Origin of the sequence: Lactobacillus agrestimuris (genome assembly GCF_943193025.1) — a bacterium.
GTDB classification, from domain to species: domain Bacteria; phylum Bacillota; class Bacilli; order Lactobacillales; family Lactobacillaceae; genus Lactobacillus; species Lactobacillus agrestimuris.
Genome location: NZ_CALPCQ010000006.1, coordinates 1 through 94667 on the forward strand (window position 1 = coordinate 1; position 94667 = coordinate 94667).

Below are 94667 nucleotides of genomic sequence, written 5' to 3' on the forward strand. Positions count from 1 at the left end.
TGGAGCGGAAGACGGGATTCGAACCCGCGACCCCAACCATGGCAAGGTTGTGTTCTACCACTGAACTACTTCCGCAACACAAATATTATTATAGCAAAATCTCTTTTCAATGCAAGCACTTTTTTATTTTATTTTTCAATTTTTCAGGAAACAACAAAAAAGACTCACCAAAGGCGAGTCTTTGAATCTTGGAGCGGAAGACGGGATTCGAACCCGCGACCCCAACCATGGCAAGGTTGTGTTCTACCACTGAACTACTTCCGCAATACAAAAAGTATTATAGCAAAAATACTACTCTTTGCAAATACTTTTTGAAAAAATATTTTACTTGTTCTTCTTTTCCATGTCAGCTTTAACTTCTGCGTCGATTGAAGCAATCTTTTCAGGACGCATTGTGTTGATCATCTCTCTTTAGCTCAAAAGATCTTTTTTCAAATCTTCAATTACAATTTGAATTTCATCATCTAGAGTCATTTCACTAGTAAAAGATCTTTCTTTAATAAATCTAATATAGTCTTTTTCATTCCACCAAGTTTTCATTTTTTCTGAACTGAATGAACCTCTTTGTGGTCGCGTCTTATGTCGTTTTACAGTTTCCCTAAAAGGAATATCAAAATAATAAGCGTTAATATTTTGACCATATAAATACTGAGCTTTTCTAAATAATGTCGTATACCATTCAGCATTAAGGATTCCTTCTAAAATCGTAATTTCACAATTATTATGGCCATATTCCAACAAATTTTCTAAAAGTGGCAAAGCAGTAGTATCTTTACCATCTTTGGCTCTAAGCATATCTCGACGAATCGTATCTTGTGAGATCAATAAGTTATTCCTAGCTAATTTTTTATGAATCTCACGTGCCAAAGTACTCTTTCCACTTCCAGAATTACCTCTGAACATAATTAACTTTTTCATATTGAACACTTCTTTCCATTGTAGATCTAAAGCCCCAATCGTTTTTCTTATTTTCGCATTATACTTAATCAAATTTTGCTTGCCAATTCCGATCATGATATGCTACAAAACACCGCTCTACCTGTTCTTTAGAATCTTTATCATCACTCAATTTTGGTAATTCATCTAAAGCAAAATATTTGCAATCAATAGTTTCATTATTCTTAGTAAAATGACCAGCGCCAGGCTTACATAAAAAGAAAATTTGACAAACACCATAAGGATACAGTGGCTTATCTCGATTGGATTCATGAATTGAAATCAATCTTTCAACTTCTATTTCAATACCAGCCTCTTCCCTGGTCTCTTTAATACAATTTTCCTTTGGAGTTAAATTTACTTCACACCATCCGCCTGGAAGAGCCCAACTGCCATCGTTCTCCTGAACCAATAGAATTTTATTGTTTTTAAAAATAGCCGCACGAGTGCTAATTTTAGGTGTTTGATAACCTATTTCATTACAAAAAAGATCCTTTACTTTTTCGATCTCTAATCCTGATTTTTCAGCCATCATCTCTGCCGAAATATCACGAATTTCTTGGTATCTTTCTTTATCAAATGCATCTTTGTAATAAGTTAATCCAGCTTGAGCTAAACTTTGTAATCTTATAGCCCAATCAATTACTTTATCTTTCTTCATCTGTTTTCCCCTACTAATTTAACAAAACTTTATCGCCGATCTCTAAACTGAAACTATGCTTATGAATCAGCCAAAATTATTCATTTTCACATCTGTTAATCATAAAATGGTATTTTATTATCAAAAAAATTTTTAATACTCTTTCTATGCTGATCATTAAAAATTTTAGGAAGATTATTTTTATTGAAATACTTTAACTCTAAAGTTTCTGAACTCAAATTATCAGTAACTTCCTTAATCAATTCAACCAAAAATATGATCAAAATAGATTGTGCAATATCACCATTGGGATAATTTTGAATCTGATTACTAGAAACTCCTAAAAGTGACTTAACTCTAACTTTCATACCTGTTTCTTCTAAAAATTCGCGCACACAAGCATCTTCAGCAGTTTCACCAAATTCTATTGCTCCGCCTGGTAAGCCCCAAGTTTTAAAATCAGAACGCTTTTGCAACAAAATCAAATTATCATCATTAGTCAATATCCCACTAGCAAACGTTAAGATTAACGGATCGTGTCCTACCTTTTTACGAATATCTTTAATATAATCTGACATTTTTTCACCTGAATTATTTGTTTCTTGATCATTTAATTTTATTCTTCAATTTATCTATTTATAAAGATTAAAATTGTATTAATTATATCATTTATTTTAACAAAGTATTCACTTATTTAATCTAAAAAAAGACCCTTACCTACTTTTCTCGTAGATAAGCGTCTTTTATTCCAAATAGCCCCGATTTAACTTTGACTTTTGATTTTTTTATTAATTTGGTTTAATTCTCGTTTTGCTATGTTCATGTTTATAAACCACATTACTATAAAAATTAAAATGAAGATTCCAGTAAAAATAGAAAAATTAATAAGAGTTAATGGAAACCAACCGGCCAGAATTGCTAAAGGTGCAAAGCCACAATAATAAATGATAAAGTTGATGATTGTCTTTTTTCGAATAGACCATCGTTCATTCTTATAAACTAGGGCTCCCGCACTGAAAACTAGTCCCATTAGTCCCCATAAAATTACCGAAACCAGAACAGCATTTAACGGACGACTAAAATGGTTTGTAAATGTAGGTGCCGAAGGGACATAATTACTTAATCCATAAAGATAACTGAATAATAGAGAAAACAGTTGTCCAATAAACTCACCAAGAATTATACCTTGAATTATCAGGAAAATGTGTTTTTTCATATACCTAACCTCTTTTTCAAATTCCTAACTTTCCGCCGAGCAATGGGAATTCGCTGCTTATTTTTCAAAATAACATCTATTGTTCCATTATCCTGTAATTCTAAATGATCGATATGTCGGAAATTAAAAATAGCACTTTGGGAAGCCTCAATGAAATCCTCATTTAACTCATCTTTTAAAACAGAAAGTCGTTTGCGATATATATAATGGTCATCAATTGTTGAAACGTCTAATTTTTGATCATTTGTTTGAATTGCAAATATATCCCGATAGGCAATCGGCTTTAACTCATTATCTTTAGCACACCATAAAACCTGCTCATTATTAGTCAAATAATTAAGAAGATCGTTCACCTCTGGAGTGATTTTACGAATCCAAAGTTCGCCGTACTCTTTATCTAAGGAAGCATCGACATGACAATTAATTTTCAATAAGGGATCCTCCTCTCGTTTAATCATGAATTGAGTATAGCAAATCAATTCTGATAATTAACAATATATTAGTAAATGGTTATATAGGTATGCTAAGTGGCCTTTTCCTTATTAAATTCGGTTCAGTTAACTAAACTTATAACTGTAATTAAATGCCAAATTCATAAAAATTAAAAGCCATCAGCAAGATTTTAAACTGCTAATGGCTTTTATGTTTCGCTATGAGTTCACATAGCGACTTAATCTCTATATAAATTGGAATATAGTTTAGATTGATACCTGCTATTGAGGCTATTTACTATTTTTCCCAACGCTCTAGAAGTTTGATATTAGTCCTTCTTGTTCTTCTTTTCCATGTCGGCCTTAACTTCTGCGTCGATTGAAGCAATCTTTTCTGGACGCATTGTTGGGAATAATAATACATCACGAATGGCTGGTGCATCAGTTAAAAGCATTACCAAACGGTCAATACCGATTCCCAAACCACCTGTAGGAGGCATACCGAATTCCATTGCACGAAGGTAATCTTCATCAATCATATCAGCTTCGTCGTTACCAGCTTCTCTTTCAGCCATTTGAGCTTCGAAACGTCCACGTTGATCATCAGGATCGTTCAATTCTGAGAAGGCGTTACCGTATTCAGCACCCATAATGAAGATTTCGAAACGGTCAGTAAATCTTGGATCGTCAGCATTCTTCTTAGCAAGTGGTGATACTTCTACTGGGTGACCGTAAACAAAGGTTGGATCAACAATTGAACCTTCACCGAATTCTTCAAAGAAGGCATTGATAATGTGACCAACTTTCCAGTAGCTTTCATAATGAACGTGGTGTTCATCAGCAACTTTTCTTGCTTCATCAAGAGTCATTGGCTTCCAGAAGTCAACACCAGTCTTTTCCTTAATCAAGTCAACCATGTGTACACGGCGGAATGGCTTGCCTAAGTCAAGTTCAGTACCTTGGTAAGTAATTTTACCATCTTCTGAAACAACCTTAGCTGCAGCACGAATAATACCTTCTGCTTCATCCATTACATCATGGAAGTCCCAGTATGCAGCATAAGTTTCAAGTTCAGTAAATTCAGGGTTGTGCTTAGTGTCAAGACCTTCATTTCTGAATACACGGCCAATTTCGTAAACACGTTCCATACCACCAACAATAAGACGCTTAAGTGGAAGTTCCAAAGCAATTCTCATGTAAAGGTTAATATCTAAAGCGTTGTGGTGAGTAATAAATGGACGAGCTTCGGCACCACCTGGGATATTGTGAAGTACTGGAGTTTCAACTTCCAAGAAGTCACGTTCATTTAAGTAATTACGGATTGCTTGAATAATTTGAGTACGGTGAACAAAGCGCATGTAGCTTTCACGGTTAGTAATGAGGTCAAGGTAACGTTGACGGTAAATTTGTTCAACATCCTTCAAACCATGGAACTTATCTGGTAATGGACGAAGAGCCTTTGATAAGAATGTTACGTGAGTTGCACGAATGGTCAATTCACCAGTATCAGTCTTCATAACTTCGCCGTCAATACCTAAAAAGTCACCAATATCTGACTTTTTGAAGATTTGATAGTTTTCTTCACCAACGATATCTTTACGTACGTAAATTTGAATCTTACCAGTACGGTCATAAATATCAGCAAAGCCTACTTTACCCTTACCACGTTTTGCAAGCATACGTCCTGCAATTTTGGTTTTAGGCATATCTTCATTCAATTCATCTTTATCTTCATCTTTGTACTTTTCATTTAAAGTACGAGCCAAATCTTGACGATCAAATTTTCTTACACCAAATGGTTCAATGCCATTATCACGTAATTCTTCCATCTTTTGACGACGAGCGATCAACTGATCGTTCATTTCATTTTTTGCCAATTTATCTTTCCTCCATTATTCGTTCACTGCTGCACGTCTAGCTTCGCGCTTTGATTGCCACTTTTCGTAATCGTCTACAAAATTATCAAGCAAATCATATACTTCCTGACGTGTCCATACTTCATTTATTTTAGCACGAGTCCGGGCTGAACGGGGAATACCTTTTAAATAATAGGCAGCTTGCTGTCTGAATTCTGGAACAGCAATTCTTTCTCCCTTAAGTTCAACTAAACCATCTAATTGATGTTTAGCAGTTGCAATCTTCTCTTCAACGGTTTGAGGTCTGAGTTTCTCACCGGTCTCAAGATAATGTGTCATATCCTTTAAGATCCAAGGATTACCCAAAGCAGCTCTTCCGACCATTACAGCTGTAGCACCAATTTCATCAAGTGCTTTTTTAGCAAGTTCGGGTGTTTTAATATCACCATTTGCCACGAATGGAATATCTAAAGCTTGAGCGACATCATGAAGAGTCTCCCAATCGGCTTCACCTTGATACATTTGCTTACGAGTTCTACCATGCATTGCAAGCATTGAAGCACCAGCCTCTTGAGCGGCTAAAGCATTTTCAACTGCAAAGATATGCTTACGGTCCCAACCAATTCTCATTTTAACAGTAACTGGTTTAGATACATTTTGTACTACGGCATGAACCATTTGATAAATCTTATTTGAATCAAGAAGCCATTTAGACCCTGCATCAGTCTTCGTTACTTTAGGTACAGGACAGCCCATATTAATATCGATAATATCTGCATCAGTATGCTGATCAACATACTGCGCTGCTTGAAGTAATGTTTCCTCAGTTCCACCAAAGATTTGGATACTCATTGGGTGTTCACGAGGATCAACATCCATCATTCTAAGAGTTTTCTTATTTCGATAAATAATTCCATGATCTGAAATCATTTCGCAAACTACTAACCCTGCCCCAAATTCTTTACACACAACTCTAAAAGCAGAATTTGATACTCCAGCCATTGGTGCAACAACAACTCGGTTTGGTATTTCGATTTCACGAATTTTCCAGCTGTTATCCATCAAACCATCCTTTCAAAACACTTCAATAATTGTAACAAAAAAGCCCTCATGGTCAAAACATCGAGATTAATTAATGCAAAGATTTACTTTTTTGCAAGAATATTTTTCAATTCATCTTCACTGTAATGATATTTGTTACCACAGAAATTGCAAGTAAGTTCTGCACCATGATCTTGCTCAATCATTTCCTTAAGTTGAGATGACTTTAAAGTTTCCAAAATCTTAGCATATTTTTCTTTTGAACAGTCACACTTATAAGCCACTTCTTCAGGATCAAAGATCTTACAATCATCGCCTAAAATCTTCTTAGCAAGATCTTCAGGAGTCATTCCATCAAGAAAGGCTGATGATAATTGAGGCAATTTTTTGATTCGCTCAATTGTTTGGTCAATTAAAGTATCACTTGCACCAGGAAGAGCTTGTAACATAAAACCACCAGCTGCGCCAATTGTATTGTTTGGATTTACGAAAACTGACAAACCAACTGCTGAAGGAATTTGTTCAGACTTAGTCAAATAGTAAGCAAAATCTTCTGCAATTTCTCCAGAAACAATTGGAACTTGACCAGTATATGGTTCTTTCAAACCTAAATCTTTAGTAACTTCAAGCCAACCTTGCCCAACAGCCTTTTTAACATTGATATGTCCATCTTCTTTTGGTGGCAGTGCAATATGTGGATTCTTAACATAACCCTTGACTGTTAAATCTGCTTTTGCAGTTACTACAGTAGGCCCAACTGGACCATTACCTAACAATCTAACTGTTAATTCTTCTTTATCAGTTAATTCGGCACCTGCTAATAAAAGTGTTCCAAGTAAAGTGCGCCCTAATACAGCAGATGATGCTGACCAAGTATCATGACGCTGTTGCGCTTCAGCAACTACTCCTTTAGCCGTAATGGTTAATAATCTCAAGTTTTTAGTTTTATCAATTGCTTTAACTAAGTAATTTTCCATTTTTCCTCCTAAAAAAATAGAGCCTTTGCAGGCCCTATTTCTTCTATTTATCTTTATTTTCGCCCTTATCAGAAGAATCTTTATCTGAGTTTTGAGGAGTTTTATCCACTGAAGCATCTGATTGATTATCAGTCTTTTCTGAAGGAAGTTTTATTGAAGCTTCATCTTGTTTAAGAGTTTGGTCTTCTTTTTTATCCTTCTTTTCCTTTAAAACTTCTCTCTTTTCAGCAGCAGCCTTAGCTTGTTCATAAGTTGATGCTTCTGCTTCACTTGGATATTCTTCACTAGATTCAGGCATCTTACCAGTCTTGTATAAAGACATGATTTGTTTTTCGTTTAAAGTTTCGTACTTAAGCAAAGCTTCAGCAATAATGCGATGCTTTTCCTTATTTTCTTTAACGATTTCAAGTGCCTTGGCATGTCCACGATCAAGAATCTTCTTAACAGCTTCATCGATTTTAGCAGCAGTTGCTTCACTGTAAGGCTTTGCTCCGTATGGATTGGTTTCGCCTTCTTTTTCAAGTTCAACCATTCCAAGTGAATCAGTCATACCATAGTTAACAACCATGCTGTGAGCAATTTGAGTAGCTTGTTCAAAGTCATTTGAAGCACCAGTTGATTTATCACCAAGTGTAGCTTCTTCACCGGCACGACCACCCATCAAACCAACGATTTGTTCAAACAATTGGTTTTCAGTCAAGATAAATTGATCATCCTTTGGAAGCATGATGTTATATCCACCAGCACGGCCACGAGGTACAATAGTAACCTTTCTAACTGTTCTTGAATCACTTAAAACAAGACCAGCAATTGAGTGACCAGCTTCGTGGAAAGCAACACGACGACGTTCCTTTTCAGAAATAATACTATCTTTCTTAGCTGGACCGGCAATTACTCTATCTTCAGCTTCATCAATATCTGATGCCGTAATTTCTGTACCGTTACGACGAGCAGCAACCAAAGCGGCTTCGTTTAAAACGTTAGCAAGGTCAGCACCAACAAAACCAGGAGTTTGACGAGCAACTTCCTTTAAGTCTACATCTGGTGCAAGTGGCTTATTCTTAGCGTGAACACGTAAGATAGCTTCACGACCTCTAACATCTGGACGACCAACTAAAACTTTTCTATCGAAACGACCTGGACGAAGAAGGGCTGGGTCCAAAACGTCTGAACGGTTAGTTGCGGCAATAACGATAACACCTTCATCACCGTTAAATCCATCCATTTCAACCAATAATTGGTTTAATGTCTGTTCACGTTCATCGTTTCCTCCGCCCATTCCGTTTCCACGGCGACGTCCGATAGCATCAATTTCATCGATAAAGATAATACTTGGTGCATTCTTCTTAGCATTAGTGAATAAGTCACGTACACGACTAGCACCAACACCGACAAACATTTCAACAAAATCTGAACCTGAAATTGAGTAGAAAGGAACATTTGCTTCACCAGCAACAGCTCTTGCAAGTAATGTCTTACCAGTACCTGGAGGACCCTCAAGTAACACACCAGAAGGAATTTTAGCACCTAACTTAGTGTATTTAGTTGGGTTTTTCAAAAATTCTACAACTTCAACTAATTCTTGTTTTTCTTCTTCTTCACCAGCTACATCAGAGAAACGAACCTTGTTCTTAGTAGGATCTTCAGGCTTAACATGGGAACGTCCGAAGTTCATGATACCGCCGTTTCCACGACCTGCACCACCTTGGTTCATCATCATCCAAAGCATCACAATGAACAAAATAGTTGGTACAAGCATTACAATTGTTGAGATCCAGTTACCTGACTGAGACTCGCCTTGTGTAGTCATTTTGGCGTTGCTCTTTTGTGCTAAGTCTTGCACATTAGATACACTAGAATCGTTTTGAAGCATTGTAGTATTGAAGCGTGTTACTTCACGACTTGAATTACCATTGAAAAAGTCAAAACTGTTATTAGATTTATTCTGTGTCTTTTGTGCACTCTTATAGCTACCTGAAACCGAGTAAACACCGTTTGCAGGTTGAACGCTAAAGCTCTTAACTTTGCCTTGGCGTAAGTCTTTCACAAATTGTGAATAACTGATGTTTTCGCTACCACCAGAGTTATTAGAACCGCCAAGTGCCCAGTTTATTCCCCAAAGGAGCAGAAGGAACACTACTATATAGAAAAGACCATTTGATAATAGCCTATTCCGGTTATTCTTCATATAAAACCTCCGCAAAGTTTATAAATAATATACGTTTAAAAGTGTATCACAAATATACGACTAGCTCTATTTTTTTAAATAGTTCTTATATATTTTTTAAGCGATAAACAAAAAATTCTTTTTGCTTGCCCGCAATTACCTGATTTTGATATGTATTTTCAACAAAAACAGGTTGATCGTTATTAAAAATAGTCAAACAATATTTTCTTAAAATTGACGGGATTGCTGCCGCTGAAAAGAATTTTTTACTCTTAGCATGATGACCATCTTTGAGATTTAATCTGGTGCCCAAAGATAAGCTTCCAGCCGAGAAATTTATCGTTGATGCTTTAAATTTGCCAATTTTTTCAGCTGGATAAGCAGCATTTTCCGTCAGCAAAAATTTCCTACCTAAAAATTCAAATGGACGATCTAGCTGTAAATCAAATTTTGAAACAAAGTCTTTAGTCAAAAGATCTTTATCCCGCCACACATAATCATAGCCCTGATACTGCTGTAAAGTAAATCCATTTAACTCATCATTTACTCGTAAGTGCCATTTATTCCAAATAAAATGTTGCCAATAAAAGGCTTGCTTTTCCGAATTCAGCTTTTTTAATTCATCAGATTTAATTCGATACACTTGATCAAAAATTTCTTCCGGCTGTTCTAGATCTTCAAACCATTCTTCAGAAACTACAACATATTGATTCATCTCATGATTAAAACGAAGAGCATTCTTAATTAAATCCGGATTTTCTTTTTTCAATAGCGGTACCACATGATGTCTTAAACGATTTCGCATCACATCATCTTCCGCATTAGTTGCATCTTCAATATAATCTAAATGATTTGCTTGAACATAAAGAAGTAAATCATTTTTCGAAAATGACAATAAGGGGCGCAAGAGTAAGATACCTTCTCTTTTACTTATGGCCTGCAGACTATTCATTTCGTTTGGATTTCCTGATCTAATCAGCTTAAGTAGAATATTTTCAACTAGATCATCCCCATGATGAGCAGTGAGTAAATAATCTGCAGAAAGTTCATTAACTAAATCAACTAAAAAACGATAACGTTTTTCGCGAGCCGCAGCCTCAATTCCACTTAATAATTTATGATCTCTAACCCAAATTTTATTTCTAAATTCTAAATGATTTTTATGACAATATTTTTCTAATAAAATTGTTTCTTGCTTACTATCAGGGCGCAATTGATGATCAAAATGTGCCACAATTAAGCGCAAATTATATTTATCTTTTAGCTTAGTCAGCATATCAACTAAAGCCATGGAATCAGGTCCACCGCTTGTTGCAATTACTAAGCATTTATTTTTTAAACCTACTTTATTTTCTTGAAAAAATTCGATAATTTGATTCATTTTCTTTTATATAAAATAATTTTTATGTTTTATCATACCACCAGTACACTCATAAATTATACTAGTCTTTTACTTTGCTTCATTAACTTCTACCTCTATTGCCAAAATAAAGAAAAAGATTCAAATCTCAAAACTTAAGACTCGAATCTTTTTTATAAAAATCAATTTTCAGCTAATACTTTCTTTAACTTATTAATTTCATCTTTTGCTTCTTCAGATGTTTTGCTTAACGTTTTTTCAAAATCGTTCGCACTCACATCCAAAAAACTATTATGTAAATCTCGCAACTTGGGATCATTAACTCTACTTAAAGATAATGCTAACTTTCCTTTGTTATTATGAACTACTACAACCCTAAGCTCATCACCAACTTTAAGACGATTACGCTCACGTTGCCAATTATCTCCAAAATCACTAAAGTGGATAAGCCCTGATTTTCTTCCAGGTAAAGTCAAAAACACACCCAAATCTGTAATATTATTGATTACGCCGTTAACACGGTTACCAACTTGATACTTCATTAATTACTATTTCCATTTTCTTCAGGAACATTATAAACTTTTTCGTTTTGCTTAGTATAGTAAAACTTATAACGAACTAACTTAGCTACATAATTAGGATCTTTTAAGTCATCACGTTGATTTGTCAACTTTACATTTTTAGCCTTTGTCTTTTTCAACTTCTCATTGGAAGCTTGTACTTGACTATTAATCTGCTTAGTTTGTGATGCCTTCATTCCAATTTGAACACCAAAAAAGATAATGACTACCCCAAAGACAGCAAGAATAACTCTGCGTCTTCTACGGTGAATTGCTTTTTCCATTCTGGCTTGTCTTGCTCTTAGTCTCGCTTCACGAGCTTGCGGACTCTCTGAATTATATAGGCGTGGTCCATTTTCGTTCATTTTTAATCCCCTGTTAATAAATAAAAAGTTAGTTCAATTATAACAGTTTCACAACTAAATGTCATTGACTAATCAACTAGTTCGTATAACTCACTAGCTTCATTTTTCTTAGTTGTTTCACGAATTTCAAGCACTTTTGCTTTTACTTGACGACTGCCATATCCCACTTCAATGACATCCCCAATTTTTACCATATAACTAGATTTCACAACTCTATCATTAACTTTGATTCGTCCTTGATCAGCCATTTCTTTGGCCACTGTTCTTCTCTTTACTAAACGGGAAATCTTTAAAAATTTATCAATTCTCATTTTATTACCTCATAACTTTTATCTTTGAATTATTTCACTTGCTGAATGTAAAAGTGTCTTAAGTTCATTTATTAAAACTCTATTTTTAAGTTTGTCTGGCAATTCTAATAGTACTGACAAGTGCTTTTCTGGTGTCATACTAATTCTCGCCTTAAAACTGACATGCTCTAAGGCTCTAAAAATATTCGGTCCTTCGAGTTCCTTTGAAGCTTCTGCGTCAAACTCAACTTTTATTCTGCTTTGATTATCCTTAGATCTAATCACACTTAATACGCCGGCTAAATCTGCATCCATCTTGATTGAAGCAACGGCCAACATATTTTCAACTGCAACCGGATAATCACCAAAGCGATCAAGTAATTCATCTTCAATTTTATCAAGTTCTTCTTGATTTGAGGCAGCTTTAATCTTTTTGTAAAATTCAATTTTTTCTTCTTGATCACCGATATATTTATCAGGAATATATGCTTCAAGACCCAAATCAATTTCTGCATTTGATTTTTTGACCTTTTTCTTATTCTTACGTGCTTTAATCGCATCACTAAGCATTTGAGAATAAAGATCATAACCAACACTATCTATAAAACCGTGTTGCTGGGCACCGAGCATATCTCCGGCTCCACGTATTGACAGATCTCGCATGGCAATTTTGAAACCCGATCCTAATTCAGTAAAGTCGCGAATTGCCTCCAACCGCTTTTCTCCCACCTCAGTCAAAACTTTATTTGGTTGATAGAGGAAATATGCATAAGCAAGACGGGCGCTTCTACCAATTCGGCCACGTAGTTGATAAAGCTGACTTAGACCGTAGTGATCTGCATCTTCAATAATCATCGTATTGACATTTGGCATATCAATACCTGTTTCAATAATTGTAGTCGTAACTAAAATATCAAATTCCTTATTGAGAAAACGGTATAAAATATCCTCTAATTGATTCTGACTCATTCGGCCATGAGCAGAGGCAATTCTAGCATTTGGAATCAGTTGCTGCAAACGTTCAACCACTTCATCAATATCGCCAATTCGATTATGCAAATAAAAGACTTGTCCTCCTCTTTGCATTTCTCGTAAACAAGCAGACTTAATCACACTTGGAATCTGTTCCATGACATAAGTCTGAATTGGATATCTATTTTGAGGTGGAGTTTCCATAACTGATAAATCGCGAACACCAACCATCGACATATGAAGCGTTCTTGGAATTGGAGTTGCAGTCAAAGTTAAAACATCGATATTAGCTTTAAGCTGCTTTAACCGCTCCTTATGTTTTACTCCAAAGCGTTGCTCTTCATCGACAATCAACAAGCCTAGATCTTTAAATTCAACATCTTTGGATAAAATTCGGTGAGTACCAACCACAATGTCAATTTCTCCATTTTTGAGTCCTTCAATTATTTCTTTCGACTCTTTAGAAGTTTGAAAACGTGACAGCATTGCCACATTAACTGGAAAGTCCTTAAAGCGATCCTTAATTGTTTGGTAGTGCTGCTGAGCCAAAATCGTCGTCGGTACTAAAAAAGCGACCTGTTTATTATCTTGGACCGCCTTAAAGGCTGCACGCATTGCTACCTCAGTTTTACCAAAGCCAACATCCCCCACAAGCAGGCGATCCATTGGACGATCTTTTTCCATATCAGCTTTAATTTCACTAGTAGATCTTAATTGATCAGGAGTTTCAACATATGGAAAGGCATTTTCGAAATCATGTTGCAGCTGATCATCAGGCTCAAAGGCAAAACCTTTTTCTGATTCACGCTTAGCGTAAAGTTCAATTAAGTCATCAGCGATATCCTCTACCTTAGATTGAACCTTTCGCTTAGTCTTAGCCCATTCACTGCCGCCTAATTTATTAATATGCGGAGTTTTACCTTCTGAGCCAACATATTTTTGCACCAAACTTAATTGGTCAGCTGGAACAAATAATTGATCACCCTTTTGATAAGTAATCGTAATATAGTCACGCTTGACGCCATTATTTTCAAGGGTTTTAATCCCTTCGAATCGGCCAATACCATGATTAACGTGGACGACATAGTCACCAGGCTTTAATTCAGTATAGTTACGCAGTCTCTGAGCATTTTCTAGCGTTTTAACATGCTTTTTACGTTGGGGACGCTTATTGAAAAGTTCTCTTTCAGTTAAATAAATCAGGTTACTGTCCGGTAAAGTAAAACCACTTACATAACCATCAACGGTAATTTGCGTTTGCTTTTCACGTAAATCATCATTGTCAACTACTGGCAGATGCATATCAAAATCCGCCATTGTTTTTTCAATTTGTTGCGCCCGCTTTTCCGTATCTGCCTGCAAGATTACCGTCTGCTTATTTTTTTGATAAGACTCAATTTCGGCTTTGATTAATGGCATTTGGCTAAAGAATTGTTCAGGTTCACGCGTACTCCAATTTAGCATTTGACCTAATTTAATTCGCCCCATACTTCTTTGGAATAATGAATGATAAACCCGATTATGCTTGTCATTAGTCAAAACTTTGCTAAAGTCAAAACGTAATTTTTGCTGCGGGAGCATCGCTCCGGTTTTCATTTCATCAGTAATAAAAGCCGCATTTTGTTCATCAACGTCTTGTACAGCCTGCTTAATGAGTGGAAAATCATCAAAGAAAATTAAACCGTCGGGATTTAAATAATTTAATAAACTAGCTGGCTTTTTAATTAAATAATCCACTATAATGGCATAATTTTTTGGTAATCCACCATCGTTTAAAGCATAAATTACTTCAGTAAAATTATCTTTTACATCTTTATCAGCTGCTGGAGCATGCTTTATATCTTCTGAAAGTTTTTCGGCTGCATTTTTTATTTCTTCAGCTGAAAAAACACGATCTAAAGCTGATGAAATACTTATTTTTTCAAGCTCATGACTACTTCTTTGACTTGCTAAGTCAAAACTTTTAATCGTATCTACTTCATCGCCGAAGAATTCAATTCGAACTGGTTCTTCTTGATCCAAAGGATAAACATCCAAAATATCCCCACGAATTGCAAACTCACCTGGTCTAGCAACCATTGCCTCTTTATGATAGCCTGCATTAACAAACCAGGCGCTTAAATTAGCCAATTCGAACTCTGCTCCAGAATAAAAGTCTACTTTAGCATTTTTAAAATCTTCTGGATTTGAAAGTTTGTACTGCAATCCTTGCGGAGTTGTTACAACTATTCCTGCCTTATTCGACAGTAAAAAATTCAAACTTTGAATTCTACTACTTAGCTGATCAGGTGATGCTACTGCTGTTTGTGTTGCAATCGTTGCATCAACTGGAAACATGTGAACTAAGTTATTATCGAAAATACTACTTAATTCACCATAAATATTTTGAGCCTTATTTTCATTTTCTTCTACTAAAATAATTGGAGCTTGTCTTTTAAGTAAAAAATCTTTTAAAAGTAGACTAAAAGCACCGGCATTGGCGCCAGTGATTAGTGAGTTCTTTTCTTTTTTAGTATTTTCAATAAATTTACTTAATTCTTGATCTTTATTTAAAAAATCTATTAATTGCATCTTAATTGTACTTATTCATTAAATATTGGCTATCTTTTCCACCAATAAAATCATCAATAATATTACAGCTTGTATCAAATGCAGTATCCATTAATTTTTGTTGATCTTGATCAAATGGTGTTAACACCCAAGAAACAACACTAGTCTTTTCAGGGTGTCTAATACCGATCTTCAATCGATTAAACTTTTCTGTACCAAGATCACGAATAATGCTTTTGATTCCATTATGACCACCAGACTTACCATTGGCACGGATTCTTATCTTACCAATTGGCATATCCATATCATCTTGAATGATTAAAATATCATCTGGTTTAACTTTAAAGAAATTGGCAACCTGGGCAATACTTTTACCCGAATCATTCATAAATGTTTGTGGTTCAAGAAAAATTACATCTTCTCCATTAATTTTTTCTTTTGTCCATAAACCATCAAATTTATCTTTATTTAAAGTTAAACTATTCGTTTTTAAATACTGATCTAAAGCCATAAAACCAGTGTTATGCTTAGTTCGATCGTACTTTTTTCCTGGATTGCCTAAACCCGCAATTATCTTCATTTTTTGCACTCCTAATTAAATTATCCAATTTATGATAGCACAAGATACATCAATTCATGATATAATGCAATTGTTAAAAATATCACTAATAAAAAAGGAGATTTTTATTTATGTCAAGAGAAGAAAGACCTCGTAAAGTTATTTTAGTTGGTGACGGTGCTGTAGGTTCTACTTTTGCATTTTCAATGGTGCAACAAGGTATTGCTGAAGAATTAGGTATCATCGACATCGCTAAGGAACACGTTGAAGGTGACGCAATCGATTTAGCCGATGCTACTCCTTGGACTTCACCAAAGAACATCTACGCAGCTGACTACCCTGACTGCAAGGACGCAGACTTAGTTGTTATTACTGCTGGTGCTCCTCAAAAGCCAGGTGAAACTCGCCTTGACCTTGTTAACAAGAACTTGAAGATTTTATCTTCAATCGTTGAACCAGTTGTTGAATCAGGCTTTGAAGGTATCTTCTTAGTTGTTGCCAACCCAGTTGACATTTTGACTCACGCAACTTGGAGAATGTCAGGTTTCCCTAAGGATCGTGTTATCGGTTCAGGTACTTCACTTGACTCAGGTCGTCTTCAAAAGGTTATCGGTGAAATGGAACACGTTGACCCAGCTTCAGTTAACGCATACATGCTTGGTGAACACGGTGATACTGAATTCCCTGCATGGAGCTACAACAACGTTGGTGGTGTAAAGGTTGCTGACTGGATTAAGGCTCACGGCATGGATGATTCTAAGCTTGACGAAATTCACAAGCAAGTTGCTGACATGGCTTACGACATCATTAACAAGAAGGGTGCTACTTTCTACGGTATCGGTACTGCTTCAGCAATGATCGCAAAGGCAATCCTTAACGATGAACACCGTGTACTTCCACTTTCAGTACCAATGGATGGTGAATATGGTTTACACGACCTTCACATCGGTACTCCAGCAGTTGTTGGACGTAAAGGTCTTGAACAAGTTATTGAAATGCCATTAAGTGACAAGGAAAAAGAATTGATGACTGCTTCAGCAGATCAATTGAAGAAGGTTATGGACAAGGCCTTCGAAGAAACTGGCGTTAAGGTTCGTCAATAATTAACTAATAATTAATGTCTAAAAGCATCTTCTTTTTGAAGATGCTTTTTTTCTTTGCCCTATCAATGTTAAAATGAGAATGTCTAAAAGCAATGATTTAATTTTTATTTAATCATCATTGTTGATTTATGCTATAATTATTTCGATATTTTCATGTAATGGAGGCAGCTAAATGCTTATCAAATCTTTAGTCTTAAAAAAAGATTATCTTACTACAGTGAATGAAAAAGCAACTTTGGAGGAAGCTTTAAAAATCCTTGAAGATTCAGGATTCAGATGTGTGCCAATCTTAGATGATACTGGCACAATTTTCCGCGGAAATATTTACAAGATGCACATCTACCGTCATAAGTCACAAGGTGGCGACATGACTCTTCCTGTAACCTACTTATTAAAGAATGCAACTAAGACTATCAAAGTTAACTCACCATTCTTTAAGGTCTTCTTCAACATCAAGGACTTACCTTATATTTCAGTACTTGATGAAGAAAACAAGTTTTATGGAATTCTTACCCACGCAAGTTTACTTAGAATGTTATCCGACGCTTGGAACATCAAACATGGTTCATACGTTTTAACTGTTTTATCAGATAATTCCCGTGGTAACTTGGTTAAGATGTCAAAGATTATTTCTAAATACTCTAACATGGCTAGCGTTATGACTTTGGATGCTTCCGCAGGTGAACTCGGTGGTGACTTCGTTCGTAGAACTTTATTCACCTTACCAGCCGGCGTTTCAGAAACTACCATGAAGACTATTGTTGAAAAGCTTCATAAGAAGGGTTACGTCGTAGCTGAAATCGAAGACTTGCAAGCCGGTCTTACTATCATGAGTGATGAGAACCCAGGCGTATTTTTATCTAAGCCTCAAGAAGACTAATTTATAATTTATTAAAAATAGAGTAGCTAGGAAGTTCCCTGGCTACTCTATTTTTTTATTTTTCAAAATACTTTCTTGGCAAACGATCATCCAAAAGACATGCAACTTCATAGTGAATAGTATCAACATAATCAGCTGCTGCTTTAATATTATTTGGATCATTTGGATTATCTGAAATAATTGTTACCTTAGTACCAATTGGCATCTTTTCTGGAAGTTCAACCATAAATTGATCCATACAAATTCGGCCAACAATTGGACAATAACTATTGCCAACTTTGACTTTGAAGCCTTGAAACTTTCTAATCCAGCCATCAGCATAACCAACAGGAACAGTACCAATGATGGTATCCTTATCAGCTACAAAAGTTGAACCATAACTTACTCCATCACCTTTATGAATTGTCTTAACATGAGTTAATTCACTAACAAATGAAAGTGCAGGAGTTAATTTAACTTGAGAGTTTAAATCAGAACTAGCAGGATTAGATGATGGATTTAAGCCATAAATTCCAATGCCAAAACGAACGATATCACTTTTTACATCTTTCCCGAATACACTAGCAGCAGTATTATCAACATGAATCCATTTAGGTTTAACCGTTAATAAACTCTTCATATGATTAAACTTTTCTACTTGGTGCTTGAAATAAGTATCATCCGCACTATCGGCTGACGCAAAGTGAGCGAACATCCCTTCCACGAAGAAATTGGGATTATCTTTTAAATAATTACTTGCTTCAATCAAATCTTCGTCTTCATTGAAACCAATTCTGCCCATACCAGAATCAATACCAATGTGAACTTTCAATTGTAAATGTTCCTTTTCAAGGTACTTTTCAGCTTCTTTTAACCATTCTAAATTAGGAATAGTAAGTGAAATATCATTTGCTGCAGCAATTGGTGCATATTCTGGAGAAACAACTCCTAAAACCAAAATTGGCTTAACAATATCAGCTCTTCTAAGTTGCAAAGCTTCATCCAAAATTGCTACACAAAAGCCAGCCACCCCAACTTCTAGGGCCGCTTTAGCAACGCGAACAGCACCATGACCATATGCATTTGCTTTTACAACAGCAAATAACTTTTGACCATCTTTTAAATTCTTCTTTTCATTTCTGATATTTTCTTTAATTGCGTCCAAATTTACATTTACACTTGCTGGACGATGGATTCCTGGAACCATTATTTATCCTCCAAAACTACAAAAGTGATAATCTCATGATTATCGTGTGTGATACTTGGAAAAATATTTCCATCATATTTAGTCGAAGTCATCACAGGATGGCCCAAATCGTCCCAGAGAGTCTCGACATCTTGAAAGCCGACATATTTACCCAGTCCGGTTCCCATCGCCTTAGAAAACGATTCTTTGAGTGAGAATCGCCCACCTAGATATTCAACTTTTCGTTTTCCAGTCATTTTTTGATATTGTTCAAATTCTTTCGGCGTTAACACCTTTTTAGCAAAACTATCCCCACGTTCAACGATTTTTTTCACCCGTTCAACTTCAACTGCATCTATTCCAACACCTTTAATCATTTTTTATCACCTCACATAAGATCTAATTATAGTACAAAAAAAGCACAGTAGAATATTACTGTGCTTCTTTTAGTTAAAAAATTAATCTTTTTTATTCTTGATTACGAAATCATGGCTGCTGCTTCCGCGTCTTTCGCCACGATTACGCTTTCCACGGATTCCATCGCGATCGTGTCCACGATTTCTGCGGCGGTGATTATTGTAGTTGCCACGTCTATTTCCATGTCCATGGCCATGACCACCACGTCCTCGACCTCCACGACGACCATTACCCTTGTATGGCAATGGCTTTTCAGGAGTAATCTTAACTTTGACATCAGATGCATCCTTAGAAAGATTCTTCAAAAATGCAGCAACTAAATCTAAAGCACTGTAGTTTTCTAATAACTCATTAGCTTCATCTTCATATTTGCTTAAGTCATCCTTGAGGATATCTTCAATTTGAGACTTAGCCTGCTTCAATTGACCACGCAAAGCTTGGTCATCTGTTGGTGGACGAAGTGGTGACATCTTCTTCTTAGTTAATTGTTCAATGGTTCTCATGTAGCCAATTTCATTTGGAGTAACGAATGTGACTGACATACCATTCTTACCAGCACGACCGGTACGACCGATACGGTGAACATATGAATCTGGATCTTGTGGAATATCGTAGTTGTAAACGTGAGTTACTCCTGAAATATCAAGACCACGAGCAGCCACATCAGTAGCTACTAAAATATCAAGCTTACCTTCCTTAAAGCGTTTGAGCACGCTCATTCTACGTGCTTGAGATAAGTCACCATGAATTCCTGCTGCATTGTAACCTCTAGCTTGGAGACCACGAGTTAATTCATCAACACGTCTCTTGGTTCTTCCAAAGACAACTGCCAAGTCAGGAATTTGAACATCAATTAAGCGGCACATAATATCAAATTTTTCCGCTTCTTTAGCACGAACAAAGTATTGATCAATCAAATCAGCTGTTAATTCCTTAGCCTTGATCTTAACAATCTCTGGATCATGCATGAACTTTTCACCAATCTTCAAAATTGGCTTAGGCATTGTTGCACTGAAAAGTAAAACTTGTTTGCGGTTTTTCGCATAGTTCAAAATGCTTTCAATATCTTGGATAAAGCCCATATCAAGCATTTCATCAGCTTCATCTAAAACAACGGTATTAACATTGGTTAAATCAATTGTCTTTCTCTTCAAGTGATCAAGAAGTCTACCGGGAGTTCCTACCAAAATTTCAGGCACATGATTCTTTAAAGATTTAATTTGACGGCCAATATCTGCTCCACCATAAACAACTTGAACACGGGCCTTTTCATCCCTACCCAAACGAAAGAGTTCTTCCTGCGTTTGGATAGCTAGTTCTCTAGTTGGCTCAATTATTACAGCCTGAATAGTTTTACTCTTTTTATCTAAATTTTGTAAAATTGGTAAACCAAAAGCGGCAGTCTTTCCCGTACCAGTCTGTGCTTGACCAATTACATCTTTACCTTGTAAAGCAAGTGGAATTGTTTCTGCTTGAATAGGCGTTGTTTCTTCAAATCCTGATCTCTTAATCGCCTTAAGCAATGCATCGTTTAATCCTAATTCCGAAAATTTCACTAAATTTTTCTCCTATCTAAGCCTCTCAACAACTTTTTCCAGATGCATTCCGTGTGAACCCTTGAATACAACTATGTCATCAGGCTTAATATCATTCTTTAAATCATTAATCATATGGTTCATCTCATCTTTAGCATAGTAATGAATTTGATCTGAAGAATACTTATCTTGAAGTGCATCATATAAATTCTTCATTTCACTACCATAAAGATATACTTCGTTGATCACTTTTGGATCTAAGCAGCCTTCAAGACCAGCATGAAGTTCTGCTGACTTTTCACCAAGTTCAAGCATATCTCCTAAAACGGCGATTCTTCTTCCATCCGCTGGCATTTCGATTTGACCAAAGCTAGTAATTACTGCACGAACAGCTGTAGGGTTGGAGTTATAAACATCACTCATGATATCCTCTCCAACATCACCTTTTTCCCATTCCATTCGATTAGCTGTTGGCACAAAGTTAGAAAGTGATGCAGCAATTTCTTCATCACTTTCACCAAAATGACGCCCAACGCTAAGAGCTGCCATGGCGTTGGAAACATTATGCTTACCAATCATTGGAATAGAAAATTCTTGTTCAGAATTATTAACTGTAAAAGTAGCATGATGCTTATAGCTTCTAAAGCTAGTTGCATAAACAGTGTCATTCTCACTAAAGCCAAAAGTTGCCTTAGCCTGATCAATCTTTTTTGCACGCTCTTCTAATAATGGTTCATCTCCATTATAAATAAACTCGCCATCTTCACGTAAGAAGTCAGTAATTTCCATCTTGGCATCGGCTATCTTATCACGACTTCCAAAGAATTCAATATGAGCTTCACCAATCATAGTGATAACTGCCACATCAGGATGAGTTAATTCACTAAGATGATGCAACTGACCTGGACGATCCATTCCCATTTCTAAAACCAAAATTTCAGTATTTGGTTTCATTTCTAAAATCGTCATTGGCACACCAATTTCATTATTGAAGTTTGCTTGGGTCTTGTGAACATTAAATCGTTTTGATAAAACTGCAGCTACCATATCTTTAGTTGTCGTTTTACCATTTGAACCAGTAATTCCTACAACTGTTGGATTAACCTTATCCAAGTAATAACGTGATAATTCTTGCATTGCAGTCAAGGGATCATCAACTTCTAGCACCGCAATATCGCTTGGCTTATTCTCATGTCCCTTTTTCCATAATGTTGCTGAAGCGCCATTTTCAATTGCACTATCAACAAAATCATGGCCATCTCTTTCGCCAACGATTGGCACAAAAAGGCCACCTTCAGCAATCTTTCTGGAATCAAAAGCAACAGACGTAATCTCTGTTGTATCCTTACCTTCACATGTAGTTCCCAAAGCTTTGGCAATTTCAGCCAGTTGCATTTTCATTATCTTTGCTCCCATATAAAAATATATTTAATACAGCAACCATTATACGTTCTTTCGACGGATCTGCCAAATGAACTTGATATAAAAAAAGCAGCCCCAATGGGACTGCTTCCACTAGATCGTAAGTAATTACTTCTTCAAGCCGTACTTCTTGTTGAACTTTTCGATTCGACCATCTGCTTGAGCAAACTTTTGCTTACCAGTGTAGAATGGGTGTGAATCTGATGAAACTTCAACACGGATTAATGGGTAAGTATTACCTTCGTAATCTACAGTTTCCTTTGAATCTAAAGTTGAATCTGCTAAGAACTTAGCACCAGTTGCTGAGTCCATGAATACAACTTTACGAGTTTCTGGATGAATACCTTGTTGCATAATAATTTCTCCTTTTGCCATGATCTATTTTTAGACCATAGATTAATCGATTAACGTTAATTAGGATACCATCTTCAACACTTATTTTCAAGATCTAAAATCATTTTACCTGATCATTTAATTGCTCGGCAACCGGATCAACCTTAGGTAAACTCGATTTAATTCCCCAGAAATAAAAGCCTAATGAAATAATGATAATCACAAGGAAGTCCCATGGATATTTAATCCAATTTTGACCACCAAAACCTTCACTACCAATATACGACATGATAGAAATAAAGATCATATATACAATTATCCAACAAGCATGTTTAAACTGATCTTTTAAGTTTGAGTGCTTATATTTAATTTCATAATAAATGTAAACTGGGATTCCTAAAGCAATAACTAATATAACTTGAACCGTTGTTGGCCACATTGACCAGTAAACAGCCAAGCTCGTCAGCACAAAGGCTATTGGTGCAAGCCAGGACATATAATTTGGCCCGAATGGTCGCTTTAAATTAGGACTAATTTTACGTAATGTCATTACAGTTACAGGACCAGTTAAATAAGCAATCAACGTAGCGGCCGTGATGACCGTTGCTAATAAGTTCCAATTTCTAAACACACTAACCAAAATTACAGCCAAAACAAAATCAGTTATCATTGCAATTCGTGGAATCATGTATTTTTGATTCAATTTACCAAGCCACGCAGGAAGGTGCTTAGTATGAGTCATAGCTGCTAAGGCTCTTGATGCAGTCGCAACAAAGGCAACTCCTGTACCAAATGGTGAAACAAATGCATCAAGATAAAGTAAAATCACAAGCCAATTGATTCCAAGCAAAATTGCCAAATCCGCAAATGGTGATGTGTAATTGATACCATGCCAACCTACTTTTGCAAGTACATCTGGTTCAACTGCCCCAATAAATGTTACCTGTAACATGATATAAATCCCTGCTGTAATCAACATTGATGCTAAAACACCACGGGTAATATTCTTATGAGGATCCTTGATTTCTCCACCAATATTAATAATAGTTTGGAAAGCATCATAAGACATAATAATCCCTGATACAGAAGTTGCTTCAAAGATTGATCTTGTTCCATATGGCATAAATTCATGGATATTGCTTCCGAAATTTTGAGCGTGAAATCCGCTACAAATCAAAACAATGATGGTTAATGATGGTAAAAGAATTTTAAAAATAGAAATTAAATTAGTAAAACGAGTCATGATTTTTACTGACCAATAATTAATCAAAGTAAAAATTGTCATGAAGGCAAATACCACCAGCAATCCTTGCCCTGTAATATTGCCATCCTTCATAAAATTCTTTGTCCAGTTAGCCCACGACCATGGCCATGAAGACATATATTGAACAGCCGCAACGGCCTCCATCGGAACCAAAGTAATCAATGAAATCCAGTTAGCCCAAGCCGCAATAAAACCTAAAAGCGGTCCATGACTATACTGAGCATATCGACTCATTCCCCCACTTTCAGGAAACATTGAGCCTAATTCAATATAGGTAATTGCAATCAAAATGATGATTACTGCGCCCAAAATCCATGAAATAATTGCAGCTGGGCCGGCAATTTTGGCAGCTGACCCTGAACCAAATAGCCAACCAGATCCGATTAATGAATTAAGCGCCAGCATAATTGCTGAAAATAGCCCCATCTTATGGCCATTACTTATCTTATTTTTCTCGTCATTCATTTATTTCATCCTTACTGTGAATATTAATGGTTCATTATAACAAAAATTCGCCTGGTTTTAACCCAGACGAATAAAATAGATGAAATTTATTTTTATATAGCTATTTATCTTACATAAGTTTTTTAATAAATAGGGTGTTTCTTAACTAAAGCTGCAACGTCGGATTTGGCTTCTTCGATTACTGATTCATCATTAGCGTTGTTAAGAACTTTACTAATAATGTCTGCAACCTTACGTGAATCTGATTCATCAAATCCTCTACTTGTAATTGCTGGTGTTCCGATTCTTACACCACTAGTAACAAAAGGACTACGCTTATCGCCTGGAATTGATTCTTTATTAGTTGTGATATTGATTGAATCAAGTAAGTTCTGTGCATCTTTTCCAGTCAAACCAGTATCAGTAATATCAATAATCATTAAGTGGTTATCGGTGCCACCAGAAACAACTCTGATATTATCGCTTTGGTTAAATTCATCTGCCATAGCCGCAGCATTCTTAACTACTTGATTAATATAAGTAGTAAATTCAGGTTGCAAATCTTCATAGAAGGCTTGTGCCTTGGCCGCAATAACATGCTCTAATGGGCCACCCTGAGTTCCAGGGAATAATGCGGAATTAATCTTCTTACCTAACTCTAAATTATTAGATAAAATCAAGCCACCACGCGGACCGCGAAGCGTTTTGTGAGTAGTAGTAGTTACAACATCCGCTACTCCAATTGGACTTGGATGGGCTCCAGTTGCTACAAGTCCAGCAATATGAGCCATATCAACCATTAAATATGCTCCAACATCATCCGCAATTGCTCTGAAGGCTTCCCAATCAATAATTCGACTATAAGCGGAGGCTCCCGCAACAATTAACTGAGGTTGAACTTTTTCTGCAACTCGTTTGATTTCGTCAAAATCAAGTTCTTCTGTGTCAGGATTCAAATCATAGCTGTATGATTTATAAAATTTACCTGAGAAGTTAACTTTAGCACCATGAGTAAGGTGACCACCAGCATCCATTCCCATTCCTAGAATCTTATCACCAGGCTTTAAAAGTGCACCATAAACGGCCATATTTGCTTGAGAACCTGAGTGTGGTTGAACGTTAGCAAATTTAGCATTGAACAACTTTTTCGCATAATCAATTGCTAGTTGTTCAACTTGATCAATATATTGGCAACCACCATAGTAACGCTTGCCTGGATATCCTTCGGCGTACTTATTAGTTAAGATTGATCCTTGAGCTTCACGAACTGCATCTGAAACAATATTTTCTGATGCAATCAATTCAATAGTATTTTCTTGTCGATCCTCTTCTTTTTTAATCGCTTCCCATAATTCTGGGGATTTTTCTGAATATTTCATGCGGACCCTCCATCATTTAATTTCTTAAGATTTATTATACATCTTATCTATTTATTGACACAGTGTCACCTCAAAAGATAAACTTAATTTAACAAAATATACGAAGGGGATTTAGATTAGATGATCGATAAAAAAGAAAGAATTATTAATGCCGCAAGTAAAATTATTGAAAATAAAGGTAGTTCAGGTTTAACTGTTAGAACAGTTGCCAAAAAGTGTAAAAGTCATCCACATTTGATTTACAATCACTTTAAAAATAAAAACGGTTTGCTTAGTCACGTTGCTCAACGTTTAACCAACGAAATGTTAACTGAGTCACTTTGCTTCCACCGTTCAAATAAAGACCAGTTAATTCACACAGTATCTGTTTTCCTAAAGAAAGTCAGCAAAACTCCGCACATCATTGACTTCATTTTCTTCAATCCTGAAATTGGACAAATTTTACCTAAAAACAGTCTTAGTATTGCCGACAATCTTTCACAAAAAATCAATGCCGTAATCGCTGATTTATCCAAAGAAAAGAAGATTAAAACACAAGAATTATCATTACGTATCTGGTCAACAATCAATGGTCTTGCTATGTTAATTAAACAAGGTGTTCTTAAGTACTCGCCTCAACTTGCAGAAAACAGATTAAGCTACATATAATACCAAAAAGTCATTCATCTTGAATGGCATTTTTTAATAGTTCTTTTTATTTGTTACCAACTCTATTTGCGCTTACAATTAACTTGTGTTAGTTAGTTTTCATCTACTATCAACTAAACAGTCGAAACTCTACCTAGTGATAAAAAATCGCTAGGCCCTATTTTGACTTCTTCTAAAAAGTTGCTATAATAGTAGTTTAAATAAATCAAATAAGGAGGGATACTTAGTAATGAAAGACGATTATGCAAAAGATCATGAAATATTTTTAATGAATCATAAAAACGGTGACGTTTTAAAAGTTACTGTTAATGATAAAGATAAGAAGCATGAATCTAAAAATATTAAGCTTTACCGTCAAGATGGCTTAGGAAACTATTATTCTGATAAAAAGTCACAATTAAAAGGTTTAAACAATCTCGATAGTAAAAAAGATATTGTTAGAGCCGGTAAAGAAATCGGTGCGCATAATACTCACCAACTTGACAAGTGGCATCACAAAGTTTCCCCTGTTTATAATGCGCAACATCATGTGACAGACTTTGAGCCAAAATTGCCACTTGATCATCACGTTCAGGTTAAAAATGCGAAAAGATATTTGCGTCACTTAAATCGTGACCACGCCGCATTTTTATTCTACAAACACAAGAAGGGTTTGCTCAGACATCCATGGACGGCTCTTAGAGAAGCAATCTTGACAGACCGTAACAAGGAAATGGTTATTGCTCACAAAGTGCATAAAATTTCTAAGTAATTAAAAAAACTCTCAGTTCAATTGAACTGGGAGTTTTCTTTTGCCTTAATTTATTTTTGAAAAATCATATTTACGATATTTGATAGCAGTTTTAGCATCTTTAAATAAAGCGCTATGAATATCACCAGACGAATAAGCTAAGTATAAACATTCGTGTCCTTTAAAGTTACCAGTGATATAAATCAAATCAACAGTTCCTAAAATATCTCTTACTCTAAGCCAAGTTTGACCATTCTTATTTTGGATTTGACCTAAAGAGATATCACCGGCGTATTCTTTATTCTGCTCAGTAGAATTATGATCTAGTTTAAAATTACCAACCTTTTCATATAAAACTGAGTCATTAACTAAATGATTAGTAATAACAAGCTTACGAGCAGATTTTGAAAAAGCATCACTACGATACCATGTTCCTCGAAAGTCACTTGGGATTGTCATTAGTTTTAAACCCTTATACCTTTTATGAATATCAGGCTTTTCAGATTCATGATTTGTATGTTTCTCGACATGGTATGTATTTGATGAAGAGCCTGAAGATTGCTTTTCGTTACTTTGATTTGAACATGCTGTTAAGGCTAGCGCCAATAAAATTACTGGAATAACTTTTTTCATAAATATACCTACCATAAATTTTATAAAACTTATTTTATTCCAAATCAATCAATAATTAAACTTAAAACTTGATCATTTGAGAAAGAATTATTTAAAGCTATAATGATACTTGTAAGTTTAAAAACTACACATCTTATTTATTGCAATGCTTGTAAATCTAAAATTAACAAGCTAGAAGGACTGTATTATGAAATTTTCTTACAAATTGAGTGATGCAATTCACTTACTTAGCTATTTAAATATCTATCACGATACGAATCTTTCAAGTAAAGCGATCGCTGCAAGTATTAACTCAAATCCTAGTGTTGTTAGACAGCTGATGTCAGACCTGCGCAAGGCTAATTTAATTGAGACCCATAAAGGTGCAGCTAAGCCTACCCTTGTTAAAGATCCAAAAGATATTTCGCTACTTGAAATCTACCAAGCAATTAATATGGATCATCGTTTAATTCATGTTGACCCAGATACTAATTCTAAGTGCATTGTTGGCGGAAATATCCAAAACACATTGAATGGTTTCTACAATGATATTGAATCAGCAGCATTTGCTAAGATGAGTCAAATTAGTTTACAGGATGTAATTGGCGATATTCTGAAAAGACAAGCGCAAAAAGAAAAACGATGAGAATTTTCTCATCGCTTTTTATTTTGATGCAAATTTTCTAATATTTATTTCCAATCACTTACAACAACCTTACCGATCATATGACCACTCTCAACTAATTTATGAGCTTCACGTAATTTTTTAGCATTTAATGGTGATAGAGATTTAGTCAAAGTACATTTCAATTGACCATTGTCAAGTATTTCAGCAATCTCATCCAAAATCTCATGTTGAGTAATCATATCATCCGTGTGGTAATAAGACTTGGTATACATCCATTCCCATGAAAAATGAGCTTTCTTTTTAGTTAATGAACTTAAATTAATGGGATGCCGGTTTTCAGTAATAGATGCTATTCGACCTTCTGGCTTAATAAGCTTGCACATACCTTTCCAATTTCCATCAATATCCTTTAATTCAAGAATGTAATCAACATACTTATACCCTAAATCATTGACCTGCTTTACTAAGTCTTCTCTGTGATTTACTACATAGTCTGCACCATGTTCTTTGGTTCACTTAATACTTTCAGGTCTTGAAGCAGTTGAAATAACTGTCAAACCGGCTAAGTGTGCCAATTGACTGGCTACGGATCCGACACCACCAGCACCATTAATGATTAAAATAGTTTTATCAGAATTTTTATTCTTGTCAAAGGTTAATTCGAGTTGTTCAAATAAGGCTTCATAGGCTGTTAATGAGGTTAAGGGCATAGCCGCAGCTTGATCATCTTTTAGACGCTTTGGAGCGTGACCGACAATTCTTTCATCAACTAATTGATATTCACTATTACTTCCTGAACGAATAAAAGAACCCGCATAAAAAACTCTGTCCCCTGGTTTAAATAGAGTTACATCTTTCCCAACTTCTGATACAATTCCACATGCATCCCAGCCGATTATCTTATGTTGTTTTAAATCCTTTTTTCCACTTTTTCTTACACCAATATCAACAGGGTTAACTGATACAGCAGATGTATTAACTAATAAATCATGGCCTTTAGGGGTTGGCTTAACAGTTTCAAAATCAACTAAACTTTCTGGATTATCAATATCTAAATGTTTAATAAAACCTATCGCTTTCATATGTATCTCCTTTATATATCTTTTTGGCGCGCTTACAAAATAATAGTAAGATGATAAAAAGAAAAAAGGAAGAAGTGAATTTTTTATAACTAAGTAACAAATTATTCCCCTACCTTACACCTATAACCAAGCGTAAAATTATATCTATGAGGTGATTCGATGCCACGACATATATATGACTGTTCTGAGGGATGTCCTGTTGAAAGCACATTGCAGATAATTTCTGGTAAATGGAAAAGCGTAATTATTTATCATCTAATTAAAGAAGGCAATTGTCGATTTAATCAATTACAAAAATTAATGCCTAATTGCTCAAGAAGAATGCTTTCATTACAACTAAAAGAATTAATTAGTGATCACATAATCAGCAAAACGACATTTCCAAGTGTCCCTCCTAAAACCAGCTATTCTTTAACCCAATTAGGAAAAACACTTACTCCTCTAATACTAGAAATGGAAAAGTGGGGAGAACAGTATAATAAAGATCACAAGTAAAACGGCAAACCTAATTTGGTTTACCGTTTTTGCTATAAAATTATTTTCTATTTAAATTTCTTTGCTTAATTTTGATATTTATTTTACTAATCGTCTTTTTTTGTCCCAAAAAAATAATTATCCAAATTACTATATAGGCTAATACAAAAATAAAAATTGATATCCAACTAATTCTCCAAGCATTAATATAAGCCATCACTAAAAATATAATAAAGGTTCCAATGAAATGAATAATTATTGCACTAATCAATGACAAATCCGTTTTGAAAATCATTGACCAAATTCCAATTAAACCAGACAAAAGGAAAACGGAACTTACGCCTTTAACTGTTGGTGCTACACCTGGGTACATAAAAGTTAAAATACACAGATAACAAATAGAACCGAATCCTACTCCTGTAAAAAAATAATCTACATATTTGCTAAATAGTTTCATTTTACAAACCTAATTCTCTTTCTAGTTCTGGCAAATATCTTCTTGAAACATCTGCTCGCAAACTATTATTTAAGATAGCTATCATATTTCCGGCAAAACCACTCTCAATTGATTCTAAATAATTTAAATTGATTACGGAATGTCGTGACACTTGAACAAAATCATTACCCAATTTTCCCAATGTTTGATAAAGCCTACCCGTAGTTTTTATAACTCCGTCCGTCGTGTAATATGTCAAACTAGTTGCTTGAACTTCAACCTTAATTAAATTTTCAATTTTAATGGTTACAATCTTATCTGGGGTTTTCACAGGTATTAAACTACGTTCATGCTTTTCAAATTTGTTAATATAATCTATTAATCGTTTTATTGTAAAACTTTGATTAGCAGACTTTATTTCTACTTGAATTTCATCTTGTAAAGATTCATCTTTTAGGAACTTAACCTTCAATTTAGTTATTTCTCTTTCTATCAGCCAAAGAAGATAATATTCCAATTAATATTGTCAAAACAACTATCATCCCAAACATGATATATAAATTATCAATTCGAGTTAATTGATATCCATTAATTTTAAAATGAATACCTAAGTAATTGATTAATTGTTTTCTCATAGCAATTGATAAATTATTCTTACTTACTTGATTTAACAATAAACTTCTTAAAGCTGAGGCTTCATAACTACTTGGAATTAATTTTACCAAAGTTTGCGCATGTGATGTTAATGTCCCATAAGGCATATAGGTAGCTACGGCAAAACCGGCTGCGGCTCCAACAACTGCGGAAAGCCTACTAAAAGTAGTTGAAGAATGAATAAAGAAAACAATAATTTCATTTAACATCGTTGCGGAAATTGCACCGATAAACATATAACCTAAAACGGAAAAAAATATATTACTTGGAATAGTAATTTTATCTGCTACAGTAAAGTAAATTCCCATTACCATCAATGTAATTATTTGCATAATAAAACTTACTACAGAGCTTGATAAAACATAAGATATATTTTGTTTGAATGTAGAAATATCGGTTAACTTCAAATCATCTGCTGTTCTAGTTTCACGATCTTTTACTAATTGACCTAATGCTTGAAAAGAAGTAGTAATCCCTGCAATAGAAACGATTCCCGCAATCATCCATAAATCTAACATTTCCGTAACATTTGAAACATGAGTCCACGAATTTTCAAGATTTTTTTGTAAAAAGCTAATAAAAATAAAAAATGAAATTAAAGCTCCCAAACAAGACATAATCACGCCAGGGATATTAGAAAAATATATTTTAATATTTCGATGTAATAAAGCAATCACTATTGTAGCTCCTTTCCAGCAATTTTAATAAAGGCATCATTAATCGAACCTTTGCGATACTCAAAATCAATTATTTGATCAGTATTTTGAGTTAAAAAGTCAATTACTTCTATTGGAGATAAGGAGACTATTTCAATTTGATTTTGAGTAACTTTTTTAACATAAGTATCGGTTACTAATTTTTCAATATTTTTTACTTTAACTATTAACTTTGAAGGAGCATATCTTTTCTTTATCTCTGAAGCCGAACCGTTAGCTAAAATATTGCCATTTTCTAAAATATACATTTGATCCGCATTTTCTGCTTCTTCAAGATAATGTGTTGTTAAAAAAATCGTTAGTCCTTGCTCTCTCTGTAACTTTTGCAATAAATTCCAAATTACTAATCTAGTTTGTAGATCTAATCCTGTAGTCGGTTCATCTAAGAAAAGTAAATCAGGCTTGTCAATCAAAGCTCTTGCAATGTCTACTCTTCTTTTTTGTCCACCAGATAAAGTTCCATATTTTTGCTTTAAAAAATTTTTAATACCAATTAATTCAATTAATTCCTTTAACCACTTTTCAGAAAAGCATTTATACATCTTTGCACGAAAATAAAGATTATCTTTTACCGTTAAATTATCGTCGAGTACACTATGTTGAAATACTACACCCATTTTTAGATTATTTGCATAAGTAATGCCACCTGATGTCGGCTTCAATAATCCTGTTAAAATATTTATTGTCGTTGACTTACCTGCACCATTCGTCCCCAAATATGCTACAAGCTGACCTTTATTAATTTTTAAATCAACTTTGTTCAAAGCCGTCTTTTTACCATACTTTTTTGTTAAGTCATAAGTTTCAATCAACATTTGTCTTGCATTCCTTTCTAAACTTTACATACAAATACAGAGTCAATTAACTTATGTATCGCATTTCTTAACGAATGGTTTAAATAAAAATATAAGCGGTCATAATCTTTCAATAAAAATAATTTTATATAAAGCAAAAAGCCCTCAACTTTTACATTGAAAGCTTTCTTTGCATTAATGACCGCGATGTTTTTTTCGGCGTTTAGCTTGTTTTTGTAAAAAACGTCTCTCTTGTTCTTTACGCTTCCTATTCTTTTTTGCCTTTTTCTTGGCTACCTTTGAATGCTCAAACTGCCTTTTAAAGCTTGTTGAGCTTTAGTACCAATCGCTCTTTTCTGCGTAGCTCTATGAGCCCATCTTTGAGCTCTCTTAGGGTTGATATGATGATGAACCTTTTCTTTTACCGTTGATTGATAAAAATGCAACCGTGAATAATGATCATTCACCACGCTAAGTATCTCTGGCATATGCGGCAGGGATGCTCCCAAATTCACTTGTGCTACTTCATAATTAGTACCGTCTATCCGTTCAAAAATTGCTTTATAAAACGGATCATCAAAAACGATAGTCAATTTACCTTTAATCATAATGCGTTCCTCCTAATAAAAATTATCAGGAAAGACGGACATCCTAGGAGGAAGGTTACTGATATAAAGTTAATGATTATATATTCGGACTACCAACCGAATCGTGTTTTTACTTTCCTTAGAGGAAATTATATTAGAATTACCATCTATTATCAAAGATAGAAAATTAGCAATATTCAACATCTTCTTTTCGATCAGTAAGCCAACATAAAGGCAGCCAAATAATTGTTAATAGACTAGTAAGATTAAATACCTTTGCAAAAGCATTTGCCAGCTCACTGTTCTTCTTAGATTTAATTTTATCTAACGCAGAAACTAATTGCTGCTTTTGTGCTAATAACTTAATTGCCGTTCCTATCTTTTGATGTCCTTTACTTAAAAGCTGCACGCCCTGTTTTAATTGTGGAAGTGGCAATACTCCTAATTTCTTAGTACCAATATTTAATTTGTTATTAGCTGAATATAGTTTTCTATAGGCAGTTCCTGCTTTAGGCAAAGGTAAATCAACAGTCTTTTTAGCAGCTTTCTTAATCTTAACTTTCATTTGTTTTTGCTTACTGCTTATCTTATTGTCATCCTTAGAATTTTTAAAAACTATCTTAATTTGCTCACGAGCCACTTTTTTAACCTCAGGAGAAAGATTCTTTTCTCTAATTTGAATGTAAGCAGCATCCCTAATACTATCTTTTGCATTTACAACATTGTTATTAAGCAGAGTAACCAATAATGCCATTCCGATTGCTTGACCAACATATCTGGCTGCATTAACCACGCCTGAACCAATACCCGTTTTTTCTACTGGTAAAAACTTTACTGAGGATGTCAAAGCAATGGCAGTAAAACCAAGGCCTAATCCAATAATAATATTGCAACAAACAATTATTTCCTGCGTAGTATTGGTCTTAATCATTCCTAACATTGCTAAACCGCCAGCAGTAACGACTAAGCCAATTCCAATCAACATTTTAGAACTAACAGTCTTATACATCTTAGTAGCTAAAGGCATCCCTACTGCAATTGCCAATGATGCTGGAATAATTAAATAAGCTGAATGTAATGCGGAATAATTCTTCACGTTTTGTAAGAAATAATTCAAAATCAAGGATGGTCCAATAATAGCAAAACCAAAGACCATATAAATAATGCAAGATGATGAAAATGTCTTTTCTTTAAATAAACTCAAATTAACAACAGGTGATTTAACTTTAGCTTCAACTAAGATAAATAAAATCAAACTGATCAGACTACCAATAAAGCAACCTACAATGATAATTGAAGTCCATCCATATTCTCTACCTTCTAACAAACCAAAGCATAGAGAGCCCATAAATGCGGTTAAAGAGATGACACCTAACCAATCAATAGATTTACTGATTGTCTCATCATATGATTCATTTGTTCCAATTAAGATCATTAAGAAAGCAACAATCGCAATCGGAACATTAATCCCAAAGATCCAATGGTAACTTTCATAATTAATAATAAAACCACCAATAGCAGGACCGCCAGCTGCAGCTAAAGCACTAAAAGCACCCATTAAGGCAGTAATCTTACTCGTATTCTCTTTACCAAATAGTTCAATACCCATTGGTAAAACAATTGGAGTTAAAATTGCACCACCGATTCCTTGAAAGAAGCGATAAATAATTAATAGATTCAATGAATTAGCTGTCATACAGGCGAAAGAGAAACCACCAAATAGAACAACTCCTATTAACATGATCTTCTTTCGACCCCAAATATCTGCTAACTTAGAAGCAGTAATAATAAATGCTGCCATTGCCAAAACATAAATTGTTGCTACCCAACTAGTATCCGTTAAACCTGTTTTTAGGTCTTTCATGATATCAGGCAGCGCGATATTAACAATGGTTGCATCTAGTGCTCCCATGAACATTGCAAGTATTAAACCAACAAAGCCAATAATTTTTCTTGTCTTTGACATTGTTTTTCCCTCCAGTTTTAACCATGTCATTTACAGTTAAAAATTATTGACACACGTGTGACATTAACTGTACTATCACCATACAGAGAAAATTTATCTTTGGCAATAGGTTCACCATAAACTTAAACTTTGCCCCATTTTAATTAGATTTGTGTCAAAAACAGGAGCAACAAGACGTGAGAAACAGAATGACTAAGCAAAACAAAGAAAAAATTTTTAAAAGCTTCTTTAAGCTCTTAGAGGAAAAACAATATTCTGAAATTACAATTGTTGATATTTCTATTGGAGCAAGTGTCTCACGAAAAACTTTCTATCGTCTATTTAAAAACAAAGAAAATCTTTTAAATGCTTACGTTGATCAATTACTTACTGATTGGATTGAATACGCTGACAAACAACATCCCCAAAGTTACGAAGATTTAATTACATTTCTCTTTGAATTCTGGAAACAATACATCCCTCAGTTAACCATTCTTGTTAATGCTAATCTCTCTTCAGTAATATTAAATAAATTCAATTCTATCTTTCCTAAATACTTTATTGATTTTCATAATCAACATCCTTCCATCTCTTACAAAGGCAAAAACTACACTTCAACCCAAATGAAATATATTGCAATACTAAGTGTTGGTAGCCTATGGAATGCCTTTTCTACTTGGTTAACACATCCTACAGAAATATCATTATCCGATTTAGCTGATATAGCCAAAAACAATTTCTTTGCAAACTAAAAGCCCTTAGCTTAACACTAAGAGCTTCTTTCTATTTGGCATACTTTGGCAAACATGATACTTCTTCGAATCAAATATCATCTTCCCGCTATTACCAAGGTTTTACCATGTATCCCTATTTATTGGCATACAACCTTATCTTTTTTTATTCTTTTTGAGCTGGTTTCATTCCTTAAAATGCTTTTAAATCAAGGTTTACCATTCAAATTACATTGTCCGCTTATTCCCATTCAATAGTTGAAGGTGGCTTACTGGTTACATCGTAGACGATACGGTTAACATGATCTACTTCGTTTACAATTCTTTCAGAAATGTGCCCAAGCACATCCCATGGGATATGAGCAAAGTCTGCAGTCATACCGTCAATTGAAGTTACCGCACGAATACCAATGGTGTAATCGTATGTACGGCCGTCTCCCATAACACCAACTGAACGAATTCCAGGAAGAACTGTGAAGTATTGCCATATTTCTTCTTGGAGACCATTTTTCTTAATTTCTTCACGTAAAATCGCATCGCTTTCGCGGACGATCTTAAGCTTGTCCTCAGTCACTTCACCAAGAACACGGATTCCAAGACCTGGTCCTGGGAATGGTTGACGCCATACCAAATCATGAGGAATACCTAACTTTTCACCAAGAACGCGAACTTCATCCTTGAACAGCTTGCGAAGTGGTTCAATAAGTTTGAAGTGCATGTCCTTAGGAAGACCACCAACATTGTGGTGTGACTTAATAGTTTGTGCGGTATTAGTACCTGACTCGATAACATCAGTGTATAGAGTACCTTGTGCTAAGAAATCAACATCCTTTAACTTCTTAGCTTCTTCGTTGAAGACTTCGATAAATTCCTTACCAATAATCTTACGCTTTTGTTCAGGATCAGTTACACCCTTAAGCTTATCCAAGAAACGCTTTTGTGCATTAACACGAATAATGTTAACACCAAGATCCTTGTTCAAGGCCTTCATCACTTGGTCACCTTCGTCTTTACGAAGCATGCCATGATCAACAAAAATAGCGGTTAATTGGTCACCAATTGCCTTGTGAAGTAGCGTGGCAGTAACACTTGAGTCTACCCCACCAGAAAGACCTAAAATAACCTTCTTGTCGCCAACTTCTTTTCTAATTTCGGCAACTTGCATGTCAATGAAGTCATCCATTGTCCAGTTAGCTTCAGCGCCGCAGACATCAAAAGCAAAACGCTTCAAAATATCTAAACCATATTCTGAATTACGTACTTCAGCGTGGAATTGAATACCATATAATTTCTTTTCATCATTGGCGATTGAGGCAATTGGACAGTTTTTACTTGCGGCAACAACCTTGAAGCCTTCAGGAGCCTTAGTTACTAAGTCACCATGGCTCATCCAAACGTACTGATTTTCAGGTAAACCTTTGAATAAAACAGCATCTTTATCTAAAACTTCAATATCGGCACGTCCGTATTCTGAGTTATCAGCCTTTTCAACGTTTCCGCCTAAGTCATAAGACATCAGCTGCATCCCGTAACAAATACCTAAAATTGGAATACCAAGTTCAAAGATTTCAGGATTTACTTTTAATGCACCGTCATCGTATACACTGTTAGGACCACCCGAAAAAATAATTCCCTTAGGTGAAATTTCTTTAATTTTTTCGATACTTAAATCATGTGGTAAAAGTTCGGAATATATTCCAAAATCACGAATTCTACGAGTGATTAATTGGTTATATTGACTACCAAAATCAAGCACGATAATCTTATCGAAGTCATTAAGATTCTTATTAGCCACTATTTTCGCTCCTTCTTCCTGTTCATATTTTTAACTACTCTACTAGGAAAATTAAAAAAGGTCAATCAGAAAATATTAAATTCCGAATTTTCCAACTTATTTTCTCCTCCTAATTCGACTTTTTTCGAAATATCCTTGTGTCCTAAAATAATCTTTGTTAGAATACTTACATCAAATTAATAAAATCTATATAACGTCGAAATAAGGTCGACAGTTTCTACCTAGAACCGTAAATTCTAGACTATAGTCATAAGTTCTGAATTCAAATAGGACCTTTTTACTTAGTTTCTAGGTAGAAAGGTCCCTTTTTGTTTCCAAAGGAGCTTAATCGTGAAATTATTAGAAGATCGTATTCGCAAAGATGGTGACGTTTTACCTGGTAACGTCCTTAAGATTAATTCATTTTTGAACCACCAGGTTGATCCACAACTAATGATGGCAATCGGTGAAGAATTCGCTAATTTATTCAAGGATAAAGGTGTCAATAAGGTCCTTACCTGTGAAGCATCAGGTATCGCACCAGCTATTATGGCCGCATATCAAATGAATGTACCAATGGTCTTCGCAAGAAAGAAGAGGCCATCAACTCTTAATGATGCCGTTTACTGGGCTGACGTCTTCTCATACACTAAGAAAGTTAACAACAAGATCTGTGTTGAAGAAAAATTCTTATCAAAAGATGACACAATTTTAATTATCGATGACTTCGTTGCTCATGGTGAAGCAGTCAAGGGGTTAGTTAATATCGCTGAACAAGCCGGCGCAAAGATTGCTGGTATCGGTGCTGTTGTTGCTAAGAGCTTCCAAGGTGGTAGCGAATGGATTCAAGATCACGGTTACCACTTTGAGGCACTTGCTAACATCGATAGTTTTGAAAATAATCAAGTTCACTTTTTAGGAGAAGATTAATGCAAAAAGAAGTTAGTCATCATAAAGCCGCAATCTTAGGATTACAACATTTACTTGCAATGTATTCCGGTGCTATTGCCGTACCGCTCCTGATCGGAGGCGCCTTAAAGTTCAATAGCACTCAAATGACTTACTTAGTATCAATCGACATCTTCATGTGTGGACTTGCCACACTGCTTCAATTATTTAGAAACCGCTACTTCGGTATTGGACTTCCAGTAGTTCTTGGATGTGCGATTCAAGCTGTTGCTCCACTTGAAATGATTGGGCAAAAATTTACAATCAATACCATGTATGGGGCAATCATCGTAGCCGGAATTTTTGTTTTCTGTGTCGCTGGTTGGTTTTCTAAAATCAAAAAACTTTTCCCGCCTGTTGTTACAGGAACTTTGATTACAGTTATCGGCCTATCTTTAATTCCGGTTGCTTTTCAAAATTTAGGTGGAGGAAATGCGGCCGCTAAAAACTTTGGTGATCCTAAGAATCTAATCACTGGTTTCATCACTGTCGCAATCATTATTTTGATCGAAGCCTGTGCTAAGGGCTTTCTCAAATCAATTGCAGTTTTAATCGGATTAGTAGTCGGAACTTTAATTGCCGCTGCTATGGGCATGGTTTCCTTAACTCCAGTAAGCCAAGCATCCTGGTTCCACTTACCACAACTTTTCTACTTTGGTGTACCTGAATTTGAATGGTCATCTTGCTTAACGATGATTATCATCGCCTTAGTATCAATGGTTGAATCCACTGGCGTCTTCTTTGCCATTGGTGATTTATTGAATAAAGATATCACTGAAGAAGATTTAAAGAAAGGTTACCGCGCCGAAGGTATTGCACAGATCTTCGGTGGTTTGTTTAACACTTTTCCTTACACAACTTTTTCACAGAATGTTGGTTTACTTCAACTATCAGGCATTAAAACAAAACGTCCAATCTTCTGGGCGGCCGGCTTTCTTATGACGATGGGACTTCTTCCAAAAATTGGAGCTGTCGTAACCATCATTCCCGATTCAGTACTTGGCGGTGCAATGCTTGTCATGTTTACCATGATTGCTGTTCAAGGAATTAAAATGTTACTTAATGTAGATTTGAAGAACAACAACAATTTATTAGTTATCGCAATTTCAATTGGACTTGGTCTTGGCGTTACTGTTTATCCACAAATTTTCCAGAATTTACCAGAAACTATCCAATTATTTCTTTCCAACGGAATCGTCATTTCCAGTTTAAGTGCGACGATTCTTAACTTAGTTTTAAATACGCGCAAACAAAACATTCTAAGCTAAATAGTGAACTAGTTATCCGACGGGATAATTGATTCACTATTTTTATTCTCTTGTAGAATTTAAGTAGTAAAACTATATGTCATCGGAGCTTTAGACACTTGACATCGTAAACAAAACTGGCAGTTTTACTTAAGTTATCAATAGTCTCTTCGAAGAATGTAGACACTTCGATGTCGAGTTTTGATTCTAGTATTGTTTTAAAAATAGAAAAGAAATATTGGTGGCAGCTTTGGAAATAATCAGCTTTTGGCAATTTTCATTTTTGAACAATTTTAATTCTGCTCAAATAAATATTGGCTTCTCGTGTGCATGTATCGTAATCAGTGCTTTGCTGTTGATTATAAAAGATCGTGCTAATGCCGATAAATAAAAAATATGCTATAATTTACTTAAGTTATTTAGTAATCATGAACTTCATGGTTTCAATTGAACACGAAAAAAGCTTGAGAAAAATCTCAAGCTTTTTTTGCTACTATAAAAAGTTGTCATTCTAATCAATTGCCTTAAAGTGGTACATATAAGCCATGAAATCACCATGCTCAACTGGATCATAAATTCCAAGATTCATCAATTCATCTCCGCCATAAACTTTATGACTAGCCTGATCTTCGTATCGCCTATCAGGATCAAGACCAACCAATTTAGTCTTAGTGAAATATGGTTGAGCACTAGCCATCACTTTAACTGTTGATAAAACAACTTCAGTTTGATCATGAGAGACAGTTTCCCAAGCACATTGATTACTTGTTTGAGCAGATTTTAGACGATAGAACCTACCATATTGAGTAACTTTTCTAATCTTCTTATATTCTTCAACTTGCTCGGCGACTAGCTTTCGATCTTCTTCACTCATCTTGGTTAAATCAAGTTCATAGCCAAGGTCGCCCCACATAGCAACCACGCCACGGGTATTAAATGGAGTAATTCGACCATTTTGTTCATTTGGACTTACTGATACGTGCGAAGTCATCATTGATTGTGGGTAAACCAAACTAGTTCCGTACTGAATTTTTAAGCGATCAATTGCATCACTATTATCGCTAGCCCAAATTTGTGGATTATAGTAAGCCATACCTGCATCAAATCTACCACCACCACCTGAACAACCTTCAATTAATAAGTCTGGATAGCGATCAACAATCTTTTCCAATAAGTCGTAAAGTCCTAAAACGTAGCGGTGGTAAACCTCACCTTGACGACTTGCCGGCAAATCTGCTTCATAAATATCTGAAAGATGACGATTCATATCCCACTTAATGTAATCAATTTTACCTGAATCAAGAATCGCCTTCATTTGATCAAAAATGTTATTGCGAACTTCTTCTCTTCCAAGATCGAGTACATATTGATTACGTGCAGGGCTAGGCTTTCTTCCAGGAACACTCATCAAGTAATCGGGATGCGCCTTATACAGATCAGAATCAATTGAGATCATTTCTGGTTCAAACCATAACCCAAATTTTAGTCCTTGTTCATGGACATAGTCTGCAAAGTTATCCAAACCATGTGGGAATTTTTTCTTAAACACCGCCCAATCTCCCAATGAAGAATTATCATCATCACGGTGACCAAACCAGCCATCATCAAGAACAAACATCTCAATGCCAAGTCTCTTCGCATCATCCACAATTGGCTTTAACTTATCTTCATCAAAATCAAAGTAAGTAGCTTCCCAATTATTAACCAAAATCGGACGAACTTGATCTTTATACTTACTTCTGATAATTCTATCATGAATCAAACTATGAAATGCTTGACTCATCTTGTTAAGTCCCCTGTCTGAATAAGCCATAATGACTTCAGGAGTTTGGAAACTGTCCGCAGACTTCAATTTCCAATTAAAGTTGTAGTCATTAATCCCGACAACTATTCTAGTTTGAGCATATGGATCTTTTTCAATTTCAAACTTATGATTACCTGAGTAAACAAAGGCAAAACCGTATGCATCCCCAACAAATTCATTCGTATCCTTATCAACTAAAGCAACAAATGGGTTCATTTGGTGACTTGAAGTTCCGCGAATGCTTGAATAGACATGAATTCCTTGGTTCACATGATTTCTCTGCATGTGTCTTTCATTAGCATGAGCACCTGGCAAAGTAATTGTATCGAAGTTACGATCAACAAAATCCATTTGCATTGAAGCAACTTTTTCAAGTTTAATAGTATCTTTACCAGTATTTCTAACCTTTACTGAGCGAACAATAACTGGACGGTCACGATAGATTGTATAAAGTAAATCAAATTTTAAATCACCATACTCATCTTTCAAGGTGATAATTAAAGTTTCGGCTTCGTCCTTATCTTTAACCCATGAATGTGGCAAACCTTCAAGATCTGGTTTTCCTTGGATAATTTGATAATCCTCATAAGTTAAGAAAGTTGCATTTGAACCATCTTTTTGACGAGCGATTATGGCTGGTGTTCTGAAGTCCATTTCCCCAGCACTACTATATTCTTGAAGAAGAGAATCCTTAGAAAAAGTACGATCAAGTGAACCTGGCAAGTTACCAGAAAAACCACGGTCTAATCTTGGATAGTGTAATTCACCATGGTAGTTTTTGATTCGCTTGCCGAAGTAAAGATGAGCCAAAGTATTACCATCTTCAATTTCTAATAAGTAAGAAATTTGATCATTGTGTAAGTGAAAAACTTTATTTTTCTTATCAAAATTAATTAATTGGTTCAACCTGGTTACCTCCCAATTCATTGCTTTCACTGTTTAAAGCTTCTAAATTTAAGACATTTTCTTCGGCTTGAATTTCTTGTCCTGGATTTTCTATCAATTCAATCTTAGAGAATTTTTCTGAGTTTGTAACAACTACAATTACTGTATCATCTAAGCCAGCCTTCTTAATGGTTGGATCCCAGAATTCAATTAATTCTTGCCCCTTCTTGACGTGTTGACCTTGCTCAACGTAAGAAACAAATCCTGTACCCTTTAATTTTACTGTACCAATACCAATATGAATTAGTAAGACAACTCCATTATCACCAACTAACCCAACAGCATGTCTAGTAGTAAATACCTGTCTTACTGTTGCATCAAATGGTGCCAATACTTTACCATCACTTGGCTTAATCGCAAATCCTTGTCCAACTGAACCTGATGAAAAGATTTGGTCATGTACTTCACTCAAGTTGATTAATTGTCCGGCAATTGGACTAGCTACTGTAACATTATCTTCTGGAGTTTCAGCAGTCTTGTTGAATTTTTTACCCCAAGTTTGTTCAAGTTCTGCAACGATTTCTGCGTGCTTTTGTTCACTTAAGATTACTTTTTTAGCAAAAACAATAATTGCTGCTACTAACATAACTGCTGGCACAGCGAACATCATAATCTTAAAGTTCAATTTTCCAGCAGGTGTAATTGAAGCAGCGGTTGCTCCAGTAGTCATACCTGCCATGATAGCGATTTGACCAACCACACCATTTGATACAGCTCCACCAAATTTATCAATTAATGGTCTAACTGATAATGCTAAAGATTCGTCCCTGTGTCCCAATTTCAATTGACCATATTCAACTGAGTCTGTGATGATCATTAAAACAATCAAGAAGACCATTTGTTGTGGAAAACCAAAGAGTGATGCTGCGATAAGTACAAGAGGTAAGTTGCTTCCAGCAACTGAGAATAAACCCATACCTGCAAGCATTACTATTAAACAAGTAGTAAATAAGGTCTTACGACTCATTTTCTTAGATAAGATTGGGAACAATGATGTCGCAAAAATACCTAAAAAGATATTAATTGTTGAAAATAGTGAAAATGCTGTTGGCATTCCCATAATATAGGTGAAGTAATATACTTCAAGTGAGTTAGTGATGTTAATTGCAATTCCGTAGAACAGATATGCACAAGCTACCCACATTAATTGGTCGTTACCTGATAAAGCTTTAAAAATTCCAACGATACCCTTGGTATCTTGCTTATTTTTACGAATATCACTGTTAACTTCTCTAGTAAATAAACCAACACCCCAAGCTGAGATAAAGGCAATTGAACAAATAATTGCTGCAAAGATAAACCATCCACGATCATCCCCAGTTGAAGTTGCCTCAGCTGAGAAAAAGATAACTGCTGGCATAACTAAGATTCCGACAAGTCCACCACCGACTGTTGAACCTACTCGAGCATAAGTAGCAGTCTTTTCACGTTCACGTGAATCAGTTGTTAATGATGGAAGCATTGACCAGAAACCAACATCTTTAAATGAATAAAAGATGTCCATCGTAATATATAAAACCGCGAAAACAACCATATATATAACTGCATTCTTCTGGTAAAGTCCACCTAAGTTAGTGAACAAAAGCAGTAAGATAATTGCTGAAATACTTCCTCCGACAACTACCCAAGGTCTAAAGTGACCCCAACGAGTTTTAGTTCTATCAATTGCATTACCGATAAATGGATCGATAAATAATTCTACTATTCTTAATGCCATGATGATTATGGTCACAATACTAATCATTTTGGCATCAGTTGCTTTACTACCCGTATTAAATAAATGCGAGGTAATGAACATAATTAAGTATCCAGATAATAGTCCATAAAATGAATCATTACCAAATGCTCCGAAACTATATGCTAAACGAGCCCCTAAGGACATTTTCCCTTGATCTTTTTTCTCCATTTCCCTTGCTCTCTTTCTGAAATGTATTCGCTTTCATAAATATATTATGTCAAACGCTTAACATAAAGAAAATGGATTTTCATTTCAAATACATGTTTTTATGTTTAAAAACAAAATGACATAAATGAGCAAAAAATGTTATGATGCAAGTGTATTTTTAAATTTAAAACAACATAACGCCATATTAATTATGGTAATTTGAAGGAGAATCTTCATGGATGGAGAATACCGCTCATTAAAAAATCAGGGCTTTGAAACTAGTATTTTATTCTTTGGGCAAGAAAACTGCCTACCTAATTATTTCTTTAAAGGAAATAATGTTCGCGATAATTATGTAGTTCATTATGTTCAATCTGGAAAAGGAGTTTTTTCTGTAGCCAATCACTATGCAGTTAAGTTGGAAGCTGGTGATATGTTTATTTTACCTAAAGGTGTACCCTGTTTTTATCAAGCCGATGGTGAAGACCCTTGGTCCTATTTTTGGATTGGCTTTTCAGGTATAAAAACTAATGCTTTATTTAGAAATTCAAAATTATTAAACAAAGGATACCTGAGAAACGTAAAAAATAGCGAGACTCATCAAAGTTTTAAAAAACTTTACGAAACTGCTCATCATCCCGCATCACTTGCAAACGACGTTTTAATTGAATCGTTAATTTATAATTTTTTCTATCATTTGATTACAGAATTTCCTGAAAAAAACAAGAAAGCCAACAAAAACTCCGACAAATTACTACAAGTAGCAATTGATCACTTTAGTGAACAATATAACAATTCAAACTGTTCAGTTAATTCTATTTGTAATGAATTAGATATATCTAGAAGCTTTTTATACACTCTTTTTAAAAACTATCTAAATACTTCCCCTAGAGATTTTTTAATTAAATTAAGAATGGAAAAAGCTAAAGAATATCTAAATACCACTGATTATTCTATCCAGCAAATTTCGATCTATGTTGGTTACACAGATGAGTTCACCTTTTCTAAGGCCTTTAAACGTTATACTGACTTCAGTCCATTAAATTATCGAAAACAAAATAAATAAAAAAGTAGACAATTGGTAAAAGAACTTGCTAGTGATTTATTATTGAGAGGAGTAAACGAGTCTAATTATCAACTTAAAAGTTCTTATACTCTGCCTGTAACTTGAATTAATCAAATATGAAACTTTGCTTTTATGGTTACTTTTTTAATACAATAGAGATTGTAAACGGACACTGATGAAAGGAACTAAATATGAAACAAACTGAATGTACAACCATTCTTGTCGGTAAGAATGCAACTATCGATGGTTCAACTATGATCGCTAGAAGTGAAGATGGTGGTCGTGTAATTATCCCTGAAGGATTCGAAGTTGTAACTCCTGACAAGCAACCAAAGCACTACGAAAGTGTTATCAGTCATCAAAAGATCGATGATGAAGACTTACTAGCTAACCCACTTCGCTACACAAGCGCACCAGACGTTTCTGGTAAAAATGGTATCTGGGCAGCCGCTGGTATCAACTCAGAAAACGTTGCGATGACTGCGACTGAAACTATTACTACTAATTCACGTATTCAAGGTATCGACCCACTTCTTGATAGAAATAAGGCTGGCCTTGGTGAAGAAGACTTCGTTACCTTAACTCTTCCATACCTTCACTCTGCTCGTGATGGTATTAAGCGTGTAGGTTACCTTCTTGAAAAGTACGGTACTTACGAAATGAATGGTATGGCCTTTTCAGACAAGGATGAAGTTTGGTACCTTGAAACTATCGGTGGTCATCACTGGGCAGCACGCCGCATCCCTGATGATGCCTATGTAATTGCACCAAACCGTTTGAATATTGATGAATTTAAGTTTGATGATCCTAACTTTATCGCATGTGACCACTTGAAGGACTTAATTGACGAATATCACTTAAACCCAGACTTTGAAGGTTATAACTTACGTCACATCTTTGGTTCATCAACTATCAAAGACGCTCACTACAACAATCCACGTGCTTGGTACTTACACAACTTCTTCAATCCAGACTTTGGCGGCAATCCTGAAGATCAAGACCAACCATTTATTTGTCACGCTAACCGCAAGATTAGTATCGAAGATATTAAATGGGCCGAAAGTTCACACTACCAAGATACTCCATACGATGCTTATGGTGATCAAGGCACTCCTGAACAAAAAAAGACCTTCCGTCCAGTTGCTATCAACCGTAATTTTGAAACTCATGTATTGCAAATTAGAAATGATGTTCCAGCTGAAATCGCTGGTGTTCAATGGTTAGCATTTGGTCCAAACACATTCAATAGTTTTGTACCATTCTATACCAACATCACTACTACTCCTGCAAGCTATCAAACTACTCCAAAGTTCAATTTGAACAAGATTTTCTGGCTTAACAAGTTAACTGCTCAACTTGGTGATACTAATTACCGTGTATATGGCGAACTTGAAAATGACTTTGAACAAAAGAGCTTGGCTCAATGCCATAAGATTCAACACGAAACCGACAAGGAAGTAAAAGGCCTTAGCGGTAAAGAACTTCAAGAAAAACTTGAAGCAGCAAATCAAAAGATGGCTGATACTGTTTACAACAATACCATTGATCTTCTTGGTCAAATGGTTGACGAAGGTCATGGCTTAATGACTTTGAAGTACGATTTGCTTGATTAATCGAAAAATTTCAAAAGACGTGAAACGCTAAATTTGCGCTTCACGCCTTTTTTCATGCCCGCAACCACTGGTTACGCAATCAAAAAATGCTTGTCTGCTACCAACTTTTCTAATAAATTAATACTGAGCATTGAGCGCAGAAAGGATTGAACAATATGAAATTGGATCAAAAAATTGCAACGCTTCGTAAAAAGAACAATCTCTCTCAAGAGGCTTTGGCTAAAAAAGTTCATGTTAGCCGACAAGCAGTATCTAAATGGGAAGGTGGACAATCTCTTCCAGACATTGAAAAAATTGTCTTATTATCCGAGATATTTGGAGTTACAACAGATTATCTTCTAAAGAGTGGCGATCCTTCATTTAAACTTGAACATAATGCGTTGGTTACGAATAACGAACTATCTCCTCTTAAGGATGATGAAATTGAGCAGTATCTTACTGTCAGAAAGAAGATTGCTAAAAATACTGGATTTGCTGTTGCTTTAGTTATTTTGGGAGCAGCTATCTTTACACTTTTTGGAATTGCGATAACTATCTTTATTAATAATAATATTTTCTATGCCATTGGAACTATAGCATTTTTTGCTTGTGGTGCTAGTGCAGTTGGAATTTTAATTTATAACCACTTTTTATTAAGCGACTTCGAAAAAATCGAACGTTTGGACTTTACTTTAAAGAAAAATCAAATTGAAGATATTAATCAGCAGCATCTTATGTATAAAAAAACTGAAAGCAAGAAATTAATATCATCAGCTATAATCACTATTTTAACAGTTCTACCAGAGATTATAACCTGGGTAATGAATTCTAGTCTCTCGCATCTTTCATATACTTATAGATCATTATTTTATTACGGAGCTGTTGCTATTTCTTTAATTTTACTAGCATCCGCAGTCTACTTATTTATATATTACATTTTATCAAATCAAGCATTCGCTGCACTTACTCAAGAAAAAAATGCGGCTATAGTAAAGAAAAATTTTATGCGTTTTACTTTTGTTTACTGGATTCTTTATATTTGTATCGGAATCCTTGTAATGATTTGGTTCACATATACGTTAGGCGATACGGTAAATTTTATAATCAAGGGTTTCCTCCCAGCCCTACTAATTTTCTTCCTCATCAAATTTTATTATTTCAGACAAAAACTTCAAAATTAAAACATTCAAAAAATCGCGATTCACACGAAATCGCGATTTTTTTATCTTAATTATCTTCAACTGGATCCATTATACCAGGTTCATCAGGATCATCTTTAAATGAAACATCTGCACCTAACTTGCGTAATTTCTGCTCAATTCGGTCGTATCCACGTAAAATATTACCGGCCTTATCAATAATGGTTGTGCCATCTGCCATTAATCCAGCAATCATTAAACAAGCCCCCGCTCTAATTTCACCTGCAGTTACTTCTGCACCATGAAATTCAGCAGTTGGATGAGCCATAATAATATTATCTTGAACTTGGATATTTGCGCCCATCTTTTGAAGTTCAGCAATATGACCAATTCGCTTAGGATAGATATTATCAATTACAACACCTTCACCAGTCTTAGCTGTTAGAAGAAGTGGAGTAATTGGTTGTTGCAAATCAGTCGCAAAACCCGGATAAACATCGGTTCTAACTTGAACCATCTTAAGATCTCCTGCTGGATAAACAAAGAGTGAATCTTCATCAGCATCGATCACAACACCCATTTCTTCAACCTTAGCTAAATATGAATCAAGGTGTTCTTCAATGATATTATGAATTCGAATTCCATTACCGATGCAGGCAGCTATTGAAATATAAGTACCTGCCTCAATACGATCAGGAATAATTGTATGCGGAATTTGTGCTCTAAGCTCTTCAACGCCCTCAATTCGAATGGTATCAGTTCCAGCACCACGAATTACTGCACCCATGTTGTTTAAGAAAGTAGCCAAATCAATAATTTCTGGCTCCTTTGCCGCATTTTCAATAATTGTCTGACCTTTAGCAGTTACACTGGCCATAATTATATTCATCGTTGCCCCAACAGACGGCATTTTAAGATGAATTTTTGCTCCATGTAAACCATCTTCTGGAGCGGTAATTATAATTTGGTCATCTTCATTTTTTACACAAGCGCCCAAGGCTTCAAAGCCTTTAATATGTTGATCGATGGGACGTGGGCCAATATCGTCCCCTCCTGGAAAACCTACAATTGCCTTACCAAAACGGCCAAGAAGCGCACCCATAAAGTAATATGACGCACGTAAACTCTTGATTTTACCTGCTGGTAAAGGACTCATTCGAATATCTTTTGGATCGATCTTTAATGTGGTTTCTTTAAAATCACAATGCACATCCATTTCTGCCAATAAATCCATTAAATTATCGACATCTGCAATTCTTGGAACACCTTCTAAAGTTACAGTGGTTCTTGACAAAATTGAAGCCGGAATAAGTGCAACAGTGGAGTTCTTAGCTCCACCAATCCAAACATCGCCTTGCAATGGTTTTCCACCATGAATTATCATCTGCTTCATTGGCGAAAACAAATCCTTTTCTACTTTCAATAATCATAATAATGTTAAAGGATATTGCAAAAAAAAACAAGAGCTGAGACCTGCTCAACTCTTGAAATTTTAGAATTTTGTATATTCAAACTGTACTAGAATTCTTCAGCAGGTAAACCGCTGGCAGCACCGATAAATGCCTTAAACAATCCTTCTGGACGTTGTGGACGGCTTAAGAATTCTGGGTGGTATTGTGCAGCAATAAAGAATTTCTTATCTGGAATTTCAATAATTTCGACAAGGTGATTATCTGGAGAAACACCACTGAAGACCATACCGGCCTTTTCAAATGCTTCACGATATTCGTTGTTAAATTCGAAACGATGTCTATGACGTTCTTGAATTACATCTTGATCATCATATGCTTCTCTAGTCTTAGTACCCTTCTTAAGAGTAGCTGGGTAAAGACCTAAACGGAGAGTACCACCGATATTTTCTTCATCACGCTTATCAGCCATGATGTCGATAATGTTGTTCTTAGCATTTGGTTCTGCTTCAGTAGTATTTGCATCTTCTAAGTTCAAAACATCACGTGCAAATTCAACACTGGCCATTTGCATACCTAAACAGATACCAAGGAATGGAATATCGTTTTCACGAGCGTACTTAATTGCAGTAATCATTCCTTCAAGACCACGTGTACCAAAACCACCAGGAACGATTAAACCATCTGAGTCCTTCATAATTTCAGCAATGTTATCTTCAGTAATATCTTCTGCTTGAACCTTATCAACATCAATCTTAGTGTTGTAAAGGTAACCAGCATGTTGAAGTGCATCAGTTACTGAGATGTATGCATCTTCAAGTTCAACGTACTTACCCACTAAAGTAATCTTAGTGTGATGCTTCAAGTTCTTAGCACGTTCATCAAGCTTGGTCCAAGCTTCCATGTTAGCTTCTGGAAGTGGGCTGTCAAGATGCAAGAATTCACAAACCTTTTGATCCATGCCTTGTGCTTGGAATGCAAGTGGCAAGTCAAAAAGACTTGGTGCATCAATTGATTCAATGATTCTTTCTACTGGAACATCAGTAAAAGTTGAAATCTTATTCTTTAAGTTTTGACCAACTGGCTTTTCAGCACGAAGAACAAGCATGTTTGGTTGAATACCAATACTTCTAAGTTCTGCAACTGAGTGTTGAGTTGGTTTAGTCTTCATTTCTTTAGCGGCATGAAGATATGGTACTAAAGTACAGTGAATGTACATTACATTTTCTTCACCGACTTCACGACGCATTTGACGGATAGCTTCCATGAATGGGGTTGACTCCATATCACCTACAGTACCACCGATTTCTGAAATAATTACATCTGAATCAGTAGTAAGAGCTGCACGCATGATCTTCTTCTTAATCATGTCAGTGATATGAGGAATTACTTGAACAGTAGCTCCGTTGTAATCTCCGCGACGTTCCTTTTCAAGAACTTCTTGATAAATTTTACCAGTAGTAACGTTTGAATACTTACTGGTTCTAACGTCAACAATTCTTTCGTAGTGACCTAAGTCAAGGTCAGCTTCAGTACCATCATCTGTTACATAAACTTCACCGTGTTGGTAAGGACTCATTGTACCTGGATCGATGTTAATGTATGGATCAAACTTTTGCATAGTAACTTTTAATCCACGATTCTTAAGTAAGCGTCCTAAACTTGATGCAGTGATTCCTTTACCAAGTGAAGATACGACACCACCTGTAACAAAAATATACTTTGTCATTTACCCGCTTCTCCTTTAATAATGTTGTTTCTACCAATAAAACAAAAAAAGCTCCCTTAAGTTGGGAGCTAAACGCACATAGGGTGCCCAAGAAAAATACTATCTGCTTTTTTAAAATAAGTCAAGCAAATTAATTTTCTTCATCGTCGTCATCATCATTTAATTGTGATAATTGACCTTCGATTCCATCTGGTAAACTGTCATCAGCATCGTCATTATCTTCATCGTAATCTGAATCATCATCGTTGTAATCATCAGAATCTTCATCTTCTGCAGTTGCATCAAGATCTTCATCTTCTGGATCATCGTTATCGTAGTCGATGATGTCATCACTACCAGTTGCTGAAGCAAGAAAGGCATTAACCTTCTTATGGTGCTTTCTTGTTGATTCTTCGTCTTCATCTTCTGGGTGGTTAACTTCTTCATCAACTGATTCATATGGGAACCATGAACGAAGTGCCCATACATTTTCACCCATAGAAATGAATTCACCATCAGTGTTCATATCAGTATAAAATTGTGGCAAACGATCACGAATTTCTTCGTCACTCTTGTTCAAATATCTTTGAACTTCATTAACAATATCAGCGAAAGCCATTCTCTTGCCTTTGTCTTCCAAAATTGCGCGAGCAACTTCGATCATTGACAATTCATCGCGGTTTTTATTTACAAACTTGTCTAATCCCACAGTTGTACGTCCTCTCTTTTACCAATCTTTACTATTTTACTAGGCGTTTAAGTAAAAATCAACGTGACTGTATAGTTACCTATTAAGTATAGACCACTAAACAGGTCATATTCAACATGAAGTTTCTTAAAGTGGCCATTTTGTTCATCGTATTCCAATGTTTTCGTAACACTTTCAAAGTCCATTTGCCTTCCGGTTACAACATAACGGCAATCTTTTCTTTTATCTACATTAAATTTCATAAGTGAGTAGTTATTGCTATCTACTCCTCTTCTAATGATAAGCTCATTGCCCTTCAGCAGCATTTTAACAGGGATTTCACCATTTTCCAAGTATGAAATTCGGATAGTTTCCCCATCAATTTTTACTTCGCCTTCTACCTGCTGATTGAAAGTTTCGCTATCGTCTTCTTGGACTATTTTACTAGTTAAATCTATATTTACTTTAGTCATATTCTCGCCTTATTTGCTATAATCTAAGTAGTTATACTATATTTTAATCTATATTTACTAAAAAATTAACAATTCAGTTCGAGGAATTTTTATGCCACGTTTTCAAAGTGAAAAATTAAAAGATGAAGTTGTATTACGTGACCCTGTTCATGAATACATCCATATTGAAGATAAAGTTATTTTTGACATCTTAAAATCAAAAGAATTTCAAAGAATGCGCCGAATTAAGCAACTAGGTCCTATTAGCTATGTTTTTCCTGGCGCAACTCATACTAGATTTGAACATAATTTAGGCGTTTATGAGCTTACCAGAAGAATTTGTGATATCTTTGCAAAAAAATACCCTTCTAAGAAGCCAGGAGACGGCCTCTGGGACGATAATAATCGCTTGCTGGTAGAATGTGCCGGCCTGTTACATGATATTGGTCATGGGCCTTATTCGCACACCTTTGAGCATTTGTTTGATACTAACCATGAAAAAATTGGTCAACAAATCATTACCAATCCTCATACAGAAATCAATCAGGCTTTAAAACAAGTTTCACCCAATTTCCCTGATCTTGTAGCTAGTGTAATTGCTAAAACTTACCCTAACCCTCAAGTAGTCAAAATGATTTCTAGTCAAGCTGACGCCGATAGAATGGATTACTTGCAAAGAGACGCTTACTTCACCGGTGTGACTTATGGTCAATTTGATCTATCACGAGTTCTGCGTGTAATTCGCCCATACGCTGACGGAATTTGCTTCAACAATAACGGAATGCATGCTGTAGAAGATTATGTTGTCTCTCGCTATCAAATGTATCAACAAGTATACTTCCACCGCGTCGGTCGGTCAATGGAAGTGATTCTTCACCACTTGCTTCAAAGAGCCAAAGATGTCTATCAAGAAGGTCAATTGCCAGTTACACCAGAACTGGCCAAATTCTTAGAAGGTAACTGGACTTTAGAAGACTATCTTAAGCTTGATGATGGAGTAATGGAAACTAACTTCTCAATGTGGACTAATTCTAATGATCCAATCTTGACTGATCTATGCAAGCGATACTTATTCAGAAAGCCACTTGCTAGTGTAAAAATCAACGAAGAAACCAAGAATCTTTTACCTAAATTACGAGACTTAATTAATCAAGCAGGATTCGATCCACATTATTATACTGATACAAACTCTGCCTTTGATGAACCTTACGATGCTTATAAACCATCTGGTAAAAATGCTAATAGTCAGATTGAAATTATGCAAGATGATGGTACATTAATCGAACTCTCAGAGCTTAGTCCATTAGTCAGAGCTCTTAACGGTACTTTCCAAGGAGACGAAAGATTCTTTTTCCCAAAGGTTATGCTTTCTAATAGTTCTGAACCACAAATCTTTGATCCATTCTATCAAGACTTTCAAAAATATATCCGCAATGGTGAGTTGAGATATTTAAGAAAACCCAGAAAAAAATAGTAAAAATAAAAAGGCTGCTTAGCAGCCTTTTTTACTTTTACTTAATTATTTAACTTCGTTCTTTTCTTCATAACGAGTATTGAAGAGTGGACTCAAAGCTTTGTGTTGTTGGATAAGCTTGATTGCATCCCCCATAAGCGGACCAACGGAAACAATTACTGCCTTATCTAACTTCTTATCTTCTGGTTGATTGATTGAATCAGTTAAAACAAGCTTCTTAATTACTGAATCATTTAATCTCTTAACTGCAGGACCAGAAAGAACTGCATGAGTTGCTGAAGCGTAAACTTCAGTAGCACCAGCGTCAATTAATGCTTGAGCAGCTAAAGTAATAGTACCAGCAGTATCAATCATATCATCAATAATGATTGCACGCTTACCCTTAACGTTACCAATGATGTTCATAACTTCGGCAACATTTGCTCTAGGACGACGTTTATCAACAATAGCAATACCAGTACCTAAGAATTCAGCAAGCTTTCTTGCACGAGTTACACCACCATGGTCTGGTGATACAACGACTGCATCTTTTTCTAAATCGTGACGCAAGAAGTAATCTGCAAGAAGTGGTGCACCCATCAAATTATCAACAGGAATATCAAAGAATCCTTGAATTTGTGGTGCGTGTAAGTCAAGTGAAAGTACACGATCGGCACCAGCAACTTGAAGCATATCTGCAACTAACTTGGCAGTGATTGGTTCACGTGCACGAGTCTTACGATCTTGACGAGCATAGCCATAGTAAGGCATTACAATATTAATGCTACGGGCACTAGCGCGGCGAACAGCATCAATCATAATTAATAGCTCCATCAAGTTATCATTTACTGGTTCACTGGTTGATTGAATTAAGTAAACATCTTTACCACGAACTGATTCATCAATATTAATTTGAATTTCACCATCACTGAAACGTTCTACACTAGATTTACTTAGTGGAACACCAACACGTTCAGCAATCTTTTGTGCTAATGGCACATTAGAATTAAGGGCAAAAATCATTAAATCGTCTTTATAAGACATAGTTTCCTCCATAAAAATATGCTAACAACTACTATTTTAGCAAAAGTTAAACAAAAATAAATCCATATAGGATAAAAATTAGGCTTTTGTAATAATGTTTTTACTTGTTTAGACAACAAAAAAGCATTATCACTCAGATAATGCTTTTTTATTATTAATTATTTGTAACTACAGATAAATTATTAGTAGTTGTGTTAGCGTCTGTAGTAGTGGTAGTTGGTTGACTTGATGTAGTTGTTGAAGCAACACCATTTAATGCAGCCTCTGCCTTAGTTAAGTTATCAAGAGCATTCTTAACATCCTTAACAGTAGCAGTTGATGAATTTGCTGTATTCTTAGCACTTGATAATGCATTATCATATGCAATCTTCAAATCAAGTGATGCGTTAGTATATTTAACATCATTTTGAACGCTAGCAGCCTTGGCAATTTCAGCATTTAATTGTGCCTTATCGCTTGCAGTAGCAACAGTTACAGCATCCTTCGCATCTTGAGCAGTGTTGTTAACGTTAAGTGGTTTACCAGTTAATGTATCAACATCTTCAAATAAGATGTAACCAGCTGGATCACTAGCTAAACGGTAGAATTCAAGCGCCTTATTTTGTGAAGGAACCCAAATGTAAGTTAATTCGGTTACACGAACTTTATGTCCAGCGGCAAACTTGTTACTTGTACTTTGAACACCTTTATTGTTGTAAGTGTAAGTATCTCGTTTCAAAGTAATAACAGTTTCACTATCACTTGCAGTACCGCCATCAATTGTAGGAGCATCGAAGTCTGGATCTTCGATCAAAGCTGGACCTTGAACAACCGCTGCATTAACAGCCTTAATCCATTGACCCTCACCAATTTGGTAGTACCATTTACCAGAAATTTGCTTAGCAGCTAAAGCTTGGTATTGACCACCCTTTGAAAGCTTCATTCCGCTATCTACAGCATCACCGCTTTCATCATAAACGATTGAGTTCTTAACCAACTTAATGTAAGTATCTTCTACTTCTGGAGTATTATCGACCTTCTTAGCATTTGCTGATTTTACATATTGACCATTACCAAGGTAAAGGTAGTTCTTACCCTTGATCTTCTTAGTGCTGTAATAGTGGATAATTGAGTTCTTTGATAAAGTACCAGCTGACTTAATACGCTTACCATTCTTGTCGTACACGTATGCGTTGTGAATCAACTTAGTTTCAGTTGTCTTAGCCTTCTTAGTTGACTTCTTAGTGGTAGTCTTTTTCTTAGTAGTAGTCTTCTTTGAACTGGTACTTTTTTTCGATTTTGTAGTCTTGGTTGTTTTAGACTTAGTAGTCTTCTTGCTTGTCTTTGGCATTTCAACCTTGCTTGACTTAAAGTCTTTGTTCTTCTTACCATTGATGGTTGCAATGTCTGAAGCCTTAATATAGTTACCATTACCAATGCTGTAGTAAAGATCTCCATCAATAGTCTTAGTACCAAAAGCATTCAACTTGGCAGTTTTACCAAGTACTGGCATTGTTTCACCATTATATTTATAGTTCTTGTTTGTCTTACCACTTTCAAGGTAAACATATGAATTGTTACCTAAAACAATGGCATCACCTTGAGCGGCCTTACTCTTTGAACTGCTGGTTTTCTTAGTTGTCTTACTGTTTTTTGAAGACTTAGTAGTCTTTGTATTAGTCTTCTTGCTTGTCTTCTTAGAATCAGCTGCCATAACTGTATTAGTGCTTTGAACGGCAGTAACTACAGGAGAAATTCCCATTAAAGCAGCAGCTGAAACCATAACCAACTTATGACTTAATTTCATAAATAACCTCAACCTCATTAATTAAATAAACTTATCATTAATATTGTAAAACTAAAAGTAATTAAAGCAATAATTAGTTCATATATCAATCTTTATTATTTTAACATCAAAAGAAAAAGCCACCTCAATTGAAGTGGTCTTTTAACTTATAATTAAAGCTTATGTAATATAGATTATCTTTCTTTTACATTAGCAGCCTTAATGTAGTAGTGGTTTGGTTGCAAAGCATAGTACTTAACACCCTTAATAGTCTTAGTTCCTAAGCCGTTAATCTTTACGCCCTTACCGATAGTAGCATACTTCTTGCTACCCATGTATGTATCTACGGCTTTACCATTCTTATCATAAACTTGTGAAGCACGAGTAGTTATAAGCTTAACTGGTTTATTTGACTTACTTGTACTTGAGGACTTAGTTGATGTTTTTTTACTACTTTCTTTCTTAGTAGTGGTCTTCTTTGTAGTCTTAGAACTTGACTTCTTGCTTGAAGAACTATTTTTAGAAGTTGAAACAATAGTTACCTTACCTTCAGTTGCTGAAGCTGGAATCCAATACTTAGCATCGGTTTGAATACCGTAGTAAGTTTTGCCATTGATGGTTGTAACTAACCAAACAATGTATTTACCATTCTTGTAAGCTTTCTTATTAGTCTTCTTACCATTCTTATCAACAAAGTACATAGTTTTAGTTACAGTAACTTTGTTTTTACCATTAGTTTTACTAATTTCACTAGCTGCTTGAACTGTATTTACATTGCTAGCTGCAAGACTAACTATTGGACTAACAGTCATAAGAGTAGCTGCAGAAAGGGTAATTAATTTACGACTTAATTTCATTTTTATTTCCTCAACCTAAACATAAAATTTTAATATAAGTTACGATGATTATTGTAGACCATACAGTTGAATTTTGATTTAAGAAATTCTAAAAAAACCTTTATTTTTTTGTTTTCTTTACTTGAATCTTAGCAACATTATTGTATTTTATCCAGCCATAATTAGTAATATAATATTTTGTCCCTGCAACATTTCGAACGGAATATCCGCTTACCTTCTTGCCTTTCTTTAAAATTGTGATTCCACCAGATTTAGTTTTATCTAAAATTCCTTGCTCATTGTAAACATAAGAATTTCGTTTCAATACAAGTGGTGTAATATTAACTGACTCATAGATTTGATAAGCCAGCTTGCCCTTTTTATTTGTGGACAGAATCATAGTATTGCTGCCACTTTCTTCATACCAAACAGTTCCATGAGTTGCAGTTGCTGGGATCCATTTATTACTAGTCACACCATAGTAAATTTTACTACCAGAATGACGAACGTAATTAATATGGTAGCCTGCACTTTTCTTAGCAACAGTTTTTAACTTTTTATTTTGACTGTCGACAAAGTTAGTATTCTTATTTAAAACCACATAGCTGATTTTGGAGTAGGTTTTTATTTTTTCGACCTTTTCTTGTTTTGACTTACTCTTATCTTTAGAAGCAACGGTTTTCTTAGTAATTTGTGTAGTTGCTTTTTTGGTATTCGCAGCTATAACTGAATTTGAAAAAGAAGCTAGACCAATCATCGACAATGCTATAAGCAAACTCTTACGAATTTTCATTTAACTCCTCCTTGCTAACTGGTCTTATTCATTATTATAAAACAAAAGGTGATAGCCAATGTGACTATCACCTTTCAATTTTATTAAATTATTCCCAGTCTTTATCTTTAGAAAGAGGGAGCTTGTGCCAGTAATCTGGCTTATTTGTTTGACGACCACGAGCAATTGCCATGTCGTATTTATTAACATCCTTAGTAATTGTTGAATCAGCTGCCACAAAGGAGTGATCAGCAATATTAACTGGCGCAATTAAAGTTGCACCTGCACCGATAAATGAATGATCGCCGACATTAGTATGGAACTTCTTCACACCATCGTAGTTTGAGAAGATAGTACCACAACCAACATTAATGTCTTTACCCAAAGTTGCATCCCCAACATAAGTTAGGTGACCAACCTTAGAATTTTCACCAATTTCAGCCTTCTTAACTTCTACAAAGTTACCAATATGTGCACCTTTACGAATAATTGAAGCTGGACGAAGGTGTGAATTTGGACCAATATCAGTATTATCATTCATCTGAGATTCTTCAATTGTTGATGAAGTTACAGTAACGTTATCGCCAATCTTAGAATCAATAATTCTTGAACCACTGGTAATTACACAATCTTTACCAATCTCAGTTTTGCCCTTAATAACAACATTACCTTCAATAACTGTATCGTTACCGATTTTAACGTCCTTATCGATATAAGCAGTATCTGGATCAATGAAGGATACACCATTTCTCATGTGTTCTTCGTTAATTCTTCTTTGCATAATCTTAGTTGCTTGAGCAAGCGCGATGCGATCATTTACACCTAAGCTTTCACTGAAATCAGGCATCTTGTAAGCTCCAACTCGCTCGCCTTCATTACGTAAAATCTCTAAAACATCGGTTAAGTAGTATTCACCTTGTGAGTTATCATTTCCCACATGCTTCAAAGCTTCAAAAAGCTTCTTATTGTCAAAGCAAAATACACCTGTGTTAATTTCTTTGATCTTTAATTCTTCTGGTTTACCATCTTTTTGTTCAACGATACGTAAAACATTACCCTGGTCATCACGAATAATTCGACCATAACCGAATGGATTTGGTGCTTCTGCGGTTAAAACAGTAGCTGCGTTACCCTTTTCCTTATGGTATTCAAACAAATTCTTGAAAGTTTCTTCAGTAAATAAAGGAGTGTCTCCAGTAACTACCAAAGTTGCACCATCTTTATCGGCCAAAAGATCACTTGCAGTCATTACTGCATCACCTGTACCAAGTTGCTTTTTTTGGAAGGCAAATTCAGACTTACCTGCTAAAACTTTTTCTACATCTTCAGCACCAGTACCAACAATGGTAATAATTTGGTCTGGATCTACGCCTTGAGCAGCATTTACTACATGTTCAACCATAGTTTTACCACAAACTTGGTGTAAAACCTTGTACAACTTTGATTTCATGCGCGTACCTTTACCGGCGGCAAGAATAACTACAAATTTTTTCATTATTTTAACCTCTTAATATTAAAACTAATTTTTAGTATACCATTTAAAACCGACTAAAATCTGTTTGAGTTAAGAAGTTTCCTGGCTCAGCCAAAATTAATTTCTTCTTAGTATCAATATTGCTAATCTTTACTAGTGAAATATAATCTTCAACTAATTTATTTTTATCAAAATCAGCTTCACAAAGAACGCAGATACCAGCAATAGTACAATCAAATTCCTTAACTAATTCTTCCATACCAGTTAAGGTACCGCCGCCCTTCATAAAGTCATCAATAATTAAAACATTTGATTCTTTTTCTAAGGCACGAGTTGGAAGTTCCATCTTGGAAACTCGGTCAAGTGATGATGAAATGTAATTTACAGAAACAGTTGCACCTTCAGTAACTTTTGATCTCTTTCTCGCCGTTACAAATGAAACATTCAAAAATTGGGCCGTTGCTTGTGCTAACGCAATTCCTTTAGTTTCAACAGTCATTACAGCATCAATATTAGAATAGGCATATTTGGTAGCAATCAATTCTCCAATTCGGCGTAAATCTTGAGTATTTCCTAAAATATCTGATAAGTAAACGAACCCACCTGCTAATATTCTACTTGGATCTTCAATTCTTGATGCTAAATCTGTCAAATAATTTTCAGCATGCTCTTTACCTAAAAATGGAATGTAACGTACTCCACCAGCAGCACCAGCGACAGTTTCTAAAATCCCATCTTGGTTGCTTGCAAGTGTGTGCTTCAAGATGGCTAAGTCTTCGGAAATTGAAGACTTGGCAGCGTCATATCTCTTTGCAAAAAATGGTAACGAAATCAAAGTATGTGGACGCTGCATTAAATATTTGGTCATATCTACCAATCTTTCTGAACGTTTCATGTTTTTTCCTTTCTAATGTTTGTTTTTATCTTTTACAAATATACTCTAAAAGGCAAAAAAAAGCACTAACTATTTCTCGTTAGTGCTAAAAAATTCTTTTTAAGCTTCTGCTTCTTCAATTTCTTCATCAAATTCTAATTCGATGTTCTTAGTTAAAAGATCTGTATAACTGTAAGAAACATGTTCATAATTACTTTCTTCTTGATCTAAATCAACCACAAATACTGCAGGGAAAGTTTCTTTTAAAACTCCATGTCTCTTTGTAATCTTCTTACGACCCGCTTGAGCTACTACTGTTAAGTTATCGCCTAAGTGAGAATCCAACTTACTTTTGATAGTATTAATTGATGTTGGCACTAAAAAACAACTCCTTTTGAGTCATTTTAACATAATTTGTGAAAAAAAGCAATATTTTCACAAGCTAGATTAATTTTTAGTTGGAATTAATTTGGCTAATTTAATAAATTGCTCAATTGTCAGATTTTCTGGTCTAACACGCGGATCAACGCCGAGCTCAGAAATTACCTTTTCACGTTCATCTTTATCTGAAATTAAAGCCTTCAAATTATTATTTAAAGTCTTACGTCTTTGTGAAAAACAAAGCTTAACGACACGATTAAAGTGCTTATAATCAGGAATATTATATTTCTCTTTAAGCGGAGTTAGCACTACCACACTTGAATCGACCTTTGGACGTGGCATAAAGCTATCATGCTTAACTTCAAGCGCTAATCTGACATTCATTCGTGTTTGAACAGCAATTGTAAGTGGACCATAATCTTTAGAATCCGGCTTAGCCTCAAGTCTTTCTGCAACTTCTTTTTGCATCATCAAAGTTAAACTGCTGAAGTTAAGATCTGAATCGGCCAAGGAAAAAATAATTGGAGTTGTAATATAGTATGGCAAATTAGCTACAACTTTAATTGGCTCAGAAAAATTAAAGAAATTACCAATATCCTCTTTAAAATTTGCCTTCAAAACATCCTTTAACAGCAACTTAAAGCGTGAATCAAGATCGGCATCCCCGATTTTAGCTGGTAACTCATTTGCTAGAATTTCTGGTAAATCACGGTCAACTTCATATGCAAAAACCTTAGCTCCTGCAAGTAAAAGCTGTTCAGTTAATGATCCAATACCTGGACCAATTTCGATTACTTGATCACCTTCATGAATATCGGCTGCTTCAACAATACCCAAAATAGCATTTTGATCGATTAAGAAGTTTTGCCCCAGATTCTTCTTTGCCTTAACAAAGTAACGATTAACAATTGCTTCAGTTCTAACTGCTGAACCAATTGGAATTCTATTTGCCATCTTTTACCTCCTGACAAGCCTGTTGTAATTCGGCTAAGGTTATACCAAAGGTTAATAAACGTTTATAAAAAGTCTTTGAATTTCCATACCCGATACTGAGTAAATTTCCAACTTTTTCACGAAGCCGCTTAGATCCAGCACCACCTGCAAGTCCTAATTTGCGATATGATAGTTCGGTTAGATCACTCTTTTGCTTTTCAACTTCATGGAGATCACTTAGTGCTCGTTCAATCGCCTCTTTAGAAGCATGCTCTACTCCAAGACTATTACCACGCTTAAGTGGTTCACCTTCTTTTCGAGTAATAAAAGCTTGCTTGGCCGTTGGTACTGCTTCAGAAACAATTCTTCGAATCCGCTCACCGTTAAAATCTGGATCAGTGAAAACAATGATCTCTCTTGTCTGACTTAACTTTTTCAGCCGCTTTAAAACCTGCTCTGAAACAGCTGATCCATTCGTTTCAATTGTTTCAATTCCAGGAAAAAACTGCTTCAACCGAATCGTATCATCTTTTCCTTCAACCACAATAACTGCATTAAAATTTTTCTTATTCAAGGCCATAAACTCTCACAGTATTCGCATAAGTAACTTTAGCAACTTCACCAAGTGAAATTCCCTTCAAATCAGCAATTGCCTGAGCAACATAATGTACATATCCAGGCTCATTTTGCTTTCCGCGGTATGGCTTAGGTGTCAAGTATGGAGCATCTGTTTCAACCATAAAGCGATCCATTGGAACCACTTTGGCTGATTCATGCACATCAGTTGCCTTAGTGAAGGAGACAACACCTGAATATGAAAAGTAGATATTTAAGTCTAAGAACTTGTTAAGCCAATCTACCCCACCATTGAAATTATGCAAAATTGCTCCATATTCTAAATCACTATCCTTCAAAATTTTAAAAGTATCTTCGAAGGCATCCCTAGTATGAATATCAACTGGCATTTTCAATTCATGGGCAATTTCAATTTGGCGCTTAAAGACATCTCTTTGAACATCTCGCGGTGATTCATCCCAATAATAATCAAGACCAACTTCACCTAATGCAACTACCTTAGGCATTTGAAGTTGTTCAATTAATTTATCTTCGGCTACCTGATTATAATCTTTAGCAACATCAGGACAATATCCCACCATTGCATAAACATCATCAAATCTCTGAGCAAGTTTAATTGCCCGATCGTTAAAATCAGGATCTTGTCCTGCACAAATCAGTTTAGTAACGCTCAAACTTTTTGCTCGGTCAAGATAATACTCTTCTTTGCCGCGAAAAGGCTCATCATTTAAATGAGTGTGATTATCGATAATTTCCATTAACCTAATTCAGCTCCATTTGGATGGCTATCATCTACAATAGCAAGCTTGACTTCGCCATCTTTTTCACTGGATAAAAGCATACCTTGGCTTTCATGACCAAGCATTTTACGCGGCTTCAAGTTAGTAACTGCCAAGACCTTCTTATTCAAAAGTTCTTCAGCGTTTGGATAAAACTTACGAATACCACTTAAAATTTGTCTCTCTTCGCCATTACCCATATCAAGCTTAAACATAAGCAACTTATTAGAACCCTTAACTTCTTCAACTGATAAAATTTGACCAACTTGAATCTTAACTTTATCGAAGTCATCAATGGTAATGTAGCTTTCTTTCTTTTGCTCACTACGAGTTTGCTTCTTTGGCTTAGCCTTCTTCATTTCTTCCTTGATGTACTTAATTTCTTCTTCATTCTTAAGTCTTGGGAAAATTGGAGTTGGCTTTTCAGTGACCTTAACGCCCCATGCAAAATTACCAAATGCAAGTGTCTTTTGTTCTTCATTATCAAAATCAAGACCCAATTGCTTGAACATCTTGACTGGGCTTTGAGTCATAATTGGTGAAATCAAAACAGCTACAAGGCGCAAACTTTCAGCAAGGTTAGTCATAACCTTGGATAATTCTTCCTTTTTACCTTCCTTGTTTAAGACCCAAGGAGTAGTTTCATCAATGTACTTGTTAGCACGGGAAATAAGCTTCCATACGCTGTCTAAAGCTTGAGAGAAGTGAAGAGCATCCATTTGCTTTTCGTATTCACTAATAGTTTCATCAGCGGTCTTGATTAAATCTTGTCCAAATTCATCTTGTTCATCTGAAACAGGTGCAACCATACCATCTTGATATTGGTTAATCATTGAAACGGTTCTATTCAAAAGGTTACCGAGGTCGTTTGCTAAGTCAAAGTTAACTCTTTCAACAAAGTCTTCTGGTGTAAAGATACCATCTGAACCAAATGGAATTTCACGCATCAAGTAGTAACGAAGTGCGTCAAGGCCATAACGGTTAACAATCATTTCTGGGTAGACAGCATTACCTTTAGACTTAGACATCTTTCCATCTTTCATAAGTACCCAGCCGTGACCGAAAATTTGCTTAGGAAGAGGTAAATCAAGAGCCATAAGCATGATTGGCCAGTAAATAGTGTGGAAGCGGACAATTTCCTTACCTACTAAGTGAACATCTGCAGGCCAATATTTCTTGAAGAGTGAATCATCATCTGAACCATAACCAAGTGCAGTAATATAGTTTGAAAGAGCATCAATCCAAACATAAACTACGTGTTTAGGATCGCTTGGCACAGGAATTCCCCAGTCAACAGTAGTACGAGTTACTGAAAGATCTTCCAAACCTGGCTTAATGAAGTTGTTGATCATTTCCTTTTCACGAGAATGAGGCAAGATGAATTCTGGATGTTCTTCGTAGTACTTAAGAAGTCGATCAGCATACTTGCTCATCTTAAAGAAGTATGATGGTTCTTTAACAAGACGTACTTCGTGACCAGAAGGTGCTTTACCACCAATTACATTGCCATCGTCATCTTTATAAACTTCAGCAAGTTGTGATTCAGTGAAGTATTCTTCATCTTCAACTGAGTACCAACCAGTGTATTCACCTAAGTAAATATCGCCTTTTTCAAGCAATTTTTCAAAAATCTTTTGTACAGCTGCCACATGTTCTTTATCAGTGGTACGAATGAACTTATCGTAAGAAATATCAAGCATCTTCCATAATTCCTTGTAAGAAGCTGCCATCTTATCAACGTATTCTTGTGGCTTAATTCCTTGAGCTTCAGCCTTTTGTTCAATCTTAAGACCGTGTTCGTCGTCTCCAGTTAAGAAGAAAGTATCGAACCCTCTTGAACGCTTATAACGAGCCATCGAATCAGCTGCGATTGTGGTGTAGGCATTACCAATTGTTAATTTGCCAGAAGGGTAATAAATCGGGGTTGTAATATAAAAAGTTTTCTTATCAGCCATATTTTTAACTCCTTAATTTAAATGAAAATAATCTACATACAATAATACACCATCAAAAAAAGGAATTCCTTAATAGAAATCCCTTTTTTATTAAAATGTTTCTTTTTTTAGGTATATCCACTTCATTAAAGTAGTTATTACTGTAAATACCAACTCAATGATGATCATGAACCATAAATAATTTATTGATAAAATTCCAAAACCAATATTAGAACTGCTGGATAAACTAGCTAAGAATGTCGCTAAAACAGCAATTATACTCGTGCCCCAAAAAGAAATAGCTGATGGATGTTGATGAACAAATGGGAATCTTTCATCACGCAAATTATAGAATACCATTGTTCTAGTCCAAATTGATTCAATAAATAGTCCAGAGTAAAAGATTGAGATAAATTCTAAATGATTATTTCCAGCCAAACCTGGACAAATCCAATAATAAAGAGCCGCCATAGTTACAAAATCAATAATTGCTGGAAGCGGACCAAAGTGAAGTACAAAGCTTGGCCATTTTTTAATCGACCAGGTTTGAGGTCTCTTCGTATAATCTTTAGAAACTCGATCAAATGGAATTGTTAAACAACTAATACTGTAAAGTAAATCAATTAACAAAATTTGCAATGGAAGAAGTGGTAAAAACGGTAAGACAAGTGATGAGATAATCATTGAAATTAAACTACCAAAATTAGTGGTTAAAATCATCTTGATATATTTCATCGTATTACTGAAAGTCTTTCGACCAATAATCATACTTTGATTTACAACATTTAAATCTTTTTCTTTTAGGATCAAATCAGCTGATTCTTTGGCGATGTCGACTGCCCGATTAGTTGAGAATGAAACATCCGAAACTCTCATCGCATAGACATCTTTATTTCCGTCTCCCATATAACCAACAGTATGACCATTCTTCTTTAAAGCATTAATGACCTTAGTTCTCAAAGTAGGAGTTAAGTGAACAAAAATATTACACTCTTCCACCATTTGAGCTAATTCTTCAGCACTTGCCTCTTCGATTTGGCGTCCATCATAAACCGTGTCAACGTTCAAACCAACCTGCAAACAAATCGCTCTAGTAACTGCTTCGTTATCACCTGTAAAAATCTTAACGTTAACATTATCTTTTTTCAAATTTTCTAATGCTGACTTAGTACTTTCTTTAGGCGGATCAAGATAAGCAATATAACCAACGATAGTAAGATCATCTTCATCCTTAGCTGAAAATTCACCAACTGGAGCCGGATTTGCTTTGTAAGCCAATAAGAGTACTCTCAAGCCATCGTCATTTAACTCGTTAATTTGATCTAAGATTTTTTCTTTCCATTCAGGTGTTAAATCTTCAATCTGACCATCAATTTCAACCTTGCTAGAAATGCCAAGCATCCCTCTAGCCGCACCTTTAGTCACCAGTAAGTGTTGACCGTGGTGTTCATCATTATCAACTACCACAACACTCATTCTTTTTCGGCTATAGTCAAAAGGAATCTCATCGATTTTGTTGTAATCACGTTGAATTTCGTTAGTATCAAGTTCGTCACTAGCTGCATCAATAATCGCTTTATCAATTAAATCTTTTACTCCAGTTTGATAATTTGCATTAAGATAAGCCAATTTCAAAATTCTAGGAGTTTCTCTCATCGCTAAATCATAGTGACGTTCAAGCATAACTTTATTTTGAGTTAAAGTACCAGTCTTATCGATACAAATTGTATCAATGGCACCTAGCGTTTGAATCGTATTAATATTTTTAGCAAAAATATGATGCTTAAACAATTCAAGCGTACCTCTAGTTAAATTGCTATTAACTATTACCGGTAACATTTCTGGAGTCAGTCCCACTGCTGCTGCCAAGGCAAAAACTAAGCTTTCACCCCAATTACCTTTAGTAAAACCATTGATCAAAAACAAAAGTGGAATTATGGAGCCAGCACTAACAATTAAAATTCTAGCTAGCCTATGAAGCTGACGATCAAATAGGTTTTGTTTTGATTTCTTCCGAGCAATTTTACGTACTTGTTCGCCAAATAAGGTTTGATTACCAACAGCAAAAACTATCCCTGTTCCAGAACCAGAAACAATAGTAGTTCCCTCATAAAGAATATTAGGAAAATCTAAATAGTTGTTCTTTTTTCCTGGTTTAATACGGTAATTAGCCACCTTTTCAATCGGCTCTGAATTGCCGTTAACAAAGCTAGCCGTACAAAACAAATCCTTGCTAGTTAATAATCGCATATCAGCCGGAATCATATCTCCTGCCGACAAATTAATCACATCACCGACAACTACTTCATCTGTAGGTAATTCTTGACCCTCACCATCACGCCTAATATTAGTTGTAACTGTCACATTTTCTAATAAATCATCGACAACCTTAGCCATCCGGATTTTTTGTACAAAATTGATCGTTACCGAAATTAGCAACATTATCAACATTACAATCGCAATATAATTATTTTCACTATTTTGTGGAACCATAATGTAATTAGTGAAAACTGTTAAGATTGTCAAAATAATTAAAACTAATGTAAATGGCGTAACGATTGACTCAAAAAGCATCTTCCATTTTGAAGCCTGTGTATTAAAAGTGATTTTATTTTCACCATATTCTTCACGATTTTGCTCAGCTCTTGCAGTAGATAAACCTTCTGCACTAGCCTGAAGTCTTGCTAAAGTTTCACTTCTTGTTTCATGAGCTATTCGTTCAATCAATTGAATGTTTGCATTACTTTTTTTCTTGGTCGGTGCTTTTAGCATAAGTTCTTCCCTTCCTAGTTCGCAAACAAACTAAAAAGTCACCGTACTAACTGTACGGTGACTACATGCCAAACAAGGCTTCTTGATACTCGTCGTTCAGTTTTAACACTACGTGACGTAAGCACATGCTAGCTACCTGGATCTCGCCTTAAGTCGACGACACCTATTTAACCCGTTGGCATCTCTGGATGTTTCTGGGCGATAGCGTGTGTTCACGTAGGAGTCTCACCTAACAATTCATTTGCTAAATCTATTATAAAATATTAATACTTTACTACTCTTGGCGTCAAATTCTCTAATTAAACTTTATTGTTTGCGTTTAATACTCTTAAAGAGAATAATCAAGCCAGATACTAATACTACCAGTGCAAAAGCAATTGGTAAAGCCACTTTGCGAGGATGACTAATCTTATCTTGCTCTTCATTAGTTAAATCATATTTATCTAATGAATATTGATATTGCTGATCAATTCTTGTAGCACATGCTCTAAAAACAAATCTAAGTCCTTTATTAAAGGTCGCATTATTTTTACTTCTTAATTCATCTCCCGCTGCTCGAATAATATTCATTCGAGAATCAGCGGTAAAAGCAGCATGCAAATCTTTAGAAGAATAAATTTGAACATTTCTCTTTTTGCCTTTTTGTCCCACAACGATAAAGGCAGTCCGTTTAGATGAATTTAAGTTTTTAGGAGTTAATTTATTTAAACGCTTTTCAGTAATTACAACAATTTGTGGCTGTTCTTTAGTTTGCTGATAACGGGCATTTTTTTCATGAATTAAAGTTTCAGTTTCTTTATTCACAATATGAGCATTATCAACTAAGTCTGGTTGAACAAAGCCTGTCGTAGTTAGAAAAACGATTGCAAGTCCTAAAATACTAATTAGACTTGTGAGAACGGTTTTCCGCTTCTTCCAAGTTATGAGCCAGGCTTTCAACATATTTTCGGTCAATTTCAATTTGTTCATATGGTACATCACAGTCCTTTAATAACTGAATTGCTAATGGATTATCTCGATAATCAAAATAGTAGTTTACCTTTTTAATGCCTGCTTGCATCAAAGCTTTGGTGCAATTATAGCACGGAAAATGAGTAACGTAGATTTCAGTTCCATCTGTTGAAACGCCATTTTTTGCACATTGAATCAATGAATTCATCTCTGAATGAATGGTTCTAACGCAGTGACCATCGACCATTTGATGCCCAACATCATCACAATGTTCTTGACCAGATACGGACCCGTTATAGCCTGTACCAATGATACGATTTTCTTTTACTAAAACACTACCAACCAAAGCCCGATTACAGGTTGATCTTTGAGCAATCACTAGGGCCTGCATCATGAAATATTGTTTCCAAGGGATTCGATCGTGCATTTTGCCTTCCTCTATTTATTTTCTATCAAAATAATTCAAACCAATTGCGTCTCTAACTTGCTTCAAAGTTTCGTTAGCACGTTCATTAGCCTTCTTAGAACCTTCAATTAACATTTCATAAACGCTGTCGATATCTTGTGCATACTTTTCACGACGTTCACGAATTGGTCCTAATTCGTTTTCAAGGACTTTATTCAAGTAGCGCTTAATCTTAACATCACCAAGGCCGCCCTTTTGGTAAGCTTCTTTAAGTTCAGCCACCTTATCTTTATCTGGATCAAAGACATCAAGGTAAGTAAAGACAGTGTTGCCTTCGATCTTACCTGGATCTTCAACGTGAATATGGTTAGGATCAGTGTACATTGACATAACCTTCTTCTTCACAGTCTCTGCATCATCAGATAAGTAAATACTATTGCCAAGCGACTTAGACATCTTAGCATTACCATCAAGTCCAGGAAGACGTCCTTGACCCTTTGGTGGGAAGTAACCCTTTGGTTCAACTAACACATCGCAATCATAAACTCGATTAAAGGTACGAACGATTTCACGAGTTTGTTCAAGCATAGGTTCTTGATCATCCCCAACAGGAACAATTGTTGCCTTAAAGGCAGTGATATCAGCAGCTTGAGAAACTGGATAGTTCAAAAATCCAACTGGAATTGAATCCTTAAAACCTTTTTGCTTAATTTCAGTTTTAACAGTTGGGTTTCTTTCAAGACGAGCAACTGTTACAAGATCCATGTAGTATGCAGTAAGTTCAAATAATGCTGGAATTTGTGATTGAACGAAGATAGTTGACTTACTTGGATCAATTCCAACTGCTAAGTAATCAAGTGCAACTTGAATTAAAGAGTTGCGAATCTTTTCTGGATCACGAGCATTATCAGTTAAAGCTTGTGTATCTGCGATCATAATGTATGGATCGTATTTACCTTCATTTTGAAGTTTTACACGATTTTTCAATGAGCCAATGTAGTGTCCAATATGGAGTTTGCCGGTTGGTCTGTCACCAGTAAGCAAAATTTCCTTTGCCATAATAATTACTCTCTTTTCTTTATTTTATTTATTTCTATTCATCAATTAGAATTAATTTTAACAAAAAAAGGACTATGATTAAACTAGCATTGAATTAGTTAAAAATCTTGAGGTAAAAATGTGCAATCAATTTAAACTTCCAAATTTACAAAAAATCAATAATTATTTAATTCAAGGACTTGGTTTACCTTTAACTACACCAAATTTCACATTTGACGAAAAAGATATTTTTCCAGGTCAAACTGCACCAGTTCTTCTATATCAAAAGAATCAATTGCAGCTGCAAGCAAAAACTTGGGGCTATCCTAGTCCAGTCGATCATAAAAAGCGAATTTTTAATGCTAGGATTGAGCGATTTTACGATGCAAAACCTTCGATGTGGGATCAATCTTTTGCCCGCCAGCGTTGCATTATTATTGCCAGTGAATTTTTCGAATATAGCAAAGAAAGCTACCAAACTCCAAAAGGCAAATATCATGAAAAATATCGCTTTTTTGATCCGAATCATCCCTTAACTTTAATTGCAGGAATCTACGATCAAGATAACTTTTCAATGGTTACCACTTCACCCAATAAAATTATGAGGCCAATTCATGATCGAATGCCCCTCACTATCTCACCTGATGAGCTGAGAAAATGGCTATTTCAGAACTTTACTGACCTAGTTGATCGTAGCAGTTTTCTTTTAGAATCAGCTAAACTTGCTCATAAAAATTAATTGGCGAACGCCAATTAATCATGCTAAAATAAAAGCACATGCGGGTATAGTTTAGTGGTAGAACGTCAGCTTCCCAAGCTGAAGGTGCGGGTTCGATTCACGCTATCCGCTTTTCAAAAACAAAAAATAAGAGCTAGGAAATTTTTCCTAGCTCTTATTTTTATATCATAATAACTGTTAAAAGACCGGCTATTACTGCCAAATACATTGGCATCCATAAAGTTTGAGAATATAAATACGCCCAAGCAAACAAAGCACCATATAACGCATTAATCACAAAAAGTGTTGGTGTAAACTGGAAATTCAAAACTGCAAAGATTAATCCTGAACAAATAATTCCTACTATCCCAGTTGCAAGGGTATTTTTTCTAAAAGCGTAATTAAATAAAAATCCCGTTGATAAGAATTCCTGCAAGATTGGCAAAATGATTCCCTGGGTTACAATCATAAACCAGAACAGACTATTTGATTCATGTTTTAAGTAATTTATCTGGAAACCATACAAACCGATGCGTTTATTTATTTGAAGGTATGCTACTAAAATCTTTGAAGCTAATATCCCTAAAGTAAGTCCTACCGTTAAGCCATAATCACCAAGCCATGGTAAAGAAAAAAGTCTTTCAAAGAATCTTTGCTCACGGTTAAAGCGATAAATATAAAAAAGTAGAATCATTGCCGCAACTAAGGCAAATAAAATCAAATACCAAATATTTAATGTTTTACAAGTAACTAATTTTACAACCCCTACTACCAACAAGTATCCAATTACATAGACGGCATAACGAAATAAGTTACCTTCTCTAGATTCAGGCGTATTCAAAAACTGTCACTCCTGTCTTTTGTATATCTTTTTAATTATATCAAACTTTCTATGATCATCCATATCTATCAAAAATTATTTCACTTCAATAATTTTGACGGAATATTCTCCTGCAGGAGCTTCAACAATGCCAGTTTCATTAGCTTTTTTCTTCATAATGGCCTGACCCAGTGGTGAATCAAAAGAAATCTTACCTTTTTCAAGATCGGCTTCCATTCTACCTACAATCTTATATTCTTCAATCTCGTCATCATCATCAAATTGCAAACTAACGGTCCGGCCCAAATCAACTGTCCCATCGTTTTCTGACTCAACAACTTCAGCGTATTTTAACTGCTTACCTAAATAGCGTAATCTACTTTGAAGATGGCCCAAGTCTCTTTTAGCTTCAGTATATTCTGTATTTTCTGATAAATCTCCCAAGGCTCTTGCTGCTTGAAGAATTTTTATTCTTCTTGGTCGGTCCTTTTTTAATTTTGCAATTTCATCTTCAATTTCACGATAACCTTCTGGAGTCATTTTTTGATAATAAACCATCTTAATGCACCTTTCTTTAAGTCAAATCTGATTTTAGAAAAACAATTTTTCTTTGTAAAGGGAATATTTCAGAATTAATAGCAGAAGATTATGAAATATAGTTGCAAATAACATTCATGCACATTATGATAATGTTGTATTGAATATTGCCTGTCTAAGTATTTAACTTAACAGTGACAGTTCAATTCAATTGATTAACTTATAGATTATTGCAAGAAGTCCTAGAATAAGTTATCAATTTAAATAATTCTCTGAGAAAGTGAGTTCATTATATTGAACTCACTTTTCTTTTAGTCTTATACTATACAAATAGAAATTAATAAAAAGCAAATCTAAGTAAGTATAAGGAGGCTTTTTCTATGTCTCACAAGTTGACATTACAAGAAATCGAAGATTTTTCTTCGGAATTTAATCAAGATCCCCAAAATAAAGTTATCGCTCGTGCTGCTCAAAGAAGCGGTGTACTTGAAGCTTCATATAACGATCGCGTTCAAAGTAAGCTCACAAGAGTTTTTTCAACTGAATTAGATACTGACAACGTAACTAATCAAAAACATTCTGGACGTTGTTGGGAATTCTCAACTTTGAATGTATTGCGTCACGAATTTGGTAAAAAGTATAAGGCAAAGAACTTTACTTTCTCACAAGCCTACAACTTTTTCTGGGATAAAATCGAACGTGCAAATATCTTTTACGATAATATTTTAAATACTGCTGATAAGGCGCTAGATTCTCGTGAAGTTAAGTCAGCGCTCGACTTCGCAGGAGCCGATGGTGGTCAATTCCATATGGCTGCAGCTCTTGTCGCAAAATATGGTGTTGTTCCTTCATATGCAATGCCTGAAACTGCAAATACCAATAATACTACTGGTTTTGCGACTGCCTTAGGTGACAAGCTTAAAAAAGACGCTTTAGTTTTACGTAAACTAAAGCAAGAAGGTAAAGATGAAGAAATCGAAAAGGCTCGTAAAAAGTTCTTAAGCGAAGTTTACCGCATGACAGCAATCGCTGTTGGTGAACCACCAAAGAAGTTTGACTTGGAATATCGCGATGATGATAAGAAATACCATTTGGATAAAGATCTTACTCCAATCGAATTTCTTCACAAGTATTTAGGTGATGTCGACTTCGATGATTACGTTGTTTTAACTAACGCACCTGATCATGAATATGACAAACTATACGGTCTTCCAGGTGAAGATAATATTGAAGGTTCATACAAGATCAAGCTTTTAAACGTTCCAATGGAATACTTAACTTCCGCTGCAATTGCGCAGTTAAAGGATGGCGAAGCTGTCTGGTTTGGTAACGATGTCCTTCGTCAAATGGATCGCAAGACTGGCTATCTTGACACTAACCTTTACAAGTTAAACAGTCTCTTTGGCGTTGACCTTGATATGAGCAAGGCTGATCGTTTAAGAACCGGTGCTGGTGAAGTTTCTCATGCTATGACTTTAGTTGGTGTAGACGAAGACAATGGTGAAATCCGCCAATGGAAAGTGGAAAACTCATGGGGCGACAAGAGCGGAAATAAGGGTTACTTCGTTATGAATAATGACTGGTTCAACAAATATGTTTATGAAGTTGTTGTTCACAAGAAGTACTTAACTGATGAACAAAGAAAGTTAGCTGAAGGCGAAACAATTGACCTTCCACTTTGGGATTCGTTAGCTTAAGATGCAACACAAAAAAGCAGTGTATCAATTTCGATACACTGCTTTTTTTTAGTCTAAATCTTTATTTATAATTTGGAGCTTCCTTAGTCATTTGAACTTCATGTGGATGTGATTCACGAAGTCCCGCATTAGTGATTTGAACAAATTGTGCCTTTTCAATTAATTCAGGAATATTTGCTGCACCGCAGTAGCCCATTCCTGAACGAAGTCCGCCATCGATTTGGAAAATGACATCACTAACATCACCCTTGTATTCAACACGAGCTTCAACACCTTCAGGAACCAACTTGTTAGCCTCGTTAACCCCGCCTTGGAAATAGCGGTCACTTGAGCCGTGTGATTGCGCCATGGCCCCTACAGAGCCCATTCCGCGGTAACGCTTGTACTTCTTGCCATTATCTTCAAAAATCTCTCCAGGAGCTTCTGTGGTACCTGATAACATACTACCAAGCATTACTGCATTTCCTCCTGCAGCAAGGGCCTTTACAACGTCACCAGAGTATTTAATACCTCCATCAGCGATAATTGGCTTACCATATTCACGAGCAGCACTTGCAGCATCATAAATGGCAGTAATTTGAGGAACACCCACTCCTGCAACAATTCTAGTAGTACAAATGGAACCAGGTCCAATACCAACTTTTACTACATCAACACCTGCATCAAATAATGCACGAGTACCATCACCGGTTGCAACATTACCAGCGATTAAAGTTACATCTGGAAAATGATCACGGATTTCCTTAATCTTGCGAAGAACTCCTGCTGAGTGACCATGAGCAGTATCAATTACAATTGCATCAGCACCAGCTTCTAAAAGTGCTTCAGCTCTTTCAAAGGTATCACTGGTAACCCCCACTGCTGCAGCAACAAGTAAACGGTTTTGGCTATCAACAGCCGCTTTAGTAACATTAGCCGGTACCTGTACACTCTTAACATTTGCGACTTCACCGGCTTGAGCATTGATAGACATATTCTTATGAACCACACCAAGTCCACCTTGAAGAGCCATCGCAATTGCCATTGCACCTTCAGTTACAGTATCCATACCTGCACTGATCAAAGGTATCTTTAATTGCAAGTTATCACTAAGCTTGGTACTTAAATCTACCCCATTTGGTAAAACATGACTTTCTGCTGGAATTAACAGAACATCATCGAAGGTTAAACCTTTTTTTGCAAACTTTGAAGCCCAATTTGACATGAAACAACTCTCCTTTTCTAAGCACAAATTTAATTTAAATTATCCATACTTTACTCGCCTTAAGCTAAGCGGTCAAGGAAAAATAAAAAAATCTTGGCATTTTCTACCAAGATTTTTTGTTATACATTCCATTCGGTCATAAATTCTTCAATGAAATCCTGCATATATGCAGTGCGCCGCTCAGCCTCTTTTTTACCATTTGGAGTATTCATTAAGTCCTTCAAAAGAAATAATTTCTCATAAAAGTGGTTAATCGTTGTTTCCACATGGCCACGGTATTGATCATGATTTATCAACTTAACTGGCTTAATTTCTGGATCATAAATCTTATTTCCATGCTTGCCGCCATAAGTAAAGGCACGGGCAATTCCAATTGCACCAAGGCTTTCAAGTCGATCGGCATCTTGCACATATTGTCCACTGAGCGGCAGTTGATATTTCTTTTCAATATTTGCGGAAAAAGACATGTGCTGAATTGTAAAAAGAATATCTTCAATTTCTAATTCAGAAAAACCAAGCTCAGGAAGTAATTTCTTAATTTGTGCAATTACCTCATCAGGATTATCACAAACTTTTTCGTCGATTGTATCATGCAAATATGCACCAGTTTCAATGATTGCAACGATTCGAGAATCTTCATGTGCATGTGGGTAGTCCGCAAGATACATCTTTTTAGCGAGATGGGCTACTCGTTGACCGTGGTAAAAATCATGTCCTGTAGTTTCGCCAGCTAGTTGCTTTTTGGTAAAATCGATAACTCTGCTAATGTCCATTGAATACCTTTCTTATAAATTTGCTCACTTCGTGATCAAGAAGTGTTACACATCAAAAACAAAGTTTTTGTGAATTTTTTTAAGGAACTTGCTCACTTCGTGATCAAGAAGTGTTACACATCAAAAACAAAGTTTTTGTGTGTAACATCTTTTATCCCATTGAATCCCATACTGGTACTGGAGTTGCCTTTCCTTCAGAAAGTTCTACCAACTTCTTTGGTAAGTACTTCTTCTTCACCACAACTTTGAATAAATATTCATCAAACCAAGCATCATCCATGATAAAGTAGCCATTTTCACCTACTTTTGCACCCCATGAATTTTCTACCTTCCACTTGCGCGGCTTACCATCGACCACATCAACTCCGACCATTGTCATGGCATGAGTTGAACCACTGGCACCAGTAAGAAGACGTTCTTTTTTATCAAGCTTAGTTTCGATTCCAAACAAAGTATCAGTTTGGTACAAATCCTTAGCCAAAATTCCTTTTTGACGGTCACTTTCTTTACCAACATCACAACCAAACCAGAAAATGTCGCCTCCCTTAAGTGAAGCAATCGCGGCATCTTTCAAATTTTCAATTTTTGTGTTTAAAAATTGAACCGGTTTTCCACCGACTACATTATCTTCAAATGGAAGAGCATAAAGCTTATCAAATTCATGATCTGGCGCATTGAATAAAACTACATAGTCATCCAAATCATCAGTAAAGTACTTCTTCCAGAAATCAAGTGGAGTAAGATCTTCATCTAATTGATACTTGCCATCGTCATTGGTGTATTCAAGATCAAATTTTTGAACAGGTTCACCAAAGGCAATTACAGCCATGCGGTAAACTTCATTTAAGAATTCTGTCCGCTTTGCCTCAATTTCGCCCTTTTTGCCTTCTCTAGCAAGTTTACGTAAAACTAGGCCATCTTCACGTAGTTTCATGTTTAAAGCCGTATTGAAGGCAGCAGTGGCGTTTGCAGTAAAACTTTCACCATAGGCATAACTTGGAACCAAACCATATTTTCTAATAAGTGAAACTGCCATATGCCATTGACCGCCATCAGTATCTGGAGCTCGTAAATAGAACTTCACTGTTCGGTCATCAATATCTTGATCAGCCGTTTCTAAAATATGATCAAAGTAAATATTTGCCCGTTCAATTCGATCCCAGAAGAATAAGTAACTTTGAGAGAAAGTGAAATTCTTTGTCTTATACTTCTTAGCAAAATCATGACGAAGAACGTTCAATGCCGCAAATAACCAACAACGTCCTGATTGCTTTTGATCAGTCACATTGTCAGTTTTAATCTCAATTGAAAAATTACGATTTAAATCACGTGTAACTTCTGTATTGTAACTGGCCTTTTGTACCCCATTAGTAACGGTTGCCATTTCCGCAATTTTATTAGCTTTATCATTTTCGTAATTCTTTTGGAAGTTAGCTAATTCTTCAAAACTAAGCTCATGTGCCATATTCTTCCTCCTCGCACTCAGTAAAATTATATTTTGATTAAATTATTATATCCATTTTATCACCAAAAGAAAAAAGAAGATCAAACAAGCTTGATCTTCTATAAAGCTGCTTCTCAGATTTGAACTGAGGACCTCCTCCTTACCACGGCGGTGCTCTACCTCCTGAGCTAAAGCAGCGTATTTATTATATCAAAAAACAGTCATTCTTATCGAATGACTGTTGATTTTATTATATGTTGCTTTAATATTTCGATATTTAAAATCTACACTCACTGCTGCAATTAGTCTTGAGTAACGTCCTTAGTGTTCAACCACTTACCATTTGAAACTTTAACGATCTTCTTACCGTTAACCTTCTTTACAGCTTTTGCAGTGTATTCTGAACCCATCTTAACTGACTTGTTAGTCTTTTCTGCTTTTGCGTTGTATACAGAAACGGTTTGCTTCTTTGTGTCTTTTACAACTACCATGATCTTTTGACCCTTCTTAATTGCTGGATCTGTTGGCGCTACTTGTGCTGGTGCAAGTGCTACTGTTGCTGCACTAACAACTTGACTACCCATACCTGCAAAGCTTAATGCGATAACTACACTTGAAACAACCTTAACTAACTTCTTCATTTTAAATACCTCTATATCTTCACTAATTTAACTCTTGGGATCTTTCATATCCCCTTGACATATATTATTATATAACATCTGTTATATAATGCAAGGGATTTTGTAAAAAAATTATAAAAAAAGACGGCCCTTACGGCCGCCTTAATTAGACTAATTATTTTACATGTACTAAAGTGTACTTTCTCTTACCCTTACGGATAATTACGTACTTACCATCAAAGTCACTTGCAGGATCAATTTCAAAATCAAGATCTTGTTGACGATCACCGTTAACATAGATAGCACCATTTTTAACATCTTCACGTGCTTGACGCTTTGAAGGTTCAATCTTGGTATCTACCAAGAAGTCAACGATATTCTTCTTTTCTTTATCAGTTTCAGCACTTGGAGCACTCTTCAATCCTTGTTCAATTTGCTTAACTGACAATTCCTTTACATTACCTGAGAATAATGCTTCGGTAACCATTTGAGCTTCCTTAAGTCCTTCTTCACCGTGAACGAACTTAGTAACTTCTTCAGCCAACTTCTTTTGAGCTGCACGCTTCCAAGGTTCCTTTTCTGTAGCTTCTGCTAAAGCATCGATTTCTTCATGTGAAAGGAAGGTGAAGTACTTAAGGTACTTCACAACGTCACGGTCATCTTGGTTAATCCAGAATTGGTAGAATTCGTAAGGACTGGTCTTTTCTGGATCAAGCCAAACAGCACCACCGGCTGACTTACCAAACTTAGTACCGTCGGCTTTAAGCATTAATGGAATAGTCAAACCAAATGCAGGGCGGTCACTTCCTTCAAGCTTATGGATCAAATCGATACCGGCAGTGATGTTACCCCATTGGTCACTACCACCAATTTGCATTTGTACGCCTTCATCCTTGTTCAAGTGGTAGAAGTCGATAGCTTGCAAAATTTGGTAGGTAAATTCAGTAAATGAAATACCATTTTCAAGACGGCTAGCAACAACGTCCTTGTTAATCATGTTGTTAACTTGGAAGAATTTACCGTAATCACGCAAAAAGTCGATCAAGTTAAGTTTACCAAGCCATTCAGCGTTGTTTTTAATTTCAAAGTTCTCGGTTCCAAAAAGCTTCTTCATTTGTGCAGTAAGCTTTTCTTCATTCTTCTTAACTTGTTCAGCGGTTTGAAGAACACGTTCGGTCTTTCTACCTGATGGATCACCGATTGAACCAGTACCCCCACCGATCAAAATTACTGGGTGGTAACCCGCCATTTGGAATCTCTTCAAGATCATGAATGGAATAAGGTGACCGATATGAAGAGAATCACCAGTTGGATCAGTACCACAGTAAAGGGCCAAATCATCATGTTCCTTTAAGTACTTACGTAAACCTTCTTCATCGGTTTCTTGGTTAATGGCACCGCGCCATTTTAAATCTTCTAAAATATCAAATTTTGCCATAAGTTACCTCCAACAAAAAACGTCCCTTGGATCAAATCCAAGGGACGACTAAACTTCATCATTAGCCGTGGTACCACCCACGTTCGCGCTAAGTAGCGCCTCAAAAAAGTTTTTACGGGAACAACCCCAATTGTATTTCGCCTAATCAGCCTGCCTAGCTCACACTAACCGCTAGTTCTCTGAACACTGAACTGATCTGCTACTTCGTTAGTAATGATGTTACTTAGTTTTGACCAATTAGTCAACACTTTTAAAATAAAAAATTCTACCGGCAAATGCCAGTAGAATTTAAATTATTGGTTACTTGTAGAATCCTTTAGCAGATAAGCCGTAAGCATCCCCAGCTGTCATATCATATTGAACAGCTTCGTAATCACTAAGAAGTGCACGTTGCTCTGATGTTAAAGTCTTAGGATCAACCCTTTGACCTTTTTGGTTAATTAATTCAAAGCCCTTATCACCTTCAAAATTGATAGTGATTGCAGGTAATTTTTCATGTACTTCAGTAAGAAGTGCTTGATATGGTGTTACCTTTGAATTAGTTTGTTCAAGCATCATTGCAATGAAATCACTTGTATTTACATAGTTTGCGTTCTTAGTAAGCTTAGCCTTAGCACCATGTTCACGTGCATACTTGTTGGAGTAAATGAAGTAACGAGTTGAGTGCATTTGAACTGGATACTTAGCAGTATAACTTTGTGACAAAATACTTGGATAGTGGTCACCGTAGAAGACAATTGTAATTGGCTTGTTAATCTTATCGATTTGACCAATAAACTTCTTAACGGCTTGATCTGTGTATTGAACACCCTTTACATATGTTGCCATTTGTTGTTGAACAGCACCACTGTTGAATAATTCACCAGAAATCTTACCCATGTATTCGTTGTGTGGGTACCAGTCATTGTAAGGCATGTGGTTTTGGATAGAAATCAAATTAATGAATTGACCACCCTTTTGGTCATTGATTTGCTTCAAACCATTTGCATAAGCAGTAAAGTCTGAATTGTAATTACTCTTGCCAAGTTTCTTTTGATCAATGATCTTGTACTTTGAACCTAAGTAAGCAAATTTATTAAACTTGAATCGCTTGTAGTCTTCGATTCTTGAGTAGTAAGTACCAATGAATGGGTGAACTGCTGACTTGTAGTCGAAGTTCATACCAATAGTTGGATAGTACTTGTATCTTGGAACAACTTGAACATATGGTGTTAATGTTGATCTAAACATACCCATGTTAAGACCGGTTAAAGTTTCCCATTCCATGTTGGCAGTACCACCACCATAACCTGCACTAAGCATATTACCGTAGGTAGCACGTTTTTGCATACTTTGAATAAATTTAACTGGGTTTGGAACGCCCTTATCAAACTTAATTGTTGGGAAAGTATATGGATCAACAAAACTTTCACTTAAGTTAAAGACAACAGTTTGATTCTTAATATTATTCTTTCTTGTCTTGTTAATTTCAGCGGCAATCTTAGAATACTTCTCATTCAAATGATCAATTGTAGCCTTTGAGTAGTTCTCTGGCTTATTCATAATTTGAAGGTCAATATAATTCAAGAAGTTTAGAATTGGACCGTTAATTTGAATATCACGCTCTGGATTTCTAAATGATTGCTTATTATCGAAACCATGATTGATATGGTAAATAATAGTTCCATCGTGGTTAAACCAAATTGGAGTAATAAACAAGCATAAACTTAGAAGTGCCCCGATACCTCTGCGCTTCCATGAACCTTTCTTCTTAATTGGGAACTTAATTTCAAGGAAGATAGTTAAAGCAATTATGACAACCAAAGCAATCAAGATCACAACTAAAAGCTGTTCCCCAACCATTGGGATCAAAGTTTTCATGTTGGTTGCTTCACTTAATTCACTTGGATAAATTGGTTCTCCACGTAAGTTAAGTTTAACTTTGTTTGCGATTGCCCAGCCGATTGTAATTACAGAAACTAGGATTGTTGAAGTCCAGTAACGTGTAGTCACAAAGTAAAAGATTGAGAACATTGCATCAAGGAAAATTGTAGTTAAGATAATTGCAAAGAATCTTGTTCCAAGAAGGAAAATCACTGCATTAATATCAGTTGCAGTAGTAATTTGAATTCTTAAATTATCAGATTCAATTAAAAATGACACAAAACTCAAAATATAGAACCAGCCCCAAGTAAGAAGGTTGACATGGTTTTTAATGACCCAATTCTTAAATCCTTCCCAAGCGGCAACAATAATTTCTGCCAAATTATCATGGGAAGTTAAGAAGATCAAGGTTCTTCTAAATGGCTTAATTCTAAATAAGTATTTGTTATAAAGCATAGCAAGCAAGATACTTACAATTACCATGATTACAATCATAAGTAACTTGTTAAAGCCGGCACTCCCAGTGAAACGGAATGAATTCATGAAGCTAGTTGCAATTGGAGCTTGCATGAAAATTATTACTGGAATAAAGAATCTCATTTCAACATTAGTGAATGAAACAATTACCTTCTTAAAAATAAGGAAAATTGCTAAAACCATTACCACAATAAATGGTGATGATGGATTACTTAAGAAGAAACGATTCCAAGTTCCTACACTACGCCCTGACAAGAGTTGGTACCAATATACCCCATTAAATCCAGGCACACCGATAAATACAACTAAGAATGAGATAATTCCAGCTACAATTGACCAATTGAAAACTTTGCTTGTGATTTTAGTTCTAGCTAAAAACATTCCCCAAGCAAAATAAAGAATTAAGTACAATCCATAAATTGAGAAATTGAAAAGCATTGTGCCAGCACTTGTTGCAAAACCAACAACAGTTAAAGTGCTGAGTAATAAAAAGTTTTGTTTGTCAGTTAACTTGCTTTGGAGTTCTAACAAATATGGTTGAACCAAAATACTAAAGATTAATCCTGAAAGAATCACTGAAGTACTGGTTAAAACTGGGAAGAATACTCCCCAGAGTTTCCACATATTAAAACTACCTGGAGACTTGAAGAAATACACCAAATAGAACAAAACCAAAGTTACTACAGCGAGTATCCAAAATCTAAAGGCCTCTGCTGGGTGAACTTTTTTCTTGCTATAGACGGCACCAAATACCATTGGCACTAAAACTATTGTGGCACTTTCAGCCATTTTTGGAACAAATCTCAGCAAGCTTCCAAGTGGCAAACGTCCAAATGAGCCACCAAAATTATAAGCTAATGCGATCATTACGAAAGTAGCTGCTAACAAGCAAATTGCTTGCCAAGCTGTTAATGATCTTTTTGTCTTATTTTCCCTCATTTTTCTAGTTTCTAGTCCTTACTATAAATCTACCTTTGCTTTACACCTAGTTTTTTCTTCAGTGTAACCAAGATGTCGACTCTCTTACCGTTTCCAGAAAAGAAGTCAATGATGTCATGTCTAAACTGGAAGCACATAATTGCTGTAATTATCCAGAAGATAATTCCTGCTTCAACAGAATGGATAGTCGCATCAATACTAAATAGTATCATAAATACAAGTGGCGGAATTGTTAAATTCTTCATCACAATTACTAAGAATAATGCAATTAAAAGTGTGATAAGCCCAGCTTTCCAATCATAAACTACAGTTAAAAGAGCCGCAACGGCAACTCCTTTACCGCCTTTGAAATGATCAAGAATTGGAAAACAGTGACCTAATATCAGCCCTAAACCTGCATAAGCCAAATTCAACTCACCTGGAAAAGCAAAATGGACAATTAACAATGCGATAGCCGTTTTAGACAAATCACCGATACAAGTTAAAATCCCCCACTTCTTTCCAAAGACAGCACCCATATTGGCAGTTCCTGGATTTCCAGAACCAAACTTGGTCGGATCTTTCTTCAAGAAAAAATGACCAATGATCATTGCAAATAATAAATTTCCAAAAATGTAACCTATCAGGATTGACCACAATCTAGTCATCGTTATCACCCGATTCTACATAATCATAAATTTGATAATTCTGCGTTTCACCACTACCAAACTTAAAGCCGTTTTGAATGTTCTTTTCATTCTGGAAGGTTTCATTGTTGTTGATAGTTTCTGGTTTAAGCCCTAATTCCTTTCGACAATAATCAGAAACTCTTTGCAATTCTTCAGTTGATTGAACTTGGTATGCTGCATCATCAATTTTAGCATTATAACCATGTAAATAATCGCTCTTTTCGGTTTGAGCGCAACCACGATAATTCATAGCAATCTGTTGCAAAGCACTAAATGGCAAGTTAGTTCTAACATTTCCAGAAACTGACTCTAAAATTGAATTCAAGTTAGAAAGCGAACTTACTGAAACAGCCTTCTTAATCAAAGTCGTAATCACTTGTCTTTGACGTTCTTGACGGCCGTAATCTCCCTTAGGATCATCATAACGCATTCTTGAATATGCAAGCGCTCCGCCTCCACCCATATGGGTTAATTGACCTTTCTTAAAGACGTAACCACCATATTCAAAACTTAAAGTTGGACGGATATTAATTCCACCAACATAGCGAATCATCTTCATAATTCCGCCCATATTAACTACTGCATAGTATTTAATTGGGACATTAATTAATTTCGATACTGTATTCATCGCCATCTTGCTTCCACCCATAGCATAAGCCGCGTTGATCTTCTCCACCTTAAATTCATCTGCTCCAACCATTTGCGCCATGGTATCACGTGGAATCGACATTAAGGTATAACGCTTCTTTTGTGGATTTACAATTGCGAGAATTAATGTATCAGTATTTCCTCTTTTATCAGTTCTATCTAGTGCCCCAGTATCAGTCCCCATCAAAAGAACAGCGAATTTATGCTTACCGTTAAATTCACCTTTTCCAATATGAACTTGATTTTGCGGATCATAAGTCTTATCAACTGCATTCTTAGTCTTGAAATAAAGATAACCAAAGTATCCTGCCACTCCAAGTGCAACAATGATTATGATTGAAATAATCCATGTTATTACGTGACGCCTTTTTTTGTAATCTTTTGAATGCAATTGAACTCGACTACTCTGAGGTTTATTATCATTATTCTTCATATATCAACTACCTAAAATACTAAGTAAAATCACAATGAGTGTATTATATCAAAAAAAGCAGCCCTTTGACGGTCTGCTTTTTCATCTTATTAAAATTGTTACATTTTTAGGCAATAGTAAAAGTCAATTCAAAAGCTTGATCGGCTCCGCCTGCAAGCCGCATTTCATTACTACTGAAATCGATTTGATCGTCTTTAATTTGTGCAGTAAATTCTGCTGGCTCAATCGTAATTGAGTGATCATCTTTAAGTAATTTAATTAAACTTACAGCTTTTGAAGCTTGCCATCCTTCCATCAAAGGCAAAACCATTCCTAGTGAAAATGGCATATCTTTAGAAGAATTATTCTTTACATGAAATGACACAGTTAGCTGATTACCTTCAACTACATATGTCACCATAATTTCAAAATGAAATGGGAATTCCTTATAACTTTCAGGTGTATCAATTAAAGTAAGACTGACCCGTGCATCTCCTTTATCAACAACAGTCCATGGAAGTTCAAGTGCCCAATTCTTTTTATCGATGCTTGGAAAAACGATCGATATATTCTCTTGCTTATGATCATCTTGAAGATAATCAAATTCTGCAGGGATGTAGGCAAGATGATTAACACTTGCACCATTTTCATCGACTGACAAACGCAAGAGAGAGTTTTCAATTGTTTGCATATTTTTTCTCCCAACTATACCTCAGTAATAAGTTTGCACTTAATTAGGTCGAGTGTCAATTTTCTTTATTCAATTGACGTGACGATCGTCTTAATTACAGGATTACTTTTCTCAGCCAAATGAATCAAAGCCAGTCATTAATATTTTCATAAGGATCACCTCGAAAATTAAAAAATAATGGAAAAACACTGTTGTTTATAATATAATAAACCTGTTCTATAAAATTAAAAGTAAAAAACATTAATTTTTGGAGCAAGTTGATAAAAAGAAGACATCGACCTTGGTTGATGTCTTTTTTTGCCTTTAATTTTGAAAAAAGTTCAAAAAATCCTCAATCATTACGATTGAGGATTTTTGACTCAATAAACTAAAAATTAGTCATCAAGCTTTTCTTTGTTAACAACGTTCAAGTGTTCATCGAATGTGTAAACTACTGGTTCACCAGTCTTCATTTCAAGATTCATAATGTCTTCATCTGAAATGTTTTCGATGTACTTAGTCAAAGCACGAAGTGAGTTACCGTGTGCTGCGATGATTACGTTCTTACCATCAAGAAGGTCAGGAGCAATGTGATCTTCCCAGAAAGGCATTACACGATCAAGACAAGTGTGAAGGTTTTCTGCCTTTGGTACGATACGTGGGTCAAGGTTTGCGTAACGACGGTCATGAACTTGACTGTATTCGTTATCATCTTCGATAGCTGGTGGCAATACATCGTATGAACGACGCCAAATGTGAACTTGTTCGTCACCATACTTTTCAGCAGTAGCCTTCTTGTTTAAACCTTGAAGAGCACCGTAATGACGTTCGTTAAGTCTCCATGACTTAGTTTCTGGAATCCAGAGTTGGCCACTTTCTTCAAGTGCAAAGTGCAAAGTCTTGATAGCACGAGTTAATAATGAAGTATAAGCTTGGTCAAATTCAAGACCGTGTTCCTTGATTAAACGACCAGCTCTTTTAGCTTCTTCAACACCTTTTTCTGAAAGGTTTACATCAACCCAACCAGTAAATTGGTTTGAAAGGTTCCATTCACTTTGTCCATGACGGATCAATACTAATTTTGACATGAAATATCTCCTTCTGAAATTCAATGTTTCCGATATTATTTTACACGCTTAGAGAAAAAATGCATAGTTCTTACGTAAAAAAGCTAAAGAATTTCTTAAAGATGGTAGAATAGATAATTGAAAACACATATGAAAGATAGGGAAATTTATGACAGAGAAGATTAAACTAAATGGTGGATCACTCTCCATTGAACAGCTCAATGCAATTTTTAGTACTATTCCACAAGAATTTGATGTTCTTGATGATCAAGATGTTGTTGTTTGGTCATCGATGAATAAACACCGCATGTTCAAAAGAACCGAAAGCGATATTGGTAAAACCGTGTTTGAAGTGCATCCCGGTCACAGTCAAAGTCATGTTAAGTCTGTCTTGAAGCAAATGCACAATGGTAAACGTAAATCTATTTCAATTATGATTACTAAAGACGATGTTCCTGTTAACATCTCCTTTTACAGCTTACACAATGAAGAAGGAAAATATATCGGCTGCATCGAAGTAACTCAACCAGTCGATAAATACCAAACTCGCGGTAGTAAACTACGTAATATTATGAATATGTTTAAGAAAAATTAAGAGAAATATTTGCTTAAAGAGTTATTATTTAAGCAAATATTTTTTTAGGGAGATTTAGAATGAAAAAAATTAATTTCAAAAAATTTCTAACTTTCGCCTTAACTGGCGTTGCAGTTTTATCATTGGCCGCATGTTCAAATAATAGTAACAGTGCTAACAAAGAAAATTTACCAAGCGCTAAAAAAGTTTTAACTGGTGCCCAAAATACCAAATTAAATTCCATGACAGCTAATTGGCTTCAGACAAATGCAGCCGGCAAAGAAACTCAAAAAGCTACTGCTCAGTATCAGAAAAAGCCAGTCGTAATTCACGCTGACTTCTCAACAGAAGGGAGTCACTATAAGATGTGGATTGATGGCAAATACAACTATATTCAAAGCAAAGGTACTGCAACAAACAAATGGTTCAAAACCAAGATCTCTAGTTCCTCATCTTATGCCCAACTTACTGCTGATTTAGCTCAATCGGCTATTCTTTCACTTAGCAGTAGCTCCGCAAATTTATTTAAAGTAAGTAAAACAAATAATGGATATTTGTTAAGTTACTCTGGAAATAATAAAAAGATTTGGAAATCAATCATCCAAGATTCAATGATTACTTCAGTGATCGGAATTGATCCCAATAATGTTGAACCTGATAAAACTACTATAAAGATTAATACCGATAGCAAATATAACTTAACTAAAGTTGATATTGATGCCGGTTATAAAGATGATGGTACAAGTAAGCATTTAAAATTAAATATTGACGATATTAATAAAAGCTCTAAACTTAAAGTACCGGATTCTGTTACCAAGTCCGCTGTGAAGTTGAGTAATTAAGAAAGTAATATTTTAGAAAAGGGAGTTTTCATTTATCTATGAAATTTAAAAAGATTTTTTTTGCCGTGCCAATCCTGGCAGCTTTTCTTCTTGCTGGTTGCAATCAACAAAAAAAGGAAGCTGCTCCAAAGAATTTAACTAAGACTGAAGTTATTAAGAAGTCACAAAAGAGCTTTAAGAGTGGTCAAGTAATTCAATCACTCAAGCTTTCAACAGACACTTCATCTCAAATTATTATTGCAAATACTATTTTTGGTGGAGAGTCAACTGTTTTCCACATTAATAACCAAACTTCTGCTAATGGTAAGAGTAGTACTTCTGAACAATGGGTTAACAATTCTGGTAATGTTTACCTTAAGGGTAGCGGCGCTTGGTACAAGTCTGGCTTAGAAAAATTAAGTGGCCATACTTATGCCGATCTTCTTGAAACTGTTATGAACAATTCTATTATCTTCAACCCTGATAAAAAGTTGGTTGATGCTTACAAGATGAAACGTGAAGGTCAAACCTATACTTTAACCGCTAAAGTTACTGATCAAAAGATTATGAAAGAAGCGGCTTCAAATATCTTTAATACAATTGGTCAAAGTACGGCTCAAGAAAAATTGTTTACTAATATGCAAAAGTACGGCAAATACACTAGCATGGACGTTAAGATGATTGTTAAAGATGATAAACTTTCTTCATGCAATATCTTCGTTAACATGTCACTTGGCAAGTTCTCTAAGGTTCGTTTAGGTCAAAGTTATGGTAACTTTGGTAGCCACGACTTCTTAAAGCTTCCTGACAACGCCTTGGATGCTAAGCCACTTCCAACAACTAAAACTAAAAAATAATTACGGTTCACAGATATAAAAAAGCCTGAATTTTCAATCGAAAATTCAAGCTTTTTTTCTGCTATCTTTTACTTAAAGTTTGTCTAATCTTATCGGCCGCTTCAAATTTACCTGAGAAGATAATGATATCTCCTGGCTCAATCACAGTTGTACCATGTGGTGCAAGCCAAGTGCCATCTCTTCGAATTCGGCTGATTGTAATCTGATCAATGAAATCCCAATCCATCAAACGAGTACCGGTGTACTTAGTGTTACGTACACGAACTGAGTAAAGAATATTCTTAGTATCAGTAATAACTTGGTAAACAGAAGGTGTTTCAATTAAGGCTCTAAGAAGAGCTGCACGAACATTGCTGAAGTTAAAGATTTCAATTCCTTCATCCTGAAGTTCGTTAACAGTATCGACATCTGGCTGCATCAAGATAGCGATAACGCGGTTAACCCCTGCCTTTTTGGCCATTTTCGCTAAGTTATAGTTCTTCTTATCATCTCGAAGTGCCGCAACGAAGATATCATTATCAAAGGCACCGGCCTTAGTTAGCTCTTCTTCATTCAGGTGAGGAATCAAATCTACAGTTGCCCTACTCTTGAAAGTATCATATTGATTTTTATTATTGGTAAAAATCGTGACTGAATACCAATTATCATGAAGATCATGTACAACTGGCATAGTAAAAGTATTGGCACCGATGATGGCAACTCTCTGCTTAATTCGATCTTCTGGACTCAAAACAAAATTTGAATTGAAGATAATTGGTGAAACAATACATACAATTACTGCAGCCAAAATGAAAATATCTGAGTGAATTTGATCAATTACCTTAAGTCGTCTAGCAACTTGTAAAGTTGGCAAAACAATTGTAATCGTTGTTGCGGTAAGAAAGCCGCCGGCAAAGGCATTCCTGCGATCAAACTTAGTTAAGTAAGTGATCACTACTGGTGTTTTGGCAATAAATAAGAAAATTACCAAAACTGGTAATAGCATCAAGACTTCTGGATGAGCCAAAATTCTTCTAAGGTTAAGTCCAACTCCGGTCATAATGAAGAAAATTGGAATAAAGAATCCATAACCAATTGAGGTTAGTTTTTCCTTAGTTTCTTCACTTGGTTGAAGCAATTTCATAACCATTCCGGCTAAGAAGGCACCTAAGATATTTTCGGCACCAACAGTTTCTGCCACTGTAACTAGAGCAAAAATTAGGAAGAATGCTAAACGAATATCAAGTTGAGTGGTAGCCTTAGTACTTTTCACAAACCATTCATAAGGCTGGCGGAATCTCCATAATAAGAAAATTGCTGCTACAAACAAGAGAATGATTAACCATAATCTTTCAGCATTACCACCGTGCAAAGATGCATAAATGGTTAAAAGCAAAAGTGGAATTACTTCCCCCATAACCGCCGTCAGCAAAATTGTCTGTCCAATTGGTCGACCTAAAATATCCTTTTCCTTCAAGGTTGCGATAACTACCCCAAGCGCCACTGTCATGAAGATAATTGCAGCAAGTGGGATTTCGCTAAATAGGTTGAAGATCTTAAGCAAGTACGCGAGCACAATTGACATAATTGCGACCCCACCAAAAGCAATTGCTGCAGTTGGCAAAGGATCAACCATTTTTCCTGCCTGGCTGCGAGATTTTTGATTATTCTTTTTACTTAATAAGTCGAAATCAATTTCCATCCCTGACAAGAACATCAGCAGGATAACCCCTAAATTGGATAAAAAACTTAAATCATGCGTTGAAGTAATCAGATTAAATCCGCTGGTACCCATAATTATTCCTACAATAATTTCGGCAACAGCAGTTGGCACATTGTTAACGTTGAATCGTGCCATAAAAATCGGGATTACCAGCGCAAGTAATACAACTAGAAATAGTGATAATTGTTCCATTATCAGCTCCCCCTCCATTGTGAAAATTATACAAAAAAAGCCGCATCTTTGCGACTTCTATCTATTTGAAATTATCAACTTTAACAAATTGAGTAGCACTAACTGCATAATACTTCTCACCGCGAATAGTTACTGGACTACCATAAGTCTTAATCGCATTGCCCTTCAAGAGCTTGGTATTACCAGACCTAACTCCAACCGTGTCATAAATATATGAATTATGAATCAAGGTTCTCATTGTTCCATCAACATTAGCAGCAACAATGTATTTATTCTTCCCAATTTCATAATATTTGGTCTTCTTAATGGTCTTGCTAGACTTAATCTTGATTACTGTTCCAGCTTGTTTCATCGCTTGACTTTTAATGCGCTTGCCTGATTTATCATAAACATAAGCATCCCTCATCAAGATACTCTCACCAGGCTTAACTTTAGGAATTGCTTTGATTAAATCTTCCGGATTAACTGCCTTTTCTTTCTTAGGCTTTTTCTGCTTGGCTTCTTGTAAATCATAATAGTAAGTTACAAGATCGCAGAATTGATCCATCGAGTAACCCCATTTAGCAAAATAACCGTCTGGATCGCCATGGTCAGTACCACCTAAAAACTTCGAAACAGCAAGGTGAGACCAAATAGTTCCTTGACCATTGTGAGTCGCATTAGTCGGCTTAAGCTTATAACGATGTAACATCTGCGCAACCCAAATTGCGTCATTATTTACACTCTTAGCAAAATCGTTACGATTATTCTCTTCACAAAGTTCCACTTGAATGAAACGATCATTAGCATTAGGTCCAGCTCCCCAAACACCATAATCTGGCGTCATCATCTGAATCACAGTACCGTGATCAACGAAAGCATGAACATAAGCATACATTTTGTTCCAATCACGATTGAAGTAAATCGCCTCATTTTTGGCACTAGCACCAGGATCGGCAGTTTCGTGAATAACTACACCTTCGGGCTTGCCCTTTCGGTAAACAATTTTGTTTTGTTCGTAAAACTTGTTATAGCGAATATTTTGCGTCTTCAACCATTGATATAAAAAAGTTGTCCCTACATAATCTGACTTCTTGGCTAGATCGTTAATTGCATCGGCATTAGTATTGGTATTTTTGAAAAAAGCAGCTGCGATCGCAAGCACGATTGCAGCTACTATTATCAGTGACTTCTTAAGTTTCAAATTATTATCCCCTATTTTAAGAAAGATTATTGCTTAGCAAAATTTGAAACTTTGACATATTGTCTAATGCCAATCTTGTAATACTTCTTACCAATGATGGTTACAGACTTGCCGTAGGTTGCAAGAGTTTCGCCCTTCTTGTGAACGATTAAATTATCACGGTTTCCACTACCGTTGTAAACATAAGTGTTGTGATTCAAAACGCGCAAAGTTCCGTCAATATTGCCAGCTGCAACATAACGATCTTCACCAACCTTGTAGTATTTCTTACCTTTTATGGTCTTGGTACCATAAACAGTAACTACACTATATTCTTTAAGTGACTTGGTTCCCTTTACACGTTTACCTTTACCATTGTATAGATAAGCATTATGCATTACTTGCTTGTTAGCTTGGGATTCTTGTGCTTTAGGTGCTTGAGTTGAAGCAAGTGCAGCACCCTTCTTGAAGATTGTACTGTTTACCCAACCTTTACCAGCGATATGCATTCTCTTAGAACCATCGTAGTATGTAATGGTTTTATCAACAGTAACATTTTCGCCTTTTTTAACTGAGTTAGATTTTGCAGAAACTGAATGGTCAGTTGGCCAAGCATAAGTTGCAGCATTTTGCTTAACAGTGTAAGACTTACTTTCCTTACTAATCTTAGGATCATACTTAGTTAAATTTGATTGAGCAATACGAGTGTTAAGACTTTGATCATATTTGTGGTCAGTCGCATATGTTCCAGTTAATGCCTTAGTAGCACTAGCTGAGTTAGCAGCGTTTTCGATCCATGCTCCTTTGTAACGATCTGGTTGCCAGCTAACACCATTTCTTAACTTATTACCATTATCTTCGAATGATTGTTCAAAAGATGAATACTTTCTAAAGTTAGCAGTAATGTAATAGCTCTTACCCTTCTTATTTTCTTCACGGGTTCTTGCGCTATAAACTTGACCAGCCCAATCTTCGCCACCTTTAATTCCGAATAAGTTATTTGCTTCAGTAGCAAGTGTTGAAGTTCCCCAGTTTGATTCAAGAATTGCTTGAGCAATCATAACAGATGGATAAAGTCCGTACTTCTTGGAAGCCTTTTGAGCTTGACGAGCAGCCTTATTTAAAAATGCATTTTGATCTAAAGTAGCCGCTTCAGCAGTATGAGTTGATGTCTTATTAATCAATGGCAAGTTACTCATTGCTGGTACAACAGCTGAAGCAAGAGCTGTAGCGGTAGCAACACCAGTAATAAATTTTCTCTTCATATAATCTTCTTCTCCTCTGCATACTAATATCTTTATTGTAAACAGATATCCGGCCCTATACAACTATCAGTGGCGTTTTGCAATAAAAAAATAATATTACTGCAATTAAATTCCAATAAAATTAAAATTATTATTCCGCTATTTTTAGATTTAACTCGTTTCAGGTAAAAAAAGATTTTTTGCGTACATATAAATTTAATTTAAAAATGCGGCTAAATCAATTAAAAAAGTAAAATCCTAATCTGACAGTAATCCTCCATTATTTGTTAAAATAATGAATAGAAGTAAAATCTACTTATCAAGTAGATTTTCAAGAAAGGAATATTCGAATATGAAAAAAACAAAACTCGCTGGCCTCTTAGCAGCCTCATTATTAACAATTGCCCCACTTGCTGCAACTACAATCTCATCAAGCGTCGAAGCTGCCTCAATTGCAGTAAACAACACTAACTATTCATTCTTACACGTACCAGTTAACGGCAACGTTGATGTTACCGCAATCAAAAATACCTTCGGTGAACCTGGCACTACTGTTTCAGTTGATATTAGCAAGGTTGAAACTCGCATTGCCTCAACTTACCCAGTCGAAGTTACTAAGACTATCCTATCAACTGGTTACCCTGACACCTTCACTCTTAATGTAATCGTCGGTGACCAACACGATCTTCAAGAACTTCAAGGTGCAGCTGATTCAGATGCTGAAGTTTACAAGATTGACGGTAATACTGTTAGTGAAACTGGTATCTACGTTAAAGATGGTGCCAAGGTTTCAACTTACGGAACTACCACAGTTAATGGTGTATCCTACACCCGCTTAAACGGTGCCAACTCTAATCTTTATCTAAAAACTAACTGGTTCGATGGCTCTTACACTAAAGGTACCGACAGTGATTTGATTACTAAGTACATCATGCACAAGGCTGCTATCTACGACAAGAATGGTAAGAAAACTGGTAAATCTTATCGTGAATTCAGAAATATTGATGTTTACCCAGATACTGTGAAGATCAATGGCACTGAATACTACAGAGTTTACAATACTTCTGAGTATGTAAAGGCCACAAACATTGATGGTACTAAGAGAACCTTGAAGTCTAATGCTTATGTTTACAAAAATAGCAAGACTCGTGCTAACAAGAAGGTCTTGAAAAAAGGCACTAAAGTTACAACTTATGGTGCACCTTACAAGTTTGCTAATGGTAAATATTACTACCGCATTGGTAAAGGTAAGCAATATGTAAGAACTGCTAACTTTTAGAAAATTTTGAAAAATAGGATCAATATTGGTCCTATTTTTTATATATGGAAGTATTACCTCAACTATTTAGAAAACAACTTAAAAAACAGAACAAATAATTATTTACAATCTTATGTTGTAAGTTTTCTGCAGATTCAAATACCTTTAGTCTCACAAGCCTTGATATACCAACATCTTTTCTGCATATTTGCTGCAGGTTTTCTGCAGGTTCAAATACCTATAGTCTCACAAGCCTTGATATACCAACATCTTTTCTGCATATTTGCTGCAGGTTTTCTGCAGGTTCAAATACCTATA

At 35.6% G+C, this 94667-nt stretch carries 84 protein-coding genes, 4 tRNA genes, 2 pseudogenes and 2 riboswitches; of the genes and pseudogenes, 20 read left to right on the plus strand and 70 right to left on the minus strand.

The window, feature by feature from the left end; genetic code table 11:
* The 17 genes from NFR82_RS02615 to pth all read right to left on the minus strand — a co-directional run bounded on the left by NFR82_RS02615 (position 1) and on the right by pth (position 15941).
* Positions 1-75: transfer RNA gene (locus tag NFR82_RS02615), tRNA-Gly, on the minus strand.
* 114 nt (positions 76-189) lie between these two features.
* A tRNA-Gly gene (locus tag NFR82_RS02620) sits at positions 190-264 on the minus strand.
* Positions 265-411: 147 nt separating this feature from the next.
* Positions 412-918, minus strand: a complete 507-nt coding sequence (locus NFR82_RS02625; RefSeq protein WP_251716599.1) for a kinase — start codon at positions 916-918, stop codon at positions 412-414.
* Positions 919-982: 64 nt separating this feature from the next.
* The gene (locus NFR82_RS02630) at positions 983-1597 is read right to left on the minus strand and encodes an NUDIX hydrolase N-terminal domain-containing protein (RefSeq protein WP_251716601.1); all 615 of its coding nucleotides are present in this window, start codon (positions 1595-1597) and stop codon (positions 983-985) included.
* Positions 1598-1692: 95 nt separating this feature from the next.
* Positions 1693-2154, minus strand: a complete 462-nt coding sequence (locus tag NFR82_RS02635) for an NUDIX hydrolase (RefSeq protein ID WP_251716602.1) — start codon at positions 2152-2154, stop codon at positions 1693-1695.
* 185 nt (positions 2155-2339) lie between these two features.
* Entirely contained in the window at positions 2340-2792 is a 453-nt protein-coding gene (locus tag NFR82_RS02640; protein ID WP_251716603.1) for a DUF3021 domain-containing protein, read from the minus strand.
* Entirely contained in the window at positions 2789-3223 is a 435-nt protein-coding gene (locus tag NFR82_RS02645) for a LytTR family DNA-binding domain-containing protein (RefSeq protein WP_251716605.1), read from the minus strand. The genes NFR82_RS02640 and NFR82_RS02645 overlap by 4 nt, the downstream gene beginning before the upstream one ends.
* Before the next feature lie 329 nt (positions 3224-3552).
* Positions 3553-5100, minus strand: a complete 1548-nt coding sequence (lysS, locus tag NFR82_RS02650) for a lysine--tRNA ligase (RefSeq protein ID WP_251716606.1) — start codon at positions 5098-5100, stop codon at positions 3553-3555.
* 15 nt (positions 5101-5115) lie between these two features.
* Positions 5116-6141, minus strand: coding sequence for a tRNA dihydrouridine synthase DusB (gene dusB / locus NFR82_RS02655; protein WP_251716608.1), 1026 nt, complete (start codon positions 6139-6141; stop codon positions 5116-5118).
* 83 nt (positions 6142-6224) lie between these two features.
* Complete coding sequence (gene hslO, locus NFR82_RS02660) at positions 6225-7097, minus strand: Hsp33 family molecular chaperone HslO (RefSeq protein WP_251716609.1); 873 nt, start codon at positions 7095-7097, stop codon at positions 6225-6227.
* A gap of 43 nt (positions 7098-7140) precedes the next feature.
* Positions 7141-9285, minus strand: a complete 2145-nt coding sequence (gene ftsH, locus NFR82_RS02665) for an ATP-dependent zinc metalloprotease FtsH (protein WP_251716610.1) — start codon at positions 9283-9285, stop codon at positions 7141-7143.
* An 85-nt stretch (positions 9286-9370) separates the two neighbouring features.
* A complete protein-coding gene (gene tilS, locus NFR82_RS02670; RefSeq protein WP_251716612.1) occupies positions 9371-10645 on the minus strand; it encodes a tRNA lysidine(34) synthetase TilS in 1275 nt (424 codons plus the stop codon).
* A 161-nt stretch (positions 10646-10806) separates the two neighbouring features.
* Positions 10807-11166, minus strand: coding sequence for a S1 RNA-binding domain-containing protein (locus NFR82_RS02675; protein ID WP_251716613.1), 360 nt, complete (start codon positions 11164-11166; stop codon positions 10807-10809).
* Positions 11166-11549 carry a septum formation initiator family protein gene (locus NFR82_RS02680; protein ID WP_251716614.1) on the minus strand — a complete coding sequence of 128 codons (384 nt, stop codon included), beginning with the start codon at positions 11547-11549 and terminating at the stop codon, positions 11166-11168. Before NFR82_RS02680 ends, NFR82_RS02675 begins: the two co-directional genes overlap by 1 nt.
* A gap of 68 nt (positions 11550-11617) precedes the next feature.
* On the minus strand, positions 11618-11860 hold the full coding sequence (locus NFR82_RS02685) for an RNA-binding S4 domain-containing protein (protein ID WP_251716615.1): 243 nt from the start codon (positions 11858-11860) through the stop codon (positions 11618-11620).
* 18 nt (positions 11861-11878) lie between these two features.
* Positions 11879-15382, minus strand: a complete 3504-nt coding sequence (gene mfd / locus NFR82_RS02690) for a transcription-repair coupling factor (RefSeq protein ID WP_251716616.1) — start codon at positions 15380-15382, stop codon at positions 11879-11881.
* Between the two features lies 1 nt (position 15383).
* The gene (pth, locus tag NFR82_RS02695; protein WP_251716617.1) at positions 15384-15941 is read right to left on the minus strand and encodes an aminoacyl-tRNA hydrolase; all 558 of its coding nucleotides are present in this window, start codon (positions 15939-15941) and stop codon (positions 15384-15386) included.
* Positions 15942-16051: 110 nt separating this feature from the next.
* Here pth and NFR82_RS02700 point away from each other — a divergent pair, with 110 nt between their 5' ends.
* Together NFR82_RS02700 and cbpA are read left to right on the plus strand one after the other, a co-directional pair.
* Entirely contained in the window at positions 16052-17023 is a 972-nt protein-coding gene (locus NFR82_RS02700; protein WP_251716619.1) for an L-lactate dehydrogenase, read from the plus strand.
* Positions 17024-17195: 172 nt separating this feature from the next.
* Entirely contained in the window at positions 17196-17903 is a 708-nt protein-coding gene (cbpA, locus tag NFR82_RS02705) for a cyclic di-AMP binding protein CbpA (RefSeq protein ID WP_251716620.1), read from the plus strand.
* A gap of 55 nt (positions 17904-17958) precedes the next feature.
* Here cbpA and alr read toward each other — a convergent pair whose 3' ends face one another.
* The 7 genes from alr to glyA all read right to left on the minus strand — a co-directional run bounded on the left by alr (position 17959) and on the right by glyA (position 25862).
* The gene (gene alr / locus NFR82_RS02710; RefSeq protein ID WP_251716621.1) at positions 17959-19089 is read right to left on the minus strand and encodes an alanine racemase; all 1131 of its coding nucleotides are present in this window, start codon (positions 19087-19089) and stop codon (positions 17959-17961) included.
* Positions 19089-19445, minus strand: a complete 357-nt coding sequence (gene acpS / locus NFR82_RS02715) for a holo-ACP synthase (protein ID WP_251716622.1) — start codon at positions 19443-19445, stop codon at positions 19089-19091. The genes alr and acpS overlap by 1 nt, the downstream gene beginning before the upstream one ends.
* An 81-nt stretch (positions 19446-19526) precedes the next feature.
* On the minus strand, positions 19527-21041 hold the full coding sequence (cshA, locus tag NFR82_RS02720; protein ID WP_251716623.1) for a degradosome RNA helicase CshA: 1515 nt from the start codon (positions 21039-21041) through the stop codon (positions 19527-19529).
* A gap of 12 nt (positions 21042-21053) precedes the next feature.
* Positions 21054-22421 (minus strand): UDP-N-acetylmuramoyl-tripeptide--D-alanyl-D-alanine ligase, encoded by a 1368-nt coding sequence (locus NFR82_RS02725; protein WP_251716624.1) that lies wholly within the window; start codon positions 22419-22421, stop codon positions 21054-21056.
* 129 nt (positions 22422-22550) lie between these two features.
* Entirely contained in the window at positions 22551-22796 is a 246-nt protein-coding gene (locus NFR82_RS02730) for a type B 50S ribosomal protein L31 (RefSeq protein ID WP_251716625.1), read from the minus strand.
* Between the two features lie 100 nt (positions 22797-22896).
* Positions 22897-24504, minus strand: a complete 1608-nt coding sequence (locus NFR82_RS02735) for an APC family permease (RefSeq protein ID WP_251716626.1) — start codon at positions 24502-24504, stop codon at positions 22897-22899.
* 122 nt (positions 24505-24626) lie between these two features.
* Positions 24627-25862: a serine hydroxymethyltransferase gene (gene glyA / locus NFR82_RS02740; RefSeq protein ID WP_251716627.1), complete on the minus strand. Its 1236-nt coding sequence runs from the start codon at positions 25860-25862 to the stop codon at positions 24627-24629.
* Between the two features lie 120 nt (positions 25863-25982).
* On the opposite strand from glyA, the gene NFR82_RS02745 reads away from it, so the two are divergent.
* The gene (locus tag NFR82_RS02745) at positions 25983-26510 is read left to right on the plus strand and encodes a TetR/AcrR family transcriptional regulator (protein ID WP_251716628.1); all 528 of its coding nucleotides are present in this window, start codon (positions 25983-25985) and stop codon (positions 26508-26510) included.
* A 229-nt stretch (positions 26511-26739) separates the two neighbouring features.
* On the plus strand, positions 26740-27261 hold the full coding sequence (locus NFR82_RS02750) for a hypothetical protein (RefSeq protein WP_251716629.1): 522 nt from the start codon (positions 26740-26742) through the stop codon (positions 27259-27261).
* 45 nt (positions 27262-27306) lie between these two features.
* On the opposite strand, the gene NFR82_RS02755 is transcribed toward NFR82_RS02750, so the two are convergent.
* Positions 27307-27873: a lipoprotein gene (locus NFR82_RS02755; RefSeq protein WP_251716630.1), complete on the minus strand. Its 567-nt coding sequence runs from the start codon at positions 27871-27873 to the stop codon at positions 27307-27309.
* 187 nt (positions 27874-28060) lie between these two features.
* On the opposite strand from NFR82_RS02755, the gene NFR82_RS02760 reads away from it, so the two are divergent.
* Positions 28061-28498, plus strand: a complete 438-nt coding sequence (locus NFR82_RS02760) for an Rrf2 family transcriptional regulator (RefSeq protein ID WP_251716631.1) — start codon at positions 28061-28063, stop codon at positions 28496-28498.
* Positions 28499-28542: 44 nt separating this feature from the next.
* Here the strand turns inward: NFR82_RS02760 and NFR82_RS02765 are convergent.
* A pseudogene (locus NFR82_RS02765) lies at positions 28543-29562 on the minus strand (zinc-binding alcohol dehydrogenase family protein).
* A gap of 159 nt (positions 29563-29721) precedes the next feature.
* Between NFR82_RS02765 and NFR82_RS02770 the strand changes: the two are divergent.
* On the plus strand, positions 29722-30057 hold the full coding sequence (locus tag NFR82_RS02770; protein ID WP_251716632.1) for a winged helix-turn-helix transcriptional regulator: 336 nt from the start codon (positions 29722-29724) through the stop codon (positions 30055-30057).
* Positions 30058-30097: 40 nt separating this feature from the next.
* Here the strand turns inward: NFR82_RS02770 and NFR82_RS02775 are convergent, their stop codons facing one another.
* The 6 genes and pseudogenes from NFR82_RS02775 to NFR82_RS02805 form a co-directional block, all read right to left on the minus strand.
* Positions 30098-30493 carry a DUF3021 domain-containing protein gene (locus NFR82_RS02775; RefSeq protein ID WP_251716633.1) on the minus strand — a complete coding sequence of 132 codons (396 nt, stop codon included), beginning with the start codon at positions 30491-30493 and terminating at the stop codon, positions 30098-30100.
* Position 30494: 1 nt separating this feature from the next.
* A complete protein-coding gene (locus NFR82_RS02780; RefSeq protein WP_251716634.1) occupies positions 30495-30944 on the minus strand; it encodes a LytTR family DNA-binding domain-containing protein in 450 nt (149 codons plus the stop codon).
* A 1-nt stretch (position 30945) separates the two neighbouring features.
* Entirely contained in the window at positions 30946-31803 is an 858-nt protein-coding gene (locus NFR82_RS02785) for an ABC transporter permease (protein WP_251716635.1), read from the minus strand.
* Positions 31803-32657, minus strand: coding sequence for an ABC transporter ATP-binding protein (locus tag NFR82_RS02790; protein ID WP_251716636.1), 855 nt, complete (start codon positions 32655-32657; stop codon positions 31803-31805). The genes NFR82_RS02785 and NFR82_RS02790 overlap by 1 nt, the downstream gene beginning before the upstream one ends.
* A 174-nt stretch (positions 32658-32831) precedes the next feature.
* A pseudogene (locus NFR82_RS02800) lies at positions 32832-33244 on the minus strand (YjdF family protein).
* A 166-nt stretch (positions 33245-33410) separates the two neighbouring features.
* A complete protein-coding gene (locus NFR82_RS02805; RefSeq protein ID WP_251716638.1) occupies positions 33411-35189 on the minus strand; it encodes a DHA2 family efflux MFS transporter permease subunit in 1779 nt (592 codons plus the stop codon).
* Positions 35190-35377: 188 nt separating this feature from the next.
* Between NFR82_RS02805 and NFR82_RS02810 the strand changes: the two genes are divergently transcribed.
* Complete coding sequence (locus NFR82_RS02810) at positions 35378-35920, plus strand: TetR/AcrR family transcriptional regulator (protein ID WP_251716639.1); 543 nt, start codon at positions 35378-35380, stop codon at positions 35918-35920.
* Between the two features lie 220 nt (positions 35921-36140).
* Here NFR82_RS02810 and guaA read toward each other — a convergent pair whose 3' ends face one another.
* Positions 36141-37694, minus strand: coding sequence for a glutamine-hydrolyzing GMP synthase (gene guaA, locus NFR82_RS02815; RefSeq protein WP_251716640.1), 1554 nt, complete (start codon positions 37692-37694; stop codon positions 36141-36143).
* Between the two features lie 166 nt (positions 37695-37860).
* A riboswitch (purine riboswitch) is annotated at positions 37861-37958 on the plus strand.
* 66 nt (positions 37959-38024) lie between these two features.
* Here guaA and NFR82_RS02820 point away from each other — a divergent pair.
* Both NFR82_RS02820 and NFR82_RS02825 read left to right on the plus strand, forming a co-directional pair.
* Positions 38025-38603 (plus strand): xanthine phosphoribosyltransferase, encoded by a 579-nt coding sequence (locus NFR82_RS02820; RefSeq protein WP_251716641.1) that lies wholly within the window; start codon positions 38025-38027, stop codon positions 38601-38603.
* A complete protein-coding gene (locus NFR82_RS02825) occupies positions 38603-39889 on the plus strand; it encodes a nucleobase:cation symporter-2 family protein (RefSeq protein ID WP_251716642.1) in 1287 nt (428 codons plus the stop codon). Before NFR82_RS02820 ends, NFR82_RS02825 begins: the two co-directional genes overlap by 1 nt.
* Positions 39890-40379: 490 nt before the next feature.
* Here the strand turns inward: NFR82_RS02825 and NFR82_RS02830 are convergent, their stop codons facing one another.
* Entirely contained in the window at positions 40380-42599 is a 2220-nt protein-coding gene (locus NFR82_RS02830) for an alpha-galactosidase (protein ID WP_251716697.1), read from the minus strand.
* A complete protein-coding gene (locus NFR82_RS02835; protein WP_251716643.1) occupies positions 42562-44523 on the minus strand; it encodes a sugar MFS transporter in 1962 nt (653 codons plus the stop codon). The genes NFR82_RS02830 and NFR82_RS02835 overlap by 38 nt, the downstream gene beginning before the upstream one ends.
* 214 nt (positions 44524-44737) lie before the next feature.
* Here NFR82_RS02835 and NFR82_RS02840 point away from each other — a divergent pair, with 214 nt between their 5' ends.
* The 3 genes from NFR82_RS02840 to NFR82_RS02850 all read left to right on the plus strand — a co-directional run bounded on the left by NFR82_RS02840 (position 44738) and on the right by NFR82_RS02850 (position 48341).
* Positions 44738-45568 carry an AraC family transcriptional regulator gene (locus tag NFR82_RS02840; protein ID WP_251716644.1) on the plus strand — a complete coding sequence of 277 codons (831 nt, stop codon included), beginning with the start codon at positions 44738-44740 and terminating at the stop codon, positions 45566-45568.
* A gap of 191 nt (positions 45569-45759) precedes the next feature.
* On the plus strand, positions 45760-47181 hold the full coding sequence (locus NFR82_RS02845; RefSeq protein WP_251716645.1) for a C69 family dipeptidase: 1422 nt from the start codon (positions 45760-45762) through the stop codon (positions 47179-47181).
* Between the two features lie 155 nt (positions 47182-47336).
* Complete coding sequence (locus NFR82_RS02850; protein ID WP_251716646.1) at positions 47337-48341, plus strand: helix-turn-helix domain-containing protein; 1005 nt, start codon at positions 47337-47339, stop codon at positions 48339-48341.
* Between the two features lie 46 nt (positions 48342-48387).
* Here NFR82_RS02850 and NFR82_RS02855 read toward each other — a convergent pair whose 3' ends face one another.
* The 4 genes from NFR82_RS02855 to NFR82_RS02870 all read right to left on the minus strand — a co-directional run bounded on the left by NFR82_RS02855 (position 48388) and on the right by NFR82_RS02870 (position 52577).
* Positions 48388-49692, minus strand: a complete 1305-nt coding sequence (locus tag NFR82_RS02855; protein ID WP_251716698.1) for a UDP-N-acetylglucosamine 1-carboxyvinyltransferase — start codon at positions 49690-49692, stop codon at positions 48388-48390.
* 125 nt (positions 49693-49817) lie between these two features.
* The gene (locus tag NFR82_RS02860; RefSeq protein WP_251716647.1) at positions 49818-51437 is read right to left on the minus strand and encodes a CTP synthase; all 1620 of its coding nucleotides are present in this window, start codon (positions 51435-51437) and stop codon (positions 49818-49820) included.
* A gap of 130 nt (positions 51438-51567) precedes the next feature.
* A complete protein-coding gene (gene rpoE / locus NFR82_RS02865) occupies positions 51568-52125 on the minus strand; it encodes a DNA-directed RNA polymerase subunit delta (protein ID WP_251716648.1) in 558 nt (185 codons plus the stop codon).
* Between the two features lie 47 nt (positions 52126-52172).
* Positions 52173-52577, minus strand: coding sequence for a DUF1934 family protein (locus NFR82_RS02870; protein ID WP_251716649.1), 405 nt, complete (start codon positions 52575-52577; stop codon positions 52173-52175).
* A 91-nt stretch (positions 52578-52668) separates the two neighbouring features.
* Between NFR82_RS02870 and NFR82_RS02875 the strand changes: the two genes are divergently transcribed.
* The gene (locus tag NFR82_RS02875) at positions 52669-54030 is read left to right on the plus strand and encodes an HD domain-containing protein (protein ID WP_251716651.1); all 1362 of its coding nucleotides are present in this window, start codon (positions 52669-52671) and stop codon (positions 54028-54030) included.
* A gap of 45 nt (positions 54031-54075) precedes the next feature.
* On the opposite strand, the gene NFR82_RS02880 is transcribed toward NFR82_RS02875, so the two are convergent.
* From NFR82_RS02880 to trpS, 15 genes are all read right to left on the minus strand, one after another.
* Positions 54076-55053 (minus strand): ribose-phosphate diphosphokinase, encoded by a 978-nt coding sequence (locus tag NFR82_RS02880; RefSeq protein WP_251716652.1) that lies wholly within the window; start codon positions 55051-55053, stop codon positions 54076-54078.
* A gap of 154 nt (positions 55054-55207) precedes the next feature.
* The gene (locus NFR82_RS02885) at positions 55208-56839 is read right to left on the minus strand and encodes an SLAP domain-containing protein (RefSeq protein ID WP_251716653.1); all 1632 of its coding nucleotides are present in this window, start codon (positions 56837-56839) and stop codon (positions 55208-55210) included.
* 173 nt (positions 56840-57012) lie between these two features.
* Positions 57013-57675: an SLAP domain-containing protein gene (locus NFR82_RS02890; RefSeq protein WP_251716656.1), complete on the minus strand. Its 663-nt coding sequence runs from the start codon at positions 57673-57675 to the stop codon at positions 57013-57015.
* Positions 57676-57775: 100 nt separating this feature from the next.
* Positions 57776-58447, minus strand: a complete 672-nt coding sequence (locus NFR82_RS02895; RefSeq protein ID WP_251716657.1) for a hypothetical protein — start codon at positions 58445-58447, stop codon at positions 57776-57778.
* Between the two features lie 88 nt (positions 58448-58535).
* Positions 58536-59921: a bifunctional UDP-N-acetylglucosamine diphosphorylase/glucosamine-1-phosphate N-acetyltransferase GlmU gene (gene glmU, locus NFR82_RS02900; protein WP_251716658.1), complete on the minus strand. Its 1386-nt coding sequence runs from the start codon at positions 59919-59921 to the stop codon at positions 58536-58538.
* Between the two features lie 43 nt (positions 59922-59964).
* Positions 59965-60795, minus strand: coding sequence for a pur operon repressor (gene purR / locus NFR82_RS02905; RefSeq protein WP_251716660.1), 831 nt, complete (start codon positions 60793-60795; stop codon positions 59965-59967).
* A 99-nt stretch (positions 60796-60894) separates the two neighbouring features.
* Positions 60895-61152 carry a Veg family protein gene (locus NFR82_RS02910; protein ID WP_251716661.1) on the minus strand — a complete coding sequence of 86 codons (258 nt, stop codon included), beginning with the start codon at positions 61150-61152 and terminating at the stop codon, positions 60895-60897.
* Between the two features lie 69 nt (positions 61153-61221).
* Positions 61222-62109 (minus strand): 16S rRNA (adenine(1518)-N(6)/adenine(1519)-N(6))-dimethyltransferase RsmA, encoded by an 888-nt coding sequence (rsmA, locus tag NFR82_RS02915; protein WP_251716662.1) that lies wholly within the window; start codon positions 62107-62109, stop codon positions 61222-61224.
* Complete coding sequence (gene rnmV, locus NFR82_RS02920) at positions 62099-62668, minus strand: ribonuclease M5 (protein ID WP_251716663.1); 570 nt, start codon at positions 62666-62668, stop codon at positions 62099-62101. Before rnmV ends, rsmA begins: the two co-directional genes overlap by 11 nt.
* Positions 62655-63422, minus strand: coding sequence for a TatD family hydrolase (locus tag NFR82_RS02925; RefSeq protein ID WP_251716664.1), 768 nt, complete (start codon positions 63420-63422; stop codon positions 62655-62657). The genes rnmV and NFR82_RS02925 overlap by 14 nt, the downstream gene beginning before the upstream one ends.
* Positions 63422-65398: a methionine--tRNA ligase gene (gene metG, locus NFR82_RS02930; protein ID WP_251716665.1), complete on the minus strand. Its 1977-nt coding sequence runs from the start codon at positions 65396-65398 to the stop codon at positions 63422-63424. Before metG ends, NFR82_RS02925 begins: the two co-directional genes overlap by 1 nt.
* A gap of 90 nt (positions 65399-65488) precedes the next feature.
* Positions 65489-68149: a magnesium-translocating P-type ATPase gene (mgtA, locus tag NFR82_RS02935; protein WP_251716666.1), complete on the minus strand. Its 2661-nt coding sequence runs from the start codon at positions 68147-68149 to the stop codon at positions 65489-65491.
* Between the two features lie 80 nt (positions 68150-68229).
* Positions 68230-68393: riboswitch (M-box (ykoK) riboswitch) on the minus strand.
* Between the two features lie 62 nt (positions 68394-68455).
* Positions 68456-69091 (minus strand): TPM domain-containing protein, encoded by a 636-nt coding sequence (locus NFR82_RS02940; protein ID WP_251716700.1) that lies wholly within the window; start codon positions 69089-69091, stop codon positions 68456-68458.
* Positions 69030-69527, minus strand: a complete 498-nt coding sequence (locus NFR82_RS02945; protein WP_251716667.1) for a deoxycytidylate deaminase — start codon at positions 69525-69527, stop codon at positions 69030-69032. Before NFR82_RS02945 ends, NFR82_RS02940 begins: the two co-directional genes overlap by 62 nt.
* Before the next feature lie 15 nt (positions 69528-69542).
* Positions 69543-70565, minus strand: coding sequence for a tryptophan--tRNA ligase (gene trpS / locus NFR82_RS02950; RefSeq protein WP_251716668.1), 1023 nt, complete (start codon positions 70563-70565; stop codon positions 69543-69545).
* Positions 70566-70683: 118 nt separating this feature from the next.
* Here trpS and NFR82_RS02955 point away from each other — a divergent pair, with 118 nt between their 5' ends.
* Both NFR82_RS02955 and NFR82_RS02960 read left to right on the plus strand, forming a co-directional pair.
* Positions 70684-71283: an SOS response-associated peptidase family protein gene (locus tag NFR82_RS02955; RefSeq protein ID WP_251716669.1), complete on the plus strand. Its 600-nt coding sequence runs from the start codon at positions 70684-70686 to the stop codon at positions 71281-71283.
* A 40-nt stretch (positions 71284-71323) separates the two neighbouring features.
* Positions 71324-71394: transfer RNA gene (locus tag NFR82_RS02960), tRNA-Gly, on the plus strand.
* Positions 71395-71443: 49 nt separating this feature from the next.
* Here the strand turns inward: NFR82_RS02960 and NFR82_RS02965 are convergent.
* Together NFR82_RS02965 and greA are read right to left on the minus strand one after the other, a co-directional pair.
* Entirely contained in the window at positions 71444-72103 is a 660-nt protein-coding gene (locus NFR82_RS02965; RefSeq protein ID WP_251716670.1) for a CPBP family intramembrane glutamic endopeptidase, read from the minus strand.
* Positions 72104-72178: 75 nt separating this feature from the next.
* A complete protein-coding gene (greA, locus tag NFR82_RS02970) occupies positions 72179-72640 on the minus strand; it encodes a transcription elongation factor GreA (RefSeq protein WP_251716672.1) in 462 nt (153 codons plus the stop codon).
* 359 nt (positions 72641-72999) lie between these two features.
* Here greA and NFR82_RS02975 point away from each other — a divergent pair, with 359 nt between their 5' ends.
* Entirely contained in the window at positions 73000-74316 is a 1317-nt protein-coding gene (locus NFR82_RS02975; protein WP_251716673.1) for a C1 family peptidase, read from the plus strand.
* Positions 74317-74377: 61 nt separating this feature from the next.
* Here NFR82_RS02975 and guaB read toward each other — a convergent pair whose 3' ends face one another.
* From guaB to NFR82_RS03030, 11 genes are all read right to left on the minus strand, one after another.
* A complete protein-coding gene (gene guaB / locus NFR82_RS02980) occupies positions 74378-75520 on the minus strand; it encodes an IMP dehydrogenase (protein ID WP_251716674.1) in 1143 nt (380 codons plus the stop codon).
* Between the two features lie 119 nt (positions 75521-75639).
* Positions 75640-76293, minus strand: a complete 654-nt coding sequence (locus NFR82_RS02985) for an HD domain-containing protein (protein WP_251716676.1) — start codon at positions 76291-76293, stop codon at positions 75640-75642.
* Between the two features lie 151 nt (positions 76294-76444).
* Complete coding sequence (locus tag NFR82_RS02990) at positions 76445-77758, minus strand: C1 family peptidase (RefSeq protein WP_251716677.1); 1314 nt, start codon at positions 77756-77758, stop codon at positions 76445-76447.
* A 104-nt stretch (positions 77759-77862) separates the two neighbouring features.
* A tRNA-Thr gene (locus tag NFR82_RS02995) sits at positions 77863-77935 on the minus strand.
* A 104-nt stretch (positions 77936-78039) separates the two neighbouring features.
* Positions 78040-78378, minus strand: a complete 339-nt coding sequence (locus NFR82_RS03000) for a hypothetical protein (protein WP_251716296.1) — start codon at positions 78376-78378, stop codon at positions 78040-78042.
* A gap of 154 nt (positions 78379-78532) precedes the next feature.
* Positions 78533-79795 (minus strand): tyrosine--tRNA ligase, encoded by a 1263-nt coding sequence (gene tyrS, locus NFR82_RS03005; protein ID WP_251716678.1) that lies wholly within the window; start codon positions 79793-79795, stop codon positions 78533-78535.
* Between the two features lie 300 nt (positions 79796-80095).
* Positions 80096-83074, minus strand: coding sequence for an LTA synthase family protein (locus NFR82_RS03010; RefSeq protein ID WP_251716680.1), 2979 nt, complete (start codon positions 83072-83074; stop codon positions 80096-80098).
* Positions 83075-83103: 29 nt separating this feature from the next.
* Positions 83104-83721 (minus strand): glycerol-3-phosphate acyltransferase, encoded by a 618-nt coding sequence (locus tag NFR82_RS03015; protein WP_251716681.1) that lies wholly within the window; start codon positions 83719-83721, stop codon positions 83104-83106.
* A complete protein-coding gene (locus NFR82_RS03020) occupies positions 83714-84823 on the minus strand; it encodes an LCP family glycopolymer transferase (RefSeq protein ID WP_251716682.1) in 1110 nt (369 codons plus the stop codon). The genes NFR82_RS03015 and NFR82_RS03020 overlap by 8 nt, the downstream gene beginning before the upstream one ends.
* Positions 84824-84929: 106 nt before the next feature.
* The gene (locus NFR82_RS03025) at positions 84930-85493 is read right to left on the minus strand and encodes an aldose epimerase family protein (RefSeq protein ID WP_251716684.1); all 564 of its coding nucleotides are present in this window, start codon (positions 85491-85493) and stop codon (positions 84930-84932) included.
* 374 nt (positions 85494-85867) lie between these two features.
* Positions 85868-86560 (minus strand): 2,3-diphosphoglycerate-dependent phosphoglycerate mutase, encoded by a 693-nt coding sequence (locus tag NFR82_RS03030; RefSeq protein WP_251716685.1) that lies wholly within the window; start codon positions 86558-86560, stop codon positions 85868-85870.
* A 148-nt stretch (positions 86561-86708) separates the two neighbouring features.
* Here NFR82_RS03030 and NFR82_RS03035 point away from each other — a divergent pair, with 148 nt between their 5' ends.
* Genes NFR82_RS03035 through NFR82_RS03045 form a run of 3 tightly spaced genes read left to right on the plus strand, consistent with a single transcriptional unit; the run spans position 86709 to position 88791 of the window.
* Positions 86709-87134 (plus strand): PAS domain-containing protein, encoded by a 426-nt coding sequence (locus NFR82_RS03035; protein WP_251716686.1) that lies wholly within the window; start codon positions 86709-86711, stop codon positions 87132-87134.
* Between the two features lie 59 nt (positions 87135-87193).
* Positions 87194-87955, plus strand: coding sequence for a DUF6612 family protein (locus NFR82_RS03040; RefSeq protein ID WP_251716688.1), 762 nt, complete (start codon positions 87194-87196; stop codon positions 87953-87955).
* Between the two features lie 38 nt (positions 87956-87993).
* Positions 87994-88791, plus strand: coding sequence for a DUF6612 family protein (locus NFR82_RS03045; RefSeq protein WP_251716689.1), 798 nt, complete (start codon positions 87994-87996; stop codon positions 88789-88791).
* 61 nt (positions 88792-88852) lie between these two features.
* Here the strand turns inward: NFR82_RS03045 and NFR82_RS03050 are convergent, their stop codons facing one another.
* The 3 genes from NFR82_RS03050 to NFR82_RS03060 all read right to left on the minus strand — a co-directional run bounded on the left by NFR82_RS03050 (position 88853) and on the right by NFR82_RS03060 (position 93112).
* Positions 88853-90685, minus strand: a complete 1833-nt coding sequence (locus NFR82_RS03050) for a monovalent cation:proton antiporter family protein (RefSeq protein WP_251716690.1) — start codon at positions 90683-90685, stop codon at positions 88853-88855.
* A 61-nt stretch (positions 90686-90746) separates the two neighbouring features.
* The gene (locus tag NFR82_RS03055; protein ID WP_251716692.1) at positions 90747-91868 is read right to left on the minus strand and encodes an SLAP domain-containing protein; all 1122 of its coding nucleotides are present in this window, start codon (positions 91866-91868) and stop codon (positions 90747-90749) included.
* Between the two features lie 26 nt (positions 91869-91894).
* Positions 91895-93112 (minus strand): glucosaminidase domain-containing protein, encoded by a 1218-nt coding sequence (locus NFR82_RS03060; protein ID WP_251716693.1) that lies wholly within the window; start codon positions 93110-93112, stop codon positions 91895-91897.
* A 331-nt stretch (positions 93113-93443) separates the two neighbouring features.
* Here NFR82_RS03060 and NFR82_RS03065 point away from each other — a divergent pair, with 331 nt between their 5' ends.
* Positions 93444-94370, plus strand: coding sequence for an SLAP domain-containing protein (locus NFR82_RS03065; protein ID WP_251716695.1), 927 nt, complete (start codon positions 93444-93446; stop codon positions 94368-94370).
* Positions 94371-94667 lie beyond the last annotated feature (297 nt).

What these genes read in the sequence shown, in the direction of transcription:
- NFR82_RS02625 (WP_251716599.1), bottom strand. Translation starts at nt 918, where the DNA reads ATGAAAAAGTTAATTATGTTCAGAGGTAATTCTGGAAGTGGAAAGAGT.
- NFR82_RS02630 (WP_251716601.1), bottom strand. Translation starts at nt 1,597, where the DNA reads ATGAAGAAAGATAAAGTAATTGATTGGGCTATAAGATTACAAAGTTTA.
- NFR82_RS02635 (WP_251716602.1), bottom strand. Translation starts at nt 2,154, where the DNA reads ATGTCAGATTATATTAAAGATATTCGTAAAAAGGTAGGACACGATCCG.
- NFR82_RS02640 (WP_251716603.1), bottom strand. Translation starts at nt 2,792, where the DNA reads ATGAAAAAACACATTTTCCTGATAATTCAAGGTATAATTCTTGGTGAG.
- dusB (WP_251716608.1), bottom strand. Translation starts at nt 6,141, where the DNA reads ATGGATAACAGCTGGAAAATTCGTGAAATCGAAATACCAAACCGAGTT.
- hslO (WP_251716609.1), bottom strand. Translation starts at nt 7,097, where the DNA reads ATGGAAAATTACTTAGTTAAAGCAATTGATAAAACTAAAAACTTGAGA.
- ftsH (WP_251716610.1), bottom strand. Translation starts at nt 9,285, where the DNA reads ATGAAGAATAACCGGAATAGGCTATTATCAAATGGTCTTTTCTATATA.
- tilS (WP_251716612.1), bottom strand. Translation starts at nt 10,645, where the DNA reads ATGAATCAAATTATCGAATTTTTTCAAGAAAATAAAGTAGGTTTAAAA.
- NFR82_RS02675 (WP_251716613.1), bottom strand. Translation starts at nt 11,166, where the DNA reads ATGAAGTATCAAGTTGGTAACCGTGTTAACGGCGTAATCAATAATATT.
- NFR82_RS02680 (WP_251716614.1), bottom strand. Translation starts at nt 11,549, where the DNA reads ATGAACGAAAATGGACCACGCCTATATAATTCAGAGAGTCCGCAAGCT.
- NFR82_RS02685 (WP_251716615.1), bottom strand. Translation starts at nt 11,860, where the DNA reads ATGAGAATTGATAAATTTTTAAAGATTTCCCGTTTAGTAAAGAGAAGA.
- mfd (WP_251716616.1), bottom strand. Translation starts at nt 15,382, where the DNA reads ATGCAATTAATAGATTTTTTAAATAAAGATCAAGAATTAAGTAAATTT.
- pth (WP_251716617.1), bottom strand. Translation starts at nt 15,941, where the DNA reads ATGAAGATAATTGCGGGTTTAGGCAATCCAGGAAAAAAGTACGATCGA.
- NFR82_RS02700 (WP_251716619.1), top strand. Translation starts at nt 16,052, where the DNA reads ATGTCAAGAGAAGAAAGACCTCGTAAAGTTATTTTAGTTGGTGACGGT.
- cbpA (WP_251716620.1), top strand. Translation starts at nt 17,196, where the DNA reads ATGCTTATCAAATCTTTAGTCTTAAAAAAAGATTATCTTACTACAGTG.
- alr (WP_251716621.1), bottom strand. Translation starts at nt 19,089, where the DNA reads ATGGTTCCAGGAATCCATCGTCCAGCAAGTGTAAATGTAAATTTGGAC.
- acpS (WP_251716622.1), bottom strand. Translation starts at nt 19,445, where the DNA reads ATGATTAAAGGTGTTGGAATAGATGCAGTTGAAGTTGAACGGGTGAAA.
- NFR82_RS02725 (WP_251716624.1), bottom strand. Translation starts at nt 22,421, where the DNA reads ATGAAAATGCAACTGGCTGAAATTGCCAAAGCTTTGGGAACTACATGT.
- NFR82_RS02730 (WP_251716625.1), bottom strand. Translation starts at nt 22,796, where the DNA reads ATGCAACAAGGTATTCATCCAGAAACTCGTAAAGTTGTATTCATGGAC.
- NFR82_RS02735 (WP_251716626.1), bottom strand. Translation starts at nt 24,504, where the DNA reads ATGAATGACGAGAAAAATAAGATAAGTAATGGCCATAAGATGGGGCTA.
- glyA (WP_251716627.1), bottom strand. Translation starts at nt 25,862, where the DNA reads ATGAAATATTCAGAAAAATCCCCAGAATTATGGGAAGCGATTAAAAAA.
- NFR82_RS02745 (WP_251716628.1), top strand. Translation starts at nt 25,983, where the DNA reads ATGATCGATAAAAAAGAAAGAATTATTAATGCCGCAAGTAAAATTATT.
- NFR82_RS02750 (WP_251716629.1), top strand. Translation starts at nt 26,740, where the DNA reads ATGAAAGACGATTATGCAAAAGATCATGAAATATTTTTAATGAATCAT.
- NFR82_RS02755 (WP_251716630.1), bottom strand. Translation starts at nt 27,873, where the DNA reads ATGAAAAAAGTTATTCCAGTAATTTTATTGGCGCTAGCCTTAACAGCA.
- NFR82_RS02760 (WP_251716631.1), top strand. Translation starts at nt 28,061, where the DNA reads ATGAAATTTTCTTACAAATTGAGTGATGCAATTCACTTACTTAGCTAT.
- NFR82_RS02770 (WP_251716632.1), top strand. Translation starts at nt 29,722, where the DNA reads ATGCCACGACATATATATGACTGTTCTGAGGGATGTCCTGTTGAAAGC.
- NFR82_RS02775 (WP_251716633.1), bottom strand. Translation starts at nt 30,493, where the DNA reads ATGAAACTATTTAGCAAATATGTAGATTATTTTTTTACAGGAGTAGGA.
- NFR82_RS02790 (WP_251716636.1), bottom strand. Translation starts at nt 32,657, where the DNA reads ATGTTGATTGAAACTTATGACTTAACAAAAAAGTATGGTAAAAAGACG.
- NFR82_RS02805 (WP_251716638.1), bottom strand. Translation starts at nt 35,189, where the DNA reads ATGTCAAAGACAAGAAAAATTATTGGCTTTGTTGGTTTAATACTTGCA.
- NFR82_RS02810 (WP_251716639.1), top strand. Translation starts at nt 35,378, where the DNA reads ATGACTAAGCAAAACAAAGAAAAAATTTTTAAAAGCTTCTTTAAGCTC.
- NFR82_RS02825 (WP_251716642.1), top strand. Translation starts at nt 38,603, where the DNA reads ATGCAAAAAGAAGTTAGTCATCATAAAGCCGCAATCTTAGGATTACAA.
- NFR82_RS02830 (WP_251716697.1), bottom strand. Translation starts at nt 42,599, where the DNA reads ATGAATTGGGAGGTAACCAGGTTGAACCAATTAATTAATTTTGATAAG.
- NFR82_RS02835 (WP_251716643.1), bottom strand. Translation starts at nt 44,523, where the DNA reads ATGGAGAAAAAAGATCAAGGGAAAATGTCCTTAGGGGCTCGTTTAGCA.
- NFR82_RS02840 (WP_251716644.1), top strand. Translation starts at nt 44,738, where the DNA reads ATGGATGGAGAATACCGCTCATTAAAAAATCAGGGCTTTGAAACTAGT.
- NFR82_RS02845 (WP_251716645.1), top strand. Translation starts at nt 45,760, where the DNA reads ATGAAACAAACTGAATGTACAACCATTCTTGTCGGTAAGAATGCAACT.
- NFR82_RS02850 (WP_251716646.1), top strand. Translation starts at nt 47,337, where the DNA reads ATGAAATTGGATCAAAAAATTGCAACGCTTCGTAAAAAGAACAATCTC.
- NFR82_RS02855 (WP_251716698.1), bottom strand. Translation starts at nt 49,692, where the DNA reads ATGAAGCAGATGATAATTCATGGTGGAAAACCATTGCAAGGCGATGTT.
- NFR82_RS02860 (WP_251716647.1), bottom strand. Translation starts at nt 51,437, where the DNA reads ATGACAAAGTATATTTTTGTTACAGGTGGTGTCGTATCTTCACTTGGT.
- NFR82_RS02870 (WP_251716649.1), bottom strand. Translation starts at nt 52,577, where the DNA reads ATGACTAAAGTAAATATAGATTTAACTAGTAAAATAGTCCAAGAAGAC.
- NFR82_RS02875 (WP_251716651.1), top strand. Translation starts at nt 52,669, where the DNA reads ATGCCACGTTTTCAAAGTGAAAAATTAAAAGATGAAGTTGTATTACGT.
- NFR82_RS02880 (WP_251716652.1), bottom strand. Translation starts at nt 55,053, where the DNA reads ATGTCTTATAAAGACGATTTAATGATTTTTGCCCTTAATTCTAATGTG.
- NFR82_RS02885 (WP_251716653.1), bottom strand. Translation starts at nt 56,839, where the DNA reads ATGAAATTAAGTCATAAGTTGGTTATGGTTTCAGCTGCTGCTTTAATG.
- NFR82_RS02890 (WP_251716656.1), bottom strand. Translation starts at nt 57,675, where the DNA reads ATGAAATTAAGTCGTAAATTAATTACCCTTTCTGCAGCTACTCTTATG.
- NFR82_RS02895 (WP_251716657.1), bottom strand. Translation starts at nt 58,447, where the DNA reads ATGAAAATTCGTAAGAGTTTGCTTATAGCATTGTCGATGATTGGTCTA.
- glmU (WP_251716658.1), bottom strand. Translation starts at nt 59,921, where the DNA reads ATGAAAAAATTTGTAGTTATTCTTGCCGCCGGTAAAGGTACGCGCATG.
- purR (WP_251716660.1), bottom strand. Translation starts at nt 60,795, where the DNA reads ATGAAACGTTCAGAAAGATTGGTAGATATGACCAAATATTTAATGCAG.
- rsmA (WP_251716662.1), bottom strand. Translation starts at nt 62,109, where the DNA reads ATGGCAAATAGAATTCCAATTGGTTCAGCAGTTAGAACTGAAGCAATT.
- rnmV (WP_251716663.1), bottom strand. Translation starts at nt 62,668, where the DNA reads ATGGCCTTGAATAAGAAAAATTTTAATGCAGTTATTGTGGTTGAAGGA.
- NFR82_RS02925 (WP_251716664.1), bottom strand. Translation starts at nt 63,422, where the DNA reads ATGGAAATTATCGATAATCACACTCATTTAAATGATGAGCCTTTTCGC.
- metG (WP_251716665.1), bottom strand. Translation starts at nt 65,398, where the DNA reads ATGGCTGATAAGAAAACTTTTTATATTACAACCCCGATTTATTACCCT.
- mgtA (WP_251716666.1), bottom strand. Translation starts at nt 68,149, where the DNA reads ATGCTAAAAGCACCGACCAAGAAAAAAAGTAATGCAAACATTCAATTG.
- NFR82_RS02940 (WP_251716700.1), bottom strand. Translation starts at nt 69,091, where the DNA reads ATGTTGAAAGCCTGGCTCATAACTTGGAAGAAGCGGAAAACCGTTCTC.
- NFR82_RS02945 (WP_251716667.1), bottom strand. Translation starts at nt 69,527, where the DNA reads ATGCACGATCGAATCCCTTGGAAACAATATTTCATGATGCAGGCCCTA.
- trpS (WP_251716668.1), bottom strand. Translation starts at nt 70,565, where the DNA reads ATGGCAAAGGAAATTTTGCTTACTGGTGACAGACCAACCGGCAAACTC.
- NFR82_RS02955 (WP_251716669.1), top strand. Translation starts at nt 70,684, where the DNA reads ATGTGCAATCAATTTAAACTTCCAAATTTACAAAAAATCAATAATTAT.
- greA (WP_251716672.1), bottom strand. Translation starts at nt 72,640, where the DNA reads ATGGTTTATTATCAAAAAATGACTCCAGAAGGTTATCGTGAAATTGAA.
- NFR82_RS02975 (WP_251716673.1), top strand. Translation starts at nt 73,000, where the DNA reads ATGTCTCACAAGTTGACATTACAAGAAATCGAAGATTTTTCTTCGGAA.
- guaB (WP_251716674.1), bottom strand. Translation starts at nt 75,520, where the DNA reads ATGTCAAATTGGGCTTCAAAGTTTGCAAAAAAAGGTTTAACCTTCGAT.
- NFR82_RS02985 (WP_251716676.1), bottom strand. Translation starts at nt 76,293, where the DNA reads ATGGACATTAGCAGAGTTATCGATTTTACCAAAAAGCAACTAGCTGGC.
- NFR82_RS02990 (WP_251716677.1), bottom strand. Translation starts at nt 77,758, where the DNA reads ATGGCACATGAGCTTAGTTTTGAAGAATTAGCTAACTTCCAAAAGAAT.
- NFR82_RS03000 (WP_251716296.1), bottom strand. Translation starts at nt 78,378, where the DNA reads ATGAAGAAGTTAGTTAAGGTTGTTTCAAGTGTAGTTATCGCATTAAGC.
- tyrS (WP_251716678.1), bottom strand. Translation starts at nt 79,795, where the DNA reads ATGGCAAAATTTGATATTTTAGAAGATTTAAAATGGCGCGGTGCCATT.
- NFR82_RS03010 (WP_251716680.1), bottom strand. Translation starts at nt 83,074, where the DNA reads ATGAGGGAAAATAAGACAAAAAGATCATTAACAGCTTGGCAAGCAATT.
- NFR82_RS03015 (WP_251716681.1), bottom strand. Translation starts at nt 83,721, where the DNA reads ATGACTAGATTGTGGTCAATCCTGATAGGTTACATTTTTGGAAATTTA.
- NFR82_RS03020 (WP_251716682.1), bottom strand. Translation starts at nt 84,823, where the DNA reads ATGAAGAATAATGATAATAAACCTCAGAGTAGTCGAGTTCAATTGCAT.
- NFR82_RS03025 (WP_251716684.1), bottom strand. Translation starts at nt 85,493, where the DNA reads ATGCAAACAATTGAAAACTCTCTCTTGCGTTTGTCAGTCGATGAAAAT.
- NFR82_RS03030 (WP_251716685.1), bottom strand. Translation starts at nt 86,560, where the DNA reads ATGTCAAAATTAGTATTGATCCGTCATGGACAAAGTGAATGGAACCTT.
- NFR82_RS03035 (WP_251716686.1), top strand. Translation starts at nt 86,709, where the DNA reads ATGACAGAGAAGATTAAACTAAATGGTGGATCACTCTCCATTGAACAG.
- NFR82_RS03040 (WP_251716688.1), top strand. Translation starts at nt 87,194, where the DNA reads ATGAAAAAAATTAATTTCAAAAAATTTCTAACTTTCGCCTTAACTGGC.
- NFR82_RS03045 (WP_251716689.1), top strand. Translation starts at nt 87,994, where the DNA reads ATGAAATTTAAAAAGATTTTTTTTGCCGTGCCAATCCTGGCAGCTTTT.
- NFR82_RS03050 (WP_251716690.1), bottom strand. Translation starts at nt 90,685, where the DNA reads ATGGAACAATTATCACTATTTCTAGTTGTATTACTTGCGCTGGTAATC.
- NFR82_RS03060 (WP_251716693.1), bottom strand. Translation starts at nt 93,112, where the DNA reads ATGAAGAGAAAATTTATTACTGGTGTTGCTACCGCTACAGCTCTTGCT.
- NFR82_RS03065 (WP_251716695.1), top strand. Translation starts at nt 93,444, where the DNA reads ATGAAAAAAACAAAACTCGCTGGCCTCTTAGCAGCCTCATTATTAACA.